Raw genomic sequence first — 108,450 nt, forward strand, 5'->3', positions numbered from 1 at the left:
CGCGTCCAAGCCGGCCGCGATGGCCGCGTCGTCGCGCCAGACGCGCTCGTTGGCCCACATCAGCTGCGGGATGCTCAGGCCGTGCCGTTCGCACTGCGCCATCAGTTCGGCGCCGCTCTTGAACGGATACGGCAGCGCGGTGGTGTCGGCGGTGATGCGGTCCTGCGCGGCCTCGTCCTGGTTGACCACGAAGCCGCCGCCGACCGAATAGTACTCGCGCACCGCCAGCGGTTCGCCGTTGGCGTCGAAGGCGCTGAAGCGCATGCCGTTGCTGTGGAACGGCAGTTTCTGGCGTTTGTTGAACACCAGGTCGGTCTTCTCGTCGAAGGCGATGCTGCGCTCCGGCGTCAGCCGCACGCTGCGTTCGGCGCGGATGCGCTCCAGCATCGGCTCGATGGCGTCGGGGTCCACGCTGTCGGGCCATTGGCCTTCCAGGCCGAGCAGCACCGCCTTGTCGGATCCATGGCCGCGGCCGGTCAGCGCCAGCGAGCCGAACAGCTCGGCCTTGATGCGCGTGCAGTCCTGCAGACGGCCTTCCTCGACCAGCCACTTCTGCACGAATCGCGCGGCCGCGCGCATCGGTCCGACGGTATGCGAGGACGAAGGACCGATGCCGATTTTGAACAGGTCGAAGGTGCTGACTGCCATGCGATGACGCCCGTGCGCTAGAATCGAGCGCCTATGATGCCAAAAAGCGCGCCGCCATGCTCACCCTGATCCAACGCGACGATTGCGCCTTGTGCGATGAGGCCTGGGAGGTCCTGCACGCGGCCGGCGTGCGCGATTTCGAGCCGGTCTACATCGACGGCGATGCGGCGCTGGAAGCCCGCTTTGGTGCCCGTGTGCCGGTGCTGGCCGACGGCGCGCGCGAGCTGGACTGGCCATTTGACGCCGAACGGCTGCGTGACTGGCTGGCTTAGCCCTTGGGCTGCAGCACCACCTTGGTGCTGACCTTGATGTCGTTCGGGATCAGACCGGTGTCGGCCCATTCACCGCCGCCCACGCCGAAGTCCAAGCGCTTGACGGTGGCGGTGCCGCTCAGCACCGGCTTGGCGCCGGGCGTCCAAGTGAAGTTGAGGGTCACCGGTTTGCTGACGCCGCGCAGGCTCAGCACGCCGTCGGCGGCGAAGCGGTTGCCGCCCAACGCCCGGAATTTGCTGGCGGTGTAGCGCGCCTGCGGGTATTTGCGGCTGTCGAAGAACGCGCTGCCGCGCAGTTCGCCGTCGTAGTCCGGGTTGCGGGTGGTGGCGGTGGCCAACGGAATGGCCACATCCAGCCGGCCGATGGCCGGTTTGGCCGGATCGAAGCTGATCCGGGTGCTGAAGCCGGGGAAGGTGCCGTTGAAGGCTTCGCCTTGGTAGCTGCCGGAAAAACCCAGGGTAGAACCGGGCGCCTGCACGTAATCGGCGGCGTGGGTGGCGGTAGCGGCCAGCGCGAGCGCGGCGGCGAGAACGGGGAAGGCGTATCGGGTCATGGCAGTCGTCCGGTCATGCGGTTGAGGGTGTCGTCTTTCTTGAGGTAATGGTGGTACAGCGCGGCGCCGGCATGCAGCACAAGCAGCAGCGCGAGCAGGTAGAAGCCGGATTCGTGCAGTTCGTGCGCCAGATGCTTGAGTTCCGGGTTGTAGCCGGTGAACAGCTTCGGCAGGGCCAGCACCCCGAACCACTTCAGCGGGAAGCCGGCGGCCGAATTGAACAGCCAGCCGCTGAGCGGCAGCGCGAACAGCAGGACATACAGCGCCCAGTGCACGGCTTTGGCCGCCAGCTGCTGCAGGCGGGGCGCCGGGATTTCATCGGGCGCGCCGGCGACGAGGCGCCACAGCAGGCGCAAGGCCGCCAAGGCCAATACGGTCAGCCCGACGCTTTTATGCAGGGCGTAGACCTGCACCTTCAACGCCGAGTTCGGCAGTTCGGTCATCACCAGGCCGACCACGGCCAAGCCGATGACCAGCAGGGCGGTCAGCCAATGCAGCGCGATGCTGACCTGGCCCCAACGTTCTTTGGAATTGCGGATCATGGCGTGTCCTCCCCGGTGGTGTCGCCGCTGCGCACGGCTTCGATGGCGATGTCCAGATGTACGCTGTCGCCGACCAGCGACGGCCAGGCGTCGATGCCCAGCGCGCGGCGGCTGAGGTCGGCACTGGCCTGCAGACCGAGCGTCTTGCGCAAGGTCAGTGGATGGCGTTTGTGCGCATTCAATATGGTAAGCAGTGTGACCGGCGCACGGGCGCCGGCCAGTTCCAGTTCGCCCTCGACCTGCCACAGCGTATCGGAGACCGGACGGATCGCCGTCGAACGGAAGCGGGCGACCGGATGCGCGTCGGCATCGAGAAAATCACGCAATACCTTGCGGTTCCAACCGGCGTCGCCCATGTCCAGTCGGGCCAGCGGAATCTCGACCTCCACCCGCGAGGCGGCGATGTCATCCTCGTCGAACACGATCCGGCCGGTCGGCCCCGACAGGGTGCCGATGCTCGGCGACAGGCCGGCGTGCATCACCCGGAACGCCACCCGGGTATGCACCGGATCGATGGTATAGGACGCGGGCTGCGCCCAAGCCAAGCCGGGCAGGGCGAACAGCAGGGCGCTGGCCAGTCGTTTACGCAAGGTCCGGGCTCCGGTGGAATCTCGGACAATCATAGGCCATGCCGGCGGCGGCGGCGCGGCTTTGGGCCGAAAACTCTGTTCCATGTCCGCAACGGCTTCCGGCCCGCCGGGAATGCATCTATGATGGACGGAAATCAAGAGCGCGCCCGCGCGCCGGGGAAAACCGCATGTTCCGTCACTGGCTGTTGGCCTTCGCGCTGTGCTGTGCTTCCGTCCTGCCGTCCGCCGCGCAGGTTCCGGCGCAATCCCAGTTCCGCTATCTGGGCGTGCAGGACGGCCTGCCCAATCCGCTCATCCACGCCATCGACCAGGACCGGGAGGGTTACCTCTGGGTCGGAACCAAGGACGGCCTGGCCCGTTTTGACGGTGGCCAGTTCAAGGTCTATCGGCACACCCCCGGCGACGACCGCTCGCTGCCGGCCAACTCGGTCACCGTGCTGCACGTCGATGCCCGCAACCGGATCTGGGTCGGCGTCGAGGGCTTTGGCCTGTACCGGATGGACGACGACCATAACGGCTTCACCGCCGTGCCCCTGCTCAAGGACGAGTCGGCGCTGGACATCTGGGCCATCGCCTCCGACGCCCAAGGTGCGGTTTGGTTCGGCACCTTCGGCAACGGCTTGTTCCGCATGGCGCCGGATGGCGCAATCCGGCATTTCCTGCCGACGCCCGGGCAACCCGGGCTGCCGGACGAGAACGTGTTGTCCTTGGCGTTCGATGCCAAGGGCACGCTCTGGATCGCCACCAGTTCTGGCATCGTGCAGTGGCGCGACGGCCGCTTCATCGCGTTCGATAACAGCCGGCTGAGTTCGCCGGTGGTGTTGAACCTGATGCCGGATCCGGATTTTGGCATGTGGATCGCCACCCGCAGCGGCCTGAATTTGGCCGGCCCGGATGGCGGCGTACAAGTGCCGGAATGGAGTGCGCAGTTGAGTGAAGCGCGGGTCATGGGCGTATTGGCCGATACCGACGGTTCACGGGTATTCATGGCAAGACGTGGTCTGAACCGGTTGTCCGGCGGCCGCATCGAGCAGCTGTATCCGGGTGATCTGTTCGTGGCCGCGTTCCGCGACCGCTCGGGCGGCTTCTGGTTCGGCGGTGAAAAAGGACTGCTGCGGCAGCCGGCGGCTTGGCGGAATTTTTCGGCGATTCCCGTCGGCGGCAAGCAGCCCGGCACGCTGCGCAACACCCGCATCCGCAATTATCTGGATCTGGGGGACGGCAGCTTCCTGATTAGCGGCAACTCCGATCGGATCGACCGCTATTGGCCGCGCGATGGGCGCTTGCAGCCTTTCCCTTTACCGTCTTCGCCGGATGCGCCGGCGATGGTCGACACGATGATCAAGGACAGCCAAGGCCGGATCTGGCTGGGCGGCGACCGCGCCAACGGCAACGGCCTATGGCGTTTCGATCCGCGTGACCGCTCCCTGCGCGCCTGGCACTCCGACAGCCCGGCCGATGCGACCCTGCTCGGTCCGACCAAGCATCTGTGGCAGACGCCGGATGGTACGGTCTGGGTCGCCTATTACGGCGGCGGATTGCAGGCGCGCGACCCCGACAGCGGCAAGGTGTTGGTCGACATCACGCCGAAAAGCGGCCACGGCCTGCGGTTCCCGGATACCGAAGGCCTGTTCACCGGACCGGACGGCCAGCTCTGGCTGGTCGGCGGCGAAGGCGTGCTACGCTGGGATCCGAAAACCAAGCGCTTGCTGCCGGTATCCGGCGCGCCGGACGAGCGTGTCTACAGCGCGTTGCTGACGGCGCCGGATACGCTGTGGCTCGGCCGGTTGGGCGTGCTGGAAGTCTACCGTTGGCGTGATGGCGCGCTCCATCGGGCCGATGCGGTCGACGCCGGCGATGGACTGCCGGCGGTCGAACCGTCCGGCATGGCCGCAGGGCGCAACGGCGAGCTCTGGATCACGTCCCAGCGCGGCCTGATCCGTTATGATTTGCGGAAACGGCGCGTGCGGGTATACGGCATCGGCGACGGCTTGCCGGGTCAGGAATTCGCCGACCGGCCGCCTTATCTCGGTGCCGACGGCCGCGCTTTCGCGCTCAGCCCGAGTGCCTTGGTGCTGTTCCAGCCGAACCGGCTGGCGGCGGCCGGCGAGCCGCCGCATCTGGTGATCGAGCAGGCGGCCGTGCGCCGCGGCGAGGACCAGTTGCTCCTCGACCACCGCGCGCGGATCGTGCTGGAGCCGGGCGACCGCGACTTCAGCGTCGACGCGTTGCTGCTGGCGTTCGACGACGCCGCCACGCACCGCTTCCGGTCGCGGCTGTCGGGCTACGATCCGGACTGGGTCGAGATGGGCGTCAGCGGCAAACGCAGTTTCTCGCGCCTGCCGGCCGGGGATTACCGCCTGGAGGTGATCGCCGCCGGTGCCGACGGCGAATGGTCCGCGCCGACCGTGCTGCATATCCGCGTGTTGCCGCCGTGGTGGATGGCCTGGTGGGCTTATGTCGCCTATGCCGGCATTCTGGTGCTGGCGGTGTACGCCCTGGTCGTGTTCAACCGCGAACGCCTGAAGCGCCGGCACCGCCTCGCGATGGAAGTTCAGGAGCGCGAGCTGGTGCTGAAAGGGTCGGAGGCCAAATCCCGCTTCCTGGCCAATCTCGGCCATGAAATCCGTACGCCGATGACCGGTGTGCTGGGCATGACCGAACTGCTGCTGTCCGATCCGCTGCCGGAGGTCACCCGGGGCCGGGTGCAGTCGATCAAGAAGGCCGGTGAACACTTGCTGCGGCTGATGAACGATGCCTTGGATCTGTCCAAAATCGAGGCCGGTCAGCTAGAACTCGATATCCAGCCGTTCGATCTGCAGGTCCTGTTGCAGGATGTGCACGCCTTGCTGGCGCCGGTGGCGGCGGCCAAGGACCTGCGCTTCGACTTGGACATCGCGCCCGGCGTCGGCCAGGCCTATCTGGGCGACAGCGGCCGAATCCGGCAGATTCTGTTCAACCTGGGCAACAACGCGATCAAGTTCACCGCCGCCGGCAGCGTGCGCGTCACGGTCACTTCGCTGTCGCCGAAGGGGCTGTCGATCGCGGTCACCGACACCGGCCCGGGCATGACCGAAGAGCAATGTGCCCGCCTGTTCCAGCGTTTCATGCAAGCCGATGGCGCGCGGACCGCGCAACGCTTCGGCGGCAGCGGCCTGGGCCTGGCCATCAGCAAGGAATTGGCCGGTTTGATGGGCGGTGACATCACGGTCGTCAGCACGCCTGGTAGCGGCTCGACGTTCACCGTCAATCTGCCTTTGGACGAATCGGCTGCTGCGGCCGTGACCGGACCGGAGTCCGCACCGGCCCCGTCGCGTGCCGTGCACGCGCGTACCATCCTGCTGGTCGAGGACGACGAGACCATCCTGTCGGTCGTCGGCCAGCTGCTACGCGCCGACGGCCATGTGGTGCGGGAGGCCTGCAATGCCTTGGAGGCTTTGGCCCAAAGCGCGCAGGCGCGCTTCGATGCGGTGTTCTGCGACGTCGATCTGCCGGGCATGGACGGCCTGGAGCTGACCCGGGTCTGGCGCGCGCAAGGCATGCGCGCGCCGATCATCGCCCTGACCGCGCGTACCCAGGCCGATGCCGAACAGCAATGCCGGGAGGCCGGCATGGACGGCTTCCTGCGCAAGCCGGTCACCGGTGCGCAGCTGCGCCGGGCGCTGGAGTCGGCGCTCAGTTGAGGCTGGTCTGGCCGGCGATGAACTGCCAGGTGCGGGTGATGTAGAGCAGCGACGGGTCTTCCGCCGTTTTCGGCAGGGCCGGGAACGGCTCGGCCAGACGCACGATGTCGCCGGCGGCGCGGTCGAGCACCCGGTTGCCGCTGGATTTGACCACGGTGATGTCTTCGATGCGGCCGTCGCGGCGGATTGCCACGGTCAGGATCAGCTGGCCGCTCAGCCGGTTGAGCAGAGCCTGCTGCGGGTAATTGGCGTTGCCGACGCGTTCGACCTTGCGCACCCATTCGTTCATGTACTGCGCGTAGGCGTACTCACGGGTGCTGGCGGTGATGTATTTGTGCCGGGTGGCGCGCGCCTGCAGGTTCTGTTTGCGGCTGAATTCGTTGGCCAGCTTGGCCAAAGCCAGGCTCTGCTCGACCAGTTCGGCGCCTTCCGGCAGCGGCTCGGCGCTGGTCGGTTTCTGTTCGCGCGCGCGCGGAGTGCGGTACTCCGCCGGTTTCTGCGTGGTGACCAAGCGCTGTACCGGTTCCGGTTCCGGCGGCGTCTTCTGCGCCTGCATCGGCACCGGCGCCTGGCCCGGATCGGTCTGCGGCAGCTGCGAGAGCTGGTCGTCGAGCGGCCGTTGCGCGCGTTCGGCGGAACCGCCGCCCTGATTGTCGGTCTGGGCCAGGAAGTCGGCCTTTTCCGGTTTAGCGGCGCTGGCGGTCGGGCTGAGCACCACGTCGAGCGTCGGCGTCACCGGCGCGGCCTTGTTGAGGGTGAAGCCCACCCCCAGCACCACCACGCCGTAGGCGATGCTCGACAGGATCAGCGTTCCGGTCAGGCGGTCCTTGGCGGAAATCCGGCCGCTCATTTGCGGTCCAGGCGGGCCTCGATGGCGTCCAACAGCAGGCCGGCGATGTTCAGGCCGAACTGGGCGTCGAGTTCGCGCACGCAGGTCGGGCTGGTCACGTTCACTTCGGTCAGGTAGTCGCCGATCACATCCAGCCCCACGAACAGCATGCCGCGCGCCTTCAGCCAAGGTCCGACCTGGGCGGCGATCCAGCGGTCGCGTTCGGTCAGCGGCCGGCCTTCGCCGCGGCCGCCGGCGGCCAGGTTGCCGCGGAACTCGTCGCCCTGCGGGATGCGGGCCAGTGCGTAGGGCACCGGCTCGCCGTCCACCAGCAGGATGCGCTTGTCGCCGTCGCGGATTTCCGGCAGGTACTTCTGCGCCATGGTCAGCGCGCCGTCGCCGATCAGGGTCTCGAGGATCACGTTGAGGTTGCCGTCGCCCTGGCGGATGCGGAAGATCGAGCGGCCGCCCATGCCGTCCAGCGGCTTCACCACCACGTCGCCGTGTTCGCGGATGAAGGCCTTGAAGTCGGCCGCGTTGCGGCTGACCAGTGTTTCCGGACAGCAGTGCGGGAACAGCAGCGCCGCCAGTTTCTCGTTCAGGTCGCGCAGGCCCTGCGGCCGGTTCACCACCAGTACGCCGGCGTCCTCGGCCATCGACAGCACCTGGGTGTCGTGGATGAATTGGGCGTCCACCGGCGGGTCTTTGCGCATCAGCACGGCGTCGAGGCCGCGCAGCGGCCGCAGGGTCTCTTCGCCCAGGGTGAAGTATTCATGGTCGCGGTCTTCGACCCGGATCGGGGCCAGCCGTGCCGAGGCTTCGCCGCCGCGCACGCCGAGGCTTCCGGGCGCCACATAGTGCACCGTATGGCCGCGGCGCTGCGCCTCCAGCATCAAGGCGAAGGTGGTGTCCTTCACCGGCTTGATCTTCTCGATCGGATCCATCACTACCGCGATGTGTCTGTTCATGCTTCGGCTCGCTGTCCGGACGGGTTGGGTATGCTAGATTGGGCGGCGGAAAAAGGACTTGGCGAAATCCGATTCCGGCCCTTATTATGGCAGAGTACGTGTTTCCGCCGCCGACAGGCGAACAAGAGACGTTTTTTGGGGATTTTGATGGATAGTGCAGAACTCAAGGGCTTGCGGGTCATGGTGGTGGACGATTCCAAGACCATCCGCCGCACGGCCGAGACCCTGTTGGCGAAGGAGGGCTGCACGGTACTGACCGCCGTCGACGGCTTCGAGGCCTTGGCGATGATCGCCGACCAGCAGCCCCATATCATCTTCGTCGACATCATGATGCCGCGTCTGGACGGTTACCAGACCTGCGCCCTGATCAAGAACAACCAGCAGTTCAAGAATACGCCGGTGATCATGCTGTCGTCCAAGGACGGCCTGTTCGACAAGGCCAAGGGCCGCGTGGTCGGCGCCGAGCAGTACCTGACCAAGCCGTTCACCCGTGACGAACTGCTGTCGGCCATCCGCCGGTTCGTGCCCGAACTGAAGGCCTGACGCCATGGCCGCCCCGTCCGCATTCGCACGGCTGCAGGATTACGAACGGCGCTCGATCGCGCACGTCGCGGCTGCGCCGGAAGTCTCGGAGGAGCCCGGCCATTGGCGCGCGGTGGCTTACCGGCTCGGTCCGCACCCGCTGGTCTCGGCCTTCGACCAGGTCATCGAAATCACCGGCATTCCGCCGATGACGCCGGTGCCGCGCAGCGAGCCCTGGCTGCTGGGCGTGGCCAACTCGCGCGGCAACCTGCTGCCGATCGTCGACTTCAAGCTGTTCATCTTCGGCGAACGCACCCTGATCCACGAGGGCCAGCGCATGCTGGTGGTGCAGCAGCCCGGCGGCATGGTCGCCGTGGTGGTCGACGAACTGTTCGGCCAGCGCTTCTTCAACGACTCGCAGCTGGTCGATGCCGCGGACGCGTTCGCCGAGGGCCGTCTGGGCCATTTCGTGTCCAAAGCCTATGCCGCGGCCGGCAAGACATGGGGGGTATTCGACATGGATCTGTTGACCAGGACACCGGAGTTCAGGCAAGCCGCGGCCTGAGCGCGGCGACAAAAAATTCGTTAGGGGAAAACACAGCATCATGAGCACTAAATTCCGTTCCATGGCCGACAAGCTCGGCAGCTTCAGCCTCAAGTTCTGGGCGCTGGTCCTGATCCTGGCCCTCGCGGTGTTCGCGGCCAACTTCTTCGCATCGAACTACTACAGCGCCCGGGAGAACCAGGCGCGCGCGCTCAGCTCCGAGCTGCAGGTGCTGTCGCAGAAGCTGGCGAACTATTCCAAGGAGTCCGCCGCCGGCAACGCCGACTCGTTCGCCGAATTCAAGGCCACCAAGGAGCGCATCGCGGAAATCGTGGCCACGCTCAACAAGAGCCACAACGCGCTCGGCGCCCAAGGCGCGCTGGCGCAGGTCAGTAAGACCTGGGGCACCATCTCCGGCAACGCCGACCAGATCCTGAAGAGCGAGAAGGAGCTGGTGTCGCTGTCCAATACCGCCAACCAGTTCAACGCCCGCGTGCCGCAGCTGTCCTCGCGCCTCAGCGAGGTGGTGAACGCCATGTCCGACTACAACGCCCCGGCGCAGCAGATCAACCTGGCCAACCGCCAGATCGTGCTGGTCGACCGCATGGCCCGGCGCGTGACCGAAGTGGTCGCCGGCGGCGAGAAGTCGGTGTCCGCCGCCGACGCGCTGTCGCGCGACACCGCGGCCTTCTCGCAGGTGTTGGCCGGCCTGAAGTCCGGCAACCCGGACTGGAACGTGGCGCCGGTGGCGTCGCCCGCCGCGATGAACTCTGTGGTCGCCGCCGAGCAGCTGTTCGCGCAGGCCGAGAAGGAGATCAAGGCCGTGCTGGACGCCTCCAGCAACCTGTTCGAAGTGCACCAGGCCGAAAGCGCCATCTCGCTCGACGCCGCGGTGTTCCTGGAGGACAGCGAGAACCTGTACAAGGCCTACGACAACATCAACCTGCGCCGCGCCTTCCCGAACACCTATATCACCCTGGGCTCCGCCGGCGCCGCGCTGCTCAGCATCGTGTTCCTGCTGCTCAGCATCTTCCGCACCCAGACCGTGCAGCTGTCCAAGTCCAAGGAGACCAACCAGCAGCAGCAGCAGGCGATCATGCGCCTGCTCGACGAGATCGACCCGCTGTCGAACGGCGACCTGACCACCAAGGCCACCGTGACCGAGGACTTCACCGGCGCCATCGCGGACGCCATCAACAACACCGTGGACGAGATGCGCCTGCTGGTCGGCACCATCAACGACACCTCGGTGCAGGTGTCCTCGTCGGCCCAGGAGACCCAGGCCACCGCCGCCCAGCTGGCCGAAGCGGCCGAACAGCAGGCGCTGCAGATCGAATCGGCCTCGCGCCAGATCACCGTCATCGCGTCGAACATCGACGACGTCTCGCGCCGTTCGGCCGAATCCGCCGACGTGGCCATGCGCTCGGTGCAGATCGCCTCCAAGGGCGCCGACGTGGTGCGCCAGACCATCCACGGCATGGACAACATCCGCGGCCAGATCCAGGAGACCGCCAAGCGCATCAAGCGCCTGGGCGAGAGCTCGCAGGAGATCGGCTCGATCATCGAGCTGATCAACGACATCGCCGAACAGACCAACATCCTCTCGCTGAACGCGGCCATCCAGGCGGCCTCCGCCGGCGAGGCCGGCCGCGGCTTCGCGGTGGTGGCCGACGAAGTGCAGCGCCTGGCCGAGCGCGCCTCGAACGCGACCAAGCGCATCGAGACCCTGGTGCAGACCATTCAGTCCGACACCAACGAAGCGGTCAACTCGATGGAGCAGACCACCGCGGAAGTGGTGGCCGGCGCGCGCCTGGCCGAGGACGCCGGTCTGGCGTTGGGCGAGATCGAAACCGTGTCGGGCGACCTGTCGAAGCTGATTCAGGACATCTCGCACGCCTCCAAGGAGCAGTCGCAGGCCGCGGGCGGCATCACCGAAGCCATGGCCGTGATTCAGGAGATCACCAAGCAGACCTCGCAGGGCGCCGGCCACACGGCCGAGTCGGTCGGCAACTTGGCCAAGCTGGCGGCGGATCTGCGCCGCTCGGTGGCCAACTTCAAGCTGCCGGGCTGACCGCCGAGACGCGCATCGGCCCGCCGGCCGTCCGAACACGATTCCGCCAAGGTTCTGCATGAAATCTCTCAGTCCCATCGATGTCACCGTCCTGACCTGGCTCAAGCCCGAGCTGGACGGCACGCTGCAGCAGGCCCGCGCCGCGCTCGAACGCTTCGCCGAAGAAGGCGGGGGGCCGGCCGCGCTGCGCGAATGCTTCGGCCATCTGCACCAGGCCGCGGGCACGCTGGGCATGGTCGAACTGACCGGCTCGGCGCGCTTGGCCGAGGAAATGGAACAGCTGGCGGCGGGGCTGGCCGACGGCTCGGTGCCGGGCAGCGACAGCGCCTACACCCTGCTGATGCAGTGCATCGTGCAACTGCCGGATTACCTGGAGCGCCTGCAGAACGGCAACCGCGACGTGCCGGCGGTGCTGTTGCCGCTGATCAACGAGCTGCGTTCGATCCGCGGCGAGCCGGCCTTGGGCGAGGAGTCCGTGTACTCGGCACCGACCCAGCACCCGCTGCCGGGCGCGGCCGTGGCGCGCATCCAGGCCGCGGCCGCCGGCGAGGACATCGCCGGGCTGTCGCTGCAGTTCCAGGCCCATCTGCAACGCTGGCTGGCCGCCGACGACCCGCAGGCTGCCGGCAATCTGGGCGAGGTCTGCCTGCGCATCGCCGCGCAATCGCGCGACGACGCCGACCGCAAGCTGTTCTGGGTCGCCTCGGCGCTGCTTGACGCCTTGGCCGGCGGCGCCGTCGCCGCCGATGCGGCGCTGAAGCGGTCGCTGACCAAGGTCGACCAGGAGGTCAACCACCTCAACAACCGCGGCATCGGCGAAATCCGTCAGCTGTCGCCGGTCCGCATCACCCAGGAGCTGCTGTATTTCGTGTCCCGCCACGCCCCGGCCACCGATCGCCTGGCCGAAGTCGAGGCGGCCTTCGAGCTGGCCTCGCTGGTGCCCGACGAGGACGAGATCCGGCATGCCAAGAGCAGCCTGCTCGGCCGCAACAACGCGCTGCTCGACAGCGTCGCGGCGGTGATCAAGGAGGACATCCTCAAGGTCAAGGACAGCCTGGACATGGCGATCCGCCAGTCCGACAAGAATCCTGCCGACATGGCGGCGGTGCTCGATGTGCTGACTCGCGTCGAGAATACGCTGGCGCTGATCGACGCCGAGGGCGCGCGCCGCCACATCCATGAAAACCGCGAGACCATCGGCGCCTACGTCGAAGGCCGCAGCGCGCTCAGCGACGCCGAACTGATGGAGATCGCCAAGTCGCTGCTGTCGGTCGAGTCGATGCTCGACCAGCACGGCGGCGAAAGCGCGGCTTCGCGCCAGGCCCAGATAGCCGGCGAGTTCCTGTCCTCCGCGCAGTCGCACCAGCTGCTGGACGCGTTGATCCGCGAGTCGATCGTCAATTTCCTGCAGGTCCGCCAGGCCTTCGTCGCCTTCGTCGAGAGCTATTGGGACCATCAGCAGCTGGAATCGATTCCGGGCCTGCTCAAACAGGTGTCCGGCGCCCTCGCGATCCTGGAGTACACGCCGGTCTCGAACTACATCGACGCCGTGAGCGCCTATACCCGCGTCGAGCTGATCGAGCGTCAGGGCATTCCGGGCGCCGAGCAGATGGAGCGCTTGGCCGAGGTGCTGGCCAGCATCGAGTACTACCTGGAATCCGTGCGCGACCGCCGTCCCAACCGCGAACGCATCCTCGACATCACCGAAAAAGGGCTGGAAGCCCTGCAGTATTGGCCTCTACCCGAACAGCACGCGCATGTTCCGTCCGCGCCGCCGTCGGTTGCGGCTCCGGTCATGGCCGAGTCTGTGCACGCGCCCGTGCCGGAAAAACCGCAGCCGGCTTCCGTCGCGGCCCCCGTTATCACCGTGTCGACGTCCGATGCGCACGGCGATGCCGTGCCCGGTTTCGACATGGAGGCCGAAGGTATCGACGACGAAATCCGTGAAATCTTCCTCGAGGAGTTCGCCGAAGAGCGTACGAATCTGGACGGCTTCTACGCCGACTGGCGCGGCGATCCGGACAACATCGAGTTGGTGCGTCCGATCCGGCGCGTGTTCCATACGCTCAAGGGTAGCGGCCGCCTGGTCGGTGCCAAGGTCCTGAGTGAATTCAGCTGGAAGATCGAGAGCCTGTTGAACCGCGTGCTTGACGGTTCGCGTCCGCCCAGCGCCGCCGTATTGGCCATGGTCGGCACCGCGGTGGATACGCTGCCGCGCTTCCAGAAAGCCCTGCTGGGCGAACGCGCCACGGTCGACATGCAAGGCTTGTGCGATGTCGCCGAACGCTTGGCTGCCGGCGAAGACGTGATTTACCAGCCGAAGCCGGCCTCGGTCGTTCCCGCCGGCGAGCCGGAGGTTTTCGTGGCCCCGGTGGCGGAAGCCGCTCCCGAGCTGCCGCAGGTTGCGGCGCCCGCGCCGGCCGCGCCGGTCATCGATCCGGTGCTTTTGGAAATCCTGCGTCCGGAGATCGGCGGCCATCTCGAGACACTGAACGCCTGGCTGACGCGTTCGGCCGCCTCCGGCCATGCCGAATTCGAGGATGCCGTATTCCGCGCCATCCACACCATGAACGGCGCGTTCGCGATGTCGGAAGTCGGTACGCTCGTCGGTGTTCTGGCGCCGGCCGAAGCCTTGGTGCGGCGCGGCATCGCGCATCACGCCAGCGCCGATTCGGAAATTCTGGCCGGCTTGGCGCAAGTGGCCGATGCCGTGCAAGCCACCTTGGACGACCTGAGCGCCAACACGGCGCCGTCGACTTATCCGGATCTTGAGGCCTGGATCGCCGCCTTGCGCGACCGTCTGCCGGATATTCCGCTTTCCGTGCCGACACCGGCCGCCATGGCCGACATCGACGCGCAACGCCTTGAAGCCGAACAGCTTGAAGCGGAACGCATCGAGGCGGAGCGCATCGAGGGCGTTCGCCTTGAAGCCGAGCATCTTGAAACGCAGCGCCTGCTGGCCGAGCGCTTGACTGCCGAAGCTGCCGTTGCCGAAGCTGCCGCTGCCGAAGCTGCCGTCGCCGAAGCTGCCGCCGCCGAAGCTGCTGCCGCCGAAGCTGCTGCCGCCGAAGCTGCTGCCGCCGAAGCTGCTGCCGCCGAAGCTGCTGCCGCCGAAGCTGCTGCCGCCGAAGCTGCTGCCGCCGAAGCTGCTGCCGCCGAAGCTGCTGCCGCCGATGGCTTGGACGGCTTGACCATGGAAGAGCTGGAGCGCCTGACCGACCCGAATTACCGCGCCGATGAGCCGCCGGCGGTTGATATCGACGTATCGGCCGATGTCGAAGTGCCGGTCGAGCCGGCCGCGCCGGTAATCGTGTCCGAAGTGCCGGTCGTGGTCGAGGCGGCGGCGCCCGAAGAAACCACCGCGCCCGCTGAAGAAACCGCAGATCAGGCCTTGGACATGCACGGCCTGGACGAGGAATTGCTCGACATCTTCACCGAGGAAGCCAAGGACCTGCTGGATCAGAGCGACAACCTGCTGGTCGCGTTGAAGCAGGCCGGCTCCGGCATGGAGCCGCTGTTCGGGCTGCAGCGCAATTTGCATACGCTCAAGGGCGGCGCCCGCATGGCCGGCCTGTTCGGCATCGGCGAACTCAGCCATAGCCTGGAAAGCTTCATCCAGCACAGCGCCGACGCCGGCACGGTGCCGGCCGCCGGCCGCATCGCGGTCATCGAGCAGTCGCTCGACGCCCTGCACCGGATGAGCCACAGCGTGGAAGAGCGGCGCGCGCCGGAGGCGCCGGAGCGCCATATCCGCCTGCTCGAAAGCGGACTGGCCGAAACGCAAGCCGCCGCCGGCATGCCCTCGGCCGCCGACAGCGCCGAAGCGGCGGGCGGACTCAAACCGCTGTCCGGTCCGATCGAAGTCCAGGACCTGGATGCCGACGAAGGCCTGCGTACGCCGCAGGAAGTGGTGCGCATCCGCGCCGATTTGCTCGATCAGTTGGTCAATTTCGCCGGCGAAGTCGCCATCTACCGCGCCCGTCTGGAACAGCAGCTGACGCAGTTCAAGACCAACCTGGTCGAACTCGACCAGACCACCTCGCGTCTGCGCGAGCAGTTGCGCCGCCTCGACATCGAGACCGAGGCGCAGATCGCGGCCCGCAACATCCGCGAGGCCGACCAGGGCAAGCAGGATTTCGATCCGCTCGAGCTGGACCGCTTCACCACCCAGCAGCAGCTGTCGCGTTCGCTGGCGGAATCCTCGAACGACCTGATCAACCTGCAGGCCACGCTCGACGACCTGACCCGCCACCACGAATCGCTGCTGCTGCAGCAGTCGCGGGTGAGCTCGGAGCTGCAGGAAGGCCTGATGCGCACGCGCATGCTGCCGTTCGAAACCCTGTTGCCGCGCCTGCGCCGCGTGCTGCGCCAGGCCGCGCAGGACGCCGGCAAGCAGGTCGAGCTGCGCGTCGACGGCGCCCACGGCGAAATGGACCGGACCGTGCTCGACCGCATGATCGCGCCGCTGGAGCACCTGTTGCGCAATGCCGTGGCGCACGGCATCGAATCGCCCGAACAGCGCCGCGCCGCCGGCAAGCCGGAAACCGGCGTGGTGTCGGTCAGCATCGCGCCGGAAGGCACGGAAGTGGTGCTCAGCGTGCGCGATGACGGACGCGGCCTGGACAGCGCGCAGATCCGCCGCAAGGGCATCGAACGCGGCCTGATTTCCGACGACGCCGAACTAAGCGAACAGCAGGTGCTGGCGTTGATCACCCAGACCGGCTTCTCCACCGCCGACAGCGTCACCCGTCTGGCCGGTCGCGGCATCGGCATGGACGTGGTCAGCAAGGAGATCGGCAACCTCAACGGCAGCCTGGGCATCCAGAGCACCGGCGGGCGCGGCACCGAATTCGTCATCCGCCTGCCGCTCAACCTGGCGGTGACCAAGGCGGTGTTCGTCAAGATCGGCGACAGCCAGTTCGCCATCCCGATCGCCTCGGTCGACGGCGTGGGCCGCATCGGCCGCGAGGAGCTGGAGGAAAAGCTGCGGCTCGAGGTGCCGGAGTTCAACTACGCCGGCAACCGCCACAAGATCTACGACCTCGGCGGCCTGCTCGACCTGCCGTCGGCCAAGGCCGTGGGCAGCATGCAGATGCCGATGCTGCTGTCGAAATCCGGCCAGGACCGCATCGCGATCTGCGTCGACCAGGTGCTCGGCAGCCAGGAAATCGTAGTCAAGCCGGTCGGCCCGCAGGTCACCTCGGTGCCCGGCGTGTACGGCGCCAGCATCATGCCCGACGGCGGCGTGGTGGTCATTCTCGACCTCGCGCCCCTGGTCCGCCACAACGCCGCGCGTCAGGTGCCGAAGGTGGCGCAGGCCGCCGAAAGCACCGGCCGCTCGATGCCGCTGGTGATGGTGGTCGACGATTCGATCACCATGCGCAAGGTCACCTCGCGCATCCTGGAACGCAACAACTACGAAGTGCTGACCGCCCGCGACGGCGTCGAGGCCATCGAGAAGATGGCCGAGCAGGTGCCGGACCTGGTGCTGCTCGACATCGAGATGCCGCGCATGGACGGCTACGAAGTGGCGCAGAACATGAAGGCCGACGCCCGTCTGCAGCACGTGCCGATCATGATGATCACTTCGCGCACCGGCGAGAAGCACCGCCAACGCGCGTTCGACCTCGGCGTCGAGCGCTATCTGGGCAAGCCGTACCAGGAGTTCGAGCTGATGCGCCAGGTCAACGAGGTCTTCAAGAAGTAGTCCATGAACGCATCGGGAACACAACGGATCGTCGTCCTCGGCCACGAGGGACATGCCCGCGACCAGCTGGTCACGGCCTTATCCGACCTGGGTGCGGTGCCGGTCTGGGTCGGCACGCCGTCGCAGAGCGACCCGTCCGCGCTGTCCACGCTCAATCCGAACCGCTTGGTGATCAGTCTCGATCCCACCATCGAGCTCGAACTCGAACCGTACGGCGACCTGCTCGGCCAGCCCGGCATCACCGTGCTGTTCGATGACGCCGAGACCACCCGCGGCCTGAGCGGCTGGGATCTCAACCGCTGGGCCCGCCATCTGGCCGCCAAGCTGCTCGGCCGCAGCGATTTGCCGGCCGAGCACGGACCGCGCGCGGCGACCGTGGATGACGCCGGGCCGGTAGACGCGCTGGTCGATGCGTCGGTGACGGTTCCCGTCGGTCTGGAATCCGTTGCGGAAGCGGCGGAGCCGGTCGAGCCGGCGGTTGCCGCCGCCGCAAGTGAACCCGTCGCGCCGACCCCGGTCTGGCAGGACGACGGCGAATACGACAGCCTCGAATTCGACCCGAACGAGCTGGAAGCGGCCCTGCAGCAGTTGGATCGCAACCTGTCCAGCAGCTACAGCGCGGATGAAGTCAAAGCCGCCAATTTCGAGAAGCTGGAGCCGCTGAGCGAACAGGAACAGTCGGCCTTCCGTCTCGACGACGAAGACCGCACGACGGCGGCATCCGCAGCGCCGGAGGTTGTCGGAGTGGACTTCACCCCGGTACCGCAGCCCGATAATTTCGATCCACCGGTGATGTCGGTGCGCGGTGTCCCTGACGAGGGCCCGGTCGAACCGACCGACGACGACCTGAAACGGCTGATTGCCGAGGCCGAAGACCTGGAAAACCGCCTGATTCCGGACGACATCCCTCTGGCGTCCGATGCGCCGGTATTCGATAGCCGGGCCGCCGCTTCGGAAATACGCCCGGACGCCGTGCCTGAAGCGCCGAAACCCCGCGTGTTCGATCTTTCGCAGTTCTCGTTGGTGGAGGATGGCGCGCCCATGCCGACCGCCGAGCCGCCGTCACCAGTGCCCCCTGCGGTGCCGGCAGCGGCCGTTGCGCCGTCATTCTCGGCCGGATTCGGCATGGCCGAGCAAGGCGCCGCCGAGGACAGCGCCGACAACGAGGGACGTTTGTATCTGGCCATCTCCGGCATCGGCGGGCCGGGCGCGGTGCGCAGTCTGGTCGAAGCCGTACCGTCCGGCTTCACCGGCATCCTGGCGCTGTCGCAGCAATTGGCGGACGGACAGCTGGCGCGCCTGTGCGGCCAGCTGCAGAAGGTCACCGCAGTTCCGGTGCGCGTCTGCGAACCCGATGAATACCTGCATGCCGGCACCATCTACCTGATGCCGCCGGAATACGGCATCCTGCCGTCGCCTTTGGGCTACCAGTGCCGCGCCGCCGGCGGGCTCAAGCCGTTCATCGACGAAAGCGATCCCGAGTCGCGGATATTGGTGCTCAGCGGCGGCAATCCCGATCTGGCGCAGCCGCTGATCATGGCCGGCATGGTCAGCGGCAACGTGCGCGCGCAGGACCCGGACAGCTGCTACGAACCGACCTTGGCGCGCGAGCTGGTCAACATCGGTGCGCCGACGCTGCCGCTGGACGGCATGGGCGCCTGGTTCACGTAAACGGAAGGACACTATGGAATCCCAAGTCGAGCAACTGCGTGCGGTACTGATCGCCCTTCCGGGCGGAAAGCTCATGCTGCCCAATACCACGGTGTCCGAAATCGTGACCTATGCCGCGCCGGAAGCGGTCGACGGCAAGCCGAATTGGTATCTCGGCGCCATCCGCTGGAAAGGCTACCGTCTGCCCTTGGTCTCGTTCTCGGCGATGGCCGGCTGGGATCCGCGCGAAAGTGTGGCCGGTGCCAAGGTCGCCATCCTGAAAGGCCTGTCCGGCGAGACCCGGTTGCCGTATTTCGCGCTGTTGACCCAAGGCTTCCCGCGCCTGGTCAACATCGGCTCCGACCAGCTGATCGACGATCCCGAGCATGCCAGCGAGTTCTACAGCTCGGCCTATCTGGACAACGACGCCGTCGCGATTCCGAATCTTGAGGCAATCGAACGCCTGATCCGCGACAACCTCTGATTCACCAGTCGCCGAAGCGCGACTGCAACGCCGCCACCAAGGCGATGCCCGCGGTTTCGGTGCGCAGGATGCGCGGACCCAAACCCAATCCGTCGAAGCCGGCGGTGCGCAGCAGATGGATGTCGCGTTCGCTGAAACCGCCTTCCGGCCCGATCGCCAGGCTCAGCTCCCGTTCCATGTCGAGCGACAGGTCGGCGATGCGCCGTTCGGCTCCGGGTTGCAGGTAGAACGCCTGGCGCGGACCGGCGGCCGGCGCCAGGCGGTGGATGGCGACCGGTTCGTTGACGACCGGCACGCGCGCGCGGCCGCTCTGCTCGCAGGCCGAACGCACCACGCCCTGCCAGTGCGCCAGCTTCTTGTCCGAGCGTTCGCCGTCCAGCTTCACCTCGGTGCGGTCGGACACGATCGGCGTGAACGCCGACACCCCCAGCTCGGTGGCCTTCTGCAGGATCAGGTCCATCTTCTCGCCGCGCGCGATGCTCTGGTACAGGTGGATGCGCAACGGCGATTCGGTCGTCACCGGCAGCCGCGTGGCCACGCGTACGCGTGCGCCGCGTTTCTCCAGCGTCAGGATCTCGGTCGGGTAGTCGAAGCCGTCGCCGTTGAACAGGTGGAACACCTCGCCGGCCTGCAGGCGCAGCACCCGCACCACGTGGTTGGTGATGGTCTCGGGCAGCGCCAGTTCCTGTTCCGGCTGCAGCGGCAGATCGATGAAGCTGCGGATGGTCCTCATGCGAATGCCTCCGTAAGCGCGGTGGTGGTGACGTCGGCCAGGTGCCGCAGTTCGTCTTCGCCGACGCAATACGGCGGCATCCAGTACAGCACGTCGCCGAGCGGCCGCAGCACCACGCCGCGGGCGATCGCGTGCCGGTAGGCGCGCAGACCCATGCCGCCGGCGATTTCGACCGCGGTGCCGTCGCCGCCGCTGGCGGCGCGGGTCTCGATGGCGAGGATCATGCCGGTCTGCCGGATGTCGGCCACCTGCGGATGTACCGCCAGGGGCGCGGCCAGTTCGGCCATGCGCGCGGCGGTGCGGCGGTTGCGCGCCAGCACGTCGTCCTCGTCGAAGATCGCCAGCGAGGCCAACGCCGCGGCGCAGGCCAGCGGGTTGCCGCTGTAGCTGTGCGAGTGCAGGAAGGCGCGCTCGCGCGAATCGTCCAGGAAGGCCTCGTACACGTGTTCGGTGGTCAGCACCGCCGACAGCGGCAGGAAGCCGCCGGTCAGGCCTTTCGACAGGCACAGGAAGTCCGGTACGATACCGGCCTGCTCGCAGGCGAACAGGGTGCCGGTGCGGCCGAAGCCGACCGCGATCTCGTCGGCGATCAGGTGCGCGCCGTGCGCGTCGCAGATGTCGCGTGCGCGCCGCAGGTAGGCCGGGTGGTGCATGCGCATGCCGCCGGCGCACTGCACCAGCGGCTCCAGGATCAGCGCGCTGATTTGGCCCGGATGCGCCTCGAAGAGGGCCTGCAGTTCGTCGGCGCGGCGCAGGGCGCAGGCCTCGGCCGATTCGCCCGGCTCGGCCGCGAACGCGTCCGGCGAGGGCGCGAACAGCGGTTGCAGCAGCAACGGCGCGTAGGTCCGCCGGTACAGCGGGATGTCGGCCATCGACAGCGCGCCCAGGGTTTCGCCGTGGTAGCTGTTGGTGAGCGCGACGAAGCGCGTGCGCTGGTCATCGCCGCGGTTGCGGTGGCTGTGGAAGCTCATCTTCAGCGCCACCTCGATCGCCGCCGAGCCGTTGTCGGCATAGAACACGCGCGCCAGCGGCGGCCGGCCGGCCTGGCGCGGCGCCACGGCCAACAGGGATTCGGCCAGGCGCAGGCCGGGCTCGTGCGAAAAGCCGGCGAAGATCACGTGTTCGAGTTCGCGCGCCTGCGCGGCCACGGCCTCGGCGATGCGCGGCTCGGCGTGGCCGAACAGGTTGGTCCACCAGCTGCTGACCGCGTCCAGGTAACGGGTGCCGTCCATGCCCTCCAGCCAGGCGCCGCGGCCGCGGCGGATCGGCACCAGGGGCAGGGTGTCGGGATGCTCGCGCATCTGGGTGCAGGGATGCCACAGGACGGCCAGGTCCCGGCGGAGCCATTCGGCGCTGTCGCGCGGCGGGGTATAGCGGGACATATCTCGTCTTCCTATCTAGTCAGTCCGGCGGAAACGCGCGACAATGAAAACCATGACTTCCCTGCCTATTATCCATTCCCGGCAAGTGATTGAAAACAGCCACGGCACGCGGGAAGTGCTCGATCTGGAATTCTCCAACGGCGAACGCCGGCGCTACGAGCGCTCGGTGCAGCAGGGCCACGGCGCAGTGATGATCGCCGCCATGCCCGACAAGGATACCGTGCTGTTGATCCGGGAGTACGCCGCCGGCACCCACCGCTACGAGCTGTGCCTGCCCAAGGGCCGCATCGACCTCGGCGAGAGCGTGCTCGAAGCCGCCAACCGGGAGCTGAAGGAGGAAGCCGGCTTCGGTGCCCGCTCGCTGCGCGTGCTGCGCTCGATCACCCTGGCGCCGACCTACATGAGCCACGCCATCGATCTGGTGCTGGCCGAAGACCTGTATCCCGAACGCCTGCCCGGCGACGAGCCGGAGGAAATGGAAGTGGTGCCTTGGCGGCTCGACCGACTGCACGAGCTGGTGCTGCGCGAAGACTGCTCGGAAGGCCGTAGCTTGGCCGCCCTGCTGGTGCTGAAAGAGCTGATGGCGGCGGAATGAAGGGCTGGTTCGAACCCTTGGCCGACATCGCCCGTCGCGCCGGCGAGGAAATCATGGCGGTGTACGCGCAGGATTTCGAGGTCATGGCCAAGGACGACGCCTCGCCGCTGACCCAGGCCGACCTGGCCGCGCACCGCTGCATCGTGTCGCGCCTGCCGGCACTCGACGGCGGCCTACCGATCCTGTCGGAGGAATCGGCCGCCATCGACTGGCCGGCGCGCCAGGCCTGGTCGCGCTACTGGCTGGTCGATCCGCTCGACGGCACCCGCGAGTTCGTCAAGAAGAACGGCGAGTTCACCGTCAACATCGCCCTGATCGACCAAGGCCGGCCGGTGCTGGGCGTGGTGTATGCGCCGGCGCTGGACTGGCTGCTGGTCGGCGGGCACGGCCTCGGCACGCTCTGGCGACAGGGCGACGCCCGTGGCGAGGCCCGCGTGGCCTCAGCGCCCGAGACCCTGCGGGTGGCGGCCAGCCGTTCGCACCGCGATCCGACGACGCAAGCCTATCTCGACCGCATCGGCGCGGTCGACACCGTCGGCCTGGGGTCCTCGCTCAAGTTCTGCAAGATCGCCACCGGCGAAATCGACCTGTACCCGCGCTTCGGTCCGACCTCGGAATGGGACACCGGCGCCGCGCAGGCGGTGCTGGAAGGCGCCGGCGGCGGCGTATTCACTTTGGACGGCCATCCGCTGCGCTACAACAGCAAGGAATCGCTGCTCAATCCGCACTTCATCGCGGTCGGCGACCGCGGCATCGCCTGGCGGGACTGGCTGTGAGCGTCGAGCTGCAGCGGCTGTTGGGCATCATGCGCGCCTTGCGCGACCCCGACACCGGTTGTCCGTGGGACTTGGAACAGGATTTCCGATCGCTGGCGCCGTATGCCATCGAGGAAGCGTATGAGGTCGCCGACGCCGCCGAGCGCGGCGATTTCGCGGATCTGAAGGACGAGCTCGGCGACCTGCTGCTGCAGGTGGTGTTCCATGCCCAATTGGCGCAGGAACGCGGTCTGTTCGCGTTCGATGACGTCGCCGCCGCCATCAACGACAAGATGGTGCGCCGGCATCCGCATGTCTTCGGTGATGCCCAAGTCGCCGACGCCGACGCGCAGACCACGGCCTGGGAAGAGCACAAGCGCCGGGAGCGCGAGGCCGCCGGCGACGACGCCAGCGCCTTGGCCGGCATCGCCCGCGGGTTGCCGGAATGGCAACGCGCCACCAAGCTGCAGAAGCGCGCGGCCGGCGCCGGTTTCGACTGGCCTGACGTGGAGGGCGTATTCGCCAAGCTGCAGGAGGAGATCGGCGAGGTCCGCACCGAATTCGCCAAAGGCCGCGGACACGACGCATTGGAAGACGAAATCGGCGATATCCTGTTCGTCTGCGTGAACCTGGCGCGGCATGCGAAAGTCGATTTCGGCGCCGCGCTGCGCCGGGCCAACGCCAAGTTCGAGCGCCGATTCCGCGCCATGGAGCGCCTGGCCGCCGATGGCGGGCAAACGCTGCCGCAACTGGGCCTGACCGCGCAGGAAGCGCTTTGGCAACTGGCGAAACACGAGGAGGCCGCCAATGACCCGCTTTGATTCCCTTGCCGAGTTCTATCCGTTCTACCTCGGCGAACACCGCAACCGCACCTGCCGCCGCCTGCATTTCATCGGCAGCTCGCTGACCTTGGGCTGCTTGGCGGCCCTGTTGCTGACCGGCCAATGGTTCTGGTTGCCGGCCGCGTTCGTCTGCGGCTACGGTTTTGCCTGGATCGGTCATTTCGCGTTCGAGAAGAACCGGCCGGCCACTTTCAAGCATCCGCTGTATTCGTTCGTGTCCGACTGGATCATGTACAAGGACATCCTGACCGGGAAAATCCCGTTCTGAGCCCGGTTCACGCGGCGCTCACCCGGCACGGGGCATTCTTCTTCACAAAGCTGAAGACAGCCGTGGAGGCAACATGAAGCGCGATACCCAATCCGGTCTGATCCTGTTGGTCGAAGACAACCGCAGCCTGTCGGAAGTCGTCGGCGAGTATTTCGAGAACAAGGGCTACGGCGTCGACTACGCCGGCGACGGCGTCGACGGTTACCGTCTGGCCACCGCCAACAGCTACGACGTCATCGTGCTCGACCTGAACCTGCCGCGCATGGACGGCCTGCAGGTCTGCCGCAAGCTGCGCGAGGAAGCCAAAATCGCCACACCGGTGCTGATGCTGACCGCGCGCGACGCCGTGTCCGACAAGGTGTTGGGCTTGGAAGCGGGCGCCGACGACTATCTGATCAAGCCGTTCGCCATCCAGGAGCTGGAGGCACGCATCCGCGCCCTGATCCGCCGCGAGCGCCGTCAGGTGAGCACCGAGGTCTACCAGGTCGCCGATCTGGTGCTGGACACCGGCAGCCTGCGCGCGACCCGCGCCGGCAAGGACCTGGCACTGTCGCCGATCGCCCTGCGTCTGCTCGGCATCCTGATGCGCGAGTCGCCGCGGGTGGTGTCGCGGCGCGACATCGAGCGCGAGATCTGGGGCGATGAGCTGCCGGAATCCGACACCCTGCGCAGCCACCTGTATAACCTGCGCAAGGTCATCGACCGCGGCTTCGACAAGCAGCTGCTGCACACCGTGCAGACCGCCGGCTACCGCATCGTCGACCTGGACGAACAGCCCAAGGCATGAACGGCAGGAACGGCCTCAGGAAGAAATTCTGGACGGCTTTCGTGCTGCAGACCGCCGCGATCTGCTTCGCGGCGGTCATCGGCGTGTACGGCGCCTCGGTGGTGATCAAGGACGTGCTGATCAAGCAGGCGCTGCAGGACGAGGCCCGGCATTTCTGGAGCCTGTACCGGAACAACCCGTCGGTGCAGGTGCCGGACACCTTCAACATGAAGGCCTATCTGCTCGACATGCGCGACGCGCCGGCGCTGCCGCCCAAGTACCGCGACCTCGGCAACGGCTACCACAGCCTGGACAAGCGCCGCGGCGGCGAGCTGATCTGGGTCGAGACCCGCGGCCGGCAGAAGCTGGTGCTGGTGTTCAAGCAGGAGCAGGTCGACGCGTTGGCGTTCTGGTTCGGCGTGGTGCCGTTGGCGCTGCTGCTGGTGGTGGTGTACGTGATGGTGCTGCTCAGCTACCGCACCTCCAAGCGCCTGGTGTCACCGGTGATCTGGCTGGCCAACGAGGTCCGCGGCTGGGACCCGAAGCAGCCGGACGTCTCCGCGCTGGCGCCGCAGAAGCTGCCGGCCGACATGGACGGCGAAGCCATGGTGCTGTCGGCCGCGCTGCGCGACCTGGGCCGGCGCATCGGCCAGTTCGTCGAGCGCGAACGCAACTTCACCTCGAACGCCTCGCACGAGCTGCGCACGCCGCTGACCGTCATCCGCGTCGCGACCGACATGGTCGCCGCCGAGTCCTGCCTGTCGCCGACGGCGCAGCGGTCGGTGGCGCGCATCCAGAAGGCCAGCCGGGAGATGGAGTCGCTGATCGAAGGCTTCCTGCTGCTGGCGCGCGAGGACGACCTCGGCCACGCCGAGCATCCGTACTGGATTTCGGAAGCGGCCGGCGACGAGGTGGAGAAGGCGCAGATGCTGCTGCGCGGCAAGCCGGTCACGCTGTCGGTGCGGGTCGAGGATGACTTCCAGATCGACGTTCCGTACTACGTGTGCTCCATCGTCATCGGCAACCTGATCCGCAACGCCTGCCACTACACCGACCAGGGCAGCATCGACGTGGTGGTCGGGCAGGGCCGCGTGCAGGTGCGCGACACCGGCATCGGCATGGACGCCGCGCAGCTGGCGCGCGTGTTCGACCTGTTCTACCGCGGCGACAACGGCAACACCGCCGGCAAGGGCATCGGCATGGCCCTGGTCAAGCGCTTCTGCGAGCGTTTCGGCTGGCGTATCGAGCTGGCCAGCACGCCCGGCGAAGGCACCATTGCGACCCTTTCCATTCCCGCGGCATCTTATTCCGAATCGCACTGAAACCGGCAGTTTTCCATGACCCCTAAAAAATCCCGTCTGTCCGCAGGCAAGCTCGTCCTCGCCGTCCTTGTCCTCGCCGTCCTCTGGTTCGGGTACCGCCAGTTCGCCGGCAAGGGCGACGCCGGCGCCGGCCAGTACCGCAGCGAAGCCGCCGCCATCGGCGACCTGTCGTCCAGCATCTCGGCCACCGGCACGCTCGGCGCCACCGCCACGGTCGAGGTCGGCACCCAGGTGTCCGGCACCCTGCAGACGGTCGAGGTCGACTTCAACGACACGGTTGAGCCCGGCCAGATCATCGCCCGCATCGATCCGTCCACGTTCCAGGCCCGGGTCAACCAGGCCGAGGCGGCGCTGGCCAGCGCCCAGGCCGGCTTGGCCGAGGCGCGGGCCAATGCGCTGAACACCGAGCGCGAATACCAGCGCAAGCGCGAACTGGCCGAAAAGCAGCTGGTGTCGGTCACCGAGCGTGATCTGGCGCTGGCGCAGCGCGACCAGGCCAAGGCGCGGGTGCAGGCCGCGCAGGCGCAGATCCAGCAACAGCAGGCCAACCTCAACAGCGCGCGCCTGGACCTGGCCAAGACCATCATCCGCTCGCCGGTGAAAGGCACCGTGCTGGCGCGTGCGGTGGAGCCCGGCCAGACCGTGGCGGCCAGCCTGCAGACGCCGGTGCTGTTCCGCATCGCCGGCGACCTGAGCGAAATGGAAATCGTGCTGGCCATCGACGAGTCCGACATCGGCCAGGTCAAGGTCGGCCAGCCGGCCACCTTCACCGTCGACGCCTTCCCCGACCGCCAGTTCCGCGGCGCGGTGAAACAGATCCGCTTGGCGGCCAACAACGTCAACAACGTCATCACCTATCCGGTGGTGATCGAAGTCGGCAACAGCGACCAAGTGCTGCTGCCGGGCATGACCGCGACCGCGCAGATCATCACCAGCCGCAAGACCGGCGTGCTGACCATCCCGAATGCGGCCTTGCGTTTCCGCCCGGCCAGCGCGGCGGCGGCCGGCAACGGTCCGTCCTTCGGCGGCCCGACGCAAAGCACCATGCCCTCGCCGGAAGAACGCGCCAAGCGCATGCAGGCGCAGCTGCAGTCGATGCGCGATTTCCTGGTGCAGATCAAGGCCTCGCCGGCCGCCAGCGCCCGCTTCGAACAATCTGCCGAGGCCTATACCCGGCAGGTGGCGCAGATGATGCAGCGCTTCGCCCAAGGCGGCGCCGGCAACGGCGGCAGCCAGGGCGTTCCGGCCGGTGCGAGCGGCGGCCAACCGGGCGGCGCCGGCAACGGCACGCGCCGCTTCGCCGAGCGTTTCGCCAAGGCGTTCGAAGCGGTGCGCGCGGAGCTGACGCCGCAGCAGCAAGGCCAGTGGGACCAGCAGATCCAGGCCCTGTTCAACGCCAAGCGCGCCACCGTGTACGTGCTGGAAAAGGGCGAGCCGGCCGCGGTCGAAATCCGCTTGGGCGCCAGCGACGGCAGCCGTAGCGAAGTGATCGGCGGCCTCAGCGCCGGCCAGCAGGTCATCACCGGCAGCGCGCGCGCCGCAGGCACGCCATGACCGTGCCGGTCATCGACATCCGGGGCCTCGGCAAGGTCTACGCGGCCGGCACCGAGGCCGAGGTGGTGGCGCTGAAAGGCGTCGACCTGCGCGTGATGCCGGGCGAATTCATCGCCATCATGGGCGCCTCGGGTTCGGGCAAGTCGACGCTGATGAACGTGCTCGGCTGCCTGGACGCCGACTACACCGGCGAATATTTCTGCGACGGCGTCGATGTGCGCCGCCTCGACAAGGAACAGCTGGCCAAGCTGCGCCTGGACAAGATCGGTTTCGTGTTCCAGAGCTTCAACCTGCTCAGCCGCATGGACGCGCTGCACAACGTGATGATGCCGCTCGGTTACGCCGGCATCGCGCCTGAAGCGCGCCGGCCGATGGCCGAGACGGCGCTGACCGCCGTCGGCCTCGGCGGACGCATGGGACATCGCCCCGGCGAGCTGTCCGGCGGCCAGCAGCAGCGCATCGCCATCGCGCGCGCGTTGGTCAACCGGCCGCCGATGATCCTGGCCGACGAACCCACCGGCGCGCTCGACTCCAAGACCGGCGCCGAAATCCTGGCGCTGTTCGAGCAGCTCAAGCAGCAGGGCCACACCATCGTGCTGATCACCCACGACGAGCACGTGGCCGCGCACGCCGACCGCGTCTGCCTGATGCGCGACGGCGTGCTCAGCGAATCGGAGCAGCGTCATGTGGCGTGATACCTTCTCCACCGCGGTATCCTCCCTGCGCGGCAACTGGCTGCGCAGCGCGCTCACCTCGCTCGGCGTCATCATCGGCATCGCCGCGGTGATCGTGATGGTCTCGGTCGGGCAGGGCACGCAGAACGAGATCGAAAAGATGGTTTCCGGCCTGGGCGCCAACCGGCTCGACGTCAACTCCGGCGCCTCGCGCGCCGGTGGTGTGCGTTTCGGCGGCGGCTCGCGCATGACCCTGACCCAGTCCGACGCCGACGCCATCCGCCAGCAGATCCCGGAGGTGGCCTACGTCAATGCCAGCCTGCGCGGCGGCGGCCAGGCGGTGTTCGCCGAGAACAACTGGGCCACCAGCTGGCAGGGTGTGGAGGCCGATTACTTCGCCATCAACGACTGGCAGGTCGCCACCGGCAGCGGCTTCGAGGATTCCGACTTCAAATCCGGCAACAAGGTGGCGCTGATCGGCGAGACGGTGCGCCGCGAGCTGTTCGGCGAGTCCGAGGCCATCGGCGAGAGCATCCGCATCGGCAAGACCCCGCTGCAGGTCATCGGCATCCTGGAGAGCAAGGGTCAGGGCGGTTTCGGCCAGGACCAGGACGACATCGTGCTGGTGCCGCTGGAGACCGCGCGCCGGCGCATGGCCGGCAACATCCCGATTCCCGGCGGCGTGCAGTCGATCACCCTGGGCGTGGCCCGTGCCGAGGACCTGCCGTATGTGCAGGAGCAGGTGGAGGTGCTGCTGCGCCAGCTGCACAAGATCCCGCCCGGCGGCGAGGACGACTTCAGCGTCCGCAACATCGCCGAAATCATCGCCACCCGCACCGAGACCACGCGCATCATGTCGCTGCTGTTGGGTGCGGTCGCCGCCATCTCGCTGATCGTCGGCGGCATCGGCATCATGAACATCATGCTGGTGTCGGTCACCGAGCGCATCCGCGAGATCGGCCTGCGCATGGCGGTCGGCGCCGGTCCGAAGGAGATCCAACGCCAGTTCCTGACCGAGGCCATGCTGATTTCGGTCGGCGGCGGCCTGATCGGCATCGCGCTCGGGGTCGGTTTCTCGCTACTGACCGAGAAGATCGGCGCCCTGCCGGTGGCCTTGAACTGGAAAGTGATCTCGCTGGCGGCGGTGTGCTCGATGGCGACCGGCCTGTTCTTCGGCATCTACCCGGCGCGCAAGGCGTCCCAGCTCGATCCGATCGAGGCCCTGCGCCACCAGGGCTGAGTGCGGCCGGATTGGGTATCATGGCGGAACGTCCGTTTGGAGTCCGCCATGAAAGCCGCCGTCCTCGCCCTCGCACTCGCCGCCGCATCCGCGGCCGCCGAACCGCCGCGCACCGCCTTGGTCATCCACGGCGGAGCCGGGGTCATCACCCGCAAGGACCTGCCGGCGGCCAAGCAGGCCGAATACGAGGCCGCGCTCAACCAGGCGCTCGACGCCGGCGACGCCGTGCTCAAGCGCGGCGGCAGCGCGCGCGAGGCGGTGATCGCGGCGGTGCGGGTGATGGAGGACTCGCCGCTGTTCAACGCCGGCAAGGGCGCGGTGTTCAACGCCGAGGGCGGTCACGAGCTGGATGCCGCGATCATGGAAGGCCATACCCGTCGGGCCGGCGCGGTGGCCGGCGCGCGTACGGTGAAGAATCCGGTGCTGCTGGCCGAGGCGATCATGGCGCATTCGCCGCACGTGATGCTGGCCGGTGCCGGTGCCGAGGCCTTCGCCGACACCCGCCCCGAGCTGGAACGCGTCGAGCCGACCTATTTCGACACCCCGCACCGGCTGGAGCAGCTGCGCAAGGCGCAGGACGCCGTACGCATGGCGGTCCGGCCGGAGAAGAACACCTATTTCGGCACCGTCGGCGCGGTCGCGCTCGATCGTGAAGGCCGCATCGCCGCCGCCACCTCGACCGGCGGCATGACCAACAAGCGTTGGGGCCGCATCGGCGACGCGCCGATCATCGGCGCCGGCACCTACGCCGACGCGCAGTGCGGCGTGTCCGCCACCGGCTGGGGTGAGTTCTTCATCCGCGCTACCGTGGCGCATGACATCTGCGCGCGCGTGGCCTACCGCGGTGACAGCCTGAAGGCGGCGTCCGACGCGGTGGTGATGCAGGTGGTGCCGGAGTTGGGCGGCGACGGCGGCGTCATCGCGCTCGACAAGGACGGCAACATCGCGTTGCCGTTCAACACCGAAGGCATGTACCGCGGCTGGATCAAGCCGAGCGGCGAACGCGGCGTGGCGATCTTCAAGGAATGAAGCGCGCCATCCTGTCCGCTGTGGTGTTGGCGATATTGGCCTATTGGCTGGGTCGCCTGCATGGCGCGCAGGAACAGATCGCCGAACACAACGCGTTCTGGAATACGCTGCAAGCCGATATCGAACGTCAACGCGCGCAGGCCGCCGCCCGTGCGCCCGGACCGGATACGGTCTCCGCTCCCAAGCCGGCGCCACAGAAGATTTTGTTCCACGGCCAGCAGGCCATCGAGCGTTCCGCCGACGGCCACTACTACCTCGATGGTGCGGTAAACGGCACGCCGGTGCGCTTTCTGATCGATACCGGCGCCTCGCTGTCGGTGGTCTCGGCCGATCTGGCCAAGCGCGCCGGCGTCACCGAATGCCTGCCGGCCGAATTCCGCACCGCCATGGGCGTGGACCGCGACGTCTGCGTGGCCAAAGTACAGCGTCTGGATTTCGGCCAATTCAGTTTCCGCGACGTCTACATCGGCATCAGCAAGAATCTCGCCGGCGACGCGCTGCTGGGCATGAACGTGCTGAAAGACCTTAAGATAGAGCAATCGGGCGCCTCGCTGGTGCTGGAAAGCGATTGGAAGCGCGACGGCGGTTGAGCCGCGTCATACGAAGGGGACTATCCATGAACGACATCCTGATCGGCAAAGGCGATATCCCGGTGTCGCTGCTGGGCAAATACGGCAACCGCCACGGCCTGGTGGCTGGCGCCACCGGTACCGGCAAGTCGGTATCGCTGATGGTGCTGGCCGAGGGCTTCTCGCGCATGGGCGTGCCGGTATTCATGGCCGACGTCAAAGGCGACATCGCCGGGCTGGCCGCCGCCGGCACGATGAACGACAAGATCGCCGCGCGCGTGGCGCAGATCGGCATCGCCGATTACGCCAACGAAGCCAGCCCGGTCGCGTTCTGGGACCTGTTCGGCAAGAAAGGCCATCCGGTGCGCACCACGGTGTCCGAATTCGGTCCGAACCTGTTCGCGCGCATCCTCGAACTCAACGAGACCCAGGCCGGCGTGCTCGACATCGCGTTCAAGCTGGCCGACGACGAAGGCCTGCTGCTGCTCGATTTGATCGACCTGCGCGCGGTGCTGACGCATGTGGCGGAGAACAAGGCGGCGGTGTCCGCCCGCTACGGGCTGGTGTCGCCGGCCTCGGTGGCCGCCATCCAGCGCGCGCTGCTGCGCCTGGAGCAGCAGGGCGGTGAGGAATTCTTCGGCGAGCCGGCGCTGGAACTGGCCGATATCCTGCGCCTAGACGCCTCCGGCCGCGGCATGATCAACCTGCTCAGCGCCGAACAGCTGATCCTGCAGCCGAAGCTGTATTCCAGCTTCCTGCTCTGGCTGTTGTCCGAGCTGTTCGAGACCCTGCCGGAAGTGGGCGATCTCGACAAGCCGAAACTGGTGTTCTTCTTCGACGAGGCGCATCTGCTGTTCGACGACATCGCCCCGGCCCTGCTGCAGCGGGTGGAACAGGTGGTGCGGCTGATCCGTTCGAAGGGCGTCGGCGTGTATTTCTGCTCGCAGAACCCCGACGACATCCCCGACGACGTGCTCGGCCAGCTCGGCAACCGCATCCAGCACGCCCTGCGCGCCTACACCCCGCGCGACCAGAAAGCCGTGCGTACGGCGGCCGAGACTTTCGTGCCGAATCCGGCGCTGGACGTCGCCAAGGTGATTTCGGAATTGGCGGTCGGCGAGGCGCTGGTGTCCACCCTGCAGGACAAGGGCGTGCCGATGCCGGTCGAGCGCGCGGTGATCTGCCCGCCGCGTTGCCGGATGGGCGCCTTGACCGACGGCGAACGCCAGGCGGTGCTGGCGCAGAGCCTGTTGGGCGTCAAGTACGACCGCGCCGTCGACCGCGAGTCCGCGCACGAAGTGCTGAACCGCCGAGTCCCGGCCGAACCGGTGTCCGTGCCGGCTGGCTCGGAAAAACCCGGCAAGCAGGAGCCCGGCTTGCTGCAGGACATCCTGTTCGGCAACGGCCGGCGTCAAGGGATTCTGGAGGCCGAGGCCAAATACCAGGCCCGCAAGTTCGTGCGCGGCCTGCTGGGCACCCTGCTCGGCGGCCGGCGCTGAGCCCGTCCGCCCTGCCGACAGGCGCTTTGTGGCAAAATAGGCCTCGATTCCGCCACCCCACAGCCCCGCCGATGAGCGTTCCGCGCCGCGTCGGCTCCAGCGCCCGGAGCCGGCAAGTCCATGGCCGATAGCGAAAACAGCCACGCCCCGCGCACGCCGTTCCGCGCCTGGCAGGCCTTCGTGTGGTCGCTGAAGGGCCTGCGCGCCACCTGGCGCGTCGAGTCCTCGTTCCGGCTGGAGGTGTATCTTTGCCTGGTACTGGTGCCGCTCGGCCTGTATCTGGGACCGTCGCCGGCGGAGAAGTTCCTGCTGGTGTCGGTACTGCTGCTGATTCTGTTGGTGGAAGTGCTGAACTCGGCGCTCGAGGCGGTGGTCGACCGCTGGGGCCCCGAGCACCATGAACTGGCCGGCCGCGCCAAGGACATGGGCTCCGCCGCCGTTTTCCTGGCCGACGTCAACGCCGCCGTGTGCTGGCTGTTGATCCTGTGGCCGCTGATCAACAAGGATTCCTGATGGATTGGATTTTCAACGGCGAGATCTGGGTCGCCCTGTTCACCCTCGCCACGCTCGAGATCGTGCTCGGCATCGACAACCTGGTGTTCATCTCGATCGCGGTCAGCAAACTGCCGCCCGAGCGCCGCCCGGCCGCGCGCAAGTTCGGCCTGATGCTGGCCTGCGTCTCGCGCATTATGCTGCTGGTGTCGCTGGCGTTCCTGGCGCGCATGCAGACCGAGCTGTTCTCGCTGTTCGGACAGAACTTCTCGGTGCGCGACCTGGTGCTGATCGGCGGCGGCCTGTTCCTGCTGGTCAAGGGCACGCTCGAGATCCATGACGCGGTCGAGGGCCGCGGCGACGAGGAGGACATCAACACCAAGCCGTCGGCGGTGTTCGGTCTGGTCATCGCCCAGATCGCGGTGATCGACATCGTATTCTCGCTCGACTCGGTGATCACCGCGGTCGGCATGGTCGACAACGTGCCGGTGATGGTCGCCGCCATCATCATCGCGGTCGGCGTGATGGTGTTCGCCTCCAATCCGATCGGCGACTTCATCGACCGCCATCCGACCGTGAAGACGCTGGCGCTGGCCTTCATCATCCTGGTCGGTGTGGCCCTGATCGCCGACGGATTCGAGATCCACATCGAGCGCAAGCTGCTGTATTTCGCCATGGCGTTCTCGGCCACGGTGGAGATGCTGAACATCCGTTCGCGCCGCAACGCCAAGAAATGATTTTGCGGTAGCATAGGCGCATCCCAAGCCCGTGAGGTGTGCCATGCGTATCCGTTCCTTCGCCCTCGTGCTGCTGGCCGGTCTGCTGTCCGGCTGCGGCTACAACACCATCCAGCAGCAGGACGAGGACGTCAAGGCCCAGTGGTCCGAGGTGCTGAACCAATACCAGCGCCGCGCCGACCTGGTGCCGAACCTGGTCGCGACCGTGAAAGGCTTCGCCGCCCAGGAGGAGCGCGTGCTGACCGAAGTCACCGATGCCCGCTCGCGCGTCGGCCAGATGAACATCAACGCCGAACAGGCCGCCGATCCGGACACGCTGAAGAAGTTCCAGGCCGCGCAGGGCGAGCTCTCGGGCGCGTTGTCGCGCCTGCTGGTGGTGTCGGAAAATTATCCGGAGCTGAAGTCGAACGAGAACTTCCGCGACCTGCAGGTGCAGCTGGAAGGCACCGAGAACCGGGTGACCGTGGCGCGCAACCGCTACATCCAGTCGGTGCAGGCCTACAACACCCACATCCGCAAGTTCCCGGTCAACCTCACCGCCATGCTGTTCGGCTACGAGACCAAGGCCAACTTCTCGGTCGAGAACGAAGCGGCCATCTCGAAAGCGCCGACGGTGGAGTTCGCCCCGGCCGAGAAACCCGCCGGTAACTGATGCGCCTGTTGCGCGCGCTGGCGTTGGCGGTGCTGCTGCTTCCCGCGGCCATGCCAACGCGGGCGCAGACGGCCGCCGCGCCGGTGTTGGCGCGGCACGTCACCGACACCACCGGCACGCTCAGCGCCGAGCAGATCGCCGCGCTGGAGGCGCCCCTGGCCGAGCTGGAAAAGCGCAAAGGCAGCCAGCTGGCGGTGTACATGACCGGCTCGCTGGACGGCGCTTCGATCGAACAGGCCGCGCTGGCCGTGGCCGAACGCAACGCGCTCGGCCGGGCCAAGGCCGACGACGGCGTGCTGCTGTTCATCGCCAAGGACGACCGCAAGGTCCGCATCGAAGTCGGCTACGGCCTGGAAGGCGCGATTCCCGACGCCAAGGCCGGCCGCATCATCCGCGAATACCTCACGCCGCATTTCCGCGAAGGCGATTACTTCGGCGGCATCCAATCCGCCACCGGCGCCTTGGCCGGGTTGATCGACGGCGAAGACCTGCCGCCGCCTCTGGTCGAAGAACGGCAGAGCCGGCAGATGCCCGGCGGGCTGTTCGCGGTCTTCCTCGGATTCTTCATTGGCTTGGTCGCGGCCGGCACCCGCCTCAAGCCGGTGTTCCTGCGCCGCAGCGGCGCTGGCCTGGTTGCCGGCGGTCTCGGCTTCCTGCTGCTCAGTACGCTCGGTTCCGGCCTGTTGGCGGCCTTCGTTGCGTTCTTGGTGGCCAGTTCCGGGCCGGCGCGTTTCAGCTCCGGCCGCGGCAGCTGGGGTTCGTTCCCGGGCGGTGGTTCCGGCTGGGGCGGGGGTGGCGGTTTCGGTGGCGGCGGCTGGGGCGGCGGTGGCGGCGGTTTCGGCGGCGGCGGCGCATCGGGAGGGTGGTGATGTTGCGACGGCTCTGGCTCAATCTCTGCACCGGCTGGTTCCGCCTGCCGCGTTGGTTCCCGAAAGCGCGCATGCGCGCCATCCGCGACGCCATCGCCGAAGGCGAGCGCCGCCATGCCGGCGAGCTCTGTTTCGCGGTCGAGGCGCGGTATTCGCCCTTGGCGCTGTGGGCCGGGCTGACTCCGCGCGGTCGCGCCGAGCAGCTGTTCTCGGCCTTGCGTGTCTGGGATACCGCCGATAACAGCGGCGTATTGCTGTATCTGCAATTGGCCGAACGGCGGGTCGAGATCGTGGCCGACCGCGGCATCGCCGCGCGCGTGCCGGCCGCCGAATGGCAGGCGTTGACCGCGGCCTTCGCCGAGGACATGCGCTGCGGCGAGCCCAGCCAGGCGGTGCTGGCCTGCCTGGGCCGCATCAACGCGCTGCTGGCCCTGCATTTCCCGGCGTCGGCGGATAACCCGCGCGAGTTGCCGGACGAGCCGGTGGTGCTTTAAAGGGGCTTCGGGCACAATACAGGCTGTAGCCAACGGACCGCCGCATGATCTTCCTGCACGACATCGACCCCGTCGCCATCGCGTTGCCGTTCTGGCCGCACGGCATCCACTGGTACGGCCTGATGTACTTGTTGGGCTTCGCCGCCGCCTGGCTGCTCGGCCGTCAGCGCATCCGCGCCGGCCGCTTGGGCGACGTCACCGAAGAGCGCTTCTCCGACCTGCTGTTCAACAGCATGCTCGGCGTGGTCATCGGCGGCCGCGTCGGCTACGTGCTGTTCTACGCCTGGCCGGAATTCACCGCCGATCCGCTGTTCCTGCTGCGCATCAACGAAGGCGGCATGAGCTTCCACGGTGGTCTGCTCGGCGTGATGGCGGCGGTCGCGCTGTGGTCGCGGCAGAACCGTCGGCACGTATTCGACACCCTCGATTTCATGGCGCCGCTGGTGCCGCCGGGCCTGCTGTTCGGCCGCCTCGGCAACTACATCGGCGGCGAGCTGTGGGGCCGCTATACCGGCAAGGACTGGGGCGTGGTGTTCCCGCGCGCCGAACCCGACCTGATCGGGCAGAGCGCCGCGCAGCTGCGCGTGCTGCACGAGTCCGGTCTGCTCGACCGCTACGCGCGCTATCCCTCGCAGCTGGCACAGGCGGCGCTGGAAGGCTTGGCCCTGTTCCTGATCCTGTACCTGTATTCGCGCACGCCGCGCCGGCGCTATGCGGTGTCCGGGCTGTTCGCGCTGTTCTATGGCATTTTCCGTTTCGCGGTCGAGTTCATCCGCCAGCCGGACGCCGACATCGGTTTCATCGCCTGGGGCTGGCTGACCATGGGCCAGCTGCTGAGCCTGCCGGTGATCGCGCTCGGCCTGTTCCTGTTGGCGTTGTCGCGCCGTCAAAAGGCGTCGGCATGAAGGCCTACCTGGATTTCCTGCGGCACGTGATGGCACACGGCCAGGATAAGAGCGACCGCACCGGCACCGGCACGCGCTCGGTGTTCGGTTATCAGATGCGCTTCGATCTGTCCGAAGGCTTCCCGCTGGTGACCACCAAGAAGCTGCACCTGCGTTCGATCATCCACGAGCTGCTGTGGTTCCTGAAAGGCGACACCAACATCGCCTACCTGAAGGACAACAAAGTCAGCATCTGGGACGAATGGGCGGACGCCGACGGCAACCTCGGCCCGGTGTACGGCAAGCAGTGGCGCTGTTGGGAAGGCAAAGACGGCCGCACGGTCGACCAGATCTCTTGGGTGGTGGATGAAATCAAACGCAATCCCGATTCGCGGCGGCTGATCGTCAGCGCCTGGAACGTGGGCGAGCTGCCGGAGATGGCGCTGATGCCCTGCCATACGCTGTTCCAGTTCTACGTGGCACCGGCCAAAACGCCCGGCGGCCGCGCCCGGCTGAGCTGTCAGCTGTACCAACGTTCGGCCGACATCTTCCTCGGCGTGCCGTTCAACATCGCCAGCTACGCGCTGCTGACCCACATGGTGGCGCAGGTCTGCGATCTGGACGTGGGCGACTTCGTGCACAGCTTCGGCGACGCGCACATCTACTCCAACCACTTCGAACAGGTGCGCGAGCAGCTGGGCCGTACGCCCGGCGCGTTGCCGCAGCTCAAGCTCAATCCGGCGGTGCGCGACCTGTTCGCGTTCTGTTTCGAGGACATCGAAATCCTGGGCTACGAACCGCAGCCGGCCATCAAGGCGCCGGTGGCTGTGTGAGCCTGACGCTGATCGCCGCGCTCGACCGGCGGCATGCGATCGGGTTCGGCAACCGCCTGCCCTGGCATCTGCCCGACGACCTGAAGCGCTTCAAGGCGCTGACCCGCGGCAAGACCGTGCTGATGGGTCGCAAGACCGCCGACTCGCTCGGCCGCGCCTTGCCCGATCGCCGCAATCTGGTATTGACCCGCGGCGGTGCGGTGCCGTTCGCCGGCATGCAGGCGGTCGCCTCTTGGGATGAGGCGATGGCGTTGGCCGGCGCGGAGGAACTGATGGTGATCGGCGGCGGCGAGATCTACGCGTTGGCGCTGCCGCTGGCCGATGCCATGCATCTGACGCATGTGGATACCGAACTGGCGCAGGCCGATGCCTGGTTTCCGGCCTTCGATGCCGGCCGGTGGCGGGAAACCGCCTGTCAGCCGCACCCGGCCGACGAACGGCACCCGTTCGCGTTCCGTTTCAGCGATTACCGCCGCGTCAGTCCTTGACCCGCGCGCCGGCGCCGCTGCGTCCGGGCACGGCGTGCACGCGCGGTTCCGGTCCCAGCTCCAGCGCGGTCAGCGTGCCGCCCCAGATCGCGCCGGTGTCGATGGCGTACACGCCCAAGCCCATGAACAGGCCGAGCGTCGACCAGTGGCCGCAGACGATCGGCAGTTCTCGCGGCGCGTGGCCGGGCACCGAGAACCACGGATAGAAGCCCGGTTGCTGGGTGCCGGGCCTGCCCTTTTCCTCGAAGCCGATGCGGCCGTTCGGGGTGCAGTAGCGCATGCGGGTGAAGATGTTGACGATGGCGCGGAAACGGTCGGTGCCGCCGAGCTTGGGCGACCAGCCCGGCTGGTTGCCGTACATCGCCTTCAGGTAGCGGCCGGCCTGCTCGCCCTGCAGGATGCGCTCGACCTCGGCGGCGCGCGCCTGCGCCATCTTCAGCGTCCATTTCGGCGACAGTCCGGCGTGCACCATGGCGAAGCCCAGCGACGGGTCGACATGCAGCAGCTTCTGGTGCTTGAGCCAGCCGATCAGCTCGTCGCGCTCGGGCGCGAACAGCACGCGGTGCAGGTCGGGGTTGACCTTGTGCTGGTCGGCCTCGCTGCGGTGCGCGATGGCCAGCAGCGACATGTCGTGGTTGCCGAGCACCACGGTGCTGCGCTCGCGCAGGGAATGCACCAGCTTCAGGGTCTCCAGCGACTGCCCGCCGCGGTTGACCAGATCGCCGCAGAACCACAGATGGTCCCGGGACGGATCGAAGCGGATATGTTCGAGCAGGCGCGCGAGCACGTCATAGCAACCCTGCAGGTCGCCGATGGCATACGTCGTCATGGGGGTGTTCCGAAATTTCAGTCCCGGCCATTATAGCGCGCCGTCCTCCGGCGGGCTCGGGTCGGAGCGTTCAGCCGCCGGCGGCCAGATGGTTGGCCAGGCGGATGAAATCCGCCACCGGCAGCTGTTCGGCGCGGATTTCCGGCTTGATGCCGACCGCCTGCAGCTGTTCGGTCGTGCATTGTTTGCTCAGCGCGTTGCGCAGGGTCTTCCGACGCTGGGCGAAGGCGTCGCGCACTACCGCCTCGAACAGGGCGTGGTCGCGGATGCCGATGCCGGCCGGATCGCGCGGCACCAGGCGCACCACGGCCGAATCCACCTTCGGCGGCGGATTGAAGCTCTGCGGCGGCACGTCGAACAGCGGCGTCACCGCGCATACCGCCTGCAGCATCACGCTGAGACGGCCGTAGACCTTGCTGCCCGGGGCGGCGGCCATGCGGTCGACCACTTCCTTCTGCAGCATGAAATGCATGTCGCGCACATGCAGGCAGTGTTCGAGCACATGGAACAGGATCGGCGTGGAGATGTTGTAGGGCAGGTTGCCGACCAGGCGGATGCGGCCTTCGCCGGCCAACTTGTCGAAATCGACCTGCAATACGTCCTTGTGCACGATGGTGAGCTCGCCGACGCCGTGCGCGGCTTCGCTCAGCGGGGTGATCAGGTCGCGGTCGAATTCGATCACGGTCAGCTTGCCGTGCTTCTTCAGCAACGGGAAGGTGATGGCGCCTTGGCCCGGGCCGATCTCCACCAGGTTGTCGCCCGGACGCGGATCGACCGCGTGCACGATGTGCTCGATGATGCCGCGGTCGGTCAGGAAGTGCTGGCCGAGGTTCTTCTTCGGCGGCGCCTTGAAATGGCTCATGCGCTGCTTCCTCCCTGCGCCAGCCGTCGGCACAGGCGTACCGCCTGCCGCAGGCTGCCGTCGTTGGCGACGCCTTTGCCGGCCAGTTCCAGCGCGGTGCCGTGATCGACCGCCACGCGCGGGTAGGGCAGGCCGAGGGTGATGTTGACGGCCTGTTCGAAGCCGCTGTATTTCAGCACCGGCAGGCCCTGGTCGTGGTACATGGCCAGTACCGCGTCGGCCTGTGCCAGGCGTGCCGGCAGGAACGCGGTGTCGGCCGGCAACGGGCCCTGCAGCCGGAAGCCTTCGGCGCGCAGGCGCTCGAGTACCGGCGCGATGACCTCGATTTCCTCGCGCCCGAGTACGCCCTGTTCGCCGGCGTGCGGATTCAGGCCCAGCACATGGATGTCCGGGTCGGTGATGCCGAACTGCGTTTGCAGGGCGTCACGGGTGATGCGCAGCACGCGTTCCAGCAGCGGCGGCGTGATGGCGTCGGGGACCGCGCGCAACGGCAGATGGGTGGTCGCCAACGCGACCCGCAGATGTTCGTTGGCCAACATCATCACCACCTCGGCACCGGCCTGCGCGGCCAGCAGCTCGGTGGTGCCGGTATAGGCGATGCCGGCGGCGTTGACCGCCGCCTTGTGCACGGGGCCGGTCACCAGGCCGTCGAATTCACCCTTTAGACAGCCCTCGCCGGCGCGGCGCATGGCGGCGATCACGGTCGCGGAATTGTCCGGGTCGAGTTGGCCGAAGCGTACCGGATGCGGAGCGGGGAACGGCGATACGGCGAGTTCGCCGACGCCGCAGGACTCGCCCGGGGCTTTGCAGCGCAACGGCAGGCCGATGGCTGCTGCTGCGGCCGACAGCACGGCCGGATCGGCCAGCACGGTGAGCTCGGCATCGGGTTCGCGCTGCGCAAGCCGGACGCAGAGTTCCGGCCCGATGCCGGCGGGGTCGCCCGGAACCACGGCCAGGCGCGGACGCTTGGCCATCAGACTTGCGGCAGACGGGACTCGACGAACGCTTCCGAGCGCAGTTGGCGCATGAAGCGCTCGTATTCCTCTTCCGCCTTGCGCTGGCCGATGGCTTCGCGCGCCTTCTGGCGCTTGGCCTCGGCGTTGGCGTCGGTGCTGCGTTGGCCCAGGCGTTTGACGATCAGGTAGCCGGCGTCGCTTTCGACCACCGGCGAGATTTCGCCGTCCTTCAGCGCCGTCATCTGGCCGCCGATCTGGCTGCCCCACTGGTTCTGGGTGAACCAGTCGAGGATGCCGCCGGTTTCGGCGTTCAGGTCGGGGCTGGAGAATTCCTTGGCCAGCGCGGCCATGTCCTCGCCCTTGTCCAGACGCGCGCGCAGTTCTTCCGCGCGTTGCCGCGCCACTTCGTTGCCGCCGACGCTGTTCGGGTCGATCAGGATGGCTTGGGCGCGGTATTGGGTGACTTCGGACACGGCGGCGGCGTCGCGGACCTCGACCAGTTGGATCAGCTGATAGCCGTTCGGGCCGCGCATCGGCTGCGAGACCTCGCCCGGCTTCATGGCCGAGATCATCGCGGTGTACTGCGGCGGGATGGCATCGAAGCCGCGCCAGCCGATTTCACCGCCGTCGAGCGCGTTCTGCGCGTCGGAATAGCGGATCGCGGCGGCCTGGAAGGTCATTTCGCCTTTGGCCACCAGTTCGCGGATGCCGTCGATCTTTCGTTTGGCGGTTTCGACCTGTTCGGCGCTCGGGCTTTCCGGCAAGGCCACCAGCAGGTTGGCCAGTCGCACTTCCGGGCCGGCGGCCTGCTGCGCGGCGACGAATTGCTCGATTTCGCTCTCGCTGACCTGCACGCGGCTCTGCACGTAGCTCTGGCGCAGGCGCTGCTGCAGCAGCTCGTCGCGCAGGTTGTTGCGGTAGTCCTCGAACGCCAGCCCTTCCTGGGCCAGGCGCTGCTGGAACTGTTCCGGCGTCATTTTGTTGGAGGACGCGATGCTCTGGATCACCTGGTTCAATTCGGCGTCGGACACCCGGATGCCGATGTCCTTGGCGCGGTTGACCTGCAGGCGCTGCAGGATCAGGCGCTCCAGAACCTGGCGTTCCAGCACGTTGTCCGGCGGCAGCTGGCCTTGACGGCCGGCATACTGCGCCTTGATGTTGGCCACCGCGCGGTCGAGTTCGCTGCGCAGGATGACGTCCTCGTCGATCACCGCGGCGATGCTGTCCAAGGCCATGGTGGCCGGAGCGGAATCCTGGGCGGCGGCATGGCCGGACGGAAGCAGGCCGGTCAGGAGCAGGCACAGGGCCAGGGAGTTGCGTGCGACGGACATGGAGCGCTCCGGAAAAGTGCGGGATTCGGGGTGTTGCATCAATACGCTAGGATACCATTATCGCGGAACAGTTCCGGCTTGCTGCCGATCCGGCCCAAGCCGTTCAGCTCGAGCTCGAGGAACACGCCCACGTTCTCGCGGCTGTCGAAGCTGCGGATGTATTTCCGGCCGAAGACGCGCAATGCCAGGCAGCAGCTCCGCCATTCCAGTCCCAGCAGCGACTCGAGGTTGCGGTCGTCGCGCAGGGAGTAATCCCAACGGCCGAGCACGCGCCAGCGTTCGCCCACCGGTACGACAAAGGCGAAGTCGGTTTGTTCCGCGAATCCGGCCCGGTAACGGTAGCCGGCGTTGAGCTGCAGGCCGCTGGGCAGCGACCAATAACCGCGCAGCGAGGACAGCTCGGTACTGCGGTCGGCCGGGTTCCAGTGCTGGGTCAGGCCGATCTGCCATTCGTCGCTCAACCGGATGTTCGCTTCCGCGACCCAGGCCGAGCCGTCGGCCGGCAGCGGCGCCTCGCCGGGCAGATACACCCGCGGCGTTTCGAAATAGGTGATGCGGCCGAGGCTGACGTTCATCCGCTCCTTGCCGGTCTCGTTGCTCATGAACCGGCTGGTGACCGCCAAGGTCAGCTGGTCGGCATCGGCCTGGCGGTCGGCGCCGCCGTAGCGGTTTTCCCGGAACAGCGACGGCCACATGAAGGTCAGCGGTTGGGTGTCGAAGGCGGGGATGGCGCTCTGGTCCCGGTACGGTACGTTCAGATAGAACAGGCGCGGCTCCAGGGTCTGGATGTAATCCGTTCCGGCCAAGGCCACCGGCCGCTCGAAATAGGCGCCGGCATCGAGGCTGACGATGCCCATGCCGCGCGACAGGCGGGTATCCGCGCCCGGGTCGGCGGGATTGCCGTCGATCCAGTATTCGGTCTGCCGCCAGCTGAAGCTGGGCGTGGCGTACCAGAACGCGCCCTTGATCGGAAATTTCACGAACGGCGACATGTCCAGACGGCGTCCGTCCTGCAGCTGGTCGTGTTGGAACGCCACCGCTTCGGCGTTCAGGCCGGCCTCCAGCCAAGGCCGCAGCGGTCTGCTGCCGTGCAAGGCCAGCCGCGGCAACCGGCGGTAGGGTTCGGAGCCGGGCATCTGGGTCGGGTTGGCGATTTCCCAGTTCGATGCGCTCAGTTCCAGGTTCCAGTACTTGCCGCGGCCGTAGAAACCGGCCTGGCTCTGCAGCAGGGCGGTCGAGGTTTCGCGGATGGTCTCGCCGAAGTCGGAGAAATAGAATTCGTCGCTGGCCCGGTTCAATTCGCTGCGGAAGTGCCAGGCGCTGCTCATCGCGGTGAAGTGCCGCCAGGACATCAGATAGCGGTCGCCGCCGCGGATGTCGTCGCTCGGCAGGTAGGTGGCGTTGAACTCGCCTTGGTTGCGCTCGAACAGGTAGCGGAATTCGCTGCCCAGCATGAAACCGCGTTCGCTGAAATAGCGCGGGATCAGCGTCGCGTCGTAGTTGGGCGCCAGGTTCAGGTAGATCGGCAGGGAGATGTCCATGCCGTTCAGCCCGTCCTGTCCTATTCGGGGCGCCAGTACGCCGCTGGCGCGCGCGCTGTCGGTCGGAAAGCGCATGACCGGCAGCCAGAACAGCGGCACTTTGCCGATCTGCAGGCGCACGTTGCGCGCGGTGCCTTTCCCGGAGCCTTCATCGATGGCGATTTCGTCGGCGACGAACCGCCATTGCTTGTCGTTAGCCGGGCAGGTGGAGAAATCGGCCTGGCTGAGCAGGCTGTCTTTGCCCTGCACCGCGACCTTGGCCGCGCTGCCGTTGCCGTTGCCGGCATGGAACTGGTAGTGCAGGCCGGCCATTTCCAAGGTGCCGGCCTTGTCGTTGCCCGATGCCGTTTCCGCGGTCATCCGCATCCCGGCGTTCTGAAAGCGCACGCCGCCCGCGGTGACGTAGCCGCCGCTCGCATGGTCGTAGCGCAGACTGTCGGTACCCAGCCATTCGGCGCCGCGGCGCATCTCCACGCCGCCCTCGAACACCGATTCGCCGACTTTGCCGATGTCGAAGCGTTCCGAACTGATTTCGGTGGCGCCGTCCGTGGTGCCCGTTTCCGCGCTCAAGGGTTGGAACAGCGGCAGGCTTTCGGGATCGGCGCACTGTGGCCAGACGGTGGCGTCGGCCGCGGTCTGGGCGTAGGTGCGGCCTGCGGTCAGGAGCGCCAGACAGGCGAGGAAAAGTTGGCTGTGGCGCACGCGGAGCCCCGTCGGGAAATATGCGTTATCTTACTCCGTCAGGCACGATTCGTCAGGAGAAACCCATGGCCGCCGAAGAGACGCCGGACGCCGAATGGCGCCGCCGGCTGACGCCCGAACAATACGCGGTCTGCCGCTGCTCGGCGACCGAACCGCCGTTCACCGGCAAATATTGGGACCACCACGCCGCCGGCGTCTACCACTGCGTGGCCTGCGAGCGCGCGGTGTTCGATTCCGAAGCCAAGTTCGATTCCGGCAGCGGCTGGCCGAGTTATTTCCGGCCGGTGGATGCCGAATGCCTTCAGTTCAAGGAAGACGTTTCGCATGGCATGCGCCGGATCGAAGTGTGCTGCGCCGGTTGCGGTTCGCATCTGGGCCACGTGTTTCCCGACGGTCCGCCGCCGACTGGGCTGCGCTACTGCATCAATTCCGCAGCGCTGGATTTCCGCCCGGCTTAGGCTTTTCGGCGGTCGTGCCGCCACAGCACTTCGCCGTGGCCGCTGGCGCGGGCCAACACGCGTGCCAGCACGAACAGCAGGTCGGACAGGCGGTTCAGGTAGCGGATCGCTTCCGGCCGCACCGCGTCGTGGCGCGACAGCGTGACCGTCTCGCGTTCGGCGCGGCGGCAGATGGTGCGCGCCAAGTGGCAGTGGCTGGCGGCCATGCCGCCGCCGGGCAGGATGAAGTCCTTCAGCGCCGGCAGATCGGCATTGAACGCATCCAGATGGCGTTCAAGGTCCTCGATATCGGCTTCGAAGATGGCGGCGTGACCGGGAATGCACAGCTCGCCGCCCAGATCGAACAGATGGTGCTGCACCGACACCAACAGCGCGCGCACGTTCTCGGGCAGTTCGCAGGCCAGCACCAGACCGATGGCGGAATTGGCTTCGTCGATCGTGCCGTAGGCGCTGACCCGTGCGGAATCCTTCGAGACGCGGGTGCCGTCGCCCAGGCCGGTGGTGCCGTCATCGCCGGTCTTGGTGTAGATCTTGGACAGCCGGTTGCCCATCAGACGGCCTGTGCGCGCAAGGCCGGCAGGCGCTGCTTCAGCAGCTCATAGCCGCCGAACAGCAGCAGCGAATAGAACAGGGTGCCGAGCAGGCCGTTGCCCAGGAACGGCAGGCCGGCCACGTAGGCGGCGGCCAAGCCGGCGGCGGTCTGCGGATACAGCGCCGAACCCAGCCAGGAACCGAAGTTGGTGACCGCGAAGAACAGCAGCGAGCCGGCCGTGCCGTAACCGGCCACGCGGGCGGCGGATACGCGGCCGCGCAGGCCGAAGCCCATCAGCGCCAGCACGGCGATGGTGGCGTACACCAGCAGGAAACCGGCCGACACGAAATACTGGAAATACTCGCCGCCCATCATCAGGCCGAGCGCCAGGTCGGACACGAACAACGCCGCCAGCGGCACCAGCACGGCTAAACCGCGGCGGGCGAAATAGGCGCCGCCGAACAGCGCCATGGTCTCGACCGGCGAGAAGTTCGGCGGGTGCGGAATCAGGCGGGTCAGCGCCACGGCCAGGATCATGCCGGCCAGCACGGTGAGGTTGAGGGCGAAGGGACGGTTGCTCATGCGGTTCTCGAGGCGGGAAAATGCGATCGGTAATAGAATACCTTATCCGTTCCGCCCTGAGAGTCCCCGTGGCCACACCGTTCCCCGAAACCCCGGATATCGCCATCGTCGGCGGCGGCCTGGTCGGCTCCAGCTTGGCCTGCGCCCTGGCCGGCAGCGGGCTGTCGGTGGTTTTGGTCGAGGCCGCCGACTCGCCGCAGGCGCCGGCCGGTTTCGACCAGCGCAAGCTGGCGCTGGCGCAGCGCTCGCTGAAGGCGCTGTCGGGTCTGGGCGTGCTGCCGAAGTTGGCGGTGCCGCCGACCCCCATCGCGCGCATCCACGTCAGCCGGGTCGGCGATTTCGGCCGTATCCTGCTGGAGGCCACCGAGTTCGGTCATGCCGGTTTCGGCGGCGTGGTGCTGGCCCAGGATCTCGGGCACGCCTTGGCGCGGCGGGTCGCCGAACTGCCGGCCATCCGCCGCCTGTGTCCGGCCGAGGTCGTGGCCTACGCCCCGAACGCAACCGGCGCCGAACTGCGCGTACGCAGCCCGGACGGTGAATCGCGCATCCAGGCCCGTTGCGTGGTCGCCGCCGACGGCACCCGCTCGTTCCTGCGCCAGGCCGCCGGCATCGGCACGCTCGAGCACGATTACGGCCAGACCCTGTTCGTGTGTTCGCTGCAGGCCGAACGCGCGTCCGACGGCACCGCCTACGAGCGCTTCAGCGCCCAAGGCCCGGTGGCCCTGTTGCCGATGGCCGAGGGCCGTTACGGCTCGATTTGCGCGGTCGACCGCGCCGAGGCCGATGCCGTGGCCGCCATGCCCGATGAGGCCTATGTCGAGTATCTGCAGTCGCGCTTCGGCTGGCGTGCCGGCCGCTTCCTCGCCGCCGGTGCCCGCACGCGCTATCCGCTGGTGCGGGTGTTGGCCGAGCGCCTGCATGCCGGCCCGTTGCTGGTGATGGGCAATGCCGCGCAGACCATCCACCCGATCGGTGCGCAGGGTTTCAATCTCGGCCTGCGCGACGCGCTCAGTCTGGTAAAGGTGCTGCGTGAGAGCGGCATCGACGGCGATCTGGGCCGGCGGTACGCCGACAGCCGGCGCGAAGACCGCGAGCGCACGCTGGCGTTCAGCGACGGCCTGGCGCGGCTGACCGCCAATCCCGGCCTGCCGATGCATCTGCTGCGTTCGCTGGGCCTGACCCTGCTCGGCGCCGCGCCGGACCTGGCCTCCGGCCTGGTCAGCGGCGCCATGGGCTATCGCGGCCAAACCGTATTCGAGGACGTCTTATGACCCGTACCGATGTCGATGTCGCCGTGATCGGCGGCGGCGTGGTCGGCCTGGCCGCCGCGCTGATGGCTGCGCGTCAGGGTCTGCAGGTGGCGTTGGTGGAAGCGCACGCGCCGAAGCCGTGGAACGCCGAAACGCCGGACCTGCGCGTGTACGCCCTGGCGCTCGACAACGAAGCGCTGCTGGCGTCGTTCGGCCTCTGGCAGGACATCGCCGGCCGGCGCGCCTACCCGTACGCCGAGATGACCGTGTTCGACGAAGTGCAGGCCAGTCCGCTGCATTTCCACGCCGGCGAGCTCGGCCGCGGCCATCTGGGCCATATCGTGGAAAACGACCTGTTGGTGGATGTGCTTTGGCAGGCGGTCTGCCGCGAACCCGGCATCCGCCGCCATTGTCCGGAGCGCCTGGCCGCGCTCGACAACGGCGCGGAATGCGTGCATGTCCGCTTGGCCGGCGGCGCGGAATTCAGCGCGCGTCTGGCGTTCGGCGCCGACGGCGCCGCCTCCAAGGTGCGGCAGCTGCTGGGCATCGGCGTGTCCGAACACGATTACCGGCAGAAAGGCGTGGTGGCGTTCCTGGAAACCGAGTTGCCGCACCGGCATACCGCCTGGCAACGCTTCCTCAGCACCGGTCCGCTGGCGTTCCTGCCGTTCGGCGAGCGCCGCTGTTCGATCGTCTGGAGCCTGCCGGAAGCGCGTGCCGACGAGATGCTGGCGCTGCCGCCGGAAGCGTTCTGCCGTGCGCTGGATTCGGCCTTCGCCGGCACCCTGGGCGCCACCCGGTTGTTGTCGACACGGACGGCGTTCCCGTTGCGCCGGCGCCTGGCCAACGACACACTGAAAGGCCGCGTGTTGCTGCTCGGCGACGCCGCGCATGCCGTGCACCCGCTGGCCGGTCAGGGCGTGAACCTCGGCCTGCGCGACGTGTCGTCGCTGCGCGATGCGTTGCAGTCGGCCAAAGCCGGCGACGATGCGCTGGATCTGCGCCGGCTGCAGCGTTGGGCGCGCACGCGCCATTCCGAAAACGCGGTGGCGGCGTACGCGTTCGAGAACATCAACCGGCTGTTCTCCAACGACAACATGGCGCTGAGCCTGGTGCGCGGCCATCTGCTCGGCCTGGCCGACCGGCTGTCGCCGGTCAAGAACGCCATGGCCCGGATCGCCGCGGGGATTTGACGGGATACCGGAAATCATCAACAATCCGAGCGGAAGTGGGGGCTTCCGGTCAAATCCACCTGAGTGCGGAGCGCCGATGTCCAACCTCCAGAACATCATGCTTTTCTCGCTGTTCGCCGGCTTCATCCTGCTCGAATTCGCTCTCGGAAAAGCCCGTGGCATGAATGCCAGCCGGGGCGACAATATCCTCGACATGCTCTGCGTCGCGCTGCTGGCCGGATTCACGCAACCCGTCATTTTCTGGTTGGTGCAGCAGGCCGGACTGGCTTGGGCGCCTGAATACCAAAACGCATGGGCGGGGCTGCCTTGGTACGCGATGGCCGCGATTCTGCTGGTCGGCGACGACATGACCCAGTACTGGTGGCACCGGGCGTCGCACTCGCCGCTGCTCTGGCCGCTGCACCGGGCGCATCACAGCGCGCAGTACATGAGCGCGCGGATCATCTACCGCAACAATTTCTTCTATTACCTGGCCATGCCGGGGTTGTGGATATCCGGCGTACTCATCTATCTCGGCTTCGCGGACGTGTATCTGGTCTACATCGTGATCAAGCTGGCGGTCATCACCGGTGCGCATTCGGCGGTGAAATGGGACGCGCCGCTTTACCGGATCCGATTGCTTTCGCCGTTGATGTGGCTGGTGCAGCGTATCGTGTCGACGCCCAGCACCCACTACGCCCACCATGCCATGTTCAACGACGGCATCGGGTACTACACCGGCAATTTCGGCAACCTGCTGTTTTTCTGGGATGTGCTGTTCGGTACGGCTCACATCACCCGGCAATATCCGGCGCAGATCGGATTGCGCGATGACCAGCTGTTCGGCAAGGAGCGCTGGTGGGTTGAAATGTTCTATCCGCTGTTCCGCTCCCGGCGCGAACATTCCGCCTTGGTTCCCGGCGGAAAGCCCTATGTGGAGGCTTCCGCGCCGGATTGATTCGTCGCGGTCAAAGCGCTCAGACTTCCACGCACCAGCCCAGTTCGTCGGCGATAGCGCCGGACTTGATGCCGTCCAGGTAGGCCTTGATGCGGGTCGACAGCGTGCGCGTTTCCACCGGCGGCAATGCGAAACGTTCGCCGCGTAAGCCGATCTCGGCGATCGGCGCGATGGTGGCCGCGGTGCCGGCTCCGAACGCGTCCTGCAGGCGGCCGTCGCGGATGGCGGCGACCAGTTCCTCGACCGATATCCGGCGTTCCTCGACCGGCAGGCCCCAATGCTTGGCCAAATCCACCACCGAGCGCTTCACCACGCTGCGCAGGATGGTGTCGGAATCCTCGGACGGGGTCAGGATCACGCCGTCGATCACCAGCACCAGGTTCATGGTGCCGGACTCCTCGATGTAGCGGTGCTCCTTGCCGTCGGTCCAGATCAGCTGGTCGAAGCCTTCGTCATGCGCCAGCTTGGTCGGCAACAGCGAGGCGGCGTAGTTGCCGGCGGTCTTGGCGCGGCCGGTGCCGCCCTCGGCGGCGCGGGTGTAGTGTTCCTCGATCTTCACCGATACCGGTTTGGCGTAATAGGCGCCGGCCGGGCAGGCGATGACCATGAACTTGTAGGTTTCCGACGGCCGCACGCCCAACAGTTCGTCGGTGGCGAACAGGAACGGCCGCAGGTACAGCGAGGACTCGGCCGAGGCCGGCACCCAGTCGCGCTCGCAGCGCACCAGCGCCTTCAGCAGTTCCACGAAACGCGCTTCATCGATGCTCGGCATGCACAGGCGCTGGCAGCTTTCGTTGAAGCGGCGCGCGTTCAGTTCCGGTCGGAACAGGGTGATGCGTCCGTCGGCGGCGCGGATCGCCTTCATGCCTTCGAAGATGGTCTGGCCGTAGTGCAGCGTGGCGTTGCAGGGCTGCATGCTGATCGGGCCGTACGGCACGATTTCCGGCGTCTGCCAGGCAGCGTCGGCGTAATCCATCACCAGCATGTGGTCGGAGAAGATGCGGCCGAAGGGCAGGTGGTTCCAGTCCACCTGTCCGAGCTTGGACTGCGCGGTGCGCCGGATGCGGATGTCGTCGGTCATGGGGTGTCGTTCCGTTGTGGTCTTATTTTCTGTCGAGGCGCGCGAACACGGTGATTTCCTCGCGGTCGTGGTACAGCTGCTTGGCACGGATCCGCACCGGCTTGCCGCACTGCGCCGTGAACAGGTCGAGGCAGAGCGCGGTCTCCTCCCAGCGCTTCTTCATCGGCAGCTTCAGGTTGAAGATGGCGTTGCGGCACCAGCCGTTGGCGAACCACTGCGCCATGCGGCGCGCCACCTTGCTCGGCGTCTCCACCATGTCGCACACCATCCAGTCGATCGGTCGCGGCGGCTGCCAGTGGAAACCGTCGGCGCGGATGTGCTCGATCAGTCCGGTCGCCAGCGCGTCGGCGTTCAGCGGTCCGTTGTCGATGGCGCTGACCTGCAGTTGGTGTTTGGCCAGTACCCAGCTCCAGCCGCCGGGCGCGGCGCCCAGATCGGCGGCCTGCATTCCCGGCGCGATCAGGTCCATGCGCTCGGCCGGCGTCATCAGGCACAGGATGGCCTCGTCCAGCTTCATCGCCGAGCGGCTGGGCGCGCGCGGATCCTGCTTCAGGCGCGGGATGCCCATCGGCCAGGGCGCGCGGTCGTTTTCGGTCGAACTGGCCAGCAGCAGGTGGTTATTGCCGACGAAGGCCACGTGCAGGGTCGGCAGCTTCGGGTTCGGTTTGTCGGTGAGCAGGCCGCGCTGGCGCAGGGCCGGCCGCAGCGCGTTGCCGAAGGCCTTGGCCAGGCCGGCCAGTTGCCGCGCGTCGTCGGAGTCGGGCGTCTCCACCGACAGTTCGCCGTAGCGGCCTTTGCCGCCGAGCGCTTCCAGCACCGGTGTGATGCGGTCCTGCACGTCCAGGCCCTGCAGTTCGTCGATCAGCGCGTATTTCTGGCGCGCGAAGATCAGTTCGCGGTAGGGGATCGCCTCGGCCAGCTGCTCGCGCGGTGCGCCGAGCAGCAGCACATAGGCGCTGTTCTTCTGGGTCTTGGCGTATACCGGCAGGCCCTTCTGCGCGGCGTGCCAGCTCAATTCGGCCGCCAAATCGGGCTCGAAGCCGGGGCGGCAATAGGCGAGCAGGCCTTCAGTAGACAAGGCCGGATTCCCCGTAGCGCTTCAGCACCGCGCAGGCTTCCTCGCGCAGCAGGTCGCGTTTGACCGCGATGCCGCGTTTTTGCCACTCGCCGGCCCAGTCGGCCGGCAGCGGACCTTCGTCGAAGCCGGCCAGCGTCTGCACGTCGTCGGCGCGGGCGCCGATCAGGATTTCGTCGATACCGGCCCAGAATGAGGCGCCGTAGCACATCGCGCAGGGTTGCGAGGAGGTGGCCAGGATCACGCGCCGGCCGGATTGGTTCAGCCGGAACTGCTGCAGACGCTGCTGCGCGGTGGCGAAGGCCATCATCTCGGCATGCGCCACCGAGCAGTTGCTGGGGATCACACGGTTCACGCCGACGCCGAGCAACCGGCCGTCGTCGGTGAACAGCGCGGCGCCGAATGGACCGCCGCTTTGCTCGCGTACGTTCAGTTCCGACAGACGCACCGCCAGCGCCATGCGCGAGGCGTCGTCGGGATACGGCGCATCCGTCGCAATCTCGCGGTGGACCCAGGCCGGCAGGGTCAGGTGGACTTGGGCGTACAGCATGACGGAATCCTCACGGGTACCAGGACAGCTTGCCGGCATAGGCAAGGATCAGGAACAGAGTGTCGACGAAGCCGTGCGCCAGGATGACGACCCACAGGTTGCGGCGCACCGATAAAAAGACGGTGGCGAACGCCAGACCGAACGCGAAGGTGGCGATCAGCCCGGATAGGCCTTGGTACGCGTGCGGCGCCGCGAACAGCAGCGCGCTGACGAGGATGGCGGCCAGATTGCGCAACACGCTAGGCCGGCTGAAGCGTTCGACCATGCGGAACACATAGCCGCGGTAGAACAGCTCTTCCGCGACGGCGGCGCTGAGCCACATGCCGGCCAGATAGCGCAGCGTGGTCGGCGCGTTGCCGGCCAGGGCCGCGAAAGCGGAGTAATCGGTCGCTTCGCCGGTCAGGCGCACGATGGCGGGCTGGACCACGAAGTCCATCGCGGCCTCCAGCGCCAGCCAGACCAACAGGGCGTACCACAGGGTTCGCTTCGGCCAGGGAAAGTTCAAGCCGAGCGGCTTCAGGCTGCCGCATTCCATCCAGGTCACGGCCAATACCGCTGCGGCCACCAAGCCGCCCCGCCAAGGGAAGTGCGGCATGCCGGGCAGGTACCAGAGCGCCATCACCGCCGCGAAGGCGGCAAGGGAAACCGCCAGCGGCCACGGCCGGCGTGTTGCCATTACTTCGCGCTCCAGGTGTCGCGCAGGGTCACGCTGCGGTTGAACACCGGCGCGTCCGGACGGTGGTCGTGGCGGTCGGCGGTGAAGTAGCCGCTGCGTTCGAATTGGAAGCTCTGTTCCGGCGCGGCGGCGCAGGCCGCCGGCTCGAGCATGGCGCGCACCGTGCGGATTGAATCCGGATTCAGGTAATCGCGGTAGCTCTTGCCGTCCTCGTCGTTGTCCGGGTCGGCGACGGTGAACAGACGGTCGTACAGGCGCACCTCGGCCGGCACGCCGGCTTTGGCGCAGACCCAGTGGATGGTGCCTTTGACCTTGCGCTTGGCGCCTTCCATGCCCGGCCGCGAATCGAGGTCGAGCTGGCCGCGCAGTTCGCGCACCGTCTCGCCGTCCTTGATCACATCTACGCACTTGACGATGCCGACACCGCGCAGGCGCACTTCGCCGCCGGGAACCAGGCGGTGGAAATCCTTGACCGGCGTTTCCATGAAGTCCTCGCGCTCGATCCAGATCTCGCGGCTGAACGGCACCGTGCGTTTGCCGGCGGCCTCGTTTTTGGGATGGTTGCCGAACTCCAAGGTCTCGGCATGGCCCTCCGGCAGGTTCTCGATCACCAGCTTGACTGGGTCGAGCACCGCCATGCGGCGTTCGGCCTCGGCGTCGAGCACGTCGCGCACGCAGTTCTCCAGCACCGAGAAATCGATCACCGAGTTCTGCTTGCTGATGCCGATGCGGTCGGCGAACAGGCGCAGCGCCGCCGGCGGATAGCCGCGGCGGCGCAGGCCGGACAGGGTCGGCATGCGCGGGTCGTCCCAGCCGGCCACCAAGCCGTCGCTGACCAACGCCAGCAGCTTGCGCTTGCTCATCACCGTGTAGTTGATGTTCAGGCGCGAGAACTCGATCTGGCGCGGCTTGGCCACCGGCGTATCGAAGCCGGCCTCGACCAGCGGCTGCCACAGCTCCGGATGGTTCGGCAGGTCGACGTTATCCACGCACCAGTCGTACAGCGGCCGGTGGTCTTCGAACTCCAGCGTGCACAGCGAATGGGTGATGCCTTCCAGCGCGTCCGAGATGCAGTGCGCGTAGTCGTACATCGGGTAGATGGGCCAGGCGTCGCCGGTGTTCTGGTGCGCCACCTTGCGGATGCGGTACAGAGCCGGATCGCGCATGTTGATGTTGCCACTGGCCATGTCGATCTTGGCGCGCAGGGTGCGCGAGCCGTCGGCGAACTCGCCGGCGCGCATGCGCCGGAACAGGTCCAGGTTCTCGGCCACCGGGCGCTCGCGGTAGGGCGAGGGCCGGCCGGGCTGGGTCAGGGTGCCGCGGTATTCGCGCACTTCCTCGGCGCTCAGGTCGCAGACATAGGCCTTGCCGTCCTCGATCAGTTTGACGGCGCTGCGGTAGAACACCTCGAAGTAATCCGAGGCGTGGCGCAGCTCGTCCCATTCGAAGCCCAGCCAGCGCACGTCCTCCTGGATCGACTCGACGAACTCCATGTCCTCCTTGCTCGGGTTGGTGTCGTCGAAGCGCAGGTTGACCAGGCCGCCGAATTCGCGGCCGATGCCGAAGTTCAGGCAGATGCTCTTGGCATGACCGATGTGCAAGTAACCGTTCGGCTCCGGCGGGAAGCGGGTGCGGATGCGGCTGTGCTTGCCCGAGGCCAGGTCATCGCGGACGATCTGGCGGATGAAATCGTTCTTTTCGGGAGCGGGGTTCGGTTCGGGGGCGTTCATGCGCGCGTTCGATTGGTCGAAAACGCCCATTTTACCGGTTCAGGCCGCCTTTCGGGGTTTCATCTCGAACAGCGATTTCGGCAGACCGGCGATCTGTTCGCCGATGGCGGTCAGGAAGCCGGCGCGCACCGAGCTCTTGCGCCAGTACAGCGAGATCCGCCGGGTCGGTGCCGGGTCGCGGAACGGCATCAGCCGGATATGCGGCGATTCCGGTACCGGCGGCTGCACCGCCAGCATCGGCAACAGGGTGATGCCGACGCCGGCCGCCACCATCTGGCGCAAGGTCTCCAGGCTGGTGGCGCGGAAGCCTTCCTTCTCGCTGGCGCCGGACAGACCGCAGACCGCCAGCGCTTGGTCGCGCAGGCAGTGGCCGTCCTCCAGCAGCAGCAGATGCTGCTGTTCGAGTTCGCCCATGCCGAGCGTGCGTTGCCGGCTGAGCGGATGCTTCTCCGGCAAAGCGAGCACGAACGGTTCGGTGAACAGGTGCATCGAGTCGAAGTGCTCGTCGGCCACCGGCTCGGCCAGCACGGCGGCGTCGATCAAGCCGTTGCGCAGCTGCAGGATCAGGGTTTCGGTCTTTTCCTCGACCAGCAGCAGTTCCAGATGCGGGAAGCGTTGCCGGATCTTCGGCACCACGTGCGGCAACAGGTACGGCGCCAGCGTCGGGAAGATGCCCAGCCGCACCGACGCCGATTCCGGATCTTTGGTGTGGCGGGCGATTTCCTGCATCTGGCTGACGTGCGCCAAGGCTTGTCGCGCGTGCTCCAGGATCTGCTCGCCGGCCGGCGTCAGCAGCACGTTGCGCGGTGCGCGCTCGAACAGGGGCACGCCGAGCTCTTCTTCCAGCTTCTTCAATTGCGTCGACAGGGTCGGCTGGCTGACGAAGCAGGCTTCGGCGGCGCGCCCGAAGTGCCGGGTTTCGGCCAGGGCGATGAAGTAACGCAGGTCACGCAGGTTCATGTCGAGTCCTCGGGCGCGGCATTGGTGAGCCGAGTATATGTACAATCAGCGCCATGAATCAAATACTATTTTACGATTTATTAAGACTATTAAATGCATTCGAGTAAGCTATCAGCCATGATTGACATCGCCACCGCCCTGCGCCATGCCTGCCAGCCCGAAGCCGATGGTTTGGCGCGCGCGGATGCCGAGTTGCTGATGGCGCATGTGCTCGGCAAGCCGCGCACTTGGCTGTACGCCTTCGGCGACAGCGCCCTCACCGCCGCGCAGCAGGCGGCGTTCGAGGGCTTGGCGGCCCGCCGCGCAGCCGGCGAGCCGGTGGCCTATCTCACCGGGCGGCGCGGGTTCTGGACGCTGGATCTGCAGGTCACGCCCGATACCCTGATTCCGCGCCCGGAAACCGAGTTGCTGGTGGAGCTGGCGCTGGCGCGGCTGCCGCCGGATGCCGCCGCCGATGTGCTCGACCTGGGCACCGGTTCGGGCGCGGTCGCGCTAGCCATCGCCAGCGAGCGGCCATTGGTGCGGGTGACGGCGGTGGATGCTTCGCCCGGGGCTTTGGCGGTGGCGCGGGCCAACGCCGAAACGCATGGATTGCGTAACCTTGAATTCCGTCACGGCGATTGGTACGCGCCGGTGGCCGACGCCCGCTTCGCGCTCATCGCCAGCAATCCGCCCTATATCGAAACGACCGATCCGCACCTGGCGCAGGGCGATCTGCGTTTCGAACCGTATTCGGCGCTGGCTTCCGGCCGCGATGGCCTGGACGACCTCCGCGCGATCATCGCCGGTGCGCCGCGGCATCTGCTGCCCGGCGGTTGGTTATTGCTGGAACACGGCTGGCATCAGGGTGCGGCGGTGCGCGCGCTGTTGGCCGATGCGGGATTTGCGGAGATCAGCACCGAGCGCGATCTGGAACAACGTGACCGTGTGACAATGGGCCGGATGTCGTAGGGGCGAACTTGATGTTCGCCCCAGCTATTTACGGCCAGCGCGCCGCGATGGCGGCGCGGATGCCGGCTTGGTCGATGCCGGCTTCGGCCAATAGCTCTTCGCGGCTGGCGTGTTCCTGGTAGCGGTCGGGCAGGCCGAGCTGCAACAGGTCGGCGTCGATGCGGCGGGCGCGGAACCATTCGCTGACCGCGCTGCCGGCGCCGCCCATCACGGCATTGTCCTCGACGGTGACGAAACGGCCGTGGTCTTTCGCCAGTTCGGCCAGCAGGGTTTCATCCAGCGGCTTCACGAAGCGCATGTCCACCAGGGTGGCGTCCAGCTCCTCGGCCACCGGTTGCGCGGCCGCCAACGGGCTGCCGAAACACAGGATAGCGAGCCCTCGGCCCTGGCGCACGGTGCGCGCTTTGCCGATCTCGATGGTGGCCAGATCCTCGCCGGCCGCCACGCCGGTGCCCGAGCCGCGCGGATAGCGCACCGCCGCCGGACCGGGATGGCGGTAGCCGGTGCTCAGCATCAGCCGGCATTCGCGCTCGTCCGAGGGCGCCATGATGACCATGTTCGGGATGCAGCGCAGGAAGCTCAAGTCGAAGCTGCCGGCGTGCGTGGCACCGTCCGGGCCGACCAGCCCGGCGCGGTCGATGGCGAACAGCACATCCAGATTCTGCAAAGCCACGTCGTGGATCAGCTGGTCGTAGGCGCGTTGCAGGAAACTGGAGTAGATCGCCACCACCGGCTTGGCGCCTTCGCAGGCCAGGCCGGCGGCGAAGGTCACCGCGTGCTGTTCGGCGATGGCGGTGTCGAAATAGCGCAACGGGTATTCCTGCGAGAAGCGCACCAGCCCGGAGCCCTCGCGCATCGCCGGCGTGATGCCCATCAGCTTTTGGTCGGCGGCGGCCATGTCGCACAGCCAGTCGCCGAACACCGAGGTGTAGGTCGGCTTGCCCGGACCTTTCTTCTGCACGCCCACGTTCGGGTCGAACGGCGACACCGCGTGGTATTCGATCTGGTCACCCTCGGCGAGCTCGTAGCCCTTGCCCTTGGTGGTGATCACGTGCAGCAGTTGCGGGCCTTTCAGGGTCTTGGCGGTCTTCAGCGCCTGCAGCAGGGCCGGCAGGTCGTGGCCGTCGATCGGGCCGTTGTAGTGGAAGCCCATCTCCTCGAACAGGGTGGACGGCACGAACATGCCTTTCCAGTGCTCTTCCCAGCGGCGCACGAACTTGGCGGCCGGCTTGTTCTTGTCGCCCAGGATCTTCTTGCCGCCTTCGCGCACCGCGTTCAGCGTGCGGCTGGTCATCACCCGGCCGAGCATTTTGGTCAGGCCGCCGACGTTCTCCGAAATCGACATCTGGTTGTCGTTCAGGATGACCAGGAAATCCGGTTCCGGCTCCATGCCGCCGGCGTGGTTCAGGGCCTCGAACGCCATGCCGGCGGTCAACGCGCCGTCGCCGATGACGGCCACGAACTGCCGGCCGTCGCCGTCGCGCTGGGCCGCCACCGCCATGCCCAGCGCGGCCGAGATCGAGGTCGAGGAGTGCCCGACGCCGAAGGTGTCGTACGGGCTTTCCTCGCGGCGCGGGAACGGCGCCACGCCGTCTTTCTTCTTCACGGTGTGGATGGTTTCGGCGCGGCCGGTCAGGATCTTGTGCGGGTAGCACTGGTGACCGACGTCCCACACGAGGCGGTCGGCCGGGGTCTCGTACAGGTAATGCAGGGCCACGGTCAGCTCGACCACGCCCAGGCCGGCGCCGAAATGGCCGCCGACCTGGCTGACCGTTTCGATCAGGTAGGCGCGTAGCTCCTCGGCCACCTTCGGCAGCTCGCTCTCGGGCAGCTGGCGCAGCAGGTCGGGGGTCGGGATGCGGGAAAGCAGCGGGTAACGTTCGCGGTCCATCGGATTCGGCTCAAAGGCAAGCCGATATTGTCTTTGACTTGCGGGTTCAGGGCAAGGCGGACCTTCGTCCGTGGCCGCTAACTCATTGAATGGCGAATGCGCCGCCGCGCGGATGTTTCGGCAGATGCTGCCTCAGGAAGGCCATCTGGTCGGCCAGGATGTTGCGGTTGGACAGGATCAGGTGCTCGACCCAGCTCGGCCGGTACGGCACCGCCAACAGCGGCATGCCGGCCTGTTGCGGCGTACGGCCGCCTTTCTTGGAATTGCAGCGGAAGCAGGCGCTGACCACGTTCTCCCAGACGTCGCGGCCGCCCTGCGACACCGGATGCACGTGGTCGCGGGTCAGCACGTGGCGCGAGCATTCCTTGCCGCAGTACAGGCAGAGCTGTTTGTCGCGGGCGAACAGGGCGGTGTTGGTCAGCGCCGGCGAGGGCAGGTGGCTGCGGGCATGGGCGTGGCCGCGCGCCGCCACGATCGGATGCAGTTCCAGCAGGCTCTGTTCGCCGGTCAGCCGGTTGCGGCCGCCGTGGATGGTCAGGCAGGGTTCGCCCAAGGTCCAGGACACCGCGTCGCGCGCGTACAGGCAGGCGGCGTCCTGCCAATGCATCCAATTCAGGATATGGCCGTGCGCGTCCAAGCACAGCACGCGCGGCATGCGGGAATCGTCAGGGGGTAGTCGGCCTGCCGGGGGGCTGATCGTCCCGGCGCCCACTGCGGCCGTTTGTGCCGTGGGCGAATCCATGCATCCGAGCATACCGCAACTTTCCCCAAGCGCAAGGGGGGATGCGCTAAACTTCTTCCGTCACGCCCGAAGGATTTCCGCATGCGCACGCTTTACCCCGATATCGAGCCGTACCGCACCGGCATGCTGGCGGTCGACGACCGCCATACCCTGTACTTCGAGGAGTCCGGCAATCCCGAGGGTAAGCCGGTGGTGGTCCTGCATGGCGGTCCCGGCGCCGGCACCAACGCCAAGATGCGCCAGTTCCACGACCCGGCGGCCTACCGCATCATCCTGTTCGACCAGCGCGGCTCCGGACATTCCACGCCGCACGCCGACCTGGTCGACAACACCACCTGGGACCTGGTCGCCGATATCGAAAAACTGCGCGCGCATCTGGGTATCCCGCGCTGGCAGGTGTTCGGCGGCAGCTGGGGTTCCACACTGGCCTTGGCCTATGCCGAAACCCATCCCGAGCGCGTCTCCGAACTGGTGCTGCGCGGCATCTTCATGCTGCGCCGTTGGGAACTGCAGTGGTTCTACCAGTCCGGCGCGCACCGCCTGTTCCCGGAAGCCTGGCAGGCCTACCGCGACCACATCCCGGAAGCCGAGCGCGGCGATTTCATCGCCGCCTACCACGCCCGGTTGATCTCGGACGACGAACAGGTGCGCCTGGCCGCCGCCCGAACCTGGTCGGTGTGGGAAGGCGCGACCAGCACGTTGGTGCCGGAGCCGGCCTCGATCGACACCTTCGAGGACCCGCATTTCGCGCTCAGCTTCGCGCGCATCGAGAACCACTATTTCGTCAACAAGGGCTTCTTCGAAGTCGACGACCAGCTGTTGCGCGACGCCCACCGCATCCGGCATATCCCCGGCGTGATCGTGCACGGCCGCTACGATGTGGTCTGCCCGGTGCAGAACGCCTGGGATCTCCATCAGGTCTGGCCGGAAGCGCGCCTGGTGATCACCCCGCAGTCCGGGCATTCGGCGTTCGAGGCCGAAAACGCCGCGGCCCTGGTGGCCGCCACCGACGCGTTCCGGGGTTGATCGATGCCGGCTGCGTGGCTGTATCTCATCGCCCTGCTGATCGTCGTCGACGCCGCGTTGTTCCTGCGCAACTGGTACCGGATGGTCGATGCCGCGCGCCGTAGCGGCAATCCGTTCCTGGAAAGCGTGGCGCGCCAGCGGCTGCTCGGCCGTCCGTCGCTGGCCTACCGCTCGCTCCGGCAGGAAGGCGCCGAGTGGCAGGCGCTGCAACTGGCGCTCCACAGCCCGGGAATGGTGGGCTACCACGCGCAGGCCATCCGCCTCGGTTTCCGCTTCAGCGTCGTGCTCGAAATCCTTGCGTTGGCGGCGATGCTCGCTGCGATCGTCTCGCCCTTATTGGGCCGCTGAGCCGTCCGGGTTGCGGTCGAGCAGCCACAGGCCGGCCCACAGCTTGGGGTCCATGTCGTAGCCTTCGGCGATTTTTCCCGCCAACCAGCGCGGCACATCCGGCACCGGCACTTCGTGCACGGTGATGTCTTCGGTCTCGTCGCCGCCGCCGGCGTGCACGCGGGTCAGCCCGCTGGCGCGGGCGAAGGCGATCAGTTCGTTGCTCATGCCGGCCGAGCTGGGGCCGACCATCAGTACTTCGACCTTGTCCGCCCGCCAACCGGTTTCTTCCAGCAACTCGCGCCGGGCGGCCAGCTCGAAGGTGTCGTCCGCGTCTTGGTCGCCGACCAGACCGGCCGGCATCTCGATGGTGGGTTTGCCCAGCGGCACCCGGAACTGCTCGACGAACAGCATCTTGTCTTCCGGCGTGCGGGCTATGATGATCACCGCCGAGCCGCCTTTGGCGCGTTCGGCGTATTCCCAATTGCCTTTCACCCGCATGCGCAGGTACTGGCCTTCGTATACGGTCTTGGCGTCGTCGTGTCCGGTCATGGCTCGATTATAGGGACAACAGGCGCCGGCGGGTAAGCGGCCCCAGGCGCAGCCGTTCGGCCAAGGCCTGCAGGCCGTCGCCGTCGGAGGTCTGCCGGACGCCCAAGGCGGGTTCCTGCGGCAGCGGCACGTCGCAGCGGATGGTGGCCAGTTTACGGCTCAGCAGCGCCATCTCGCGGTGTTCATGCAGCGTCCGGGCGTGTATCGCGGCCGAGCGCAGACGCAGATAGGGCAGTTCTTCCAGCCGGTCGAGCAGCGCATCCAGGCTGCCGAAGTGGCCGAGCAGGGTAGCCGCGGTCTTCGGGCCGATGCCGGGCACGCCCGGGATGTTGTCCACCGCGTCGCCGGTCAGGCCCAGGTAGTCGGCCAGCTGGTGCGCGTGCACGCCGTGCTTGGCTTTCACGCCCGGCAGCCGCCAACGCACGTTCTTGGCGTAGTCCCATTGCTCGTCGTGTTCGCCGAGCAGCTGCGACAGGTCCTTGTCGGCCGACAGGATCAGGCTGGGACGTCCCTCGGCGCGCGCCTGCGTCAGCGCGCTGCCGATCAGGTCGTCGGCTTCGAAGTAGCCGTCGGCCAGCACCTGGAAGCCGAGCGCGCGGCAAAGGCGCTTGCAGTAGTCGAATTGGACCTTGAGCTCTTCCGGCGCCGGGTCGCGGTTGGCCTTGTAGGCCGGATACAGTTCGTTGCGGAAATTGCTGTCCAGCGATTCGTCGAAGGCGAACACGATCCGCTCGGGTTTCTCGCGTTCGATGAGTTCGCACAGGAAGCGGGTGAAGCCCTGAACCGCGTTGGTCGGGTTCTGGTCGACGTCGAAGAATTCCTTGGGCATCGAGAACCAGGCCCGGAACACGTACATGCTGGAATCCACCAGGTACAGCGGGTTCATGGCGCGGCGACGCTCAACAGGTCGGCGGGGTCCGGGCGTTCGCGTTCGGGCGGGGTTTCGGTGCGGGTGCCGATATGGATGTAGCCGAGCAGCAATTCGTGTTCGGCCAGGCCGACCGCCGCCAGCACTTCGCGGTCGTAGGCGGCGAAGCCGGTCAGCCATTGCGCGCCGAAGCCGGCCTGGTGCGCCGCGTGCAGCAGGTTCATGCACACCGCGCCGCCGGACAGCGTCTGCTCGATTTCCGGGACCTTGTGGCCTTTCACCGGCGCGAGCACCACCGCCACGATGCAGGGCGCGTAGGCGAAGCGGGTGCGCTCCTTGTCCAGCCGCGCCGGCGAGGCCTCGGGCAGGCTTTCGCGCACGCGCCGGTACAGCACCTCGCCGATGCGGTCGCGGGCCGCACCCTCGATCAGGATGAAGCGCCACGGCCGCAGGCGGCCGTGGTCGGGCACATGCACCGCCTCGGCCAGCAACCGGAGCAGGCCGGCGCGGTCCGGGCCGGGCGCGGTCAGGTGCTTGCTGGGGGTGGAAATGCGGGAGATCAGGGGAGGCGGAGTCGGCATGTCGCCAGTTTAGCATCCGGCCGGGGCGCGCTCGCTTGCCGTGCGCTGCATCACGCTTTATTTGTGCGGCCTGCGTTATGATTCGTTACAATAAGCCATCGTGCAGGGAGTGGGGCTTTGATCGACGAATCGGGAAATCTGATGCCAGCGGCGCCTTTCCCGGGCCATGATGCGGTGTACGCGTCGGTCCAGTCGGCTAGCCGTAGCCTGCTCGACCGGGTCATGGCCAACGCCGTCGCGGCCACCGATACCTTCCTGTACGACATCTGCCAACAGGACCAGTCCGGCATCGGTTCGCCGAATCTGGAGAACCTGCGGCTGTTCCGTTCCGTGTCCCAGGCCATCGAGCACCAGTATTCGCGTGCCTTGGATTCCGGCTTCGCGGCTTTCCGCCGCAAGCTCAAATCCGGCGACGCGCCTGCCGTCGACCTCAGCCTGGTCGACATGGACGACATCGACGACGTCGTCAACGCCGAGCTGGTGACCGAGGCCGTGATGCGCTCGTCCGGCGACGTCATCAATGCCACCGCCCAGCGTTTCTGCGCACTGCTCGGCCTGCCGTCGGCGGAGAAGGCGTCCTCGCCGCTGTCCGAACGCAAGCTGGCCGAATACCTGCGCGGCGCTCTGGTGGGCGTGCAGTTGCCGACCAAAATCCGTTTCATGCTGTTCCGCAACTACGAATCCGCCCTGATTGCGGCGCTCTCGTCCCTGTTGGAAGAGGCCAACGAGCCGATGGTCAAGGCCGGCGTACTGCCGCATCTGGCCACCCCGCGTCCCACGCGCCGTGCCGAGCCGCCGAAACCGGAAGCGCCGGCCGTGGCGGCCGAACAGCGCGCGCACAGCGAGCGCGCCGCCGTGCCGCCGGAGGCGGCCGCCAGCACGCAGCGTCAGCGCGAACTCGGTGAATTGTCCGACCTGCCCATCGGTTCCGCCGAACAGGCGCTGTTCCTGGAAATCTGTGATTACCTGCACAACTGGCGTCCGCAGCACGAGCGCGCGGCCGCCGCCCACGCCGGCGGCTTTGCCGCGGCCGGCGGTTCCGCCCCCGCTCCCGGCTCGCGCCACCGGTTGAGCAAAAACGAAACCATCGCGCTGCTGTCCTCGATGCAACGTCTGTTGCCGGAGGCGGTGAGTTCGGCGATGTCGGCCAGCGACGCGTCGCTGTCGTCCAGCCTGAAGGACGCCATGCTCGGCAACACCCGCAAGATCGGCTTGGCTCCGGATGCGGTCGAAATCGACCGTGAGGACGAGGATGCGGTCGACCTGGTCGGCATGCTGTTCGACGTGTTGATCACCGAACGCGACTTCCGCGAGGAGGCGCGCCAACTGATGTCCCGCCTGGTGGTGCCGTACGCCAAGGCCGCGGTGCTCGATCGCCGCCTGTTCCTGACCAAGGCGCACCCGGCACGCCGCCTGCTCAACGCCTTGGCCGAAGCCATCGAAGGCAATCAAGGCGACGGTCCGCAGGAGCGCGAACTGCTCGGCAAGGCCGAAGCCACGGTCGATAGCCTGGTGGCCGGCTTCAACGAGGACATCGCCATCTTCGAGACCCTCGAGCAGGAGATGCGCGCCTACCTCGACCAGCACCGCCGACGCGTCGACATGGCCGAGAAGCGAGCCAAGGAAGCCCAGCGCGGCCAGGAACGCCTGGAAAACGCACGCATGCTCGCCGCCCGCGAACTGGAAGCGCGTACCGGCACCGCCGAGTTGCCGTCGGTGATCCAGGACTTCTTCTCCCGGTACTGGACCCATCACCTGTCGATGATCATCCTGCGCGAAGGCGAGGATAGCGCGGCATGGGGCGTCGCGCTGAAACTGGCGGACGACCTGATTTCGGTGCTCGGCTGGCAGCCGCCGGAGGCCCGCGTCGCCGCCGTGCAGCAGCTGCGTCTCGGCATCGAGACGGTGCTGTCCAGTTCCGGGGTATTGTCCGATTCCTCATCGGCATTGATCCAGAAGATCGCCGAAAGCGCCGCCCATTACCAGGCGCCCGCGAAATCCGCCGAGCAGCCGGCGACAACCGCGCACAGCGCCGCCAGCGCCGGCCTGCACATGGCCTTCGACAAATCGGCGTTGGATTTCGATCCGCGCGACGTGGAGTACTTCAAGAACCTTCCGGTCGGCGCCTGGTTGCAGATGGCGGTCGGCAACGGCGGCTTCGCGCCCATCAAACTGGCGTGGATCAGCCCGATTTCGGCCCGTCTGATGTTCGTCAACCGACGCGGCGTGCGGGTGCTGGTGGTGTCGGTCGAGGAACTGGCCGAGATGAAGAAGCACGGCAAGCTGATCGTGCACGCCGAAGAGAACGTCTTCGAGCAGACGCTGGACCGCGTCCTGCACCGCCTGAAGGCCGATTTCAGCTGACAGCTGACGGCCACCCCCGGCGTCCGGTAGGATAAGCCGATGCCAAGGCAGGGGACGCCGCCGTCATGATCACCGTCGCAACCATCCGGGAGCAGTCCGAGGGCGAACGCCGCGTGGCGTTGACGCCGGAGACCTGCCGCAAACTCGCCGCCAAGGGCGTTACCGTGCTGCTGGAGTCCGGCGCCGGCCGCGTCGCCGGCTTCGAGGATGCCGAATACGGCGATGCCCGAATCGAAGCCGACCGCGCCACGGTGTTGGCCCAGGCCGATGTGCTGTTGTGCGTGCAGGCGCCGGTACCGGCCGATTTGCAGTCCCTGAAACCCGGATCTGTCGTGATCGGCGCCTTGGCGCCGCACCGCAACGGCAACCTGTCGCCGATCTACGGCGAGCGCCGGCTGTCGGCGTTCGCGTTGGAGAAGCTGCCGCGCACCACGCGCGCGCAGGCCATGGATATCCTGAGCTCGCAGGCCGGCATGGCCGGCTACAAGGCGGTATTGATCGCGGCCCAGCGCGCGCCGCGCTTCTTCCCGATGCTGACCACCGCCGCCGGCACCATCCGGCCCTCGAAAGTGCTGGTGATCGGCGCCGGCGTGGCCGGCCTGCAGGCCATCGCCACCGCCAAGCGGCTGGGCGCACAGGTCGAGGGCTTCGACGTGCGGCCCGAGACCCGCGAGCAGATCGAATCGCTCGGCGGCCGTTTCCTCGATTTGGGCGTCAGCGCCGCCGGCGAGGGCGGCTACGCCCGCCCCCTGACCGACGACGAGCGCGCCCTGCAGCAACAGCGTCTGGCCGAGCATCTCAAGGGTGTCGACGTCATCGTCGCCACCGCCGCCGTGCCCGGCCGGCCGGCGCCGAAGATCATCACCACCGCGATGGTCGCGGGCATGCGACGCGGCAGCGTCATCGTCGACCTGGCCGCCGAATCCGGCGGCAACTGCGAACTCACCCTGCCCGGCGAAGATGTCGAACGCGACGGCGTCACGGTCGTCGGCCCGCTGAACCTGGCCAGCATGGGCGCCCTGCACGCCAGCGAGATGTATGCCCGCAACCTGTTCAATTTCCTCGGCCTGATGCTCGCCGACGGCGGCGCGCTGCGCATTCCGTTCGACGACGAGCTGGTGGCCGGCACCTGCATCGCCCACGAGGGCGCCGAATCGGCGCCGGGAGCCTGAGATGGACGGATTCCTCTACCTGTATGTGTTCCTGCTGGCCGCGTTCACCGGTTACGAGATCATCGGCCGCGTGCCGGTGATTCTGCATACGCCGCTGATGTCGGGTTCCAATTTCGTGCACGGTATCGTCCTGGTCGGCGCCATGGTGGTGCTGGGCCATGCCGACACCACCGCGGAGAAGGTCATCGGCTTCCTGGCGGTACTGATGGGCGCCGGCAACGCCGCCGGCGGCTATGTGGTGACCGAACGCATGCTGGAGATGTTCAAGCCCTCGAACAAGGATGGCGGCGCATGAGCTGGCTTCCGGTGCTGGTGAAGGCCTGCTACTTCGCGGCCGCGCTGCTGTTCATCCTCGGCATCAAGCGCATGGCCTCGCCACTGACCGCGCGCAGCGGTATCCAGTGGGCCGGTGCCGGCATGCTGCTGGCCACCGCCGCCACGTTCGCCTTGCCGGGCCTGCATAATCTCGGCCTGATCGCGTTGGCGCTGCTGCTGGGCACGGCCGTGGCCTGGATTTCCGGCAAGCGCGTGGCGATGACCGACATGCCGCAGATGGTGGCGCTGTATAACGGCCTCGGCGGCGGTTCGGCCGCGGCCATTGGCGCCGTCGAACTGTTGGCGTTCAGCGCCGCCGGAGCCGCTCCGTCGCAGACTGCTCTGGTGCTGGCTGTGGTCGGCGCGTTGATCGGTTCTGTTTCGCTGACCGGTTCGGTCATCGCCTGGGCCAAGCTCGATGGCCGGCTCGACCGGCGTTTCGTGTTCCCGGGCCAGCAGGCGTTCAACGCGTTGCTGTTCCTGGCCGCCGTCGCGCTCGGTGCGGCGACCGTACTTTGGTTGCAGCCGCCGTTGATCGTCGGCTTCTTCCTGACGGCCTTGACGGTCGGTGTGTTGATGACGCTGCCGATCGGCGGTGCCGACATGCCGGTGGTGATTTCGCTGTACAACGCCTTGACCGGCCTGGCGGTGGCGTTCGAGGGCTATGTGCTGGGCAACGAGGCCCTGATCATCGCCGGCATGGTGGTCGGCGCGGCCGGCACCATGCTGACCCAGCTGATGGCCAAGGCGATGAACCGTTCCATCGCCAGTGTGCTGTTCGGCAGTTTCGGGCAGCAGGGCGAGGCCGCCGAGATCAGCGGCGCGCAGAAACCGATCGAGGCCGCCGATGTGGCCGCGATGATGGCCTATGCCGAGCGGGTGGTGATCGTGCCCGGCTACGGCATGGCGGTGGCGCAGGCCCAGCACAAGGTCTGGGAGCTCGCCCAACTGCTGCTCAAGCGCGGCGTCAAGGTCAAGTTCGCCATCCATCCGGTGGCCGGCCGCATGCCCGGCCACATGAACGTGCTGTTGGCCGAGGCCGGCGTGCCGTACGACCTGATCGCCGACATGGACGACGTCAATCCGGAATTCACGGTCACCGACGTGTCGCTGGTGATCGGCGCCAACGATGTGGTCAATCCGGTCGCCAAGACCGATCCGGCCTCGCCGATCTTCGGCATGCCGATCCTGGACGTGGTCGATTCGAAGAACACCGTGGTCATCAAGCGCGGCAAGGGCACAGGCTTCGCCGGCATCGAGAACGCGCTGTTCTACGCCGACAACACCCGCATGCTGTACGGCGACGGCGCCAAAGCGGTGGCGGAACTGGTGGCCGAGATCAAGGCGATCGACGGCGGACACTGAGCCGGCCGGCGTCGGCCAGCAGATAGGCCAGTGGCGGTGATGCCGCCAGCAAGATCCATTCCTGCGGCGCCAACCGCAACTGCAACAGCTGGGCGAACAGGCCGGAACCCATCTGGTGGATGCTGTCACGGAAGTCGAACCCGCCGGCCTGCGATACGCTCAAGGCGGTGATCAGCCACAGGCTGGCGACGGCGCAGGCGACCGTGGCCAGCGGCGCGACCCAGGCCGGACTGCGGCGCTCGGGGTGGCGGGTCCAGCGTTCCAGAAGCGCGATGTCGGCCGCCGCCACCAGACCGAACCAGGCCAGCGCATCCTGCAGCCGCAGGGACAGCGTGAACCAGACCGCCATCATCGCCAGGCCGGCCAACAGGCTGATGAACACGGGCTTGAACAGGGCATCGCGGGGCGTTGACACGGCGTCAGGCGGATTCCAGTAAACTAACGTCCAGTTTAACCCGTTTACAGGCCTTCCGTGTCGTACTCCCGTACCAGTGAACCCGTGAAATTCGAGCGTGATTGCGACGCCGTGCTGGTGCCGCAGGGCGACAAGGTCAGTCTGCCGGCGGGCACCATCGGCTACATCACCCAGGCGCTCGGCGGCTCGTTCACCGTGTTCGTGGAAGGCAACCTGTTCCGCATCGCCGGCGAGAACGCCGACGCCATCGGCAAAAGCGCGCCGCAACCGCTCGAGCTGGCCGATACCGAAGACGACGCGGCGGTGGAAAAACTGGTCTGGGACCAGCTGCGCACCTGCTTCGATCCCGAAATCCCGATCAACGTGGTCGAACTCGGCTTGATTTACGACTGCCAGATCGAGCGGTTGGACGACGGCCGGCGCAAGGTCAACATCCAGATGACGTTGACCGCGCCGGCTTGCGGTATGGGCGAGGTGCTGGTCGACGACGTACGCAACAAGGTCGAGCGCGTACCGACCGTGGCCGAGGCCGATGTCGACCTGGTGTTCGATCCGCCCTGGGGCCGGCACATGATGAGCGAAGCGGCGCAGTTGGAAACCGGCATGCTGTGATACCCTCGATGGACCTTTTCCATCGAACCGATCACGCATGAAAAAATCCGCCGCTTCCGTCCTTCTGCTCGGCCTCGCCGGCATCCTGTCCGCGCCATGCGCCCTGGCCGCCAAAACCTCCGATGCGCAGGTCCGCGAAGCCACCGAGCTGCTGGCCCGGCTGGTCGGTACGCCGACGGTGGCCGGCCGCGGCCAGGTTCCGGTACTGGCCGATGCCCTGGCCAAGCGTCTGGTGGCCGGCGGCTTCGCCGCCGAAGACGTGCAGGTGGTGCCGATGGGCGAGACGGCCTACCTGACCGCGCGCTACCGCGGCACCGGCGCCAAACGCCCGATGCTGATTTCCAACCATATGGACGTGGTCGAGGCGCGGCGTGAGGACTGGAAGCGCGATCCGTTCGTGCTGGCCACCGCCGACGGCTACCACTTCGGCCGCGGCGTTTCCGACAACAAGTTCGACATCGCGATGGTGGTGGAGACCCTGCTGCGGCTGAAGCGGGAAGGTTTCACGCCGTCGCGCGACATCATCCTGGTGTTCTCAGGCGATGAAGAGACCGCGATGAAGACCACCGCCGCGTTGGCCGAGCTGTATCCGGACGCCGAGTTCCTGATCAACGGCGATGGCGGCGGCGGTACATTGGATTCCGGCCACAAGCCGCTGACCTACAGCCTGCAGACCGCCGAGAAGAGCTACGCCAGCTACACCCTGACCGTGACTAACGCCGGCGGCCACAGCTCGCGGCCGCGGCCCGACAACGCCATCTACCAGCTGGCCGACGCGCTGAAGCGCCTGCAGGCCTACGCCTTTCCGGTGATGCACACCGAGACCACGCGCGGCTTCTTCGATTTCACCGGCAAACAGCGCGGCGACGCCCTCGGCGCGGCCATGCGCCGCTTCGCCGCCGATTCGGCGGACGCCGCCGCCATCGCCGAGATCTCCTCGGATCCGGGCTACAACGCCAATCTGCGCACCACCTGCGTGGCCACGCTGTTGCAGGGCGGCCACGCCGAGAACGCGCTGCCGCAGAAAGCGGTGGCCACGGTCAATTGCCGCATCTTCCCCGGCGTGTCGGTCGAGTCGGTGCGCGCCACCTTGGCCGCGGTCGTCGCCGATCCGGCGGTGACGGTGGCCGTGGTCGACGAGCCGTTCTCCAGCGACGCCTCGCCGTTGCGCGAGGACGTGCAACGCGCCGTGCGCAAGGCGGTCGATGCCAACTTCCCGGGGCTTGCGGTGGTGCCCGAGATGTCCAACGGCGCGACCGACAGCCAGTATTTCCGCGCCGCCGGCATTCCCAGCTACGGCGCCTCGGGCCTGTACATGCGCGACGAGGACGGCTACGCGCACGGCCTCGACGAGCGCGTACCGGTCAGCGCCGTGCCGCGCGGCCTGAAGCATTGGCATGCGCTGCTGACCGAACTGGCGAAGTGAAACGGAAACGGGCGGCCTGCGCCGCCCGTCCGGAACGCGCTGCCGACTGCTTCAGTCGGCGGCTTCGAAGCGGTTGGCCGAGACGTTCTTCTTGACCTTGGCCGGATCCCAGATGCGGCCGTTCATCGCGATGTAGACGCCCGGCGGCAGGCACTGCACGGCGCCGACGGCGGTGCCGATGTTGAATTCGGCGTCCGAACCGCGGAAGCTGGCGGGATTCAGCGCGCCGGTCAGCACCATGGTCTTGCCGGGGATTTCCGCCAGCACCTTGGCGGTCTCCACCATGGTGTCGGTGCCGTGGGTGATCAGCACGTGGTTTTCGTCGCGGGCCTCGATCGCCGCCTTCAGAGCCGCACGGTCGGCGGCGTCGATGTGCAGGCTGTCCTTGCGCATCACCGACACCACAGTGAACGGGATCACCACCCCGAGTTCCTTGAGGATGCGGCCGATCTGCGGCTCGCCGACCTGGTAATCGGACTTGTCGTCGAAGTAGATCTTGTCGATGGTGCCGCCGGTGGTGAGGATCAGTAGCGAGTTCATGCGGGTTTCCGAAGCGAGACCGGCATTTTACCCTTTTCCCGCACCGAACCGGCTGAACAGCTTGGCCCGCAGGCCATCCCAGTTGCCGCTGAAGATGATCCACAGCGCCAGCGCCAGCTCGACCAGCGCCAGCGGCCACAGTTCCGGTGTGGTCCACAGTTCGGTGATGGCGTGGCAGAAATACAGCAGCGACGCCACGCCGGCCCAGAACACCGCCGACGGCCGGCGGAATGTGGCCAACAACGCGGCCGGCAGCATCGGGGCGACCGCCAAGCCGGCGGCCACGGCCGGCGGGAACACCTCGGATGGCGCCAGGCGCAGCTGCCACAGCAGCTGCCAGGCCAGCATGCCGACCACCCCGAGCAGGGCGTAACGCTTCGACAGGCTCATGCCGCCAGTTTCCGGGCGATGACGGCGACGCGCGCGCCCAAGGCGCGGGCCAGCTCGGTTTCGTCTTCGCTGAACGGGGCTTTGGAATCGGCGCCGCTGACATGGCTGGCGCCATACGGCGTGCCGCCGGTACGGGTGTCGGTCAGACGCGCTTCGGTGAATGGAATGCCGACCAGCACGCAGCCGTGGTGCAGCAGCGGCAACAGCATGCTGAGCAGGGTCGACTCCTGGCCGCCGTGCTGGGTCGAGGTGCTGGTGAACACCGCCGCCGGTTTGCCGGCCAACGCGCCGCTGGCCCACTCGGCGCCGGTGCTGTCCAGGAAATACTTCATCGGCGCGGCCATGTTGCCGAAGCGGGTCGGGCTGCCGAGCACGATGCCCGCGCACTCGGCCAGGTCGCGTTTGCTCACGTACGGCGCGCCCTCGTCCGGCACCGCCGGGGCCGAGGCCTCGTGGTTGGGCGACACCGGCGGCACCGTGCGCAGGCGCGCCACGCAGCCGGCCTGCTCGATGCCGCGCGCGATGTGGTTGGCGAGCTTCTCGACCGAGCCGTTGCGGCTGTAGTACAGGACCAGGATTTCCGTCATCGGGGCGCCTTGCGTTTGGTTGCTATACTTTAGCAATGCACCGGCTGAAAACAAAGCTGCTCGAGGGGCCGCATGCCGAAACCGTCGACCGGCTCGGCAATTTCGGCCGCTATCTGCTGCGGCGCTTCATCGATGACCGCTGCTTCGAAGCCGCCGGTTCGCTGTCCTACACCAGCGTGCTGGCCGCCGTGCCGTTCGCGGCGGTGGTGTTCGCGGCGCTGTCGGCGTTCCCGATCTTCGACCAATGGACCCAGCAGGCGGCCGACTTCGTGTTCGCCAATTTCGTGCCGGAGGTCGCCCGCAACCTGGAAAACGCGCTGCGCGAATTCGCCGGCAGCGCGCGCGGCTTGCCGGCCAAGGGCATCCTGGCGCTCGCGCTGTCGGTCGGATTGACCATGTGGAGCGTGGAGAAGGCCTTCAACCGCATCTGGCGGGTGCCGTCACCGAAGCCGAAGCTGCTGCGCTTCCTGGTGTATTGGGGTCTGCTGACGCTCGGCTCGCTGCTGGTGGTGGCGCTGATGGCGCTCAACTCGGCGCTCAGCGTGTACGTCAATCTGGCCGACTACGCGCCCTCGTTCCTGGATGGGCTCGGTCTGCTGCTGGCGCCGTTGCTGCTGGAATTCACCGCCTTCACCGTCGCGTATTGGCTGATTCCGCACCGCGACGTACCGCTGCGCTACGCGGCGGCCGGCGGCGCGGTGGCGCTGCTACTGTTCGAATCGCTGAAGTGGCTGTTCGGCGTGTATTTGGGTTCGGTCTCGTTCGAGCGGATTTACGGCGCCATGGCCTTGGTGCCGATCACCCTGGTCTGGCTGTATTCGGCCTGGGTGGTGATCTTGCTCGGCGCCACCATCGCCGCCACGCTGTCCTCGTTCCGCTACCGTCCGAAGCATGTCCGCCAGGCACGCGGCATCGACCTGTATTGGGTGCTGCGCGTGCTGGCGCGTCTGGAGGAGGCCGCTCGGCGCGATGCGCGTCCGTCCTTCGACGAACTGGCGGTGCTGGAGCCGCACATCGCCGAGCCGATGCTGCGCGGCTATCTGGCCGGCTTGGCGCGCATCGGCCTGGTGCAGTGCGACAACCACAACCACTGGTGGCTGGCCGCGCCGTTGTGCGATTTCCGGCTGAAGGACCTGCATGAGGGGCTTGGCCTGCGGGTGCCTGCCGGCGAAGCGGAGCTGCCTTCACGGGGCGACCACATCGACGACCGGGTATTGCCTATAATCGCGGTACTGCGCGGCGCCCTGGCGGCCCCGTTGCAACGCCCCCTGTCCGCCTGTCTTGAAGAACCCGCGCCATGACCCTCCGACCGATCTCCCTGTTGTTGCTGTTGGCTCTGGCCGGTTGCGGCGCCGAGCAGTCCAGTGCGCCTGCCGCGCCGCCGGTCGAGCGCGCGGCCGCCAAGCCGGCGTCTTCGAAGCAGATGCCGGCCTTGACGGTCGAAACCTTCCAGGGCGGCACCTTCAATCTGGCCGACCACCGCGGCAAATGGGTTGTGGTCAATTTCTGGGCCACCTGGTGCGCGCCGTGCCTGAAGGAAATCCCCGACTTCAACGCCTTCGCCAAGTCGCGCCCGGACGTGCAGTTCATCGGCTTGGCCTACGAGGAGATCGAACGCGCCGACATGGAAGCGTTCCTGAAGGACCATCCGATCGACTACCCGTTCGCCATCCTCGACGTCTACAACCCGCCGGCCGATTTCGACACCCCGCGCGGACTGCCGATGACCGTGCTGGTCGCGCCGGACGGCAAGGTCGCCAAGACCTTCCTCGGTCCGGTCACATCGGCCGACCTGGCCGCCGCCATCGACGGCGGCGCCTCTGCCGTTCAGTAATAGGGTTTGATGGGTTTCGGCGCCACCGTGTAGCGCTCCTTCGCCGGTTTCCCCCGTAGCGGCTCGAAATGCGGACGCTCGTCCGGCGTGCGGGCGTCCGGAAAGCGCTCGATGAAATCGCGGATCAGGTTCAGACGCCCCAGCTTCTGGTTGTTGAAGTCGACCACGGTCCACGGCGCCTTGCGGGTGTGGCTGGTTTTGAACATGGCCTCGCGGGCCGCGGTGTATTCGGCGTATTTCCCGCGCGACTGCAGATCGACCGGCGACAGCTTCCATTGTTTGAGCGGGTCTTCGAAGCGCTCGCGGAAGCGCTCCTCCTGCTTGTCCTGGTCCACCGCCAGCCAGTACTTGAACAGCAGGATGCCGTCGTCGACCAGCAGCTGCTCCAGTAGCGGGACCTGTTTCAGGAAGGCCTTGTACTCCTTGTCGGTGCAGAAGCCCATCACCTTCTCGACCCCTGCCCGGTTGTACCAGCTGCGGTCGAAGAACACGAATTCGCCGGCCGCCGGCAGATGCGCCAGATAGCGCTGAAAGTACCACTGCGAGGCCTCGGTCGCGCTCGGCTTGCCGAGCGCCACGCTCCGGCACCAGCGGCTGTTCATGTGGGCCTTGATCGCCGCGATGACGCCGCCTTTGCCGGCGGTGTCGCGGCCTTCGACCAACACCAGCACGCGCTTGCCGTGCTGCTGCACCCAGCGCGCGATACGGTTGAGCTCGACCTGGAGCTTCTGCAGCTCGGCCTCGTACTCGGACTTGCTGATTTTGGGCACGGATTCCCCCGGCGGATGTTGTTTTCTTATTCGCGCAGACGCGCTTTCAACATCGCCAGATTACAGGGCTTGGTGCCGCCGTTCAATTGCTGCCTGAGGATTTGTTCCCAAGCCAGCCGGCAGGCCGAGGTCGAGCCGGGCAGGCAGAACACGAACACGCCGTTGGCCAGCCCGGCCAAGGCCCGGGATTGCAGCGCCGAGGTGCCGATATCGGCGTAACTGAGCTGCCGGAACAGCTCGCCGAAGCCGGGCATCTCCTTGTCCAGCAGCGGCTGCACCGCCTCCGGCGTGCTGTCGCGGCCGGTGAAGCCGGTGCCGCCGGTGCACAGGATGCCGTCCACCGCCGGGTCGGCGATCCACTGCGAGAGCAGGGCGCGCAGCCGGTACTTGTCGTCCGGCAGCAGGCCGCGGGCGTACAGCCGGTGGCCGTCGGCCTGCAGGGCCGCCGCCAGATAATCGCCGGAGGCGTCATCGGCCGCGCTGCGGCTGTCGCTGACGGTCAATACGCACAGGTTCAAGGCCAGGCTCATGCGGCGCCCTCGGTCAGCAGTTTCAGTTCGTCGGCCTGGTTTTCCAGGGTCAGGCGCTCGATCAGTTCGTCGAGGTCGCCGGCCAGGATCTCCGGCAGTTTGTAGAGGGTCAGGCCCTCCACGCGGTGGTCGGTGATGCGGCCCTGCGGGAAGTTGTAGGTGCGGATGCGCTGGCTGCGGTCGCCGCTGCCGACCTGCAGCCGGCGCGATTCGGCCTGCGCCGCGTTCTGCTTGGCGCGCTGCTCGTCGAGCAGGCGGGCCTTCAGCAGGCTCATGGCGCGCGCGCGGTTCTTGTGCTGGCTGCGTTCGTCCTGGCATTCGACCACGATGCCGGTCGGCAGGTGGGTGATACGGATCGCCGAGTCGGTCTTGTTGACGTGCTGGCCGCCGGCGCCGGAGGCGCGGAAGGTATCGGTCTTGATGTCGCCGGGCGCGATGTCGACGTCGGCGATGTCATCCATCTCCGGCAGAATCGCCACGGTCGCCGCCGAGGTATGGATGCGGCCCTGGGTCTCGGTGTCGGGCACGCGTTGCACGCGGTGGGTGCCGGATTCGAACTTGAATTTCGAGAACGCGCCGCGGCCTTCGATGCGCGCGATGATCTCCCGGTAGCCGCCGTGCTCGCCCGGATTGGCCGACAGCACCTCCAGCGGCCAGCGCTTCTTCTCGGCGTAGCGGGCGTACATGCGGAACAGGTCGCCGGCGAACAGGGCGGCTTCGTCGCCGCCGGTGCCGGCGCGGATTTCCAGGAACAGGTTGGCCTCGTCGCGGGCATCGGCCGGAATCAGCAGCAGGCCGAGCCGGTTCTCGAGCGCCTCGATTTCGGTCTTCAGCCGCGGCATCTCTTCGTCCGCCAGCGCGCGCATCTCCGGGTCGTCGCGCCAGCTGTCGGCGTCCTGCAGGTCACGCCGGGCTTGGTTCAGCGCGGCCAAGCCGGCCGCGACCGGATCGAGCCGGGCGTATTCCTGCGACAGCTCGCGGAAGCGGGTGTTGTCCGAAATCACCGTTGCGTCCGACAGCATCCGGCCGACTTCCTCGTGCCGTTCCGCCAAGCTTTCCAGTTTGCGCAGCAGGTTAGGGCTGAGCATCGGTATCCAGCCGGAACAGCTGTTCGGCTGCCTGCAGCAACTGGGTGTCGCCGTCCAAGGCGGCGCGCCGCAAGGCGGCGGTCGGGCCGTGCAGGATGCGGTTGCTGAGTTGGTTGGCGAGCGTCTCCAGCACCGTTTCGGGGTCTTCGCCGCGCGCCAGCGCCTGTTTGGCCTTCACCAGCAAGGCTTCGCGCGCCCCGTCGACGTGGCTGCGCAGCTTCAGCAGACCGCTCTGGTGGTTGAGCGCCTTGAGCTGTGCGAAGAAATGCTCGGCCTGCAGGCTGATCAGGTTCTCGGCCTCGACCGCGGCCTGTTGGCGGAACGCGCGGCTCTCCTCCAGCACGTGGTCCAAGTCGTCCACGGTGTACAGATAGACGTCGTCCAGCGCGGCCACCTCCGGTTCGATGTCGCGCGGCACCGCCAGGTCGATCAGCAGCATCGGCCGGTGCCGGCGCTGCTTCAGCGCCGCGGCCACGTCGGCCGCATGCACCACCGGTACCGGGCTGGCGGTGGCGCTGATCAGGATGTCGGCCTCGGCCATGTGCCGGGCGGCTTCGCTCAGCGGCAGCGCGAAGCCCGAGAAGCGGGTCGCCAGCGCCTGCGCATGTTCCAACGTGCGGTTGGCGATCAGCATGCGCTTGACCTTGGCGTTGGCCAGATGCTGCGCGGCCAGTTCGATGGTCTCGCCGGCGCCGATCAGCATCACGCTGGAGTCGTCGAGCTGGTTGAACAGCTGGCGCGCCAGTTTGACGCTGGCGTAAGCGACCGACACCGGATGCGCGCCGATCCGGGTTTCGGTACGGACGCGCTTGGCGGTGGCGAAGGTGTGCTGGAACAGGCGGTCGAGCGGGCCCTGCACCGCGCCCTGCTGCCGGGCCAGCGACCAAGCCTGCTTCACCTGCCCGAGAATCTGCGGCTCGCCCATGATCAGCGAGTCCAGCCCGGCGGCGACGCGGAACAGGTGCTTGACCGCCGCTTCCTCGCTGTGCCGGTACAGGTAGGCGTCCAGCGCTTCGGGGCGTACGCCGTGGTATTCCGCCAGCCAACGCGCCAGCTGCGGTTCATGTTCGGGCGTTATCTGGCCGTAGATTTCGGTGCGGTTGCAGGTGCTGAGCAGCACCGCCTGTTCCACGCCGGGTACCTGCATCAGCGCCTGCAGCGCGGCCTCCTGTTGGCTTTCGGACACGCTCACGCGTTCGCGCAGGTCGACCGGCGCGGTGTGGTGGTTCAGGCCAAGCACGTGTAAAGGCATGGAGGGACTCTGGCGATGACGGTCTATTTTAGCCTGTGTACACTGTGTTGTATGCGCGCCATCCCGATCTTCGCCTGTCTTGCCCTGCTGTGCGGCCCGTCCGTCGCCGCCGAAACGCCGCCGGTCGAGGCCCTGTTGCACAGCGAATTCCTGTTCCAGGCCGGCCGCTTCGATGAGGCTTTCGGGTACTACCGCGGACGATCGCCGGTTACGATGTCCGAGGCCGAGCGCCGCCGCGGCCGCGAGCTGGCCATCGCCGTGGGCGACACTGATTGGCTGCGCGGACTGCCGCCCGAGCCTGAGGCCGATGCCCAAGCCGATATGCCGGAGCCCGAGCGACTGGCTTGGCAGGGTCTGCTCGATGCCTGCGCCGACCCGGATGCCGAAGCCTGCCGTAGCCGCTTGGCCGCGCTCGATCCGGCCGACTTCGGGGAGCGTTACCGCCGCAGCGCGTTCGATATCGCCCGCCGCAGCGGCGATGCGGCCCAGGAGCTACGCTGGTTGAAGACGTTGCCGCAGGACGGCGGCAGCTATTACCTGCGCATCGTGCTGCTCAGCAAGGCCATGGACGACGCGCAGGCCAAGGCCCTGATGGGGGAAATCGCCGACGATTCCGGCCTGAATCCGTTCCAGCGCGCGGTGCTGCAGGGCTCGCTGTCCGAGTTGCGCCGCGATTGGGCCGGGGCCGAACGCTTCTACCGCGAGGCCTTGATCGAGCCGGTGCCGAGCATGACCGCATTGCGTCTGGCGGTGGTGCTGCTGCGCCAGGACCGGCGCGAGGACGCGTTCGCGCAGCTGCATGCCGTACAAGAAGACGTGCGGTATTCGGATGAACTGCGGCGCGAGGCGTTCCTGACCGAAATCCAGTTCCGCCGCATCCTCGATATCCCGTTCGAGCAGGGGCGCACCACCGAGGCCATCTATCGCCGGGCCCTGTCGATCTGGCCGCAGGCGCACGGGCTACGCTACCGCTTGGCCATGCATCTGTTCGCGCGCGGCCGCAGCCCGGCGGCGATGGCGGAGCTGGAGGCGCTGCTGGTGCAGGCGCCCGGCCACTTCGAGGCGCTGAACGCCTACGGCTACACGTTGGCCAAGGAGCTGGATCGGCCGCGGGTGGCGCTTGCGCCGGTCGAACGGGCGTACCGGTTGGCGCCGGAGCGCGCCGAAATCCTGGACAGCTACGGCTATGTCCTGCACCGTCTGGGCCGGAATCGGGACGCTTTGCCGTCCCTGGAAAAAGCCTGGCGGCTGACGCCCTCGGCGGTGACCGCGGCCCATCTGGCCTTGGTCCATCTGCAGCTCGGCGACGCCGGTCAGGCCCGGAGCTATCTGCAGCAAGGACTGCAGCTGGACGCCGATGAGCCCGAACTGTTGGCGGTCCGGGAGCGTCTGCCGTGATGCGGGCGCTGTGTCTTTGCGCGCTGTTGGCGCTCGGCGCCTGCCGTTCCGTGCCCGAGCGCGACGTTCCGGCACCGTCCACGGCCGAGCGCGAGGCCGTGCTGGCGGCCCGGACGGACTGGGGCTTCAGCGGCCGGGTGGCGTATTCGCAGGCCGGGCAGGGCGGCAGCGCCCGGATCGATTGGCGGCAGACCGGGCCGGTCTCGGAGGTCCGCTTGAGCGGCCCGCTGGCCGCCGGCGGCGTGCGTCTGCGCGTCGAGGACGGGCAGGCGCAGGTATTCGATGCCGCGGGCGACTTGCTCGCCGAGGGCGAGGCCGACGCCGTGTTCGCGCACTGGTTGTCCGTACCTTTGCCGGCACGGGATTTGACTGCCGGGCTGCGCGCGTATTGGCCGGATTCGCCCGAGCGCACCGCGGCGGCCCTGTCCGGTTCGGTCCGCTCGCAGAGCTGGGATTGGCGCTACAGCGCCTGGTGGCCGGGTCCGGTAGTCCTGCCGAGACAGTTGGAAGTGCAGGCCGGCGATGCCCGGCTGCGTGTGGTCATCGAACAATGGCGGGAGGGCGGCGGTGATTGATTCCGATTGGAGCCGATGGCCGGCGCCGGCCAAGCTGAACCTGTTCCTGCGCATCACCGGCCGCCGGGCGGATGGTTACCACGAGCTGCAGACCGTATTCCAGCTGCTCGACTGGGGTGACGACATCCGCATCCGCATTCGTGCCGACGGCGCCGTCGCGCGCCACGGCGAGGCCGGATACGGCGTGCCGGCCGAGCAGGACATCACCGTGCGCGCCGCACGGGCCCTGCAGGCCGCCACCGGCTGCCGCTTGGGCGCCGACATCGCCATCGACAAGCGGATTCCGCTGGGCGGCGGCTTCGGCGGCGGCTCCAGCGACGCCGCCAGCGTGCTGGTGGCGCTCAATCAGCTCTGGCGGGTCGGGCTGGACGAGGACGCCTTGGCCGCGCTGGGTCTGGCCTTGGGCGCGGACGTGCCGGTGTTCGTGCGCGGCCGCAACGCCTGGGCCGAAGGCGTCGGCGAGCGTCTGACGCCGATGGCGCTGCCGCCGGCCTGGTTTTTGCTGATCGATTCCGGCGTGCATGTGCCGACCGCCGAACTTTTTCGTTCGCCGCGATTGACGAGGGACCAAAATCCGGTCAAAATAGCGAGCTACGCAAGTGGTTCGTTGCTCGATAACGCATTTGAGCCGGTCGTGCGCCAGCTGCAACCCCGGGTCGACCGGGTGTTCACGGAGATGGCGCGCTACGGTAAAGTTGCGCTCACCGGCACCGGAGGCGGGTGTTTCCTGCGCTTCGACTCGCAAGAGTCGGCCAGGGAGGCGCAAGCCGGATTGCCCGCGGGCTACCGCTCCTGGGTGGTCGCTTCGGTATCGGAGTCGCCGTTGTTGCGGGCCTTGCGGCAAGCGCAGCGGACAACCACTGCATAAGAAATTGGGGCGTCGCCAAGAGGCCCAAGGCACCGGGTTTTGATCCCGGCATCCGTAGGTTCGAATCCTACCGCCCCAGCCAATTTCTGCACAATGCGTCAAGGGTCCGCGATGAGTAAGCAAAACATGCTCGTATTTTCGGGTAATGCGAACCGGCCCTTGGCGCAAGCCGTCTGCCGAGAGCTAGGCATGCCCATGGGCAAGGCCCTGGTCGGCAAATTCTCGGACGGCGAAGTCCAGGTCGAAATCGAAGAGAACGTCCGCGCCCAGGACGTGTTCGTCATCCAGCCGACCAACGCGCCCTCCGCCGAGCACCTGATGGAATTGCTGGCCTTGATCGACGCGCTCAAGCGCGCCTCGGCCAATTCCGTCACTGCCGTGGTGCCGTATTTCGGCTACGCCCGCCAGGACCGCCGTCCGCGTTCGGCGCGGGTGCCGATCACCGCCAAGGTGGCCGCCAAGATGTTCTCGGTGGTGAACGCCGACCGCGTCATCACCATGGACCTGCATGCCGAGCAGATCCAGGGTTTCTTCGACATGCAGGTCGACAACGTGTACGCCTCGCCGCTGCTGCTCGCCGACATCTGGCGCGCGCACGGCACCGAAAACGTGATCGTGGTTTCGCCGGACGTCGGCGGCGTGGTGCGCGCCCGCGCGATCGCCAAGCGCCTGGACGACGCCGACCTGGCCATCATCGACAAGCGCCGGCCGCGTGCCAACGTGGCCACGGTGATGAACATCATCGGCGACGTCGCCGGCAAGACCTGCGTCATGGTCGACGACATCGTCGACACCGCCGGCACCCTATGCGCCGCCGCCAACGCCCTGAAGGCGCACGGCGCGGTCAAGGTGGTGGCGTACTGCACGCATCCGGTGCTGTCGGGCGCTGCCATCGCCAACGTCACCAATTCGTCGCTCGACGAGCTGGTGGTGACCGACACCATCCCGCTCAGCGACGCGGCCAAGGCCTGCGGCCGCATCCGCCAGCTGAGCGTGGCCGAAGTGCTGGCCGAGACCATCCGCCGCATCGCCTTGGGCGAGTCGGTCAGTTCGCTGTACGTCGATTGATTTTCCGTTTTACGGGTAGGTGCCGGCCGCATGCGGTCGGCAAAAACCCGAAGACGCCCGTTTGGTCGCGAACGGGCGGAACCCGCCGCCGCAAGGCGGTCCATCAGCAAAGGTAACAAACCATGTCCGAACATCAAATCAATGCAAGTGCCCGCAAGGACGAAGGCAAAGGTGCGAGCCGCCGCCTGCGTCACGCCGGCCAAGTGCCCGCCATCGTGTACGGCGGCGCCGCCGCTCCGGAATCGATCCAGATCGAACACAACCCGCTCTGGCACGCCAGCCAGAACGAGTGGTTCTACGCCTCGATCCTGACCCTGAACGTCGACGGCAAGTCCCAGCAGGTCCTGCTGCGCGACATGCAGCGCCACCCGTTCAAGCAGCAGATCATGCACCTGGACTTCCAGCGCGTCGATGAAAACACCGCCATCCGCTTCAACGTGCCGCTGCACTTCCTGAACCAGGAGAAATCCCCGGCCGGCAAGACCGCCGGCGTGATCGTCATGCACGAGCTGAACGAAGTGACCGTGAGCTGCCTGCCGCGCAACCTGCCGGAATTCATCGAAGTCGACCTGTCGGCCCTGACCGCCGGCGATATCGTGCACATGTCGGCCCTGAAGCTGCCGGAAGGCGTCACCATTCCGGCCCTGAAGCTCGGCAAAGAGCACGACCTGGCCGTGGTCATCGCCAAGCACGCCCGTGGCGCGGAAGAAGAAACCGCGGCTCCGGAAGCCGGCGAAGTGCCGTCGACCAAGTCGGCCAAGGCCGCTGCCGCTCCGGCCGCCGCCCCCGCCAAGAAGAAGTAATCCGTACCCGGCCGGATCCGCCCGCGCGGGTCCGGCCGATTTCCGCGTATGGACGCTATCCGTATCTTCGTCGGCTTGGGCAATCCGGGCGCCGAATACACCCGAACCCGGCACAACGCCGGGTTTTGGTTTATTGACGCGTTGGCCGAAGCCCGTGGCGCGTGCTGGGGCCTGGAGAAGAAGCTGCAGGCCGAGACCGCCAAGGTCACCATCGCCGGCCAGGCGGTCCACCTGCTCAAGCCGACCACGTTCATGAACCATTCCGGGCGCGCCGTATCGGCCGCCTTGCAGTACTGGAAAATACAGCCGGAACAATGCCTTATCGCGCATGACGAGCTGGATTTGGCGCCCGGCGTGATGCGCCTGAAGTTCGATGGCGGCCATGGTGGCCAGAATGGCCTGCGCGACACCATCGCCCAGCTCGGACACGGCAGATTCCACCGGTTGCGGGTCGGCATCGGCCATCCCGGCCATAAAGACAAGGTCACGCCCTGGGTGCTCGGGCGCCCGGGTCTGGACGACGGCATTTCCATCCAGCGCGGCATCGAGGCCGCGCTGCAGGTGGTGCCGCTGCTTATCGACGGGCGTTTCAACGACGCCATGAAGCAATTACACACGCCGGCGCCGAAATGACGCGCCGGCCCACAGCACGAGGTTAACACCGGACATGGGCATCAAATGCGGTATCGTCGGCCTGCCGAACGTCGGCAAATCGACCCTTTTCAACGCGCTCACCAAGGCCGGCATCGCCGCCGCCAACTTTCCGTTCTGCACCATCGAGCCGAACACCGGCGTGGTGCCGGTGCCGGATCCGCGTCTGAACCAGCTGGCCGAGATCATCAAGCCGCAGAAGGTCATCCCGACTTCGTTCGAGTTCGTCGACATCGCCGGCCTGGTCGCCGGCGCCTCGAAAGGCGAGGGCCTGGGCAACAAGTTCCTGGCCCACATCCGCGAGGTCGATGCCATCGCGCACGTGGTGCGCTGCTTCGAGCACACCGATATCGTGCACGTGGCCGGCCGGGTCGACCCGATTTCCGACATCGAGACCATCGACACCGAGCTGGCCCTGGCCGACCTGGATTCGGTGGAAAAGGCGCTGAACCGTGCCGAACGCGAGGCCAAGACCGGCAACAAGGACGCCATGGTGCGTAAAGAGGTGCTGGCGCGCCTGCGCGACGGTCTCGACCAAGGCCGCCCGGCCCGCGCCCTGGGTCTGTCGGCCGAGGATAAGGCCCAGGTCCGCGACCTGTTCCTGCTGACCCTGAAGCCGGTGATGTACGTGGCCAACGTGCTCGAGGACGGCTTCACCGGCAACCCGCACCTGGACAAGGTCCGCGCCCGCGCCGAAGGCGAGGGCGCCCAGGTGGTGCCGGTCTGCGCCGCCATCGAGGAGGAGCTGTCGCAGCTGGAAGACGACGAGCGCCTGGAGTTCCTGGCCGATCTGGGCCTCGACGAGCCCGGTTTGAACCGGGTCATCCGCGCCGGTTACGCCCTGCTGGGCATGCAGACCTATTTCACCGCCGGGGTCAAGGAGGTGCGGGCTTGGCAGGTGCACAAGGGCGCCACCGCCCCGCAGGCCGCCGCGGTCATCCACACCGACTTCGAGAAGGGCTTCATCCGCGCCGAAACCATCGCGTTCGACGACTTCATCAAGTACCGGGGCGAGGCCGGGGCCAAGGAAGCCGGGCGTCTACGGCTCGAGGGCAAGGACTATATCGTCCAGGAAGGGGACGTGCTGCACTTCCGTTTCAACGTCTGATTGCATTTAGGCGTTGACAAAGTCCGGGAGTCGGGCGAAAATTACGGGCTCACTTCGGAGGGATACCCAAGCGGCCAACGGGGGCAGACTGTAAATCTGCTGGCTTACGCCTTCGGTGGTTCGAATCCACCTCCCTCCACCAAGTTGCAAGCGTCGCCGGCTTTAGCTTCACGAAGCGGGAGTAGTTCAATGGTAGAACCTCAGCCTTCCAAGCTGATCATGCGGGTTCGATTCCCGTCTCCCGCTCCATTGAACCGACGCCGTTGTAAAGTTTTGAGAGTTTAGTTGCATCGCTCACGTAGCTCAGTCGGTAGAGCACTTCCTTGGTAAGGAAGAGGTCGAAGGTTCGATTCCTTTCGTGAGCACCAGCTGTGAACCGGTCCGGTCCCGGATTGGCCTTTAACCCCCACAAACTGCTTGAGAGATCATCATGGCAAAAGGTAAGTTCGAACGTACCAAGCCCCACGTGAACGTGGGCACCATCGGCCACGTGGACCATGGCAAGACCACTCTGACGGCGGCGCTGACCAAGGTGGGCGCTGAGCGTTTCGGCGGCGAGTTCAAGGCCTATGACGCGATTGACGCGGCGCCGGAAGAGAAGGCTCGCGGCATCACGATTTCGACCGCGCACGTGGAATACGAGTCGCCGACCCGCCACTACGCGCACGTCGACTGCCCGGGCCACGCCGACTACGTGAAGAACATGATCACCGGTGCCGCCCAGATGGACGGCGCGATTCTGGTGTGCTCGGCCGCCGACGGCCCGATGCCGCAGACCCGCGAACACATCCTGTTGGCCCGCCAGGTGGGCGTGCCGTACATCGTGGTCTACCTGAACAAGGCCGACCTGGTGGACGACGCCGAGCTGCTGGAACTGGTCGAGATGGAAGTGCGCGACCTGCTGAGCAAGTACGATTTCCCGGGCGACGACACCCCGATCATCACCGGTTCGGCGCGTTCGGCGCTGGAAGGCGACCAGTCGGACATCGGCGTGCCGTCGATCATCAAGCTGGTTGACGCGCTGGACACCTGGATTCCGGAACCGCAGCGCGACATCGACAAGCCGTTCCTGATGCCGGTGGAAGACGTGTTCTCGATTTCGGGCCGCGGTACCGTGGTGACCGGCCGTATCGAATCGGGCATCATCAAGGTCGGCGACGAAATCGAAATCGTCGGCATCCGTCCGACCCAGAAGACCACCGTGACCGGCGTGGAAATGTTCCGCAAGCTGCTGGACCAGGGTCAGGCGGGCGACAACGCCGGTCTGCTGCTGCGCGGCACCAAGCGTGACGACGTGGAGCGCGGCCAAGTGCTGTGCAAGCCGGGTTCGATCTCGCCGCACACCGACTTCGAAGCCGAAGTGTACGTGCTGAGCAAGGACGAAGGCGGCCGTCACACCCCGTTCTTCAAGGGCTACCGTCCGCAGTTCTACTTCCGCACCACCGACGTGACCGGCGCCTGCCAGTTGCCGGAAGGCGTGGAGATGGTGATGCCGGGCGACAACGTGAAGATGGTGGTGAGCCTGATCGCCCCGATCGCGATGTCGGAAGGCCTGCGCTTCGCGATCCGCGAAGGCGGCCGTACCGTCGGCGCCGGCGTGGTGGCCAAGATCATCAAGTAATCCGTTACGCCCTCAGCCGGCTCCGGCCGGCTGAACACATGCGAAATGAGGACAAGGACGTACCTCGTGTTCGCGCCCAGGACGGGTAAAGATACGGGGTCACGCTGTTGACAGACAGCTTGCGCCCGTATTACAATTTACGGCTCAGTGGATCAGGATAGATCCGCTGAGTTTTTTCTAGGGGGTCGGGACCGTCCGTGTTCCCGTCCCTGTCGCTCTTTATAACTGAAGGAATTCGCCATGGCGGATCAAAAAATCCGAATCCGGCTGAAAGCGTACGATCATCGCCTGATCGACCGTTCGGCCAGCGAGATCGTCGAAACCGCGAAACGTACCGGCGCCCAAGTGCGCGGCCCGATTCCGCTGCCGACCAAGATCGAGCGTTACACCATCCTCGTCTCGCCGCACGTCGACAAAGACGCGCGCGACCAATACGAAACCCGCACCCACAAGCGCGTGCTGGATATCGTTGACCCGAACGACAAGACCGTCGACGCGCTCATGAAGCTCGAGCTCGCCGCCGGCGTCGATGTCCAGATCAAGCTGAGCTGAGGTAGGACATGACCGTCAAATACAATATTGGACTGGTTGGCCGCAAGGCCGGCATGACCCGCGTCTTCACCGACGACGGCCGCTCCGTGCCGGTTACCCTGATCGAAGCCACCCCGAACCGCATCACCCAGATCAAGACCCCGGAAACCGACGGCTACTCCGCCGTGCAGGTGACCGCCGGCGCCAAGCGCGCGTCGCTGATCAGCAAGCCGCTGACCGGCCACTACGCCAAGGCCAAGGTGGAATCCGGCCGCGGTCTGTGGGAATTCCGCGTCGACGCCAAAGACCTGGGCAACTTCGAAGTGGGCGGCGAAATCAAAGCCGACATCTTCGCCGTCGGCCAGATCGTCGACGTTCAGGGCGTGACCAAGGGTAAGGGCTTCCAGGGCACCATCAAGCGCCACAACTTCAAGATGGGCGACGCCACCCACGGTAACTCGCTGTCGCACCGCTCGCCCGGTTCGATCGGCCAGCGCCAGACCCCGGGTCGCGTTTTCCCGGGCAAGAAGATGTCCGGCCACATGGGTGCCGTGAACCAGAGCACGCAGAACCTTGAAGTCATCAAGGTCGATGCCGACCGCGGCCTGATCGCCGTGCGCGGCGCAGTCCCGGGCGCGCCCGGCGGCGACGTCATCGTCCGTCCCGGCACCAAGGGTTGAGGAGCAGATCAATGGAACTCTCAGTATTAGGTAGTGGCCAGGCGCTGTCGGTTTCCGACGCCGTGTTCGGCCGCGAATTCAACCGCGACCTGGTGCACCAAGTCGTCGTTGCCTTCCGCAACGCCGGCCGCGCCGGCACCAAGGCGCAGCTGTCGCGCGCCGAAGTGTCCGGCACCACCAAGAAGTTCAAGAAGCAGAAGGGCGGCGGCGCGCGTCACGGCGACTACCGCGCTCCGATCTTCGTCGGCGGCGGCGTCACCTTCGCCGCGAAGCCGCGCAGCTTCGAGCAGAAGGTCAACAAGAAGATGTACCGCGCCGCCATCAGCGTGATCCTGTCGGAGCTCAACCGCCAGTCGCGTCTGACCGTGGTCGACGCCATCGACGTGTCCGAGCCGAAGACCAAGGCCCTGATTGCCAAGCTGGACGAGCTGAACGCCGGCCGTCCGCTGATCGTGACCGAAAGCGGCTCCGAGAACCTGTATCTGGCCGCCCGCAACATCCCGTACGTCCAGATCCGCGACGTGCAGGGCCTCGATCCGGCCGTGCTGGTCGGTGCCGAGCGCGTGGTCATGACCGCCGACGCCGTCAAGAAAGTAGAGGAGTGGCTGGCATGAGCAACGCCAAACTGCTGCAAGTAATCCGCGCCCCGCGCGTGTCCGAAAAGACCGCCCGGATCCAAGAAGACAACCAGTACGTGTTCGAAGTGGCCCGCGACGCGACCAAGGCCGACGTCAAGTCCGCCGTCGAGTCGTTGTTCAGCGTCACCGTCGAGTCGGTCAACGTGTTGAACGTGAAGGGCAAGAACAAGTCCTTCCGCAACCGTGCCGGCCGCCGCGGCGACTGGCGCAAAGCTTACGTTCGCCTGGCCGAAGGCCAGTCGATCGACGTAATGGCAAAAGCCTGAGGTTGACCCATGGCATTGATGACATTTAAACCGACTTCTCCCGGCCGCCGCACCATGGTGCGCGTGTCCACCGCCGGCCTGCACAAGGGCGGCCCGCTGGAATCGCTGACCGAGAAGAAATCGAAGACCGGCGGCCGCAACAACCACGGCCGCATCACCACCCGCCACATCGGCGGCGGCCACAAGCAGGCCTACCGGATCATCGACTTCAAGCGCGACAAGGAAGGCATCCCCGCCCGCGTCGAACGCATCGAATACGACCCGAACCGCACCGCCCACATCGCGCTGCTGTGCTATGTCGACGGCGAACGCCGTTACATCATCGCGCCGAAGGGTCTGCAGGCCGGCGACCAGCTGATCGCCGGCAAAGACGCCCCGATCAAGGCCGGTAATGCCTTGCCGCTGCGCAACATGCCGATCGGTTCGACCGTGCATTGCATCGAAATGAAGCCGGGCAAGGGCGCCCAGCTGGCCCGCGCCGCAGGCGCCGGCGCCCAGCTGATCACCCGCGAAGGCGGCTACGCCACCCTGCGTCTGCGCTCCGGCGAGATGCGCAAGGTGCCGGTCGACTGCTACGCCACCATCGGTGAAGTCGGCAACGTCGAGCACAGCCTGGAAAAACTGGGTAAAGCCGGTGCCGCCCGCTGGCGTGGCGTCAAGCCGACCGTCCGCGGCGCGGCCATGAACCCGGTCGACCACCCGCACGGCGGTGGTGAGGCGAAAGCCGGTCAGGGTAATCCGCATCCGGTCTCCCCGTGGGGCACTCCGGCCAAGGGTTACAAAACCCGTAAGAACAAGCGCACCCAGAAGTTCATCGTGCGCGATCGCAGAGGTTGATAGGCAATGGCACGTTCATTAAAGAAAGGCCCGTTCGTTGATCACCACCTGATCAAAAAGGTGGAAACCGCGGGCAGCAGCAAGAAGCCGATCAAGACTTGGTCGCGTCGTTCCATGGTCCTCCCCGAAATGGTGGGCTTCACCATCGCCGTGCACAACGGCAAGGTGCACGTCCCCGTTCTGGTGAACGAGAACATGGTTGGTCACAAACTGGGCGAATTCGCGCTGACCCGTACCTTCAAGGGTCACGGCGGCGACAAGAAGTCCGGCAAATAAGGGAAACGAATCATGAAAGCCATTCTCCGTTCCTCCCGCATTTCGCCGCAGAAAGCCCGCCTGGTCGCCGACCAGGTCCGCGGCCTTCCGGTCTCCCGCGCCCTCGACCTGCTGAAGTTCAGCGACAAGAAAGCCGCCCACATCATCTACAAGGTGCTGTGGTCCGCGACCGCCAACGCCGAGAACAATGACGGCGCCGACGTCGACGAACTGAAAGTCGCCACCATCATGGTCGACGAAGGTCCGATCCTGAAACGCTTCATGGCCCGCGCCAAAGGCCGCGGCACTCGCATCTCCAAGCGCACCAGCCACATCACCGTGGTGGTGGGCTCCGGCAAAAAAGGTTAAGGGCAGTCACGATGGGTCATAAAGTTCATCCTACCGGTATCCGCCTCGGCATCGCCAAGGACTGGAATTCCAAATGGTTCGCCAAGAAGGGCGAATACGGCCAGTTCCTGGTCGCCGACCTCAAGGTGCGCGCCATGCTGCGCAAGAAGCTGGCCCAAGCCGGCATCTCCAAGATCACCATCGAGCGTCCGGCCAAGACCGCCCGCGTCACCATCCACACCGCCCGTCCGGGCGTGGTGATCGGCAAGCGCGGCGAGGACATCGAGAAGCTGAAGAAGGAAGTCTCCGACGTGATGGGCGTTCCGGCGCACATCAACGTGGCCGAAGTCCGCAAGCCCGAGCTCGACGCCCAGCTGGTCGCCGAATCGATCGCCCAGCAGCTCGAACGCCGCATCATGTTCCGCCGCGCCATGAAGCGCGCCGTCGGCAACGCGATGCGCCTCGGCGCGCTCGGCATCAAGGTCAACGTCGGCGGCCGTCTGAACGGCGCCGAAATCGCCCGCTCGGAATGGTACCGCGAAGGCCGCGTGCCGCTGCACACCCTGCGCGCCGACATCGACTACGGCACCGCCGAAGCCTCGACCACCTACGGCATCATCGGCGTCAAGGTCTGGATCTACAAGGGCGAAGTGTTCGACTTCAGCCAGGTTGGCCAGGAGAAAGTGGAAGACGCCGCCCCGCAGCGCTCTTCGCGTCCTGCCCGTGAAGCGAGGTAATTGACATGTTGCAACCCAAACGCACGAAATACCGCAAGCAGTTCAAGGGCCGCAACGACGGCCTGAGCTGGAACGCCTCGGCCGTCAGCTTCGGCGAATACGGCCTGAAGGCGACCACCCACGGCGCCCTGACCGCCCGCCAGATCGAAGCCGCCCGCCGTACGGTGAGCCGCTACGTCAAGCGCGGCGGCAAGCTCTGGATCCGCGTGTTCCCGGACAAGCCGATCACCAAGAAGCCGATCGAGGTCCGCATGGGCGCCGGCAAGGGCAACGTCGAGTACTGGGTCGCCCCGATCCAGCCCGGCCGCATGCTGTATGAAATCGAAGGCATCCCCGAAGCCACGGCGCGCGAAGCGTTCCGCCTGGCTGCCGCCAAACTCTCAGTACAGACCACCTTCGTGGTCCGGACGGTGCGCTAATGGAACTCAAAGAACTGCGTCAGAAATCCGCGGCTGACCTCAAGGCCCATCTGCTCGACCTGCACAAGGAGCAATTCTCCCTGCGCATGCAGAAGGCCACCGGCCAGCTCGCCAAAACCCACGACATCAGCCGTGTCCGCCGCGAGATCGCGCGCGTCAACATGCTGCTGGCGAACACCAAGTAAACAGGGCCTTTACCATGACCGAGAAGACTAAGCAGTTGCGCACCGTCGAAGGACGCGTTGTCAGCAACAAAATGAATAAAACGGTAACGGTACTCGTCGAGCGCCAGGTCAAGCATGCCCTTTACGGCAAGTACCTGCGCCGCTCCACCAAGCTGCACGCCCATGACGAGAACAACGCCTGCAACGAAGGCGATCTCGTGCGCGTGGCCGAGTGCCGCCCCATGTCCAAAACCAAGAACTGGCAGGTGGTCGAAGTGATCACCCGTGCCGCCGAATAAGCGAGGAGACCGAGTATGATCCAGGTACAAAGCTACCTCGAAGCCGCCGACAACTCCGGCGCCAAGGAAATGATGTGCATCAAGGTGCTGGGCGGCTCCAAGCGCCGTTACGCCCACATCGGCGACATCATCAAAGTCACCGTCAAGGACGCCATCCCGCGCGGCAAGGTCAAGAAGGGCGAAGTCTACGACGCCGTCGTGGTCCGCACCCGTTCCGGCGTGCGCCGCGGCGACGGCTCGCTGATCCGTTTCGACGGCAACGCGGCCGTGCTGCTGAACAACAAGCAGGAGCCGATCGGCACCCGTATCTTCGGACCCGTGACCCGTGAACTGCGCACCGAGAAGTTCATGAAGATCGTCTCGCTGGCCCCTGAAGTGCTCTGAGCGAAGGAAAGACTATGAACCGTATCCGTAAAGGCGACCAGGTGATCGTGATCGCCGGCGCCGACAAAGGCAAGAAGGGCGAAGTGGTGCGCGTGGCCGGCGACAAGGTCGTCGTGCAGAACGTCCACATCGTCAAGCGCCACACCAAAGCCAACCCGCAGACCGGTCAGGCCGGCGGCATCGTCGAGCGCGAAGCGCCGATCCACATCTCCAACGTCATGCTGCTGAACCCGGTTTCGGGCAAGGGCGACCGCGTTGGTTTCAAAGTGCTCGAGGATGGACGCAAACTGCGTGTGTTCCGCTCGAGCGGTGAGGCGGTCGACGCCTGAGGAATGATGACATGAGCAATACGCGTTTGGAAAAAATGTACAAAGACGTGGTCGTGCCGAAGCTGATCGAGAAGTTCGGCTACAAGAACGTCAACGAAGTGCCGCGCCTGTCCAAGATCACCCTGAACATGGGCGTGGGCGAGGCCGTCGGCAACAAGAAGGTGCTGGAGAACGCCGTGGCCGACATGGCCAAGATCTCGGGCCAGAAGCCGATCGTCACCAACGCCCGCGTCTCGGTGGCCAGCTTCAAGATCCGCGACGGTTGGCCGATCGGCTGCAAGGTCACCCTGCGCCGTGCTAAAATGTTCGAGTTTTTGGACCGGTTCATCAACATCTCGTTGCCGCGCGTGCGCGACTTCCGTGGCGTGAATGGCCGTTCCTTCGATGGCCGTGGCAACTACAACATGGGCATCAAGGAACAGATCATCTTCCCGGAAATCGACTTCGACGCCGTCGACGCGATGCGCGGCATGGATATCGCCGTGACCACCACCGCCAAAACCAACGAAGAAGCCAAGGCGCTGCTCGAAGCCTTCGGTTTCCCCTTCCGCAACTGATCCGAGGCACTCATGGCCAAATCGTCAATGATTAACCGCGACATCAAGCGGAAGAAGCTCGTCGCCAAATACGCCGGCAAGCGCGCCGATCTGAAGAAGATCATCGCCAGCACCACCGCGTCCTACGAAGAGAAGGAAGCGGCGGTCATCAAGCTGCAGAAGCTGCCGCGCGACTCGTCGCCGGCCCGCGTCACCAGCCGCTGCGAACTGACCGGCCGCCCGCGCGGCGTGTACAACAAGTTCGGCCTCGGCCGCAACAAACTGCGCGAAGCCACCATGCGTGGCGACGTCCCCGGCCTGCGCAAGGCCAGCTGGTAATCGCAATCGAAAGATCGCGGATATCGATGCTTTAATTCACAAGGATACATCCAATGAGCATGACTGATCCAATCGCCGACATGCTGGTGCGCATCAAGAACGCGCTGGCCGTCGGCAAACCCCAGGTTTCGATGCCTGCCTCGAAAATGAAGCTCGCCATCGCCGACGTCCTCAAGGCCGAAGGCTACATCGGCGACTTCCGGGTGACCGGCGAGAAAGCCGCCGCCAAGCTCGAAATCGCGCTGAAATACTACGAAGGCCGTCCGGTCATCGAGCGCCTCGAGCGCGTTTCCCGCTCGGGCCTGCGCCAGTACCGCGGCAAGGAAGACCTGCCGAACGTGCTCGGCGGTCTCGGCGTCGCCATCATTTCCACCTCGAAAGGTCTGATGACCGATCGCCAGGCCCGCAGCGCGGGCGTCGGCGGCGAAGTCATCTGCCTCGTGGCCTAAGGAGAACGCACCATGTCCCGCGTCGCCAAAAAGCCGATTACCCTCGCCAAGGGCGTTGAACTCAACGTCGCCGACGGCAAGATCACCCTGAAGGGCCCGAAAGGCACCCTGAGCATCGCCAAGCCGGACAACGTCGGCGTCGCCGTCGAGAACGGCCAGGCCCTGCTGACCCCGGCCAACGATGAAAGCATCGCCCTGACCGGCACCCTGCGCGCCATCCTGTCCAACATGGCCACCGGCGTGTCGGAAGGCTTCACCCGCAAGCTGGAGCTGGTCGGCGTGGGTTACCGCGCCGCCGTCGAAGGCAACAACTTGAACCTGAGCCTGGGCTTCTCGCATCCGGTCGTGTTCACCGCGCCGGCCGGCATCACCATCAGCACCCCGTCGCAGACCGAAATCCTGATTTCGGGCGCCGACAAGCAGCTGATCGGCGAAGTCGCCGCCAAGATCCGCGCTTACCGCAAACCCGAACCGTACAAGGGCAAGGGCATCCGGTACGCCGGCGAGAAAATCATTATGAAGGAAGCCAAGAAGGCCTAATCGGGCTCTTCCGCATCCTCGAGGTCATTACCATGAAAAAGAACATCGCCCGCCTGCGCCGCGCCAAAACCACCCGTTCCCACATCCGCGACCTGGGTGTGGCCCGTCTGTCGGTCCTGCGTTCCGGACAGCACATCTACGCCCAGGTGTTCACCGCCGACGGCTCCAAGGTGCTGGCTTCGGCCTCGACCGTGCAGTCCGACGTCAAGGACGGCCTGGCCAGCTGCAAGAACAAGGACGCCGCGGCCAAGGTCGGCCGCGCGATCGCCGAGAAGGCCCGTGCCGCCGGCGTGGAACGCGTCGCGTTCGACCGTTCCGGTTACCGCTACCACGGCCGCATCAAGGCCTTGGCCGAAGCGGCCCGCGAAGGCGGCCTACAATTCTAAGCAGTATCCGGCGGCGGCGCGAGCCGCCGCCACGTCACATACAACTCTAAGCGGCCAAGCCGTACAATCTACACACTGATTAGGAGCTCACATGAGCAGCAACGAACGCGATCGCAATCGCAACAACGAGAACGACGACGGCTTCATCGAGAAGCTGGTCGCCGTCAACCGGGTGTCCAAGACCGTCAAGGGCGGCCGCCAGTTCACCTTCACCGCGCTGACCGTGGTCGGCGACGGCGCCGGCAAGATCGGTTTCGGTTACGGCAAGGCCCGTGAAGTCCCGGTCGCCATCCAGAAGTCGATGGACCAAGCCCGCAAGACCATGATCAGCGTCGACCTGAACCAGGGCACCCTGTGGCACCCGGTCAAGTCCGGCCACGGCGCGGCCCGCGTGTTCATGCAGCCGGCCTCCGAAGGTACCGGCGTGATCGCCGGCGGCGCCATGCGCGCCGTGTTCGAAGCGGTCGGCGTGAAGGACGTGCTGGCCAAGGCCATCGGTTCCCGCAACCCGATCAACCTGGTTCGCGCCACCGTCAAAGGCCTGACCTCCATCCAGTCGCCGGCCCGCATCGCGGCCAAGCGCGGCAAGAAAGTCGAGGAGATCGTCTAATGTCCGAGAAAACCGTCAAAGTCCGCCTGGTCAAAGGCCTGCGCGGCTGCCAGCAGCGCCACCGTCTGTCGGTCAAGGCGCTGGGCCTGAACAAGCTCAACGACGTCCGTGAACTGAAGGATTCCCCCTCGGTGCGCGGCCTGATCAATCAGCTGCACTACCTCGTCCGCGTCGAATCGTAATCGGGCCTAGGAGAAACAATATGCAATTGAACACCCTGTCTCCCGCACCGGGCGCCCGTAAAGAACGCGTCCGCGTCGGTCGCGGCATCGGCTCCGGCCTCGGCAAGACCGCCGGCCGCGGCCATAAAGGTTCCTACGCCCGCACCGGTAAAGGCAAGATCAAGCCGGGTTTCGAAGGCGGCCAGATGCCGCTCAAGAAGCGCCTGCCGAAGGTCGGCTTCCGCTCCAAGCTGAAGAACGACACCGCCGAAGTGCTGCTGTACCAGCTGGACAAGCTGGACGTCGCCGAAGTCGATTTCGCCGTGCTGCGCGCCGCCAAGCTGGTGCCGGCCAAGGCCAAGCAGGCCAAGATCGTCAAGAAGGGCGAAGTCAGCAAGAAGTTCGTGCTGAAAGGCATCCTGGCCACCGAAGGCGCCAAAGCCGCCATCGAAGCCGCCGGCGGTTCGGTAACGGAGTAATCCCTTGTCCCAAGCAAGTTCGGCGGCATCCCTGTTCGGCGGTCTCGGTAAATTCACCGAGCTCCGCCAGCGTCTCCTGTTCGTGGTCCTGGCGCTGATCGTATTCCGGATCGGCAGCTACATCCCGGTACCGGGCGTCAACCCGCAGGCCATGCTAGCCTTGATGGAAGCGCAGCAGGGCACCATCGTGGACATGTTCAACATGTTCTCGGGCGGCGCCTTGCACCGTTTCAGCCTGCTTGCGCTGAACGTGGTGCCGTACATCTCGGCCTCCATCATCGTGCAGTTGATGGGCCAGATGTACGAGCCTTGGAAGGCGCTGAAGAAGGAAGGCGAGGCCGGCCGGCGCAAGCTGACCCAGTATTCGCGTGTCGGCGCCATCCCGCTGGCCATCTTCCAGAGCTTCGGCATCGTGAGCTGGCTGCAGGCGCAACCGGGCGCGGTATATACCCCAGGCCTGAGTTTCACCATCACCGCCGTGGTCTCGCTGACCGCCGGCACCCTGTTCCTGATGTGGCTGGGCGAGCAGATCACCGAGCGCGGCATCGGCAACGGCGTGTCGCTGATCATTTTCGCCGGCATCGTGGCCGGCCTGCCGTCAGCCGTCATCGGCACCCTGCAGCAGGTCTCCAGCGGCGACATCAGCGTGTTCTCGATTTTCGTGATCATCGCGCTGGTGCTGGGCGTCACCTATTTCGTGGTGTTCATGGAGCGCGGCCAACGCCGCATCACCGTGAACTACGCCCGCCGCCAAGGCGGTCGTCAGGCCTACATGAACCAGAGCTCGCATCTGCCGTTGAAGCTGAACATGTCCGGTGTGATTCCGGCCATCTTCGCCTCCAGCCTGATTCTCTTCCCGGCCACCATTTCGACCTGGATGAGCGCCGATTCGGCCCAGGCCGAGGGCTGGCGCGGCGCATTGTTCCGCGGCCTGCAGTCGATTTCGCAGGCGCTGGCGCCCAACGAGCCGCTGCATATGCTATTATACGGCGCCTTGATTCTCGGCTTCGCCTTCTTCTACACCGCCCTGGTGTTCAACTCCCAGGAAACCGCGGATAACCTGAAGAAGTCGGGCGCCCTGGTTCCGGGCATCCGTCCCGGCAAGGCCACCGCCGATTACATCGACGGCGTGCTGACCCGTTTGACCCTGATCGGCGGCCTGTATCTGGTGCTGGTCTGCCTGACTCCGGAGCTGATGCGCGCCGGATTCAACGTGCCTTTCGCTTTCGGCGGCACGTCCCTTCTCATCGTGGTGGTTGTGGTGATGGACTTCACGGCGCAGATCCAGGCGCACCTGGTGTCCCATCAGTACGAAGGCCTGATGAAGAAGGCCAACTTGAAGAGCGGCTCGCGCGGCAGCTTCGCGCGCGGGTAAGCGATTGTATGCCCTGCGCTGGAGTAGCGCGGGGCGGGTGCCCGGAAGGGCGTCCGGCATGAGCTTGTCGCTGGAGCATGGGCACACTCCCCATGCCGGAGTTCGGACGGCCTCGGCCGCCCGGGCTTTCATTTAACCCGAAGCCCTGTTATAATTTTCGATTCCCCTCCGCGGTGAATCTTATATGGAGAACGCCTGATGGCGCGCATAGCTGGTGTCAATCTGCCTGCCCAGAAGCATGTCTGGGTCGGCCTGCAAAGCATTTTCGGAATCGGCCGCACCCGTTCCAAACTGGTGTGTGAATCGGCGGGCGTGAACCCGTCCACCAAGATCCGTGACCTGTCCGAACCCGAGGTGGAGAAGCTCCGCCTGGAAGTCGCCAAGTTCACGGTCGAAGGCGACCTGCGCCGCGAAGTCGGCATGTCGATCAAACGTCTGATGGATCTCGGTTGCTACCGCGGTCTGCGCCACCGCCGCGGCCTGCCGCTGCGCGGCCAGCGCACGCGTACCAACGCCCGCACCCGCAAGGGTCCGCGTAAAGCCATCAAGAAGTAAGGAAGCACGCACATGAGCAAAGCTGCAGCCGCTGCCAAAACGAAGAAGAAGATCAAGCGCGTCGTCACCGACGGCGTCGCCCACGTCCACGCTTCGTTCAACAACACCATCATCACGATCACCGACCGCCAGGGCAACGCCCTGAGCTGGGCCACCTCCGGTGGCGCAGGCTTCCGCGGTTCGCGCAAGTCCACCCCGTTCGCGGCCCAGGTCGCTTCGGAAAAGGCCGGTAAAGTGGCCCTGGACTACGGCGTGAAGACCCTGGAAGTCCGCATCAAGGGCCCGGGCCCGGGCCGTGAATCCGCCGTCCGCGCGCTGAACGCCTGCGGATACAAAATCATGAACATCATCGACGTGACCCCAATCCCGCACAACGGGTGCCGTCCGCCCAAAAAGCGCCGCGTCTAAGGGAAGGAGAACAATAAGTCATGGCTCGTTATATCGGTCCCAAATGTAAACTGTCGCGTCGCGAAGGCGCCGACCTCAGCCTGAAGTCGCCGGCCCGCGCCCTCGACTCCAAGTGCAAACTCGAACAGAAACCCGGCCAGCACGGCGCCGTGGCCAAGAAGGGCAAGCTGTCCGACTACGCCACCCAGTTGCGCGAGAAGCAGAAGGTCAAGCGCATCTACGGCCTGCTGGAACGCCAGTTCCGCGGCTATTACGCCAAGGCCGCCCGCCGCAAGGGCAACACCGGCGAAATGCTGCTGCAGATCCTGGAAACCCGTCTCGACAACGTGGTCTACCGCATGGGTTTCGCGGTCACCCGTCCGGCCGCCCGCCAGCTGGTGTCGCACAAGGCCATCCTGGTCAACGGCAAGAGCGTCAACCTGCCGTCGTACCAGGTCAAGGCCGGCGACAGCATCGAGCTGACCGAACGCGCGAAGAAGCACCTGAACGTGCAGGAAGCCCTGAACCTGGCCCAGCAGATGGACCTGGTGCCGAGCTGGTGCGAAGTGGACAGCAACAAATTCGCCGGTGTGTTCAAAGCCGTTCCGGACCGCGCCGATCTGCCTTCCGACATCAACGAAGCGCTGATCGTCGAACTGTACTCGAAGTAATAATCTTCAGGAGTGTCATTCCCCATGACGGTAACCGCCCACCAAGTGCTGCGCCCGCGCGGCCCTGTAATCGAACGTAGCAGCGCCCACCGCGCGAAAGTGGTCATCGAACCGCTGGAGCGCGGCTACGGCCACACGCTGGGCAACGCCCTGCGCCGCGTGCTGCTGTCTTCGATTCCCGGCTTCGCCATCACGGAAGTCGAGATCGACGGCGTGCTGCACGAATACAGCACCATCGAAGGCCTGCAGGAAGACGTGCTGGAAGTCCTGCTGAACCTGAAGGACGTCGCCCTGCGCCTGCAAGGCGTCGACCACACCACCCTGAGCCTGAGCAAGAGCGGCGCGGGTGAAGTCACCGCCGGCGACATCAAGGCCGACCACACGGTCGAGATCCTGAATCCGGAACACGTGATCTGCACCCTGACCAAGGACGCCTCGATCAACATGCGCCTGAAGGTCGAGCGCGGCTTCGGCTACCAGCCGGCGTCGGCCCGTCGCCGTCCGGACGACGAAACCCGCACCATCGGCCGCCTCGTGCTGGACGCCAGCTTCTCGCCGGTCCGCCGCGTGGCCTATGAAGTGGTCGCCGCCCGCGTCGAACAGCGCACCGACCTCGACAAGCTGGTGCTCGACATCGAAACCAACGGCACCATCGACGCCGAAGACGCCATCCGCACCGCGGCCGACATCCTGACCGACCAGCTGTCGGTGTTCGGCGACTTCACCAAGCGCGCCGACCAGGACAAGAAGCCGGCCGGCCCGGGCGTGGATCCGGTGCTGCTGCGTCCGATCGACGATCTGGAGCTGACCGTCCGTTCCGCCAACTGCCTGAAAGCCGAGAACATCTACTACATCGGCGATCTGGTGCAGCGTACGGAAGTCGAACTGCTGAAGGCCCCGAATCTGGGCAAGAAATCCCTCACCGAGATCAAGGACGTGCTGGCCCAACGCGGCTTCACCCTGGGTCAGAAACTGGACAACTGGCCGCCGGCCAGCCACCAGCTGGGAATGTTGGGTTAATTAAACACAGCGCGGGTTTCCGCCCGCGCGCCGATTAGGAATCACGACCATGCGTCACCAAAAATCCGGCCGTAAATTCAGCCGCACCAGCGCCCACCGCGAAGCGATGTTCGTCAACATGGCGGCCTCGCTGTTCAAGCACGAGCTGATCCGCACCACCCTGCCGAAAGCCAAGGAACTGCGCCGCGTCGCCGAGCCGCTGATCACCATCGGCAAGACCGACGGCGTCGCCAACCGCCGTCTCGCCATGTCGCGCCTGCGCGACAAGGAAGCCGTCGGCAAGCTGTTCGTCGAACTCGGTCCGCGCTACAAGGAGCGTCCGGGCGGCTATCTGCGCATCATGAAGTGCGGCTTCCGTCCGGGCGACAACGCCCCGATGGCCTATGTCGAACTGGTCGACCGCCCGCAGGTCTCGGCCGTCGCCAGCGCCGAATAAGCGCCGTCAGTTGTATCGAAAAAGCCCCGATCCGTCGGGGCTTTTTCATGCGCGAAATGTTTTGCCAATGCGCCGCAAACGCGCTAGTGTAAAGGTCTGCAGTCCGTATCCCCCGAACCGTCATGAATCCGCTGAGCTGGTCCTTCCGCCGTCTGTATCTCCTCGCCGCCGCCGCCTGTTTCGGCTCCGTGGCCTACGCCCTGTATGTGCAGTACGGCATGCTGATGCAACCCTGTCCGCTGTGCATCCTGCAGCGCGTCGCGTTCCTGGCCATGGGCGTGTTCTTCCTCGCCGGCGCGGCCCACAATCCCGGCGCGTTCGGCCGCAAGGTCTATGCCGCACTGGCCGGCCTGTCGACGGTCGCCGGTCTGGCCGTGGCCGGCCGGCATGTCGCCATCCAGTTGGCGCCGGCCGACCAGCTGTCGTTTTGCGGCGGCATGGGCCTGGATTACATGCTCGAGGCCATGCCGCTGACCGAGGTGCTGGTCACCGTGTTCAAGGGTTCCGGCGAATGCGCCAAGATCGATTGGCAATTCCTCGGCCTGTCGATGCCGATGTGGACGCTCGTCCTTTACACCGGCTTCCTGTCGCTTGCCGTATATTCGGCATTCAAGAAATACTGAGATTCCCGATGAAACCGAATCAAGACTGGCAACCGGCCGGTTGGCGGAACCATACCGCCCTGCAGCAACCCGTGTATCCCGATGCCGCCGCGTTGGCGGCGGTGCAGGGCGAATTGGCGCGGCTGCCGCCGCTGGTCACTTCCGCCGAGATCCTGGCGCTGAAGCAGCACATCGCGCGCGCGCAGGAAGGCCGTTCCTTCCTGCTGCAGGGCGGCGACTGCGCCGAAAGCTTCAGCGACTGCGAATCCGGGCTGATCTCCAACCGGCTCAAGATCCTGCTGCAGATGAGCCTGGTGCTTGTGCACGGCCTGCGCAAGCCGGTGGTGCGCGTCGGCCGCTTCGCCGGCCAGTACGCCAAGCCGCGCTCGGCCGACCTGGAGACCAAGGACGGCACGACCCTGCCGAGCTACCGCGGCGACTTCATCAACGCGCCCGAGTTCACCGAAGCGGCTCGCGTCCCCGATCCGCGCCGCATGGTGAAAGGCCACGCGCGTTCGGCGATGACCATGAACTTCGTGCGCGCGCTGATCGACGGTGGCTTCGCCGACCTGCACCATCCCGAATACTGGGATCTGGGCTGGGTCTCGCAGTCGCCGCAGTCGGCGCAGTACCGCAAGCTGGTGCAGTCGGTCAGCGACGCCATCCGGTTCATGGAGACCATCTCCGGCGAACCGGCGCACAACGTCAACCGCACCGAGTTCTACACCTCGCACGAAGCGTTGCTGCTGCCGTACGAGGAGGCGCTGACCCGCCGCGTGCCGCGCCAGGACGGCTGGTTCAACCTGTCGACCCACTATCCGTGGATCGGCATGCGCACGGCGCAGCTGGACGGCGCGCACGTGGAGTATTTCCGCGGCATCGCCAATCCGGTCGGAATCAAGATCTCGGCCTCGGTGACCGACAATCAGATCAAGCGCCTGTGCGAGACGCTCAACCCGGACAACGAGCCGGGCCGGCTGACGCTGATCCACCGCTTGGGCGCCGACAAAGTCGGTGCCGAACTGCCGCGCTTGGTGCGCGCGGTGCGCTCGATCGGCGCGCGCGTGCTGTGGGTCTGCGATCCGATGCACGGCAACACCGAGTCGACCAGCAACGGTTTCAAGACCCGGCGCTTCGACAACATCAAGGCCGAGCTGGAGACCAGCTTCGACGTGCACGCGGCCGAGGGTTCGCATCTGGGCGGCGTGCATCTGGAGCTCACCGGCGAGAACGTGACCGAATGCCTGGGCGGCGCCCGCGACCTGTCGGAAGCCGACCTGGAACGCGCCTACCGCTCGACCGTCGATCCGCGCCTGAACTACGAACAGTCGCTGGAGATCGCCATGTCGATCGTGCACAAGCACCAGAGCCTGGGCTGAGACGCGGCTAGATCTCGAATTCGCCGATTCCGGCCGGCGCTTGGCGTTCCCGCCAATGCGGCGGCGGCAATGACGGCGCCGCCTGTGCGCCGCGCAGCAGACGCTGCAATTCGTTGCCGTGCAGCCAGGGCAGCAGGCGTCGCAGCAGGCTGAGCGTGTAATCGCGCAGGATGCGGTCCTTGCGCAACAGCGCCCAGCAGGTGCATTGCGGTAGCAGTCCGGCGGCTTCGATGCGGACCAGGTCGCGGTCTTCCGCGCTCTGCGCCATCTCCGCCAGCACGCCGACGCCGAAACCGGCGCGCACATAGGTCTTGATCAGGTCGGCGTCGCGCGCGGTCATCGCCAGATTGACCGCCAGACCTTCGCTGCTGAACGTCTGCCGCAGCGAGGAGGCCGGATCGACGCTGGATTCGTAACTCACCAATGGATACTGCGCCAGTTGTTCCAGCCGCGGCGCGTCGGTCCGGTGCGCCAGCGGATGGTCCGGCTTGACCAGGATGATGCGGTCCCAGCGGTACAGAGGCAGGGCGATATAGCCGGACGGCGGCAGCGTACCGGCGCTGGAGATGATCGCCAACTCGGCCTCGTCGCGGTCCAGCATCGCCAGCGATTCGGCGTCGGTGCCCGGATTCAGGTGCACCGCCACGGTCGGGTATTCGCGGTTGAACGCGGCCAGGGCCGGCGGCAAGGCGTAACGCGCCTGGGTATGGGTGGTGGCGATGCGCAGTTCGCCGTCGTGCACCTGGCGCAGGTTGGCGGCCAGGGCCTTGATGTTGTTGGCCTGGATCAGCAGCAGGCGCGCGTGCTCGATCACTTTGGCGCCGGCCGGCGTAATGCCCTCCAGGCTGCGGGCGCCGCGGGTGAACAGCAGGAAGCCGAGTTCGTCCTCCAGCTGTTTGATCTGCTTGGACAGTCCGGGCTGGGTACCGTTGACGCGCTCGGCGGCCTGCGTGACGTTCAGGCCGGAGTCGGCGATGGCGACCAAGGCGCGCAGTTGGGTCAGGGTCATGGGGTATCCGGAGCGGAGTAGGGCATATGACGAAATGTCATATGTCCGACAGCTTAGGTTATTTTACAGCCGGGGACAATGCGCCTAGATTGAATGCCTCATTCCGACCAGGACGCACCGACATGATTTACGACAGCATCCTCGACACCATCGGCCGTACGCCGATCGTCAAACTCGGCCGCATCGCCCCGGCGCACGTCCATCTGTACGCCAAGGTCGAATTCTTCAATCCCGGCGGTTCGGTCAAGGACCGTCTGGCGCTCGCCGTCATCCTCGACGCCGAACAGCGCGGTCTACTCAAGCCCGGCCAGACCGTGGTCGAGGCGACCTCGGGCAACACCGGCGTGGCGTTGGCCATGGTCTGCGCCGCGCGCGGCTATCCGTTCGTGGCGGTGATGAGCGAGACCTTCTCGATCGAGCGTCGCAAGCTGATCCGCGCCTACGGCGGCAAGGTCATCCTGACGCCGGCCGCCGAGCGCGGCAGCGGCATGGTGCGCAAGGCGCAGGAGTTGGCGGCCACACACGGCTGGTTCCTGGCGCGGCAGTTTGAGAATCCGGCCAATCCGGCCTACCACCGCAGCACCACCGCCGCCGAGATCCTGCAGGATTTCGCCGGCAAGCGCCTCGACTATTTCGTCAGCGGCTGGGGCACCGGTGGCACCATGACCGGTGTCGGCGAGATGCTGAAACTGGCCCGGCCCGACGTCCGCATCGTCACCACTGAACCGGCCGGCGCCTCGCTGTTGGCCGGCAAGGAATGGCAACCGCACAAGATCCAGGGCTGGACGCCGGATTTCGTGCCGGCGGTGCTGAACCGCAGCGTGCCGGACGAGGATATTCCGGTCGACGACGTCACCGCCCGCGATACCGCGCGCCGTCTGGCGGCGGAAGAGGGCGTGTTCGTCGGTATTTCGGCCGGTGCCACCTTGGCCGCCGCGTTGAAAGTGGCGGAATCGGCAGCCGAAGGCTCGGTGATCCTGGCCATGCTGCCGGACACCGGCGAACGCTACCTCAGCACCTTCCTGTTCGAAGGCGTCAACGAGGGCTCCGACGACGAGTGGCTGGCGTCGCTCTGACGCCGGCTCAGGCGGCGAACAGCAGCCAGGCCTGACGCGCGATCAGCGCCAGCACGATGACCAGGAACACGGCGCGCACGAAGGCCTGGCCTTTGCGGATGGCCAGGTGGCTGCCGAGGTAGCTGCCGAGCATGTTGCCGACGATCAGCGGCAGGGCCAGGGTCCAGATCACGAAGCCGCTGAACATCAACACCGTCCAGGAGCTCAGATCGGCGGCGACGTTGGCGGCCTTGGCCGAGGCCGAGGACTTCAGGAAGTCCAGACCGAGAAAGCTGACGAAGGCGAATACCATCAGCGTGCCGGTGCCCGGGCCGATCAGGCCGTTGTAGAAGCCGGTCGCGGCGCCGATCGCCAATGCGGCCACGCTCTCGTGCCGAGGATGGAAGCGGCGCTCCTCCTTCAGCCCCAGATCCTTGCGCAGGGCGGTGTACAGCGCCAGCAGCACGCAGATCGCCAGCACGGTCCACTTCAGCAACTCGGGGTCGATGCGTTTGGCGAACTGCACGCCGACGGCCGAGGCCGTGAGCGCCGCGGCGCAGGCCGGCAACAGGATGCCGCGTTCGACGCGGACCTTGCGCAGGTAGTTCCAGGCCGCCACCGAGGTGCCCATGATCGAGCTGGTGCGCTGCGTGCCGATGGCCTGCAGGATGCCGAGACCGGGATGCAGGTTGAGCATGGCCGGGGTCAGCACCAGGCCGCCGCCGCCGACGATGCTGTCGATCAGGCCGGCGGCGAAGCCGGCGAGGGCGGTCAGCAGCCAGAGGATGGTATCGATTTCCATGGTCGGTATCCGGGCAAGAAAAACCCCGCGGACGCGGGGTTTCTCGTGTTAAGCGCGGCCGGCGCGCTTGCGCTCGTTCTCGGTCAGGTGCTTCTTGCGCAGGCGGATTTCCTTCGGGGTGACTTCCACCAGCTCGTCGTCCTCGATGAAGTCCAGCGCCTGCTCCAGCGTGTATTTGATCGCCGGGGTCAACTTGATGGCGTCGTCCTTGCCGGAAGCGCGCATGTTGGTCAGCGGCTTGGTCTTGATCGCGTTCACGGTCAGGTCGTTGTCCTTGGAATGGATGCCGATCAGCTGGCCTTCGTAGACATTGTCGCCTTCGGCGGCGAACAGCTTGCCGCGCTCTTCCAGCGGGCCCAGCGCGTAGGCCGGGGTGGCGCCCGGGGCGTTGGCGATCATCACGCCGTTCGGGCGTTTGGCGATGGCGCCTTCGGACTTCGGGCCGTAATGGTCGAACACGTGGAACAGCAGGCCGGAGCCCTGGGTCAGGGTCTTGAACTCGTTCTGGAAGCCGATCAGGCCACGCGCCGGAATTTCGTAATCCAGGCGCACGCGGCCCCGGCCGTCGGATTCCATGCTCTTCAGCTGGCCCTTGCGGATGCCGAGTTTCTCCATCACGCCGCCCTGGTGCTGCTCTTCGATGTCGACCACCAGCTGCTCGATCGGCTCCATCAGCTGGCCGTCGATTTCCTTGATGATCACTTCCGGGCGCGACACCGCCAGCTCGTAGCCTTCACGGCGCATGGTTTCGATCAGCACCGACAGATGCAGTTCGCCGCGGCCGGAGACCAGGAACTTGTCGGCGTCGGAGCCTTCCTCGACGCGCAGGGCGACGTTGTGCACCTTCTCGCGGTCCAGGCGCTCTTTCAGCTGGCGGCTGGTCAGGAACTTGCCGCCGGACAAATCTTTATTGCCGGCGAACGGCGAGTTGTTGACCTGGAAGGTCATCGAGATGGTCGGTTCGTCGACGGTCAGCGCCGGCAGCGCTTCCGGGAAATCCAGGGCGCACAGGGTGTCGGAAATGGTCAGTTCCTGGATGCCCGAAATCGCCACGATGTCGCCGGCCTGCGCCTCTTCGACCTCCAGCCGTTCCAGACCGAGGAAGCCGAGCACCTGCAGCACTTTGCCCTGGCGTTTCTTGCCTTCGCGGTCGATGATGGTGACCGGCATGTTCTTCTTGACCTTGCCGCGCTGGATGCGGCCGATGCCGATCAGACCGACGTAGCTGTTGTAGTCCAGCTGGCTGATGCGCATCTGGAACGGGCCTTCGAGGTCGACCTGCGGCGGGCTGACGTGCTTCATGATCGCTTCGTACAGCGGGGTCATGTCGCCGTCGCGGGTTTCCGGATCCAGGCTGGCGTAGCCGTTCAGCGCCGAGGCGTACACGATCGGGAAGTCCATCTGCTCGGCGGTGGCGCCCAAGCGGTCGAACAGGTCCCAGACCTGCTCCACCACCCAGTCCGGACGCGCGCCCGGGCGGTCGATCTTGTTGACCACCACGATCGGCTTGAAGCCCATGTCGAACGCCTTCTGGGTCACGAAGCGGGTCTGCGGCATCGGTCCGTCCATGGCGTCGACCAGGATCAGCACCGAGTCGACCATCGACAGTACGCGCTCGACTTCGCCGCCGAAGTCGGCGTGGCCCGGGGTGTCGACGATGTTGATGCGGTTGCCGTTCCAGTTGATGGCGGTGTTCTTGGCCAGGATGGTGATGCCGCGCTCCTTTTCCTGGTCGTTGCTGTCCATCACGCGCTCGGCGATCTGGGCGCGTTCGCCGAAGGTGCCGGATTGCTTCAGCAGTTGGTCGACCAGGGTGGTCTTGCCGTGGTCGACGTGGGCCACGATCGCGATGTTGCGGAGGTTTTCGATGGACATAGGGAGGCTGCCTGAACCGGCATGATTATCGTAGGGAGATGAGCCGGACATTATACTCCGTCAGGGCCTGTTAAGTCGATTTATGGCATCCTATTCAACCCGTATTCACCCACCCCGGAGCCATCCATGTCCGATTTAACCGCCGTGCTGAACACCGAAAAGGGCACGATCCGCCTGAAACTGTTCGCCGACGTCGCGCCGGTCACCGTCGCCAACTTCGTCAACCTGATCCAGCGCGGTTTCTACGATGGCCTGAAATTCCACCGCGTCATCGCCGATTTCATGATCCAGGGCGGCTGTCCGCACGGCATCGGCAACGGCGGCCCGGGCTACCGGTTCGAGGACGAATGCAGCCCGAAAGCGCGTCACGACAAGCCCGGCGTGCTGTCGATGGCCAACGCCGGCCCGGGCACCAACGGCAGCCAGTTCTTCATCACCCACGCCGCCACCCCCTGGCTGGACGGCAAGCACACCGTGTTCGGCGAGGTGCTTTCGGCCGCCGACCAAGCCGTGGTCGACGCCATCCGCCAGGGCGACCTGATTCAGACCGCGGTCATCGAAGGCGACGCCTCGGCCCTGCTGGCCGCCCAGGCCGAGCGCGTGGCGCAATGGAACACCGCCCTCGGCGCCTGAGCCGGCAAGTGCGGTAAGGCAACGAAAAACGGGCGCTTCGGCGCCCTTTTTTCGTCATCGGCTCCGCCGGCTCACTTGACGTGGCGCAGGCCATCCAGCATGCGCGCCACAGCACCGGCGTCGCGCGGCGCGTAGTATTCGGCCGGCGCTTTCCAGTACAGCACGTCGAGTTTGCCGCCGCGCTCCACGGCGGCCACGCTGCCCAGGTAAATCAGCCCTTCCGGGCTGGTTTGGCGCAGTTCGAAGCGGATGCCGGGCGTGCCGCCGAAGTCGTGCGGGCGGAAGTTCTCGTCCGAGACCTGCGCCCAGCCCTGTCCGCGGATGGCGTCCAGAATCACGTCGCGCAGCTCGTCCGGGCGCATGCCCGGCCGGAACCAGGGCCCGTTCGGGTTCGACTTGCGCTCGCGGCCGAGCTGGAACACGTGTTCGCCGGGTTTGATGTCGTTATAGACGCTCAGGCTGTTCAGGCCCGGGCCGTCGATGGTCCACAGTTCCTGGCGCGGGGATTTGATGCGCGCCCAGGCCAGGTCCGAGTCCAGACGCATGTCGAACACCTCGGCCGTGCTGCCGGCCTGCTGCAGGCGGCCGCCGGGGCTGGCGCAGGCGCCCAGCAGCGCCATGGCGAAGAGAAGAACGGCGGATTTGGGGCGGAACGGGTTCACGGGCGGTTCTCCAGGGATTGGATGTCTTTTTCGATGAACAGCCGGTCTTTGGCGGTCGGCTCGCGTTCAAGATAGCGGCGCAGGTGCGTGGCGGCCTCGGCGGCTTGCCCGCGACGTTTCAACACCAGGCCGTATTCGCGCCAGGCGCCGGCCGGCGTTTCCGCGCGGCCGACAGCGCTGGCGTACAGCGCATCGGCGCGCTCCCGGTCGTCGTTACGGTTGCGGCGGCGCAGGGCCTCGGCCAGATAGAATTCGTAGGTTCCCAACAGTTCCGGCGCCGCGGCGCGCTTCAGATCCTCGATCATCTGGATGCTGGTGGCGAACGTGCGTTTGCCGAGCTCGGCGTCCAGCCATGCCGCCAGATGCGGTCTGACCGCCGCGGCGTAGCGCGCCTGATGGCGTTCGTAGTCGCCGGGCGGAACGCGTGCGGCGGCGGCGCGCATGTCTTCCAGGCGCTCCGAGGTCTTCGGGTGGCTGGCGAACACCGGGTCGTGGCGGCGGCGCGGATCGGCGGTTTCCTCGCGCAGCATCCGTTCCCAGACGCGCACGCCGGCCTGCGGGTCGTAGCCGTGCCCGGTCACCAGATGGAAACCGATCTCGTCGGATTCGCGTTCGTTTTCGCGCGAGAACTGCATGACGTTGGCCAGTCCCACCATCTGCGCGATGCCGCCGGCCAAACCGACGCCGCCGGCCCAGGTCAGCACGCCGAAGGTGGCCAGGAAGGCCGAGGTACGTTTGGCTTTTTCCCAGCTCTGCAAACTATGGCGCTGCCGGAAGTGGGCGAATTCATGGCCCAGCACCAGCGCCAGTTCGGATTCGTCCTGCATGCGCAGCAAGGCGCCGGTGAACACCAGCACCGCGCCGTTGGGCGCCATCGAGGCGTTGAACACCGGCACGTCGATGATATACAGGCGCATGTCCGGGCAGTAGTCGCCGACCACGTCGCACAGTACGCCGCGCACGTAAGCGTTCAGCGCCGGATCGCGCACCACATAGGGCGAGGCCTGGATGTCCTTCTCGGCCTGGTCCATGCCGTACCACAGTTCGGCTTCGGTGCTGCCCGACGCCGGCTTCTCTCCGGCGCGCAGGGCATCGGCCGCCGCCGCGCCGGCGGTGGACAGGCTCAGCGCCAGCAGCAGGGCCGCACGCAGGCTCACAGCGGAAAGCTTTTCAGCAGGTCGTCGACCACCAGATCGGCGCCTTCGGCGCTGCGCAGGTCGCCGGATTGCTTGACCATCACGTTATGCCAGACCACTTGCCCGGTGCGCAGGTCGACCAAGGCCGCGACGCCGACCTGCATACCGCCGCCGATGTCGATGTAGGAGCCCATCGCCAGCCCGGCGACCAGGGTGAAGGCGCGCAGGGCGCTGCGGCCGCCGCTTGCGTAGCTGTCGCGCACATACGTGAACAGCGCGTAATCGGCGCCGGTGGCCTGCCGGATTTCCGCCACGCCGGGCCCCAGGCTCCAGTCGAGCAGCGGCTTGCCGGTCTTGGCGTCTTTCTTGGTGGCCAATACGCTGCCCGGGTTGGAGTATTGCGCGATGCTCAGCGCCACCACCTGGTTCAGGCGCAGCACCTGGCCCAGGCGCGAGGACGGTTCGAGTGCGTCGGGAATGTCGAAATCCGGTGTCCGGCTGCCGTTGCGGGCCGTAATCAGGCGGCCGACCGCCGCCGGATAATGCCGGCGGGCGGCATCCGACCAGTCCTTGCGCGGTTCCTGCAGGCCGCCGGCGGTGACCAAGCTGAGTTCGATGTCCGGTTCGACCAACACGATGCTGCCTTCGATGCGGACGTTCTCACCGGTTTCGGTGACCGCGGTCTTGGCGCGGGTCGCGGCCGCCGCCGGCGCTGCCAAGCCGATGGCGAGAATCAGCAACAGGCCACGCAGGTGCTTGGCGTTCAGTTCGGTTTTCATCATGATTCCCC

At 66.6% G+C, this 108,450-nt stretch carries 122 protein-coding genes and 4 tRNA genes (1 of these 126 cut by a window edge); 86 read left to right on the forward strand and 40 right to left on the reverse strand.

The window, feature by feature from the left end:
* Positions 1-648, reverse strand: partial view of an L-serine ammonia-lyase gene (locus IEV56_RS05280; protein WP_188448516.1) — the 5' end (the start) only. It extends 735 nt beyond the left edge of the window; the window shows 648 of its 1,383 coding nt (coding positions 1-648); its start codon is at positions 646-648; its stop codon lies beyond the left edge, outside the window.
* Positions 649-704: 56 nt separating this feature from the next.
* On the opposite strand from IEV56_RS05280, the gene IEV56_RS05285 reads away from it, so the two are divergent.
* Positions 705-920: a glutaredoxin family protein gene (locus IEV56_RS05285; RefSeq protein ID WP_188448517.1), complete on the forward strand. Its 216-nt coding sequence runs from the start codon at positions 705-707 to the stop codon at positions 918-920.
* On the opposite strand, the gene IEV56_RS05290 is transcribed toward IEV56_RS05285, so the two are convergent.
* Genes IEV56_RS05290 through IEV56_RS05300 form a run of 3 tightly spaced genes read right to left on the reverse strand, consistent with a single transcriptional unit; the run spans position 917 to position 2,606 of the window.
* On the reverse strand, positions 917-1,474 hold the full coding sequence (locus IEV56_RS05290; protein ID WP_188448518.1) for a YceI family protein: 558 nt from the start codon (positions 1,472-1,474) through the stop codon (positions 917-919). The genes IEV56_RS05285 and IEV56_RS05290 overlap by 4 nt on opposite strands.
* A complete protein-coding gene (locus IEV56_RS05295; RefSeq protein ID WP_188448520.1) occupies positions 1,471-2,016 on the reverse strand; it encodes a cytochrome b in 546 nt (181 codons plus the stop codon). The genes IEV56_RS05290 and IEV56_RS05295 overlap by 4 nt, the downstream gene beginning before the upstream one ends.
* Complete coding sequence (locus tag IEV56_RS05300) at positions 2,013-2,606, reverse strand: YceI family protein (protein WP_188448522.1); 594 nt, start codon at positions 2,604-2,606, stop codon at positions 2,013-2,015. The genes IEV56_RS05295 and IEV56_RS05300 overlap by 4 nt, the downstream gene beginning before the upstream one ends.
* Before the next feature lie 167 nt (positions 2,607-2,773).
* Here IEV56_RS05300 and IEV56_RS05305 point away from each other — a divergent pair, with 167 nt between their 5' ends.
* Positions 2,774-6,289: a hybrid sensor histidine kinase/response regulator gene (locus IEV56_RS05305; RefSeq protein WP_188448525.1), complete on the forward strand. Its 3,516-nt coding sequence runs from the start codon at positions 2,774-2,776 to the stop codon at positions 6,287-6,289.
* On the opposite strand, the gene IEV56_RS05310 is transcribed toward IEV56_RS05305, so the two are convergent.
* The gene (locus IEV56_RS05310) at positions 6,282-7,139 is read right to left on the reverse strand and encodes an energy transducer TonB (RefSeq protein ID WP_188448527.1); all 858 of its coding nucleotides are present in this window, start codon (positions 7,137-7,139) and stop codon (positions 6,282-6,284) included. The two genes, IEV56_RS05305 and IEV56_RS05310, sit on opposite strands and share 8 nt — an antisense overlap.
* Positions 7,136-8,086 (reverse strand): glutathione synthase, encoded by a 951-nt coding sequence (gshB, locus tag IEV56_RS05315; protein WP_188448529.1) that lies wholly within the window; start codon positions 8,084-8,086, stop codon positions 7,136-7,138. The genes IEV56_RS05310 and gshB overlap by 4 nt, the downstream gene beginning before the upstream one ends.
* Before the next feature lie 147 nt (positions 8,087-8,233).
* On the opposite strand from gshB, the gene pilG reads away from it, so the two are divergent.
* Genes pilG through IEV56_RS05345 form a run of 6 tightly spaced genes read left to right on the forward strand, consistent with a single transcriptional unit; the run spans position 8,234 to position 19,064 of the window.
* The gene (gene pilG / locus IEV56_RS05320; protein ID WP_188448531.1) at positions 8,234-8,629 is read left to right on the forward strand and encodes a twitching motility response regulator PilG; all 396 of its coding nucleotides are present in this window, start codon (positions 8,234-8,236) and stop codon (positions 8,627-8,629) included.
* A gap of 4 nt (positions 8,630-8,633) precedes the next feature.
* Positions 8,634-9,173, forward strand: a complete 540-nt coding sequence (locus tag IEV56_RS05325; protein WP_188448534.1) for a chemotaxis protein CheW — start codon at positions 8,634-8,636, stop codon at positions 9,171-9,173.
* 40 nt (positions 9,174-9,213) lie between these two features.
* A complete protein-coding gene (locus IEV56_RS05330) occupies positions 9,214-11,223 on the forward strand; it encodes a methyl-accepting chemotaxis protein (RefSeq protein WP_188448536.1) in 2,010 nt (669 codons plus the stop codon).
* Positions 11,224-11,281: 58 nt separating this feature from the next.
* Positions 11,282-16,930, forward strand: coding sequence for an Hpt domain-containing protein (locus IEV56_RS05335; protein WP_188448538.1), 5,649 nt, complete (start codon positions 11,282-11,284; stop codon positions 16,928-16,930).
* A gap of 3 nt (positions 16,931-16,933) precedes the next feature.
* Positions 16,934-18,601, forward strand: coding sequence for a chemotaxis protein CheB (locus IEV56_RS05340; RefSeq protein WP_188448540.1), 1,668 nt, complete (start codon positions 16,934-16,936; stop codon positions 18,599-18,601).
* A gap of 13 nt (positions 18,602-18,614) precedes the next feature.
* Positions 18,615-19,064, forward strand: a complete 450-nt coding sequence (locus IEV56_RS05345; protein ID WP_188448542.1) for a chemotaxis protein CheW — start codon at positions 18,615-18,617, stop codon at positions 19,062-19,064.
* 1 nt (position 19,065) lies between these two features.
* Here the strand turns inward: IEV56_RS05345 and IEV56_RS05350 are convergent, their stop codons facing one another.
* The gene (locus tag IEV56_RS05350; RefSeq protein WP_188448543.1) at positions 19,066-19,797 is read right to left on the reverse strand and encodes a 16S rRNA (uracil(1498)-N(3))-methyltransferase; all 732 of its coding nucleotides are present in this window, start codon (positions 19,795-19,797) and stop codon (positions 19,066-19,068) included.
* Entirely contained in the window at positions 19,794-21,179 is a 1,386-nt protein-coding gene (gene bioA, locus IEV56_RS05355; protein WP_188448545.1) for an adenosylmethionine--8-amino-7-oxononanoate transaminase, read from the reverse strand. The genes IEV56_RS05350 and bioA overlap by 4 nt, the downstream gene beginning before the upstream one ends.
* Before the next feature lie 43 nt (positions 21,180-21,222).
* On the opposite strand from bioA, the gene nudE reads away from it, so the two are divergent.
* The 20 genes from nudE to IEV56_RS05450 all read left to right on the forward strand — a co-directional run bounded on the left by nudE (position 21,223) and on the right by IEV56_RS05450 (position 37,741).
* Positions 21,223-21,774, forward strand: coding sequence for an ADP compounds hydrolase NudE (gene nudE, locus IEV56_RS05360; protein ID WP_425488564.1), 552 nt, complete (start codon positions 21,223-21,225; stop codon positions 21,772-21,774).
* Positions 21,771-22,550, forward strand: coding sequence for a 3'(2'),5'-bisphosphate nucleotidase CysQ (cysQ, locus tag IEV56_RS10595; protein ID WP_229730190.1), 780 nt, complete (start codon positions 21,771-21,773; stop codon positions 22,548-22,550). Before nudE ends, cysQ begins: the two co-directional genes overlap by 4 nt.
* Complete coding sequence (gene mazG / locus IEV56_RS05365; RefSeq protein ID WP_268235756.1) at positions 22,541-23,350, forward strand: nucleoside triphosphate pyrophosphohydrolase; 810 nt, start codon at positions 22,541-22,543, stop codon at positions 23,348-23,350. Before cysQ ends, mazG begins: the two co-directional genes overlap by 10 nt.
* Positions 23,337-23,639: an Mpo1-like protein gene (locus IEV56_RS05370; RefSeq protein ID WP_188448549.1), complete on the forward strand. Its 303-nt coding sequence runs from the start codon at positions 23,337-23,339 to the stop codon at positions 23,637-23,639. Before mazG ends, IEV56_RS05370 begins: the two co-directional genes overlap by 14 nt.
* Before the next feature lie 73 nt (positions 23,640-23,712).
* Positions 23,713-24,426: a response regulator transcription factor gene (locus tag IEV56_RS05375; RefSeq protein WP_188448550.1), complete on the forward strand. Its 714-nt coding sequence runs from the start codon at positions 23,713-23,715 to the stop codon at positions 24,424-24,426.
* Complete coding sequence (locus tag IEV56_RS05380; RefSeq protein ID WP_188448552.1) at positions 24,423-25,727, forward strand: sensor histidine kinase; 1,305 nt, start codon at positions 24,423-24,425, stop codon at positions 25,725-25,727. Before IEV56_RS05375 ends, IEV56_RS05380 begins: the two co-directional genes overlap by 4 nt.
* Before the next feature lie 15 nt (positions 25,728-25,742).
* Positions 25,743-27,281, forward strand: coding sequence for an efflux RND transporter periplasmic adaptor subunit (locus IEV56_RS05385; RefSeq protein ID WP_188448553.1), 1,539 nt, complete (start codon positions 25,743-25,745; stop codon positions 27,279-27,281).
* Complete coding sequence (locus IEV56_RS05390) at positions 27,278-27,976, forward strand: ABC transporter ATP-binding protein (protein WP_188448554.1); 699 nt, start codon at positions 27,278-27,280, stop codon at positions 27,974-27,976. Before IEV56_RS05385 ends, IEV56_RS05390 begins: the two co-directional genes overlap by 4 nt.
* A complete protein-coding gene (locus IEV56_RS05395; RefSeq protein ID WP_188448555.1) occupies positions 27,966-29,195 on the forward strand; it encodes an ABC transporter permease in 1,230 nt (409 codons plus the stop codon). The genes IEV56_RS05390 and IEV56_RS05395 overlap by 11 nt, the downstream gene beginning before the upstream one ends.
* Before the next feature lie 48 nt (positions 29,196-29,243).
* Positions 29,244-30,224: an isoaspartyl peptidase/L-asparaginase family protein gene (locus tag IEV56_RS05400; RefSeq protein WP_188448556.1), complete on the forward strand. Its 981-nt coding sequence runs from the start codon at positions 29,244-29,246 to the stop codon at positions 30,222-30,224.
* Positions 30,221-30,814 (forward strand): retropepsin-like aspartic protease family protein, encoded by a 594-nt coding sequence (locus tag IEV56_RS05405; RefSeq protein ID WP_188448557.1) that lies wholly within the window; start codon positions 30,221-30,223, stop codon positions 30,812-30,814. Before IEV56_RS05400 ends, IEV56_RS05405 begins: the two co-directional genes overlap by 4 nt.
* Before the next feature lie 26 nt (positions 30,815-30,840).
* The gene (locus IEV56_RS05410) at positions 30,841-32,292 is read left to right on the forward strand and encodes a helicase HerA-like domain-containing protein (protein WP_188448558.1); all 1,452 of its coding nucleotides are present in this window, start codon (positions 30,841-30,843) and stop codon (positions 32,290-32,292) included.
* Positions 32,293-32,412: 120 nt separating this feature from the next.
* On the forward strand, positions 32,413-32,805 hold the full coding sequence (locus IEV56_RS05415; protein WP_188448559.1) for a diacylglycerol kinase: 393 nt from the start codon (positions 32,413-32,415) through the stop codon (positions 32,803-32,805).
* A complete protein-coding gene (locus IEV56_RS05420; protein WP_188448560.1) occupies positions 32,805-33,521 on the forward strand; it encodes a TerC family protein in 717 nt (238 codons plus the stop codon). The genes IEV56_RS05415 and IEV56_RS05420 overlap by 1 nt, the downstream gene beginning before the upstream one ends.
* A gap of 43 nt (positions 33,522-33,564) precedes the next feature.
* Positions 33,565-34,173, forward strand: a complete 609-nt coding sequence (locus tag IEV56_RS05425; protein ID WP_188448562.1) for a LemA family protein — start codon at positions 33,565-33,567, stop codon at positions 34,171-34,173.
* Positions 34,173-35,042: a TPM domain-containing protein gene (locus IEV56_RS05430; protein ID WP_188448564.1), complete on the forward strand. Its 870-nt coding sequence runs from the start codon at positions 34,173-34,175 to the stop codon at positions 35,040-35,042. The genes IEV56_RS05425 and IEV56_RS05430 overlap by 1 nt, the downstream gene beginning before the upstream one ends.
* Positions 35,042-35,536 (forward strand): TPM domain-containing protein, encoded by a 495-nt coding sequence (locus IEV56_RS05435; RefSeq protein WP_188448566.1) that lies wholly within the window; start codon positions 35,042-35,044, stop codon positions 35,534-35,536. Before IEV56_RS05430 ends, IEV56_RS05435 begins: the two co-directional genes overlap by 1 nt.
* A 44-nt stretch (positions 35,537-35,580) precedes the next feature.
* A complete protein-coding gene (gene lgt / locus IEV56_RS05440) occupies positions 35,581-36,441 on the forward strand; it encodes a prolipoprotein diacylglyceryl transferase (RefSeq protein ID WP_188448568.1) in 861 nt (286 codons plus the stop codon).
* The gene (locus tag IEV56_RS05445) at positions 36,438-37,253 is read left to right on the forward strand and encodes a thymidylate synthase (RefSeq protein WP_188448570.1); all 816 of its coding nucleotides are present in this window, start codon (positions 36,438-36,440) and stop codon (positions 37,251-37,253) included. The genes lgt and IEV56_RS05445 overlap by 4 nt, the downstream gene beginning before the upstream one ends.
* Before the next feature lie 2 nt (positions 37,254-37,255).
* Positions 37,256-37,741: a dihydrofolate reductase gene (locus IEV56_RS05450; protein ID WP_188449357.1), complete on the forward strand. Its 486-nt coding sequence runs from the start codon at positions 37,256-37,258 to the stop codon at positions 37,739-37,741.
* On the opposite strand, the gene IEV56_RS05455 is transcribed toward IEV56_RS05450, so the two are convergent.
* The 5 genes from IEV56_RS05455 to lptD all read right to left on the reverse strand — a co-directional run bounded on the left by IEV56_RS05455 (position 37,731) and on the right by lptD (position 43,962).
* On the reverse strand, positions 37,731-38,570 hold the full coding sequence (locus IEV56_RS05455) for a symmetrical bis(5'-nucleosyl)-tetraphosphatase (protein ID WP_188448572.1): 840 nt from the start codon (positions 38,568-38,570) through the stop codon (positions 37,731-37,733). The genes IEV56_RS05450 and IEV56_RS05455 overlap by 11 nt on opposite strands.
* Before the next feature lie 70 nt (positions 38,571-38,640).
* Complete coding sequence (gene rsmA / locus IEV56_RS05460; protein ID WP_188448574.1) at positions 38,641-39,432, reverse strand: 16S rRNA (adenine(1518)-N(6)/adenine(1519)-N(6))-dimethyltransferase RsmA; 792 nt, start codon at positions 39,430-39,432, stop codon at positions 38,641-38,643.
* On the reverse strand, positions 39,429-40,406 hold the full coding sequence (pdxA, locus tag IEV56_RS05465; RefSeq protein ID WP_188448576.1) for a 4-hydroxythreonine-4-phosphate dehydrogenase PdxA: 978 nt from the start codon (positions 40,404-40,406) through the stop codon (positions 39,429-39,431). Before pdxA ends, rsmA begins: the two co-directional genes overlap by 4 nt.
* Positions 40,406-41,719 carry a peptidylprolyl isomerase gene (locus IEV56_RS05470; RefSeq protein ID WP_188448578.1) on the reverse strand — a complete coding sequence of 438 codons (1,314 nt, stop codon included), beginning with the start codon at positions 41,717-41,719 and terminating at the stop codon, positions 40,406-40,408. The genes pdxA and IEV56_RS05470 overlap by 1 nt, the downstream gene beginning before the upstream one ends.
* A 38-nt stretch (positions 41,720-41,757) precedes the next feature.
* Positions 41,758-43,962, reverse strand: coding sequence for an LPS assembly protein LptD (lptD, locus tag IEV56_RS05475; protein ID WP_188448580.1), 2,205 nt, complete (start codon positions 43,960-43,962; stop codon positions 41,758-41,760).
* Positions 43,963-44,027: 65 nt separating this feature from the next.
* On the opposite strand from lptD, the gene msrB reads away from it, so the two are divergent.
* Positions 44,028-44,420, forward strand: a complete 393-nt coding sequence (gene msrB, locus IEV56_RS05480) for a peptide-methionine (R)-S-oxide reductase MsrB (RefSeq protein WP_188448582.1) — start codon at positions 44,028-44,030, stop codon at positions 44,418-44,420.
* Here msrB and IEV56_RS05485 read toward each other — a convergent pair.
* Positions 44,417-44,971, reverse strand: coding sequence for a cob(I)yrinic acid a,c-diamide adenosyltransferase (locus IEV56_RS05485; RefSeq protein ID WP_188448584.1), 555 nt, complete (start codon positions 44,969-44,971; stop codon positions 44,417-44,419). The two genes, msrB and IEV56_RS05485, sit on opposite strands and share 4 nt — an antisense overlap.
* Positions 44,971-45,534 (reverse strand): DUF6580 family putative transport protein, encoded by a 564-nt coding sequence (locus tag IEV56_RS05490; protein WP_188448586.1) that lies wholly within the window; start codon positions 45,532-45,534, stop codon positions 44,971-44,973. The genes IEV56_RS05485 and IEV56_RS05490 overlap by 1 nt, the downstream gene beginning before the upstream one ends.
* 68 nt (positions 45,535-45,602) lie before the next feature.
* Here IEV56_RS05490 and ubiH point away from each other — a divergent pair, with 68 nt between their 5' ends.
* The 3 genes from ubiH (at position 45,603) to IEV56_RS05505 (ending at position 48,914) form a co-directional block, all read left to right on the forward strand.
* Entirely contained in the window at positions 45,603-46,805 is a 1,203-nt protein-coding gene (ubiH, locus tag IEV56_RS05495; RefSeq protein WP_229730191.1) for a 2-octaprenyl-6-methoxyphenyl hydroxylase, read from the forward strand.
* Positions 46,802-47,977 carry an FAD-dependent oxidoreductase gene (locus IEV56_RS05500; protein WP_188448591.1) on the forward strand — a complete coding sequence of 392 codons (1,176 nt, stop codon included), beginning with the start codon at positions 46,802-46,804 and terminating at the stop codon, positions 47,975-47,977. The genes ubiH and IEV56_RS05500 overlap by 4 nt, the downstream gene beginning before the upstream one ends.
* A gap of 76 nt (positions 47,978-48,053) precedes the next feature.
* A complete protein-coding gene (locus IEV56_RS05505; RefSeq protein WP_188448593.1) occupies positions 48,054-48,914 on the forward strand; it encodes a sterol desaturase family protein in 861 nt (286 codons plus the stop codon).
* A 19-nt stretch (positions 48,915-48,933) separates the two neighbouring features.
* Here the strand turns inward: IEV56_RS05505 and IEV56_RS05510 are convergent, their stop codons facing one another.
* From IEV56_RS05510 to IEV56_RS05535, 6 genes are read right to left on the reverse strand one after another with little or no spacing between them, the layout of a single operon-like run.
* Positions 48,934-49,995 (reverse strand): branched-chain amino acid aminotransferase, encoded by a 1,062-nt coding sequence (locus IEV56_RS05510; protein ID WP_188448594.1) that lies wholly within the window; start codon positions 49,993-49,995, stop codon positions 48,934-48,936.
* Between the two features lie 22 nt (positions 49,996-50,017).
* Positions 50,018-51,073, reverse strand: coding sequence for a 23S rRNA (cytidine(2498)-2'-O)-methyltransferase RlmM (gene rlmM / locus IEV56_RS05515; RefSeq protein ID WP_188448597.1), 1,056 nt, complete (start codon positions 51,071-51,073; stop codon positions 50,018-50,020).
* Complete coding sequence (locus IEV56_RS05520; RefSeq protein WP_188448599.1) at positions 51,063-51,620, reverse strand: nucleoside deaminase; 558 nt, start codon at positions 51,618-51,620, stop codon at positions 51,063-51,065. The genes rlmM and IEV56_RS05520 overlap by 11 nt, the downstream gene beginning before the upstream one ends.
* Before the next feature lie 10 nt (positions 51,621-51,630).
* Positions 51,631-52,296, reverse strand: a complete 666-nt coding sequence (locus tag IEV56_RS05525) for a CPBP family intramembrane glutamic endopeptidase (protein ID WP_188448601.1) — start codon at positions 52,294-52,296, stop codon at positions 51,631-51,633.
* Positions 52,296-54,026, reverse strand: a complete 1,731-nt coding sequence (locus IEV56_RS05530; RefSeq protein WP_188448603.1) for a glutamine--tRNA ligase/YqeY domain fusion protein — start codon at positions 54,024-54,026, stop codon at positions 52,296-52,298. The genes IEV56_RS05525 and IEV56_RS05530 overlap by 1 nt, the downstream gene beginning before the upstream one ends.
* Positions 54,027-54,065: 39 nt before the next feature.
* Positions 54,066-54,986, reverse strand: a complete 921-nt coding sequence (locus IEV56_RS05535) for a LysR substrate-binding domain-containing protein (protein WP_188448605.1) — start codon at positions 54,984-54,986, stop codon at positions 54,066-54,068.
* 117 nt (positions 54,987-55,103) lie between these two features.
* On the opposite strand from IEV56_RS05535, the gene prmC reads away from it, so the two are divergent.
* Positions 55,104-55,937, forward strand: coding sequence for a peptide chain release factor N(5)-glutamine methyltransferase (gene prmC, locus IEV56_RS05540; protein WP_188448607.1), 834 nt, complete (start codon positions 55,104-55,106; stop codon positions 55,935-55,937).
* A 28-nt stretch (positions 55,938-55,965) separates the two neighbouring features.
* On the opposite strand, the gene dxs is transcribed toward prmC, so the two are convergent.
* On the reverse strand, positions 55,966-57,828 hold the full coding sequence (gene dxs, locus IEV56_RS05545; protein ID WP_188448609.1) for a 1-deoxy-D-xylulose-5-phosphate synthase: 1,863 nt from the start codon (positions 57,826-57,828) through the stop codon (positions 55,966-55,968).
* 82 nt (positions 57,829-57,910) lie between these two features.
* Complete coding sequence (locus tag IEV56_RS05550) at positions 57,911-58,483, reverse strand: HNH endonuclease (RefSeq protein ID WP_188448611.1); 573 nt, start codon at positions 58,481-58,483, stop codon at positions 57,911-57,913.
* Between the two features lie 168 nt (positions 58,484-58,651).
* On the opposite strand from IEV56_RS05550, the gene pip reads away from it, so the two are divergent.
* Both pip and IEV56_RS05560 read left to right on the forward strand, forming a co-directional pair.
* Positions 58,652-59,596 carry a prolyl aminopeptidase gene (pip, locus tag IEV56_RS05555; protein ID WP_188448613.1) on the forward strand — a complete coding sequence of 315 codons (945 nt, stop codon included), beginning with the start codon at positions 58,652-58,654 and terminating at the stop codon, positions 59,594-59,596.
* 3 nt (positions 59,597-59,599) lie between these two features.
* Positions 59,600-59,944 carry a hypothetical protein gene (locus IEV56_RS05560; RefSeq protein WP_188448616.1) on the forward strand — a complete coding sequence of 115 codons (345 nt, stop codon included), beginning with the start codon at positions 59,600-59,602 and terminating at the stop codon, positions 59,942-59,944.
* Here IEV56_RS05560 and IEV56_RS05565 read toward each other — a convergent pair.
* The 3 genes from IEV56_RS05565 to IEV56_RS10600 are packed head-to-tail and all read right to left on the reverse strand — an operon-like array spanning position 59,930 to position 61,924.
* Positions 59,930-60,475, reverse strand: coding sequence for an NUDIX hydrolase (locus IEV56_RS05565; protein ID WP_188448618.1), 546 nt, complete (start codon positions 60,473-60,475; stop codon positions 59,930-59,932). The two genes, IEV56_RS05560 and IEV56_RS05565, sit on opposite strands and share 15 nt — an antisense overlap.
* Before the next feature lie 7 nt (positions 60,476-60,482).
* Positions 60,483-61,361, reverse strand: coding sequence for a 5'-3' exonuclease (locus tag IEV56_RS05570; protein WP_229730192.1), 879 nt, complete (start codon positions 61,359-61,361; stop codon positions 60,483-60,485).
* Positions 61,358-61,924 (reverse strand): nitroreductase family protein, encoded by a 567-nt coding sequence (locus IEV56_RS10600; protein WP_229730193.1) that lies wholly within the window; start codon positions 61,922-61,924, stop codon positions 61,358-61,360. The genes IEV56_RS05570 and IEV56_RS10600 overlap by 4 nt, the downstream gene beginning before the upstream one ends.
* A gap of 141 nt (positions 61,925-62,065) precedes the next feature.
* On the opposite strand from IEV56_RS10600, the gene IEV56_RS05575 reads away from it, so the two are divergent.
* The 4 genes from IEV56_RS05575 (at position 62,066) to IEV56_RS05590 (ending at position 67,140) form a co-directional block, all read left to right on the forward strand.
* Positions 62,066-64,288 (forward strand): DUF1631 family protein, encoded by a 2,223-nt coding sequence (locus IEV56_RS05575; RefSeq protein ID WP_188448622.1) that lies wholly within the window; start codon positions 62,066-62,068, stop codon positions 64,286-64,288.
* Between the two features lie 65 nt (positions 64,289-64,353).
* Positions 64,354-65,460 (forward strand): NAD(P) transhydrogenase subunit alpha, encoded by a 1,107-nt coding sequence (locus tag IEV56_RS05580; RefSeq protein WP_188448624.1) that lies wholly within the window; start codon positions 64,354-64,356, stop codon positions 65,458-65,460.
* 1 nt (position 65,461) lies between these two features.
* Positions 65,462-65,755 carry an NAD(P) transhydrogenase subunit alpha part 2 gene (locus tag IEV56_RS05585; RefSeq protein WP_188448626.1) on the forward strand — a complete coding sequence of 98 codons (294 nt, stop codon included), beginning with the start codon at positions 65,462-65,464 and terminating at the stop codon, positions 65,753-65,755.
* On the forward strand, positions 65,752-67,140 hold the full coding sequence (locus tag IEV56_RS05590) for an NAD(P)(+) transhydrogenase (Re/Si-specific) subunit beta (RefSeq protein WP_188448628.1): 1,389 nt from the start codon (positions 65,752-65,754) through the stop codon (positions 67,138-67,140). Before IEV56_RS05585 ends, IEV56_RS05590 begins: the two co-directional genes overlap by 4 nt.
* Here the strand turns inward: IEV56_RS05590 and IEV56_RS05595 are convergent.
* Complete coding sequence (locus IEV56_RS05595) at positions 67,115-67,555, reverse strand: hypothetical protein (protein WP_188448630.1); 441 nt, start codon at positions 67,553-67,555, stop codon at positions 67,115-67,117. The genes IEV56_RS05590 and IEV56_RS05595 overlap by 26 nt on opposite strands.
* A 57-nt stretch (positions 67,556-67,612) precedes the next feature.
* Between IEV56_RS05595 and sufT the strand changes: the two genes are divergently transcribed.
* Both sufT and IEV56_RS05605 read left to right on the forward strand, forming a co-directional pair.
* Positions 67,613-68,167 carry a putative Fe-S cluster assembly protein SufT gene (gene sufT, locus IEV56_RS05600; RefSeq protein ID WP_188448632.1) on the forward strand — a complete coding sequence of 185 codons (555 nt, stop codon included), beginning with the start codon at positions 67,613-67,615 and terminating at the stop codon, positions 68,165-68,167.
* A gap of 37 nt (positions 68,168-68,204) precedes the next feature.
* Complete coding sequence (locus IEV56_RS05605) at positions 68,205-69,593, forward strand: M20/M25/M40 family metallo-hydrolase (RefSeq protein WP_188448635.1); 1,389 nt, start codon at positions 68,205-68,207, stop codon at positions 69,591-69,593.
* A 51-nt stretch (positions 69,594-69,644) separates the two neighbouring features.
* Here the strand turns inward: IEV56_RS05605 and IEV56_RS05610 are convergent, their stop codons facing one another.
* The 3 genes from IEV56_RS05610 to wrbA are packed head-to-tail and all read right to left on the reverse strand — an operon-like array spanning position 69,645 to position 71,110.
* Positions 69,645-70,133: an asparaginase domain-containing protein gene (locus IEV56_RS05610; RefSeq protein WP_188448637.1), complete on the reverse strand. Its 489-nt coding sequence runs from the start codon at positions 70,131-70,133 to the stop codon at positions 69,645-69,647.
* A 27-nt stretch (positions 70,134-70,160) separates the two neighbouring features.
* Positions 70,161-70,523, reverse strand: a complete 363-nt coding sequence (locus IEV56_RS05615; RefSeq protein ID WP_188448639.1) for a DUF2069 domain-containing protein — start codon at positions 70,521-70,523, stop codon at positions 70,161-70,163.
* The gene (wrbA, locus tag IEV56_RS05620; RefSeq protein WP_188448641.1) at positions 70,520-71,110 is read right to left on the reverse strand and encodes an NAD(P)H:quinone oxidoreductase; all 591 of its coding nucleotides are present in this window, start codon (positions 71,108-71,110) and stop codon (positions 70,520-70,522) included. The genes IEV56_RS05615 and wrbA overlap by 4 nt, the downstream gene beginning before the upstream one ends.
* 35 nt (positions 71,111-71,145) lie before the next feature.
* Between wrbA and IEV56_RS05625 the strand changes: the two genes are divergently transcribed.
* On the forward strand, positions 71,146-72,411 hold the full coding sequence (locus tag IEV56_RS05625) for a YihY family inner membrane protein (RefSeq protein WP_188448643.1): 1,266 nt from the start codon (positions 71,146-71,148) through the stop codon (positions 72,409-72,411).
* Positions 72,408-72,944, forward strand: coding sequence for a TlpA family protein disulfide reductase (locus IEV56_RS05630; protein ID WP_188448645.1), 537 nt, complete (start codon positions 72,408-72,410; stop codon positions 72,942-72,944). Before IEV56_RS05625 ends, IEV56_RS05630 begins: the two co-directional genes overlap by 4 nt.
* Here the strand turns inward: IEV56_RS05630 and ppk2 are convergent.
* From ppk2 to hemA, 4 genes are read right to left on the reverse strand one after another with little or no spacing between them, the layout of a single operon-like run.
* On the reverse strand, positions 72,938-73,714 hold the full coding sequence (ppk2, locus tag IEV56_RS05635) for a polyphosphate kinase 2 (protein ID WP_188448647.1): 777 nt from the start codon (positions 73,712-73,714) through the stop codon (positions 72,938-72,940). The genes IEV56_RS05630 and ppk2 overlap by 7 nt on opposite strands.
* Before the next feature lie 26 nt (positions 73,715-73,740).
* On the reverse strand, positions 73,741-74,244 hold the full coding sequence (gene moaB, locus IEV56_RS05640; RefSeq protein ID WP_188448649.1) for a molybdenum cofactor biosynthesis protein B: 504 nt from the start codon (positions 74,242-74,244) through the stop codon (positions 73,741-73,743).
* Entirely contained in the window at positions 74,241-75,332 is a 1,092-nt protein-coding gene (gene prfA, locus IEV56_RS05645; RefSeq protein WP_188448651.1) for a peptide chain release factor 1, read from the reverse strand. Before prfA ends, moaB begins: the two co-directional genes overlap by 4 nt.
* Positions 75,319-76,584 carry a glutamyl-tRNA reductase gene (hemA, locus tag IEV56_RS05650; RefSeq protein ID WP_188448653.1) on the reverse strand — a complete coding sequence of 422 codons (1,266 nt, stop codon included), beginning with the start codon at positions 76,582-76,584 and terminating at the stop codon, positions 75,319-75,321. The genes prfA and hemA overlap by 14 nt, the downstream gene beginning before the upstream one ends.
* Positions 76,585-76,635: 51 nt before the next feature.
* On the opposite strand from hemA, the gene IEV56_RS05655 reads away from it, so the two are divergent.
* The 41 genes from IEV56_RS05655 to IEV56_RS05855 all read left to right on the forward strand — a co-directional run bounded on the left by IEV56_RS05655 (position 76,636) and on the right by IEV56_RS05855 (position 100,488).
* Positions 76,636-77,982 (forward strand): tetratricopeptide repeat protein, encoded by a 1,347-nt coding sequence (locus tag IEV56_RS05655; RefSeq protein ID WP_188448655.1) that lies wholly within the window; start codon positions 76,636-76,638, stop codon positions 77,980-77,982.
* Positions 77,982-78,557, forward strand: coding sequence for an outer membrane lipoprotein LolB (locus IEV56_RS05660; RefSeq protein ID WP_229730211.1), 576 nt, complete (start codon positions 77,982-77,984; stop codon positions 78,555-78,557). Before IEV56_RS05655 ends, IEV56_RS05660 begins: the two co-directional genes overlap by 1 nt.
* Complete coding sequence (gene ispE, locus IEV56_RS05665) at positions 78,505-79,425, forward strand: 4-(cytidine 5'-diphospho)-2-C-methyl-D-erythritol kinase (RefSeq protein ID WP_188448659.1); 921 nt, start codon at positions 78,505-78,507, stop codon at positions 79,423-79,425. Before IEV56_RS05660 ends, ispE begins: the two co-directional genes overlap by 53 nt.
* Positions 79,426-79,430: 5 nt before the next feature.
* Positions 79,431-79,507: transfer RNA gene (locus tag IEV56_RS05670), tRNA-Gln, on the forward strand.
* A gap of 29 nt (positions 79,508-79,536) precedes the next feature.
* A complete protein-coding gene (locus IEV56_RS05675) occupies positions 79,537-80,493 on the forward strand; it encodes a ribose-phosphate diphosphokinase (RefSeq protein WP_188448661.1) in 957 nt (318 codons plus the stop codon).
* 122 nt (positions 80,494-80,615) lie between these two features.
* The gene (locus IEV56_RS05680) at positions 80,616-81,296 is read left to right on the forward strand and encodes a 50S ribosomal protein L25/general stress protein Ctc (RefSeq protein ID WP_188448663.1); all 681 of its coding nucleotides are present in this window, start codon (positions 80,616-80,618) and stop codon (positions 81,294-81,296) included.
* Positions 81,297-81,344: 48 nt separating this feature from the next.
* On the forward strand, positions 81,345-81,929 hold the full coding sequence (gene pth, locus IEV56_RS05685) for an aminoacyl-tRNA hydrolase (protein ID WP_188448665.1): 585 nt from the start codon (positions 81,345-81,347) through the stop codon (positions 81,927-81,929).
* 34 nt (positions 81,930-81,963) lie between these two features.
* Positions 81,964-83,055 (forward strand): redox-regulated ATPase YchF, encoded by a 1,092-nt coding sequence (gene ychF, locus IEV56_RS05690; protein WP_188448667.1) that lies wholly within the window; start codon positions 81,964-81,966, stop codon positions 83,053-83,055.
* Positions 83,056-83,111: 56 nt separating this feature from the next.
* A tRNA-Tyr gene (locus tag IEV56_RS05695) sits at positions 83,112-83,197 on the forward strand.
* A gap of 33 nt (positions 83,198-83,230) precedes the next feature.
* Positions 83,231-83,304: transfer RNA gene (locus IEV56_RS05700), tRNA-Gly, on the forward strand.
* Positions 83,305-83,347: 43 nt separating this feature from the next.
* Positions 83,348-83,423 (forward strand) — tRNA-Thr (locus IEV56_RS05705).
* Positions 83,424-83,485: 62 nt separating this feature from the next.
* Positions 83,486-84,676: an elongation factor Tu gene (gene tuf, locus IEV56_RS05710; protein ID WP_188448669.1), complete on the forward strand. Its 1,191-nt coding sequence runs from the start codon at positions 83,486-83,488 to the stop codon at positions 84,674-84,676.
* Positions 84,677-84,916: 240 nt separating this feature from the next.
* Positions 84,917-85,228, forward strand: coding sequence for a 30S ribosomal protein S10 (gene rpsJ, locus IEV56_RS05715; RefSeq protein WP_188448671.1), 312 nt, complete (start codon positions 84,917-84,919; stop codon positions 85,226-85,228).
* 8 nt (positions 85,229-85,236) lie between these two features.
* Positions 85,237-85,887: a 50S ribosomal protein L3 gene (gene rplC, locus IEV56_RS05720; RefSeq protein WP_188448673.1), complete on the forward strand. Its 651-nt coding sequence runs from the start codon at positions 85,237-85,239 to the stop codon at positions 85,885-85,887.
* Positions 85,888-85,898: 11 nt separating this feature from the next.
* Positions 85,899-86,501 (forward strand): 50S ribosomal protein L4, encoded by a 603-nt coding sequence (gene rplD / locus IEV56_RS05725; RefSeq protein WP_188448675.1) that lies wholly within the window; start codon positions 85,899-85,901, stop codon positions 86,499-86,501.
* Positions 86,498-86,791 (forward strand): 50S ribosomal protein L23, encoded by a 294-nt coding sequence (gene rplW, locus IEV56_RS05730; protein ID WP_188448677.1) that lies wholly within the window; start codon positions 86,498-86,500, stop codon positions 86,789-86,791. The genes rplD and rplW overlap by 4 nt, the downstream gene beginning before the upstream one ends.
* 9 nt (positions 86,792-86,800) lie before the next feature.
* The gene (gene rplB, locus IEV56_RS05735) at positions 86,801-87,628 is read left to right on the forward strand and encodes a 50S ribosomal protein L2 (protein ID WP_188448680.1); all 828 of its coding nucleotides are present in this window, start codon (positions 86,801-86,803) and stop codon (positions 87,626-87,628) included.
* 6 nt (positions 87,629-87,634) lie between these two features.
* Positions 87,635-87,904, forward strand: coding sequence for a 30S ribosomal protein S19 (gene rpsS / locus IEV56_RS05740; RefSeq protein WP_188448682.1), 270 nt, complete (start codon positions 87,635-87,637; stop codon positions 87,902-87,904).
* A 12-nt stretch (positions 87,905-87,916) separates the two neighbouring features.
* The gene (gene rplV, locus IEV56_RS05745) at positions 87,917-88,252 is read left to right on the forward strand and encodes a 50S ribosomal protein L22 (RefSeq protein ID WP_188448684.1); all 336 of its coding nucleotides are present in this window, start codon (positions 87,917-87,919) and stop codon (positions 88,250-88,252) included.
* 11 nt (positions 88,253-88,263) lie between these two features.
* On the forward strand, positions 88,264-88,968 hold the full coding sequence (rpsC, locus tag IEV56_RS05750) for a 30S ribosomal protein S3 (protein WP_188448686.1): 705 nt from the start codon (positions 88,264-88,266) through the stop codon (positions 88,966-88,968).
* 5 nt (positions 88,969-88,973) lie between these two features.
* Entirely contained in the window at positions 88,974-89,387 is a 414-nt protein-coding gene (gene rplP, locus IEV56_RS05755) for a 50S ribosomal protein L16 (RefSeq protein WP_188448688.1), read from the forward strand.
* Positions 89,387-89,572 (forward strand): 50S ribosomal protein L29, encoded by a 186-nt coding sequence (gene rpmC / locus IEV56_RS05760; RefSeq protein ID WP_188448690.1) that lies wholly within the window; start codon positions 89,387-89,389, stop codon positions 89,570-89,572. The genes rplP and rpmC overlap by 1 nt, the downstream gene beginning before the upstream one ends.
* A gap of 14 nt (positions 89,573-89,586) precedes the next feature.
* The gene (gene rpsQ / locus IEV56_RS05765) at positions 89,587-89,850 is read left to right on the forward strand and encodes a 30S ribosomal protein S17 (protein ID WP_188448693.1); all 264 of its coding nucleotides are present in this window, start codon (positions 89,587-89,589) and stop codon (positions 89,848-89,850) included.
* Positions 89,851-89,865: 15 nt separating this feature from the next.
* Positions 89,866-90,234 carry a 50S ribosomal protein L14 gene (rplN, locus tag IEV56_RS05770; RefSeq protein ID WP_188448695.1) on the forward strand — a complete coding sequence of 123 codons (369 nt, stop codon included), beginning with the start codon at positions 89,866-89,868 and terminating at the stop codon, positions 90,232-90,234.
* Between the two features lie 14 nt (positions 90,235-90,248).
* Positions 90,249-90,563: a 50S ribosomal protein L24 gene (gene rplX / locus IEV56_RS05775; RefSeq protein WP_188448697.1), complete on the forward strand. Its 315-nt coding sequence runs from the start codon at positions 90,249-90,251 to the stop codon at positions 90,561-90,563.
* A gap of 11 nt (positions 90,564-90,574) precedes the next feature.
* Positions 90,575-91,120 carry a 50S ribosomal protein L5 gene (gene rplE / locus IEV56_RS05780; protein ID WP_188448699.1) on the forward strand — a complete coding sequence of 182 codons (546 nt, stop codon included), beginning with the start codon at positions 90,575-90,577 and terminating at the stop codon, positions 91,118-91,120.
* Positions 91,121-91,132: 12 nt separating this feature from the next.
* Entirely contained in the window at positions 91,133-91,438 is a 306-nt protein-coding gene (rpsN, locus tag IEV56_RS05785) for a 30S ribosomal protein S14 (RefSeq protein ID WP_188448701.1), read from the forward strand.
* A 53-nt stretch (positions 91,439-91,491) separates the two neighbouring features.
* Positions 91,492-91,887: a 30S ribosomal protein S8 gene (gene rpsH, locus IEV56_RS05790; protein WP_188448703.1), complete on the forward strand. Its 396-nt coding sequence runs from the start codon at positions 91,492-91,494 to the stop codon at positions 91,885-91,887.
* A gap of 12 nt (positions 91,888-91,899) precedes the next feature.
* Complete coding sequence (gene rplF / locus IEV56_RS05795; RefSeq protein WP_188448705.1) at positions 91,900-92,427, forward strand: 50S ribosomal protein L6; 528 nt, start codon at positions 91,900-91,902, stop codon at positions 92,425-92,427.
* A gap of 26 nt (positions 92,428-92,453) precedes the next feature.
* Positions 92,454-92,813 (forward strand): 50S ribosomal protein L18, encoded by a 360-nt coding sequence (rplR, locus tag IEV56_RS05800; protein WP_188449359.1) that lies wholly within the window; start codon positions 92,454-92,456, stop codon positions 92,811-92,813.
* 91 nt (positions 92,814-92,904) lie between these two features.
* The gene (gene rpsE, locus IEV56_RS05805; protein WP_188448708.1) at positions 92,905-93,423 is read left to right on the forward strand and encodes a 30S ribosomal protein S5; all 519 of its coding nucleotides are present in this window, start codon (positions 92,905-92,907) and stop codon (positions 93,421-93,423) included.
* The gene (gene rpmD, locus IEV56_RS05810) at positions 93,423-93,605 is read left to right on the forward strand and encodes a 50S ribosomal protein L30 (RefSeq protein WP_188448710.1); all 183 of its coding nucleotides are present in this window, start codon (positions 93,423-93,425) and stop codon (positions 93,603-93,605) included. The genes rpsE and rpmD overlap by 1 nt, the downstream gene beginning before the upstream one ends.
* Before the next feature lie 20 nt (positions 93,606-93,625).
* Complete coding sequence (gene rplO / locus IEV56_RS05815; protein WP_188448712.1) at positions 93,626-94,063, forward strand: 50S ribosomal protein L15; 438 nt, start codon at positions 93,626-93,628, stop codon at positions 94,061-94,063.
* 4 nt (positions 94,064-94,067) lie between these two features.
* Positions 94,068-95,438 (forward strand): preprotein translocase subunit SecY, encoded by a 1,371-nt coding sequence (gene secY, locus IEV56_RS05820; RefSeq protein ID WP_188448715.1) that lies wholly within the window; start codon positions 94,068-94,070, stop codon positions 95,436-95,438.
* A 198-nt stretch (positions 95,439-95,636) separates the two neighbouring features.
* Positions 95,637-95,993: a 30S ribosomal protein S13 gene (gene rpsM, locus IEV56_RS05825; RefSeq protein WP_188448717.1), complete on the forward strand. Its 357-nt coding sequence runs from the start codon at positions 95,637-95,639 to the stop codon at positions 95,991-95,993.
* A gap of 12 nt (positions 95,994-96,005) precedes the next feature.
* Positions 96,006-96,401 (forward strand): 30S ribosomal protein S11, encoded by a 396-nt coding sequence (rpsK, locus tag IEV56_RS05830; protein WP_188448719.1) that lies wholly within the window; start codon positions 96,006-96,008, stop codon positions 96,399-96,401.
* Between the two features lie 20 nt (positions 96,402-96,421).
* Positions 96,422-97,051, forward strand: a complete 630-nt coding sequence (rpsD, locus tag IEV56_RS05835; RefSeq protein ID WP_188448721.1) for a 30S ribosomal protein S4 — start codon at positions 96,422-96,424, stop codon at positions 97,049-97,051.
* Positions 97,052-97,075: 24 nt separating this feature from the next.
* Positions 97,076-98,071, forward strand: a complete 996-nt coding sequence (locus tag IEV56_RS05840; protein ID WP_188448723.1) for a DNA-directed RNA polymerase subunit alpha — start codon at positions 97,076-97,078, stop codon at positions 98,069-98,071.
* A 49-nt stretch (positions 98,072-98,120) separates the two neighbouring features.
* Entirely contained in the window at positions 98,121-98,507 is a 387-nt protein-coding gene (gene rplQ / locus IEV56_RS05845; protein ID WP_188448725.1) for a 50S ribosomal protein L17, read from the forward strand.
* 122 nt (positions 98,508-98,629) lie between these two features.
* Positions 98,630-99,130, forward strand: a complete 501-nt coding sequence (locus IEV56_RS05850; RefSeq protein WP_188448727.1) for a disulfide bond formation protein B — start codon at positions 98,630-98,632, stop codon at positions 99,128-99,130.
* Between the two features lie 8 nt (positions 99,131-99,138).
* A complete protein-coding gene (locus tag IEV56_RS05855; RefSeq protein ID WP_188448729.1) occupies positions 99,139-100,488 on the forward strand; it encodes a class II 3-deoxy-7-phosphoheptulonate synthase in 1,350 nt (449 codons plus the stop codon).
* A 7-nt stretch (positions 100,489-100,495) separates the two neighbouring features.
* Here IEV56_RS05855 and IEV56_RS05860 read toward each other — a convergent pair whose 3' ends face one another.
* A complete protein-coding gene (locus tag IEV56_RS05860) occupies positions 100,496-101,497 on the reverse strand; it encodes a LysR substrate-binding domain-containing protein (RefSeq protein ID WP_188448739.1) in 1,002 nt (333 codons plus the stop codon).
* A gap of 122 nt (positions 101,498-101,619) precedes the next feature.
* Between IEV56_RS05860 and cysK the strand changes: the two genes are divergently transcribed.
* Positions 101,620-102,573, forward strand: a complete 954-nt coding sequence (gene cysK / locus IEV56_RS05865; protein WP_188448741.1) for a cysteine synthase A — start codon at positions 101,620-101,622, stop codon at positions 102,571-102,573.
* Between the two features lie 7 nt (positions 102,574-102,580).
* Here cysK and IEV56_RS05870 read toward each other — a convergent pair whose 3' ends face one another.
* Positions 102,581-103,354 carry a sulfite exporter TauE/SafE family protein gene (locus IEV56_RS05870; RefSeq protein ID WP_188448744.1) on the reverse strand — a complete coding sequence of 258 codons (774 nt, stop codon included), beginning with the start codon at positions 103,352-103,354 and terminating at the stop codon, positions 102,581-102,583.
* 48 nt (positions 103,355-103,402) lie between these two features.
* Positions 103,403-105,229: a translational GTPase TypA gene (typA, locus tag IEV56_RS05875; protein ID WP_188448746.1), complete on the reverse strand. Its 1,827-nt coding sequence runs from the start codon at positions 105,227-105,229 to the stop codon at positions 103,403-103,405.
* 126 nt (positions 105,230-105,355) lie between these two features.
* Here typA and IEV56_RS05880 point away from each other — a divergent pair, with 126 nt between their 5' ends.
* Complete coding sequence (locus tag IEV56_RS05880; RefSeq protein ID WP_188448748.1) at positions 105,356-105,862, forward strand: peptidylprolyl isomerase; 507 nt, start codon at positions 105,356-105,358, stop codon at positions 105,860-105,862.
* A 71-nt stretch (positions 105,863-105,933) separates the two neighbouring features.
* Here the strand turns inward: IEV56_RS05880 and IEV56_RS05885 are convergent, their stop codons facing one another.
* From IEV56_RS05885 to IEV56_RS05895, 3 genes are read right to left on the reverse strand one after another with little or no spacing between them, the layout of a single operon-like run.
* Positions 105,934-106,524, reverse strand: coding sequence for a hypothetical protein (locus tag IEV56_RS05885; RefSeq protein WP_188448750.1), 591 nt, complete (start codon positions 106,522-106,524; stop codon positions 105,934-105,936).
* Positions 106,521-107,681 (reverse strand): M48 family metallopeptidase, encoded by a 1,161-nt coding sequence (locus IEV56_RS05890; protein ID WP_188448752.1) that lies wholly within the window; start codon positions 107,679-107,681, stop codon positions 106,521-106,523. Before IEV56_RS05890 ends, IEV56_RS05885 begins: the two co-directional genes overlap by 4 nt.
* A complete protein-coding gene (locus tag IEV56_RS05895) occupies positions 107,678-108,439 on the reverse strand; it encodes a hypothetical protein (protein ID WP_188448754.1) in 762 nt (253 codons plus the stop codon). The genes IEV56_RS05890 and IEV56_RS05895 overlap by 4 nt, the downstream gene beginning before the upstream one ends.
* Positions 108,440-108,450: the final 11 nt, after the last annotated feature.

It is taken from the genome of Arenimonas maotaiensis (genome assembly GCF_014638745.1).
In the GTDB taxonomy this organism is placed as follows: domain Bacteria; phylum Pseudomonadota; class Gammaproteobacteria; order Xanthomonadales; family Xanthomonadaceae; genus Arenimonas; species Arenimonas maotaiensis.

Bases quoted from the DNA above. Each gene is read 5' to 3' on its own strand.
- IEV56_RS05285 (WP_188448517.1), top strand. From the start codon at position 705: ATGCTCACCCTGATCCAACGCGACGATTGCGCCTTGTGCGATGAGGCC.
- IEV56_RS05290 (WP_188448518.1), bottom strand. From the start codon at position 1,474: ATGACCCGATACGCCTTCCCCGTTCTCGCCGCCGCGCTCGCGCTGGCC.
- IEV56_RS05295 (WP_188448520.1), bottom strand. From the start codon at position 2,016: ATGATCCGCAATTCCAAAGAACGTTGGGGCCAGGTCAGCATCGCGCTG.
- IEV56_RS05305 (WP_188448525.1), top strand. From the start codon at position 2,774: ATGTTCCGTCACTGGCTGTTGGCCTTCGCGCTGTGCTGTGCTTCCGTC.
- IEV56_RS05310 (WP_188448527.1), bottom strand. From the start codon at position 7,139: ATGAGCGGCCGGATTTCCGCCAAGGACCGCCTGACCGGAACGCTGATC.
- gshB (WP_188448529.1), bottom strand. From the start codon at position 8,086: ATGAACAGACACATCGCGGTAGTGATGGATCCGATCGAGAAGATCAAG.
- pilG (WP_188448531.1), top strand. From the start codon at position 8,234: ATGGATAGTGCAGAACTCAAGGGCTTGCGGGTCATGGTGGTGGACGAT.
- IEV56_RS05325 (WP_188448534.1), top strand. From the start codon at position 8,634: ATGGCCGCCCCGTCCGCATTCGCACGGCTGCAGGATTACGAACGGCGC.
- IEV56_RS05330 (WP_188448536.1), top strand. From the start codon at position 9,214: ATGAGCACTAAATTCCGTTCCATGGCCGACAAGCTCGGCAGCTTCAGC.
- IEV56_RS05335 (WP_188448538.1), top strand. From the start codon at position 11,282: ATGAAATCTCTCAGTCCCATCGATGTCACCGTCCTGACCTGGCTCAAG.
- IEV56_RS05340 (WP_188448540.1), top strand. From the start codon at position 16,934: ATGAACGCATCGGGAACACAACGGATCGTCGTCCTCGGCCACGAGGGA.
- IEV56_RS05345 (WP_188448542.1), top strand. From the start codon at position 18,615: ATGGAATCCCAAGTCGAGCAACTGCGTGCGGTACTGATCGCCCTTCCG.
- IEV56_RS05350 (WP_188448543.1), bottom strand. From the start codon at position 19,797: ATGAGGACCATCCGCAGCTTCATCGATCTGCCGCTGCAGCCGGAACAG.
- bioA (WP_188448545.1), bottom strand. From the start codon at position 21,179: ATGTCCCGCTATACCCCGCCGCGCGACAGCGCCGAATGGCTCCGCCGG.
- nudE (WP_425488564.1), top strand. From the start codon at position 21,223: ATGAAAACCATGACTTCCCTGCCTATTATCCATTCCCGGCAAGTGATT.
- cysQ (WP_229730190.1), top strand. From the start codon at position 21,771: ATGAAGGGCTGGTTCGAACCCTTGGCCGACATCGCCCGTCGCGCCGGC.
- IEV56_RS05370 (WP_188448549.1), top strand. From the start codon at position 23,337: ATGACCCGCTTTGATTCCCTTGCCGAGTTCTATCCGTTCTACCTCGGC.
- IEV56_RS05375 (WP_188448550.1), top strand. From the start codon at position 23,713: ATGAAGCGCGATACCCAATCCGGTCTGATCCTGTTGGTCGAAGACAAC.
- IEV56_RS05380 (WP_188448552.1), top strand. From the start codon at position 24,423: ATGAACGGCAGGAACGGCCTCAGGAAGAAATTCTGGACGGCTTTCGTG.
- IEV56_RS05385 (WP_188448553.1), top strand. From the start codon at position 25,743: ATGACCCCTAAAAAATCCCGTCTGTCCGCAGGCAAGCTCGTCCTCGCC.
- IEV56_RS05390 (WP_188448554.1), top strand. From the start codon at position 27,278: ATGACCGTGCCGGTCATCGACATCCGGGGCCTCGGCAAGGTCTACGCG.
- IEV56_RS05395 (WP_188448555.1), top strand. From the start codon at position 27,966: ATGTGGCGTGATACCTTCTCCACCGCGGTATCCTCCCTGCGCGGCAAC.
- IEV56_RS05400 (WP_188448556.1), top strand. From the start codon at position 29,244: ATGAAAGCCGCCGTCCTCGCCCTCGCACTCGCCGCCGCATCCGCGGCC.
- IEV56_RS05405 (WP_188448557.1), top strand. From the start codon at position 30,221: ATGAAGCGCGCCATCCTGTCCGCTGTGGTGTTGGCGATATTGGCCTAT.
- IEV56_RS05410 (WP_188448558.1), top strand. From the start codon at position 30,841: ATGAACGACATCCTGATCGGCAAAGGCGATATCCCGGTGTCGCTGCTG.
- IEV56_RS05415 (WP_188448559.1), top strand. From the start codon at position 32,413: ATGGCCGATAGCGAAAACAGCCACGCCCCGCGCACGCCGTTCCGCGCC.
- IEV56_RS05420 (WP_188448560.1), top strand. From the start codon at position 32,805: ATGGATTGGATTTTCAACGGCGAGATCTGGGTCGCCCTGTTCACCCTC.
- IEV56_RS05425 (WP_188448562.1), top strand. From the start codon at position 33,565: ATGCGTATCCGTTCCTTCGCCCTCGTGCTGCTGGCCGGTCTGCTGTCC.
- IEV56_RS05430 (WP_188448564.1), top strand. From the start codon at position 34,173: ATGCGCCTGTTGCGCGCGCTGGCGTTGGCGGTGCTGCTGCTTCCCGCG.
- IEV56_RS05435 (WP_188448566.1), top strand. From the start codon at position 35,042: ATGTTGCGACGGCTCTGGCTCAATCTCTGCACCGGCTGGTTCCGCCTG.
- lgt (WP_188448568.1), top strand. From the start codon at position 35,581: ATGATCTTCCTGCACGACATCGACCCCGTCGCCATCGCGTTGCCGTTC.
- IEV56_RS05445 (WP_188448570.1), top strand. From the start codon at position 36,438: ATGAAGGCCTACCTGGATTTCCTGCGGCACGTGATGGCACACGGCCAG.
- IEV56_RS05455 (WP_188448572.1), bottom strand. From the start codon at position 38,570: ATGACGACGTATGCCATCGGCGACCTGCAGGGTTGCTATGACGTGCTC.
- rsmA (WP_188448574.1), bottom strand. From the start codon at position 39,432: ATGAGCCATTTCAAGGCGCCGCCGAAGAAGAACCTCGGCCAGCACTTC.
- pdxA (WP_188448576.1), bottom strand. From the start codon at position 40,406: ATGGCCAAGCGTCCGCGCCTGGCCGTGGTTCCGGGCGACCCCGCCGGC.
- IEV56_RS05470 (WP_188448578.1), bottom strand. From the start codon at position 41,719: ATGTCCGTCGCACGCAACTCCCTGGCCCTGTGCCTGCTCCTGACCGGC.
- msrB (WP_188448582.1), top strand. From the start codon at position 44,028: ATGGCCGCCGAAGAGACGCCGGACGCCGAATGGCGCCGCCGGCTGACG.
- IEV56_RS05485 (WP_188448584.1), bottom strand. From the start codon at position 44,971: ATGGGCAACCGGCTGTCCAAGATCTACACCAAGACCGGCGATGACGGC.
- IEV56_RS05490 (WP_188448586.1), bottom strand. From the start codon at position 45,534: ATGAGCAACCGTCCCTTCGCCCTCAACCTCACCGTGCTGGCCGGCATG.
- IEV56_RS05500 (WP_188448591.1), top strand. From the start codon at position 46,802: ATGACCCGTACCGATGTCGATGTCGCCGTGATCGGCGGCGGCGTGGTC.
- IEV56_RS05505 (WP_188448593.1), top strand. From the start codon at position 48,054: ATGTCCAACCTCCAGAACATCATGCTTTTCTCGCTGTTCGCCGGCTTC.
- IEV56_RS05510 (WP_188448594.1), bottom strand. From the start codon at position 49,995: ATGACCGACGACATCCGCATCCGGCGCACCGCGCAGTCCAAGCTCGGA.
- IEV56_RS05520 (WP_188448599.1), bottom strand. From the start codon at position 51,620: ATGCTGTACGCCCAAGTCCACCTGACCCTGCCGGCCTGGGTCCACCGC.
- IEV56_RS05525 (WP_188448601.1), bottom strand. From the start codon at position 52,296: ATGGCAACACGCCGGCCGTGGCCGCTGGCGGTTTCCCTTGCCGCCTTC.
- IEV56_RS05530 (WP_188448603.1), bottom strand. From the start codon at position 54,026: ATGAACGCCCCCGAACCGAACCCCGCTCCCGAAAAGAACGATTTCATC.
- IEV56_RS05535 (WP_188448605.1), bottom strand. From the start codon at position 54,986: ATGAACCTGCGTGACCTGCGTTACTTCATCGCCCTGGCCGAAACCCGG.
- prmC (WP_188448607.1), top strand. From the start codon at position 55,104: ATGATTGACATCGCCACCGCCCTGCGCCATGCCTGCCAGCCCGAAGCC.
- dxs (WP_188448609.1), bottom strand. From the start codon at position 57,828: ATGGACCGCGAACGTTACCCGCTGCTTTCCCGCATCCCGACCCCCGAC.
- IEV56_RS05550 (WP_188448611.1), bottom strand. From the start codon at position 58,483: ATGCCGCGCGTGCTGTGCTTGGACGCGCACGGCCATATCCTGAATTGG.
- pip (WP_188448613.1), top strand. From the start codon at position 58,652: ATGCGCACGCTTTACCCCGATATCGAGCCGTACCGCACCGGCATGCTG.
- IEV56_RS05560 (WP_188448616.1), top strand. From the start codon at position 59,600: ATGCCGGCTGCGTGGCTGTATCTCATCGCCCTGCTGATCGTCGTCGAC.
- IEV56_RS05565 (WP_188448618.1), bottom strand. From the start codon at position 60,475: ATGACCGGACACGACGACGCCAAGACCGTATACGAAGGCCAGTACCTG.
- IEV56_RS05570 (WP_229730192.1), bottom strand. From the start codon at position 61,361: ATGAACCCGCTGTACCTGGTGGATTCCAGCATGTACGTGTTCCGGGCC.
- IEV56_RS10600 (WP_229730193.1), bottom strand. From the start codon at position 61,924: ATGCCGACTCCGCCTCCCCTGATCTCCCGCATTTCCACCCCCAGCAAG.
- IEV56_RS05575 (WP_188448622.1), top strand. From the start codon at position 62,066: ATGCCAGCGGCGCCTTTCCCGGGCCATGATGCGGTGTACGCGTCGGTC.
- IEV56_RS05580 (WP_188448624.1), top strand. From the start codon at position 64,354: ATGATCACCGTCGCAACCATCCGGGAGCAGTCCGAGGGCGAACGCCGC.
- IEV56_RS05585 (WP_188448626.1), top strand. From the start codon at position 65,462: ATGGACGGATTCCTCTACCTGTATGTGTTCCTGCTGGCCGCGTTCACC.
- IEV56_RS05590 (WP_188448628.1), top strand. From the start codon at position 65,752: ATGAGCTGGCTTCCGGTGCTGGTGAAGGCCTGCTACTTCGCGGCCGCG.
- IEV56_RS05605 (WP_188448635.1), top strand. From the start codon at position 68,205: ATGAAAAAATCCGCCGCTTCCGTCCTTCTGCTCGGCCTCGCCGGCATC.
- IEV56_RS05610 (WP_188448637.1), bottom strand. From the start codon at position 70,133: ATGAACTCGCTACTGATCCTCACCACCGGCGGCACCATCGACAAGATC.
- IEV56_RS05615 (WP_188448639.1), bottom strand. From the start codon at position 70,523: ATGAGCCTGTCGAAGCGTTACGCCCTGCTCGGGGTGGTCGGCATGCTG.
- wrbA (WP_188448641.1), bottom strand. From the start codon at position 71,110: ATGACGGAAATCCTGGTCCTGTACTACAGCCGCAACGGCTCGGTCGAG.
- IEV56_RS05625 (WP_188448643.1), top strand. From the start codon at position 71,146: ATGCACCGGCTGAAAACAAAGCTGCTCGAGGGGCCGCATGCCGAAACC.
- IEV56_RS05630 (WP_188448645.1), top strand. From the start codon at position 72,408: ATGACCCTCCGACCGATCTCCCTGTTGTTGCTGTTGGCTCTGGCCGGT.
- moaB (WP_188448649.1), bottom strand. From the start codon at position 74,244: ATGAGCCTGGCCTTGAACCTGTGCGTATTGACCGTCAGCGACAGCCGC.
- prfA (WP_188448651.1), bottom strand. From the start codon at position 75,332: ATGCTCAGCCCTAACCTGCTGCGCAAACTGGAAAGCTTGGCGGAACGG.
- hemA (WP_188448653.1), bottom strand. From the start codon at position 76,584: ATGCCTTTACACGTGCTTGGCCTGAACCACCACACCGCGCCGGTCGAC.
- IEV56_RS05655 (WP_188448655.1), top strand. From the start codon at position 76,636: ATGCGCGCCATCCCGATCTTCGCCTGTCTTGCCCTGCTGTGCGGCCCG.
- IEV56_RS05660 (WP_229730211.1), top strand. From the start codon at position 77,982: ATGCGGGCGCTGTGTCTTTGCGCGCTGTTGGCGCTCGGCGCCTGCCGT.
- ispE (WP_188448659.1), top strand. From the start codon at position 78,505: ATGCCCGGCTGCGTGTGGTCATCGAACAATGGCGGGAGGGCGGCGGTG.
- IEV56_RS05675 (WP_188448661.1), top strand. From the start codon at position 79,537: ATGAGTAAGCAAAACATGCTCGTATTTTCGGGTAATGCGAACCGGCCC.
- IEV56_RS05680 (WP_188448663.1), top strand. From the start codon at position 80,616: ATGTCCGAACATCAAATCAATGCAAGTGCCCGCAAGGACGAAGGCAAA.
- pth (WP_188448665.1), top strand. From the start codon at position 81,345: ATGGACGCTATCCGTATCTTCGTCGGCTTGGGCAATCCGGGCGCCGAA.
- ychF (WP_188448667.1), top strand. From the start codon at position 81,964: ATGGGCATCAAATGCGGTATCGTCGGCCTGCCGAACGTCGGCAAATCG.
- tuf (WP_188448669.1), top strand. From the start codon at position 83,486: ATGGCAAAAGGTAAGTTCGAACGTACCAAGCCCCACGTGAACGTGGGC.
- rpsJ (WP_188448671.1), top strand. From the start codon at position 84,917: ATGGCGGATCAAAAAATCCGAATCCGGCTGAAAGCGTACGATCATCGC.
- rplC (WP_188448673.1), top strand. From the start codon at position 85,237: ATGACCGTCAAATACAATATTGGACTGGTTGGCCGCAAGGCCGGCATG.
- rplD (WP_188448675.1), top strand. From the start codon at position 85,899: ATGGAACTCTCAGTATTAGGTAGTGGCCAGGCGCTGTCGGTTTCCGAC.
- rplW (WP_188448677.1), top strand. From the start codon at position 86,498: ATGAGCAACGCCAAACTGCTGCAAGTAATCCGCGCCCCGCGCGTGTCC.
- rplB (WP_188448680.1), top strand. From the start codon at position 86,801: ATGGCATTGATGACATTTAAACCGACTTCTCCCGGCCGCCGCACCATG.
- rpsS (WP_188448682.1), top strand. From the start codon at position 87,635: ATGGCACGTTCATTAAAGAAAGGCCCGTTCGTTGATCACCACCTGATC.
- rplV (WP_188448684.1), top strand. From the start codon at position 87,917: ATGAAAGCCATTCTCCGTTCCTCCCGCATTTCGCCGCAGAAAGCCCGC.
- rpsC (WP_188448686.1), top strand. From the start codon at position 88,264: ATGGGTCATAAAGTTCATCCTACCGGTATCCGCCTCGGCATCGCCAAG.
- rplP (WP_188448688.1), top strand. From the start codon at position 88,974: ATGTTGCAACCCAAACGCACGAAATACCGCAAGCAGTTCAAGGGCCGC.
- rpmC (WP_188448690.1), top strand. From the start codon at position 89,387: ATGGAACTCAAAGAACTGCGTCAGAAATCCGCGGCTGACCTCAAGGCC.
- rpsQ (WP_188448693.1), top strand. From the start codon at position 89,587: ATGACCGAGAAGACTAAGCAGTTGCGCACCGTCGAAGGACGCGTTGTC.
- rplN (WP_188448695.1), top strand. From the start codon at position 89,866: ATGATCCAGGTACAAAGCTACCTCGAAGCCGCCGACAACTCCGGCGCC.
- rplX (WP_188448697.1), top strand. From the start codon at position 90,249: ATGAACCGTATCCGTAAAGGCGACCAGGTGATCGTGATCGCCGGCGCC.
- rplE (WP_188448699.1), top strand. From the start codon at position 90,575: ATGAGCAATACGCGTTTGGAAAAAATGTACAAAGACGTGGTCGTGCCG.
- rpsN (WP_188448701.1), top strand. From the start codon at position 91,133: ATGGCCAAATCGTCAATGATTAACCGCGACATCAAGCGGAAGAAGCTC.
- rpsH (WP_188448703.1), top strand. From the start codon at position 91,492: ATGAGCATGACTGATCCAATCGCCGACATGCTGGTGCGCATCAAGAAC.
- rplF (WP_188448705.1), top strand. From the start codon at position 91,900: ATGTCCCGCGTCGCCAAAAAGCCGATTACCCTCGCCAAGGGCGTTGAA.
- rpsE (WP_188448708.1), top strand. From the start codon at position 92,905: ATGAGCAGCAACGAACGCGATCGCAATCGCAACAACGAGAACGACGAC.
- rpmD (WP_188448710.1), top strand. From the start codon at position 93,423: ATGTCCGAGAAAACCGTCAAAGTCCGCCTGGTCAAAGGCCTGCGCGGC.
- rplO (WP_188448712.1), top strand. From the start codon at position 93,626: ATGCAATTGAACACCCTGTCTCCCGCACCGGGCGCCCGTAAAGAACGC.
- rpsM (WP_188448717.1), top strand. From the start codon at position 95,637: ATGGCGCGCATAGCTGGTGTCAATCTGCCTGCCCAGAAGCATGTCTGG.
- rpsK (WP_188448719.1), top strand. From the start codon at position 96,006: ATGAGCAAAGCTGCAGCCGCTGCCAAAACGAAGAAGAAGATCAAGCGC.
- rpsD (WP_188448721.1), top strand. From the start codon at position 96,422: ATGGCTCGTTATATCGGTCCCAAATGTAAACTGTCGCGTCGCGAAGGC.
- IEV56_RS05840 (WP_188448723.1), top strand. From the start codon at position 97,076: ATGACGGTAACCGCCCACCAAGTGCTGCGCCCGCGCGGCCCTGTAATC.
- rplQ (WP_188448725.1), top strand. From the start codon at position 98,121: ATGCGTCACCAAAAATCCGGCCGTAAATTCAGCCGCACCAGCGCCCAC.
- IEV56_RS05850 (WP_188448727.1), top strand. From the start codon at position 98,630: ATGAATCCGCTGAGCTGGTCCTTCCGCCGTCTGTATCTCCTCGCCGCC.
- IEV56_RS05855 (WP_188448729.1), top strand. From the start codon at position 99,139: ATGAAACCGAATCAAGACTGGCAACCGGCCGGTTGGCGGAACCATACC.
- IEV56_RS05860 (WP_188448739.1), bottom strand. From the start codon at position 101,497: ATGACCCTGACCCAACTGCGCGCCTTGGTCGCCATCGCCGACTCCGGC.
- cysK (WP_188448741.1), top strand. From the start codon at position 101,620: ATGATTTACGACAGCATCCTCGACACCATCGGCCGTACGCCGATCGTC.
- IEV56_RS05870 (WP_188448744.1), bottom strand. From the start codon at position 103,354: ATGGAAATCGATACCATCCTCTGGCTGCTGACCGCCCTCGCCGGCTTC.
- typA (WP_188448746.1), bottom strand. From the start codon at position 105,229: ATGTCCATCGAAAACCTCCGCAACATCGCGATCGTGGCCCACGTCGAC.
- IEV56_RS05880 (WP_188448748.1), top strand. From the start codon at position 105,356: ATGTCCGATTTAACCGCCGTGCTGAACACCGAAAAGGGCACGATCCGC.
- IEV56_RS05895 (WP_188448754.1), bottom strand. From the start codon at position 108,439: ATGAAAACCGAACTGAACGCCAAGCACCTGCGTGGCCTGTTGCTGATT.